The sequence below is a fragment of the Aromatoleum toluvorans genome (assembly GCF_012910905.1).
Lineage (GTDB): Bacteria > Pseudomonadota > Gammaproteobacteria > Burkholderiales > Rhodocyclaceae > Aromatoleum > Aromatoleum toluvorans.
The window spans coordinates 56479-169392 of the sequence record NZ_WTVN01000003.1 but is presented as its reverse complement, the minus strand read 5'-3'; the positions used below and the strand labels follow the sequence as shown (position 1 = coordinate 169392).

Below are 112914 nucleotides of genomic sequence, written 5' to 3'. Positions count from 1 at the left end.
TGTGCGCGGGCGCCACGCTGCGCGCCTTGCAGGCGGGCCCGCTGGAGCGGGTCGCGCTGATCACTACCGGGGAATGGATCGACCGCGACGGCGACGAGGACATCGCCTGTGCGGATTACCTCGCCGCCGGCCTGCAGGGCGAGCCGATCGACCGCGAAGCGCTGGCCCTGCGCGTGCGCAATTCGGATTTCGGCCGGCGCTTCGTTGCGGGCACGGATCCGGCGCTGCCGCTCGCCGACCTGGAGCTGTGCGCGCAGGTCGACCGCTTCGATTTCGCGATGCCGGTGACCCGCGGGCGCTACGGCCTGGTGATGCGTCCGCTGTTGCCGCCGACTTGAGTGCCGGGGTCGCGGGTCATTGCCCGCGCTTGCGCCGGACGGTCACGCTTTCGCCGCCGATTCCCCAGTTGTCGGTGTCGACCTCGTCGATGACGACGACGGTGGTCTGCGGATTCTTGCCGAGAACGTCCTGCAGCAGCCGCGTGACGCCGCGGATCAGTTCGGCCTTCTGGTCCGGGGTGGCGCCTTCGCGCGTAATCTTGATGTTCACGTAGGGCATGTTCGTCTTCCGCTGTCGGTGGATCGGTGGGGAAGCGCAGGCTACCGGCGGCAACGGATCACGTAAAGTGAATTATTCTGATGCAATGCATCTTGAATTGGAATGACTGGATGGATGCGGCATGTCTTCTGCGGCGATACGGGCGAACGGCGCGAGATCGCTGCGCGGACTACCGCTTCGTGGCCCGGACGTGAGACCCTCCACCCTTTGATGCACGGAACACCTTAATTGGAAGACGATTTCTTCATCGACCCCGAAGCCGCCGTACCGGCCGGGGAGGACCCGGAGGGCGACGATGCGCTGCTCGACGTGGCGCGCGAGTTGCATCTGTGGCTGCAAAGCTTCAACGCACGCCTCGTGCACAACGAGGGGGCGGTGGCGATCGAGGTCGCCGGCGAAGTGGAGGCCGGCGGGCGGCGTTTCCCCTATCGTCTGGTGCCCGAGCGCTGCGTGCTGGCGCGCGTGCAGAAGTGGCGCAAGCTGCCCGAGGAGAAGCACCTCGCGCTGGTGCGCGAGCGGCTTCACATGTCGTCGGTCGCCGAGTTCGAGGCCGACGTGCGCGCCTTCGTCACCGGGGTGCTGCAGCGGGCGCAGGCCGAAGGGCTGGACGGTGCGCGCTTCCTGCGTGCGCTGGAGACCGGCAAGGAACTGGCGAGCCGGCGCTTCCGCATCGTCGAGGACCGGCTTGCGGAAGCGGCGGTGCGCCGCCGCGCGGAGACGCTGGCGGAGGCCGCGCGCGACACGGTCAAGCTGACGCGCTATCCGGAGTCCTTCGAGACGGCGTACATGATGCGGCGCCGTTTCATCGCGATCCTGGGGCCGACCAATTCGGGCAAGACGCACCAGGCGATGGAGGCGCTGGCGCAGGCGGCGAGCGGCGTGTATCTGGCGCCGCTGCGCCTGCTGGCACTGGAAAACTACGAGCGCCTCGCGGACCGCGGCGTCGCGGTGAGCCTCGTCACCGGCGAGGAGCGGCGCATCACCCCCGGCGCGACCCACGTCGCGAGCACCATCGAGATGCTCGACACGTCGCGGCCGGTCGAGGTCGCGGTGATCGACGAGATCCAGATGCTGGAGGACCTCGAACGCGGTTCGGCGTGGACGGCGGCGGTGTGCGGGGCCGCCGCGAAGACGGTGTTCCTGCTCGGCGCGCTGTCCGCGCGTCCGGCAGTGGAAGCCCTCGCCGAGCGTCTCGGCTGCGAGCTGGAGGTGCGCACGCTCGAACGCAAGTCGCCGCTGGAGATGGCGCAACGCGCGGTCGGCAGCATCGGCCAGTTGCGGCGCGGCGACGCGGTGATCGCGTTCTCGCGCCGCGACGTGCTGAACTGGGCGACCAACATCGCCGAGGCGGGTTTTCGCGTCGCGACGATCTACGGCAACCTGTCGCCGGAGGTGCGACGCGCGCAGGCGCAGCGCTTTCGCGACGGCGAGGCCGACATCGTCGTCGCGACCGACGCGATCGGCATGGGGCTGAACCTGCCGGTCGCGCGGGTGGTGTTCTCGACCGCGAAGAAGTTCGACGGCATCTCGGAGGACATCCTGCCGCCCTGGCTCACGCACCAGATCGCCGGGCGGGCAGGGCGCTTCGGCCTGCACGAGGCCGGCCTCGTCGCGGGCTTCGACGATCACACGCACCGCATCGTCGGCCGGCTGATGCGCACGTCCGCCGATCCGCTGTCGAGCCGCGGCTTCTACGTGACGCCTTCACTGCACCACCTGAAAAGCATCTCGGCCGCGACCGGTGAGCGCGCGCTCGCGCGGCTGCTCGAACTCTTCTCGCGCAACATCGACCTCACCGACGACTTCTTCCTGCCCGGCGACCTCACCGAGCAGATCGAGCGCGCGCGCTGGCTCGACACGCTGCCGCTGTCGCTCGAGCACCGCTTCACGCTGTCGCTCGTGCCGGTGTCGACGCGCGTCGAATCGCTCAACCAGGCGTGGCAGGAATGGGCGCGTTCGTTGTCGAAGGAGCGCACCTCGCATCTCGCGATCGAGCCGATGGGCAGCGGACGTTACGCGCTGCAGGCGGCCGAGGATGCGTGCAAGAAGTACTCGGCCTATGCGTGGCTGGGCTACCGCCTGCCGAAGCATTATCCCGACGCCGAAGTCGCCGTGGCGCTCGCGCGCAGCACCTCCGAAACGATCGACGAAATGCTTGCGCGCCAGCACGGGCGGCGGCGCGATTCGAAGGGCCGGGTAGGCGGGCGCGGCAAGCCGCGGCGGGGTGATGCGCCCCGGCGCCAGCCGACCGGGCAGCGCAAGCCGCGGTGATCCGGCGCCGGGGTAGGTCGGTCAGGCAGCAGGGGATGCGGTCTGGCCGGCGTCGCCGGCAGCGCGTTCTTCCAGCAGCTTCACCACGGCGTACAGCGCGCGGTTGACCGGCGTCGCGACGCCCAGCGCCTTGCCCCGGCGCAGCACGAAACCGTTCAGGTGATCGATTTCGCTGCGCTTGCCGCGCGCGAGATCCTGCGCGGTCGACGAGAACTGCGCCGGCATCGTCTGTGCGATCCGCTGCACCGATTCCCAGCTGTCGCCCGGCACCGTGATGCCTTCGGCCCACGCCAGGTCGAGGCACTCCTGCACCACATCGCGCATCACGTCCTCGACACTGTCGCCCACGATGAGCCGGCCATAGGGCTGTTGCGTGATCGCCGACAGCGCGTTGTAGGCGCAGTTGAGGATCAGCTTCGCCCACAAGGCGCCGACGACGTTGTCCGACACCTCGACGGGCACGCCGGCGGCGGCGAAGAGTTCGACGAGCCGCGCGGACGCGTCGGACGGGCCGATCACCAGTTCGCCGCGGCCATGGTGCTTCACATGACCGGGTCCCGCCATCTCGGTCGCGACATAGACCACGGCGGCGCCGACCTCGCGGCCCAATAGCGCCTGCAGCCGCTCCGCGTTGTCGACGCCGTTCTGCAGGCTGAGCACGATCGCCTCCGTCGCGAGGTGCGGCGCCAGCTCCACGGCGGCGCTGGCGGTGTCGGTCGATTTCACGCAGCACAGCACGAGCTGCGCGCCGCGTACGGCCTCGGCGCTGGTACTCGCCCGCACCGGCACGCGCTCCTGGAAATCGCGCGTGTCAAGCAGCAGGCCATCGCGCCTCACGGCGTCCACGTGCACGGGACGTCCGATCAGCGTCACCTCATGACCGGCGCGCGCGAGCATGCCGCCGTAGTAGCAGCCGACTGCGCCGGCTCCCATCACTGCAATCCTCATGAACTCTCTCCGTTGTCGTCGTATCGTTGGTGGTCGCGGCACGTGCCCTCCGCGAGCCCGCATCGACATGGTAGACCCATGCGACGGTATGTGCGGCACGGATAGTGCAAGCGCATCGTATGGCCGCGCGGGGCGGGAAAAAGGGCGAAATCGCGCCGCACAATCTGGTACTGTTGCGCTCCTGTCTGGTGGCCCGGCCAAGGTCGTGGCTGCCCGCGCGCCGCGGCATCGGGAATCCCTCCGGAGACGCGGCCTGATTTCCTTGTGCCTCGCCCGATGACTCCGCAGCGCATCTTCCGACCTGTCCCCATTCTTCTCGGCCTTGCCGCCGCAATGCTTGGCGGCTGTGCCGCCGTTCCGCCGCCCCCCGCCGTGCAGGCGCCCGCACCGGTCGAGATGCGGACGCCCGACACGCTTTCGTCCGCATCGGCCCTGCCGGTGCCGGGCGGTTCAGCCCTGCCGGGCGCCGTGCCGCTGCCGGGTGTCGTGCCATCGCCTGGCGTTGTTCCGCCTCCCGGTGTCGTGCCGCCCGCCCCGGCAGACGGCCGCTTCGTCCCGGGCTTCCCGCCGCGCGTGCAGGAGCAGGACGCGCGCAGGTTCGTCTATGCGTTGCTGCCACCCGGCGTCACCCGCGAGCGCGACGAATGGGCGGCCGACATCGTCGCAGCCTTCATGGGGCTGCGCCTCGCGCCGAGCGCGGAAAACTTCTGCGCATCCATCGCCGTCATCGAGCAGGAATCGGGTTTCCAGGCGGATCCCGTGGTGCCCGGCCTGTCGCGCATCGTGTGGCGCGAGATCGAAACGCGCCGCAAGCGCTACCTGATTCCGAAAATGGCGCTGGATGCCGCGCTGGCGAAGCCTTCGCGCGACGGGCGGACCTACCGCCAGCGCATCGACAGTCTGAAGACCGAGCGCCAGATGAGCATCCTCTACGGCGACATCATCGACGAGGTGCCGGGCGGAAAGCTGTTGCTCAGCGGATACAACCCGGTGCACACGGGCGGCCCGATGCAGGTGAGCGTCGCGTTCGCGGAAGAGCATGCGCGCGAGAAACCTTATGCCGGCGCAACCAACGGCCGGGTGCGGGAAGCCGTGTTCTCGCGTCGCGGGGGTGTGTACTTCGGCATTGCGCACCTGCTGGACTATCCCGCGCCCTACCGCAGCGCGGTCTACCGCTTCGCAGACTTCAACGCCGGCCATTACGCGAGCCGCAATGCGGCATTCCAGCTGGCCCTGGCCAAGGTGACGGGGCAGAAGCTGGTGCCGGACGGAGACCTGCTGCGCTACGACGACGGGCGCGCGAGCGCGGTCGCGAGCGATACGCAGCGGGCGGCGGCGAGGATTTCGCGGCGCTTGCGGCTCAACGCGGTCGAGATCGAATCCGCCCTGCGACAGGAGAAATCCGACGCCTTCGGCCAGACGAAGCTCTACCAGCGGGTGTTCGCGCTCGCCGACGAAGCGGCGGGGCGCCCGGTGCCCCGCGAGGCGGTTCCGCAGATCCGGCTGAAGAGCCCCAAGATCACGAGCAAGATTACGACGGCGTGGTTCGCCGACAGGGTGAACATGCGCTATCGCACGTGCATGGGCCGCGCAGCCGCAGTGCCCGACCTGCAGCCCGTGTGGACGAACGGCACCAGACTTTGAGCGGTCGGCCCCGCGACGGATGCGCGGGGCCGTATGCAGACGCTTATCGGTGGGTGAAGCGCGGCGGACGCTTCTCGACGAAGGCGGCCATGCCTTCCTTCTGGTCCGCCAGTCCGAAGGTCGCGTGCAGCGTGCGCCGTTCGAACAGCAGGCCTTCGTTGAGCGGGCCTTCGAAGGCGCGGTTGACCGTTTCCTTCATCATCATGAGCACCGGCAGCGAGAACTCGGCGATCTTCGCGGCGGCCGCGAGCGCCTCGTCGAGCACGCTCTCCGCCGGATAGATGCGCGCGACGAGCCCGCTGCGCTCCGCTTCCTGTGCATCCATCATGCGCCCGGTGAGGCACAGGTCCATCGCCTTGGTCTTGCCCACCGCGCGCGGCAGACGCTGCGTGCCGCCGGCGCCGGGGATCGTGCCGATCCTGATCTCCGGCTGGCCGAAGCGGGCGTTTTCGGCGGCGAAGACGATGTCGCACATCATCGCCAGTTCGCACCCGCCGCCCAGCGCGACGCCCGACACGGCGGCGATCGTGGGCTTGCGGAAGGTCTTGAGGCGTTCCCAGTTGCGCGTGATGAAGTCGCCCTTGTACGCGTCCATGTAGTCCATCGAGCGCATCGCGGCGATGTCCGCGCCGGCGGCGAAGGCCTTTTCGGAGCCGGTGACCACGACGCAGGCGATGCCCGGGTCCGCTTCGAAGCCGTCGAGCGCCTGGCCGATCGCGCTCATCACGTCGTCGTTGAGCGCGTTGAAGACTTCCGGGCGGTTGATGCGGATGAGGCCGACCTTGCCGCGCGTCTCGGTGAGGATTACCGAAGTCATCTCGTCGTTTCCCGTCGTCATCACTGACCGTTGCCGAAAGACTTGGCGGTCTCGCGCAGCTTGAACTTCTGCAGCTTGCCGGCCGGCGTGCGGGGCAGGTCTTCGACGATCTCGAGGCGCTCGGGGTAGTACTGTTTCGCGACCTGCTGCTTGTCGAGATAGGCGGTCATTTCTTCGAAAGTCAGCCTGCAGCCGGGTTTGAGCGACACGAAGGCGCACACGCGTTCGCCGAGGCGGCGGTCCGGGTAGCCCACGACCGCGACCGTGGTGATCGACGGATGACGGTAGAGCAGGTTCTCGATCTCGACGACCGGGATGTTCTCCCCGCCACGGATCACGATGTCCTTGCTGCGGCCGTTGATGCGGATGTAGCCCTCGCTGTCCAGGAACGCCATGTCGCCGGTGTCGAACCAGCCGTCCGCGGTGACGCCGTTGAGTTGGGGGCGCTTGAGATAACCGGCAAAAAGCGACGAGCCGCGGATCAGCAGCTCACCAGTTTCGCCACTGGGCAATTCGGCACCGTCCGGGCCGACGATGCGGAGCTCGATGCCGGGCAAAGGGCGGCCGTCGGAGACGCCGGATTTCTTCAGCGCGCGGGCAGGCTCGGTCACGGTGATCGCGCCGGTTTCGGTCATGCCCCACGCGGAGCAGATGGTCAGGCTCATCAGCTCCCACGCGCGCTGGATCACGACTGGGGGAATCGGCGCGCCGGCGCAGTTGAACCGCGTGAATTGCGGCGAAACAGGGGAACCAGCTTCGACCGCCGCGCACATGTCGGCAACGAAGGCCGCCGATGCCATGCTGAAGGTCACGCCTTCGTCGCGGACGATTTCCAGCGCGCGCGGGGCATCCCAGATTTCCTGCAGCACGGTGGTCGCATTCAGCACCACCGGCAGCATCGCGAGATAGCCGTAGCCGGTGAGGTGCGCCATCGGCGAGGCGCCGAGGATGATGTCGGACGGACTCAACTCCATCGTCGCGCTGTAGGCGTGGAGGTTCGAGAAGAGCGTGTTCGACGTGTGCATCACGCCCTTGGGCTCGCCGGTGGTGCCGGAGGTGTACATGAGCAGCGACACGTCGTCGGGTCCGATGCCCGGGCCGGAGAGGGGCGGCGCGTCCTCGCGCATCAGCACGCGGTCGAAGCTGTCGTCGCCGTCGCCATCCACCACCACCACTTGTTTCAGGTGCGGCAGTTTCGGCTGCAGTTCGCGTGCCATCGCGGCGTGGTCGAACTTGCGGAACACGGTCGGCACGACGAAGATTTTCGATTCGGCGAAGTTCAGCATGTAGCTCAGCTCATGCTGACGGAAGATCGGCATCACCGGGTTCGCGGCGGCACCGATGCGCGCGCAGGCGAGCGAAAGGGCGACGAATTCCCAGCGATTGGGTAGCTGGAAGCTCACGACGTCGCTGCGGCCCACGCCGAGCGCGACAAGATTGCGCGCGATCAGGTCGACGCGCCGGTCCAGCTCGCGATAGCTGAGGCGCACCGGCTCCGCCTGGCCGTCGCGGTACCCCACCACGGCGGGTTTGTCGGGGCAGTTCGCCAGCGCGCGCTGGAAATGCACGTCGATCGTTTCGTCGCGCCACAGGCCAGCGGCCTTCATCGGAGCCATGCGGTCGGCGATCAGCACCGGTTCGAAGTTCATCTTTTTCTCTCCTCGTCCGCGGACGCGTGGCCCGCGCAACCCTCGATTGTCGTCTAGCGAGACCGCCTCATGGGAAGGGGCGACCTGGTCCGCGCGACGGCGGGAAGAGCGTCGCCCGAAACCTGTCGCGCCCGTCCTTGCCGGAGCACGTCCCGCTCGTTGATCTCGCCCGTCGACCTTCGCCGACGGCGTCGCAAAGCTATTCCCTTTGCAAACCTAAGTCAATATCTTTGCACATCAGACGGCGGTAACGGATCTCCATGAAATAGCTGTGGTGACCTAAGTGTCTGACACGGATGGCTTCGTACAAGCATTGTTACTGATTCTGGCGTGTTCGCATCTTCGTCCGTCGAAAAGTTAAATAGCAATGTATTGACAGAAAAGTTCGGCACTCCCTAGAATGCGCAAAACCTACACAGGAGGAGCAGCGATGGATTTCAGTCTCAGCCCCGAGCAGCAGGCGCTCGTCGATACCGCCAGCCGTTATGCCCGCGAGCGTCTCGCTCCCGGCTACAAGGCACGTGAAAAAGCCGAGCGCATCGAGCGCGAAGTGATCCGCGAGATGGGCGAGCTCGGCTTCCTCGGGCCGGAACTGTCGGAAGCGCACGGAGGCCTGGGCGTGGACTGCGTGACCAGCGGCCTGCTGCTGGAGCAGATCTCCTACGGCGACTTCAACGTCTCGTACGTGAACCTCCTCACCTCGCTGTGCGGCCAGATCGTCGCGAACTACGCGCAGCCGGAGATCGCGAAGGAGTGGCTGGGCCAGGTCATCGCCGGCAAGAAGTCGATCGCGATCGCGCTGACCGAGCCGAGCGCCGGTTCGGACGCGGCGCGCCTCAAGCTGAAGGCGACGCGCGACGGCGATTTCTGGGTGCTCAACGGCGAGAAGACCTCGATCTCGATGGCCACCCAGTCGGACGTGGCGGTGGTGTTCGCCCGCACCGGCAGCGAAGCCGACCGCGCCCGCGGCATCAGCGCCTTCCTCGTGCCGATGGATCTGCCGGGCATCACCCGCACGGCCTTCGACGACATCGGTACTCGCCCGGTGGGCCGCGGCTCGATCTTCTTCGACGACGTGCGCGTGCCGGCCGGGATGATGCTCGGCGACGAGGGCAAGGGCTTCGTGCAGGTGATGCAGGGCTTCGACTACAGCCGCGCGCTGATCGGCATCCAGTGCATGGGCGTCGTGCGCGCCTCGCTCGACGAGACCTGGCGCTACGTGCAGGAGCGCGAGGCCTTCGGCAAGAAGATCGGCGACTTCCAGGGCGTGACTTTCCCGCTCGCCGAAGCCGAGACGATGTACGAGGCCTGCCGCGCGCTATGCCTGAAGACGCTGTGGCTGAAGGACCAGGGACTGGAACACACGGCCGAGGCGGCGATGTGCAAGTGGTGGGCGCCCAAGCTCGCCTGCGAAATCATCCACCAGTGCCTGCTTACGCACGGCCACGGCGGCTACGCGAGCGACTACGACTTCGGTCAGCGCTATCGCGACGTCATGGGCCTGCAGATCGGCGACGGCACCGCGAACATCATGAAGATGATCATCGGCCGCCAGAAACTGGCGGCGCACGAGATCTAAAGCCTGGCCATGTTGCGCTGCAAGAGGCTCACGTAATGGATGAACTGCAAGCGGTCATCGAACGAGAAGCCTTTCAGCGCCTGGTCGTAGAAGTCGTGGATGGGATCGGCGAGTTTGACCCACAGCTCCTCGCCCTTCGGGCTGAGCCTGACTTTCACGGAGCGGCGGTCTTCGGCGCTGGTTGCGCGTTCGATCAGGCCGTCGCGTTCGAGGCGGGTGAGGATGCCCGACAGGTTCTGGCGGCTGACGAGCAGGAAGCGCGACAGCTCACCGATACCCATGCCTTCCTTGACCTTCGGGCGGGACAGGGCGCCGAGCACGGACCACTGCTGCGTCGTCACGCCGAACTCGTCGAGGGCCTGCGTGCCCTTGGTGTGCAGCGTGTTCGCGGCCTGGAAGAAACGGAAGAACAGCCGGTTGCTGATCTCCATCGTGGCGAGGTCCTTGGCAGCGGAAAGGTCTTTCATCGGGGCGTCATGTCGTTTGCGAACGGCGCCCATTGAATCGCAAAGCATGGCCCGGACGCAACGGGCCGAATTGATGGTTACCCAACAGGAGGAAGCAAAATGAGAGGTCTTGAAGGCAAGGTCGTGATCGTGACGGGTGGTGCCGGTGGCATCGGTTCCGCAATCTGCCGCCGCTTTGGCGAAGAGCGCGCGAGCGTCGCCGTGTTCGACATCAACCGCGAAGCGGCCGAAGCCGTCGCCGCGGAAATCCAGTCTGCCGGCGGCAAGGCGCGCGCCTATGCGGTCGACCTGACCAGCCAGGATTCCGTGATCACCGCCGTGACCGCCGCGGAAGGCGAACTCGGCCCGATCGACGTGCTGGTGAACAACGCCGGCTGGGACAAGGTCGGCAACTTCCTCGACACCGAAAAGCCGCTGTGGGACAAGATCGTCGCGATCAACCTGTACGGCGCGCTGTACATGCACCACGCGGTCGTCAAGGGCATGCGCGAGCGCGGCCGCGGCCGGGTGATCAACGTCGCGTCCGACGCCGGCCGCGTCGGGTCGTCGGGCGAGGCGGTGTACTCCTTCTGCAAGGGCGGGCTGATCTCGTTCTCGAAGACGATGGCGCGCGAACTCGCCCGCCAGCAGATCAACATCAACGTCGTGTGCCCCGGCCCGACCGACACCCCGCTGCTCGACGACATCTGCGGCGAAGGCGAACGCGGCGAGAAGCTGCGCACAGCCTTCACCCGCGCCGTCCCCTTCGGCCGCCTCGGCCAGCCGGGCGACCTGCCGGGCGCAGTGGCCTTCCTCGCCAGCGACGACGCCGCGTTCATCACCGGTCAGGTGATGAGCGTGTCGGGCGGCCTGACGATGGCCGGTTAACGAACGTCAGCACGAATTCAAGCAATCGAACCAGGAGCAGATGATGGAATACCAGGACATTCTCTACACCAAGCAGGACGGCATCGCGACGATCACGATCAACCGCCCCGCGCAGTACAACGCCTTCCGCGCCCAGACCTGCGAGGAAATGATCCACGCGCTGAAGGATGCGGACTTCGACCGCAGCGTCGGCGTGGTCGTGCTGACCGGCGCCGGCGACAAGGCGTTCTGCACCGGCGGTGACCAGGGCACGCAGGACGGCGGCTACGGCGGCCGCGGCACGATCGGCCTGCCGATCGAGGAAGTGCAGAGCGCGATCCGCGACATCGCCAAGCCCGTGATCGCCCGCGTGAACGGCTATGCGATCGGCGGCGGCAACGTGCTCGTGACGATCTGCGACCTCGCCATCGCGTCCGACAAGGCGCAGCTCGGCCAGGCCGGCCCGCGCGTCGGCTCGGTCGACCCCGGCTTCGGCACCGCGCTGCTGGCGCGCGTCGTCGGCGAGAAGAAGGCGCGCGAGATCTGGTACCTGTGCCGCCGCTACACCGCGCAGGAAGCGCTGGCGATGGGCCTCGTCAATGCCGTCGTGCCGCACGACCAGCTCGACGCCGAAGTGAAGAAGTGGTGCGACGAGATCGTCGAGAAGAGCCCGACCGCGATCGCGCTGGCGAAGAAGTCGTTCAACGTCGATACCGAAATGATCCGCGGCATGGGCGGACTGGCGATGCACGCGCTCAAGCTCTATTACGAGACGGCAGAATCGGCCGAGGGCGGCAACGCCTTCCGCGAGAAGCGCAAGCCCGAGTTCCGCAAGTACCAGAAGTAAGCAGCGTCCCGTCACGCATTCCGGCCGGGAGTTCCCGGCCGGGACGCGGACCATTGCATCACCCGACAAACACAACACAGCATCGGAGAGGGAACACGACATGATCCGCGACCAGGAGACACTCAACATTCTGCTCGACACGATCTCGCGCTTCGTGCGCGAGCGCCTCGTGCCGCAGGAGGCGCACGTCGCCGAGACCGACCAGATCCCGGCGGAACTCGTCGCCGAGATGAAGGAGCTGGGGCTCTTCGGCCTGTCGATTCCCGAGGAATACGGCGGCATGGGGCTGACGATGGAAGAGGAGGTCCTTGCGACCTTCGAGATCGGCCAGACCTCGCCGTGCTTCCGTTCGCTGTTCGCGACCAACAACGGCATCGGCGCGCAAGGGATCGTCATCGACGGCACCGACCAGCAGAAGCGCGACTACCTGCCGCGCCTCGCCTCCGGCGAGATCATCGGCTCCTTCGCGCTCACCGAACCGGACGCCGGCTCCGACGCCGGCAGCCTGCGCACGACGGCGCGCCGCGATGGTGACCACTACGTGATCAACGGCACCAAGCGCTATATCACCAACGCGCCCGAAGCGGGCATCTTCACGGTGATGGCGCGCACCAATCCCGACGCGAAGGGCGCGCACGGGATCTCCGCCTTCATCGTCGAGAAGGGCACGCCGGGCCTGTCGCTCGGCCACATCGACAAGAAGATGGGCCAGAAGGGCGCCCATACCTGCGACGTGATCTTCGAGGACTGCCGCATCCCGGCCGCGAACCTGATCGGCGGCAAGGAAGAGGTCGGTTTCAAGACCGCGATGAAGGTGCTCGACAAGGGCCGCATCAACATCGCCGCGATCTGCGTCGGCGAGGCCGAGCGCATGCTCGCGGACGCGCTGCGCTACGCGCTGGAGCGCAAGCAGTTCGGCAAGCCGATCGCCGAATTCCAGCTCATCCAGGCGATGCTCGCCGACAGCAAGGCCGAGATCTATGCCGCACGCAGCATGGTTGTGGACGCCGCGCGCAAGCGCGACGAGGGCCGTGACGTCGGCACCGAAGCCGCGTGCGCCAAGCTCTTCGCGTCCGAGATGTGCTGCCGCGTGGCCGATCGTGCCGTGCAGATCTTCGGCGGCGCCGGCTACCTGTCGGAATACGGCATCGAGCGTTTCTACCGCGACGTGCGCCTGTTCCGCATCTTCGAGGGCACGAGCCAGATCCAGCAGCTCGTGATCGCGCGCAACATGATCCGGGCCGCCGGCGAATGAACGCGCGCGTGCGGGACGATCCCGTCGTCTCGTTCGGCGGCGACGAGGCGGTGCTCGACTGGCTGATCTCGCGCCGCCGCTCGATACGGGCATTCCTCTCGGTCCCCGTCGATACGGGCACGATCGAAGGCATGCTGCGGATCGCCGCGCGCGCCCCGTCCGGCAACAACATCCAGCCGTGGCGCGTGCACGTCGTCGCCGGCGCGCAGCGCGATGCGCTGGTGGATGCCGTGTGTGCGGCCTTCGACCAGGGCGACGACCGCCATGTGCCGGAATACGCGTATTACCCCGCCGAGTTCGTCGAGCCCTATCTCGGCCGGCGCCGCCGCAGCGGCTGGGGCCTGTACGCCCGGCTCGGCATCGAGAAGGGTGATCGCGAAGGGGTGCGGCTCCAGATGCGGCGCAACTTCCGCTTCTTCGACGCCCCGGTCGGACTCTTCTTCACGATCGACCGGCGCCTGGAGAAGGGCAGTTGGCTCGATTACGGCATGTTCCTGCAGAACGTGATGCTCGCCGCCGAGGCGCGCGGGCTATCCACCTGTGCGCAGGGGGCCTGGAATCCGTACCACCGGATCATCTCGGACATGCTTGGCTTCGGCAAGCACGAGCAGCTCGTGTGCGGCATGGCGCTCGGCTACGCCGACCCCGACGCGCCCGAGAACGCGCTCGTGACCGAGCGTGCGCCCCTGTCGGAATTCGTTGTCATGCACGGCGAGGCTGCCGTTGCCGAACACTGAGGTTTATTCGTGGGACGGTCTCATTGAGCGTCCCGCCTCCGGCGCAGTTCTTCCTGCTCCCTTCTCCCGGACTCGCCGGAGTTGTGGCCGGCTCGACGCCTTCGCGTCGAGCCGGGTTTTTTCATCAGCTACGCTTTTTCTGCTCGCTCAGCGGCACGATCTCGGGCATCACGATGCGCTTGCGCCCAGGCTCCACCGCCGTCAGCGCGTCGGTCTCTTCCATCGTCGCGAGGCAGCGCACCGTCAGGTTCTGGTAGATCCCGGTGCCGCGCACCTTCCACGCCATTTCCTGCTCGCTGAGCTCGCGCACGACTTTCGCCGGCACGCCGGCAACCAGCGAATTCGCCGGCACTTCCATGCCCGCCTTCACGAAGCTGCACGCGGCGACGAAGCTGTTCTCGCCGATCACGGCGTTGTCCATCACGACCGCGTTCATGCCGACCAGCGCGTTGCGCTTGATCGTGCAGCAATGCAGCACCGAGCCGTGGCCGATATGGCCGTTCTCCTCGACCACGGTGTCGTGCTCGGGGAAGCTGTGGATCACGCAGGTGTCCTGCACGTTGACGCCCGCCTGCAGGATCAGGCGGCCGAAGTCGCCGCGCAGGCTCGCACAGGGGCCGACGTAGCAGCCGGGGCCGACGATGACGTCGCCGATCAGCACGGCGCTCGGATGCACGTAGGCGGTCGGGTCGACGACCGGCACGACGCCGTCGATGGCGAATACGCGGGGTGTGTTCATCGGGACTCCTTGTTCGCCCGCGGCGCGGGCAGGTGGGGTTGGATCAGCGGAACGGGGCTTTAAAGGCATTATATTGCCCGGTCAATCGATTCTAGGGGTTTATCCTTGCACGGAAAAGCAGTATCGTGCATTTCCCAAAATAGTCAGAACAACGGTTCGCGGTGCGGACCCAAGGAGAGAGCGAGATGGATGCAGTAGTCGTCGAACGGCCGAACCCGCAGGTTGCGGTGGTCCGGATCAACCGGCCCGAAGCCCGCAATGCGCTGAACCAGCAGGTCCGCACCCTGCTGGCCGAGCACTTCACCGCGCTCGGGCGCGAGGCGGAGGTGCGCGCGATCGTGCTGACGGGCGGTGACAAGTATTTCGCCGCGGGCGCCGACTTGCGCGAGTTCGCCGAAGCGGGCGCGATCGAGATGATGCTGCGCAACACGCAGCGCCTGTGGGCCGCGATCGCGAGCTGCCCGAAGCCGGTCATCGCGGCGATCAATGGCTTCGCGTGGGGCGGCGGCTGCGAGCTCGCGATGCACGCCGACATCATCGTTGCGGGCGAGGGCGCGTCCTTCTGCCAGCCCGAGGTCAAGGTCGGGATCATGCCGGGCGCCGGCGGCACGCAGCGCCTCGCGCGCGCGGTGGGCAAGTTCAAGGCGATGAAGATGGTGCTGACCGGCCAGCCGGTCTCCGGGCGCGAGGCGGGCGAGATGGGCCTCGCCAGCGAGGTCGTGCCGGACGCCGAGGTGCAGGCGCGCGCGATGGAGCTCGCGACGCAGATCGCCGCGCTGCCGCCGCTCGCGATCATGCAGATCAAGGAAGTGCTGCTCGCCGGTCAGGACGCCTCGCTCGACGCGGCGCTGATGCTCGAGCGCAAGGCCTTCCAGCTGCTGTTCGCGAGCCGCGACCAGAAGGAAGGCATGCAGGCCTTCTTCGACAAGCGTCCGGCCGGTTTCGAGGGGGTGTGAGCGATGTTCGATGCGATGCGTAATGATTTGACGCTGGGCGTCGTCGGTACCGGCCTGATGGGCCGCGGGATCGCGCAGATCGCCGTGCAGGCGGGCGTCGCGGTGCGGCTCTTCGACACGCGCGCGGGCGCGGCAGCGGAAGCCTGCGATGCGGTCGGCGGCATGCTCGCGAAGCTCGCCGAGAAGGGCAAGATCGACGCGGCGGACGCGCGTGCGGCGACCGGGCGGATGACGGTCGCGTCTAGCGTCGCCGAGCTCGCCGGCTGCGACGTCGTCGTCGAGGCGATCGTCGAGAACCTCGATGCGAAGCGCGGCCTGTTCCGTGAGCTCGAAGAGGTGGTGTCGGACGACTGCGTGCTGGCGACCAACACCTCCTCGCTGTCGGTGACCTCGATCGCGGCCGCCTGCCGCCGTCCCGAGCGGGTCGCGGGCCTGCACTTCTTCAGCCCGGTGCCGCTGATGAAGGTCGTCGAGATCATCGACGGCGTACGCGGTGACCGGGCCGTGGGCGATGCGCTGATCGCGCTTGCGCGCCGCATGGGCCACACGCCGGTGCGCGCCTCCGACACGCCGGGCTTCATCGTGAACCACGCCGGCCGCGGCTACCTCACCGAGTCGCTGCGCGTGCTCGGCGAAAGCATCACCGACTTCGCGACGCTCGACCGCATCCTCAAGGAATCGGTCGGCTTCCGCATGGGGCCGTGCGAGCTGCTCGACCTCACCGGGCTGGACGTGTCGCATCCGGTCATGGAGTCGATCTACGACCAGTACTACCAGGAGCCGCGCTTCCGCCCGTCGCCGATCACCCGCCAGCGTCTCGCCGGCGGCCTGCTCGGGCGCAAGAGCGGGCAGGGGTTCTATCTATACAAGGACGGCAGCGCCGAGCCTGTCGCCATGCCCTCCGTGCCGGACGTCGCGCCGCAACCGCTGTGGCTGAGTCGGCGTGACCCGGCCCTGCATGCGCGCGTCGTCGCGGTGCTGGAGGCGCAGGGCGTCGCGCTGGACCGCGGCGATCGTCCCGCCGAGGGCTCGGTGTGCATCGTGCTGCCACTCGGCACCGACGCGACGAGTTGCGCGCTCGCCGAAGGGCTGGACCCGAAGCGCACGCTGGCGCTCGATCCGCTCTTTGTCGACAAGCACCTGACACTGATGACGACGCCCGTGACCGCGCCCGAAGCACGCGACGCGGCGTGGGCGGCGCTCGCCGCCGGCGGCAAGGCGGTGTCGGTCGTGCGCGACAGCGCCGGCCTCGTCGCGCAGCGCGTCGTCGCGACCATCGTCAACATCGGCTGCGACATCGCGCAGCAGCGCGTCGCGACGCCCGGGGACATCGACTCGGCCGTGCGCCTGGGACTCGGTTATCCGAAGGGGCCGCTCGCGCTGGGCGACTCTCTCGGCGCCGCGACCATCCTCGCGATCCTCGACGGCATGCACGAGTTCTACCGCGATCCGCGCTATCGCCCCAGTCCGTGGCTCACCCGTCGCGCGCGCCTGGGCGTGTCGCTGACGACGCCGGAAAACTGACAACCACACACCACACCAAAGGAGATTCCATGCTCGACGCCTACATCTACGCCGGTCTGCGTTCCCCCATCGGCCGCCACGCCGGCGCGCTCGCACCGGTCCGTCCCGACGACCTCGTTGCCACCGTGATCCGCGAGGTCGTCGAGCGTTCGCCGTTCGCGGCGGCGGACATCGAGGACGTGGTGCTGGGTTGTGCCGCGCAGGCGGGCGAGGATTCGCGCAACGTCGCGCGCCACGCGGCACTGCTCGCGGGCCTGCCGACGCAGGTCGCCGGCCAGACCATCAACCGCCTGTGCGGCAGCGGCCTCGCCGCGGTGCTGGACACGGCGCGCGCGGTCACGGTGGGCGAGGGCGAGCTGTACGTCGCCGGCGGCGTCGAGAGCATGAGCCGCGCGCCCTTCGTCGTCGCGAAGGCGGAATCCCCCTTTAGCCGCGATTTCAAGGTGTTCGACACGACCATCGGCGCGCGCTTCCCCAACCCGAAGATCGTCGAGCAGTACGGCAACGACAGCATGCCCGAGACGGGCGACAACGTCGCTGCGGACTTCGGCATCTCGCGCGAGGACTCCGACCGCTTCGCCGCCGCGTCGCAGGCGAAGTACGCGGCCGCCAAGGAAGCGGGCTTCTACGCCGGCGAGATCCTGCCGATCTCGGTGCCGACCGGCCGCAAGACGCCGCCGCTGGTCGTTAGCGAAGACGAGCACCCGCGGCCGGAGTCGACCTACGAGTCGCTCGCGAAGCTGAAATCCCTGTTCCCGAATGGCGTCGTCACCGCCGGCAATGCGTCCGGCATCAACGACGGCGCGGCGGCGCTGCTCATCGGCAGCAAGGCGGCGGGCGACAAGGTCGGCGCGAAGCCGATGGCGCGCATCCTCGCGGGCGCGGTCGCGGGCGTCGAGCCGCGCATCATGGGCGTCGGCCCCGCGTATGCGATCCCGAAGGCGATCGCACGCGCCGGGCTCACGTTGAAGGACATGGACGTCATCGAGATCAACGAGGCCTTTGCACCGCAGGTGCTGAGCTGCCTGAAGCTGATGGGCGTCGCGTTCGACGATCCGCGCGTGAACCCGAATGGCGGCGCGATCGCGATCGGCCACCCGCTGGGTGCATCCGGCGCCCGCATCGCTCTTTCGGCGGCGCGCGAGCTGGAGCGGCGCAACGGGCGCTATGCGGTGGTCAGCCTGTGCATCGGCGTCGGCCACGGCATCGCGCTGGTGATCGAGCGCGTGCCGGGCTGAACGCTCGGCTCCGTCCCCGCAGTTCGCGGGGCGGAGCGCCCACCGGCGGCAATGAGCCGCACGCCACCCCATCCGACGCAATAACGGGAGCGCATTTCGCCGGATGGGTTGAGCAGTCCCGGCTACGCCCCTTTGCAAGGCGCTCCGGTCGGGTAAGCTGCCGCGCTGTAGCGGCATTCACGCGGAGGTGAAGAAGTGGAGAACCGATCGACCTCGCCCCGCGGCATCATGGGCATCCTGCTCGCGGCGGGGCAGGGATCGCGCTTCGGCAGCAACAAGCTGTGCCATGCGCTCGCGGACGGCACGCCGGTGGCCGTGCGCAGCGCGGAAAACCTGCGCGACGCGCTGGGGGAGATGATCGCGGTCGTGCGCCCCGAGGATTCGATCCTGCGCGGGCACTTCGACGCCGCGGGAATCGCTTACGTCCTGTGTCCCGACGCCGGGCAGGGCATGGCAGCGACCCTCGTGTGCGGCATCCGTGCAACCCCCGGTGCCGCCGGCTGGGTCATCGCGCTCGGCGACATGCCTTACATCCGCCCCGATACGATCGCTGCAGTCGCAGCGGCAATCCGCGACGGAGCTTTGCTCGCCGCGCCGTTCACCGACGGGCAGCGCGGCCACCCGGTCGGGTTCGCAACCTCGCTGAAGGACGAACTGCTGGCGCTGCAAGGCGACGAAGGCGCCCGGCGCGTGATCGTCGGCCACAAGGAGCAGCTGCGCCGGATCGACTGCGACGATCCGGGTATCCTCGCCGATATCGACGTCCCGGCCGATCTGCGCCCGTGACGGACGCAGCAGGGTTTCAGTCTTCCAGCAGCGCCGCCGTCAGCGCCGCGGGCGTCGCGAACGCGCGCCAGTGCGCGGCCATCTCCGCAGGGACCAGGCTGCCGTAACCCCAGGTCGCGGCGAAGAAGGGCAGCCTGTTCGCATCGGCCGATTCGCCGTCTTCGCTGCGGTCGCCGACGTACACCGATACGTGCTCGGGGATGTCGTGATCGTCCATCAACCGCGCGATCATCGCCGCCTTGGTCGGCAGGCGCGGCTCGAAGAGATCCAGCGCATACACCGTCTTGAAGTAGCCGCTCCAGCCAAGGTGATCGAGGATCAGGCGGGTCGGGTGCAGCCGTTTGTTGGTCGCGATCGCCAGCGTGCGCCCGCCCGCTGCGAGCCGCTCCAGCATGTCGCCGACCCCGGCGTAGGCGGCAGTCTCCCGGTAACCCGTCGTGTCATAGCTCGCCTTGAAGTGGGCGGCAAGCTCGTCGATAAGCCGCGCATCCTTCGTCCCAGTCAGGATCTGCAGCGTTTCCACCAGCGGCGGCCCGACGATGGACTCGTCGATCGCCACCACCGGTGTGCGTCCTGCAGTCGCGAAGGCCTGGCGGTAGCTCGCGAGGATCGCCGGGGCGGAATCGATCAGCGTGCCGTCGAGATCGAAGAGGACGTACTGGAAGCGGGGCATATGTGAGGAGAGTGTTTGCGGTCAGGCGGCATTTTACGGCGCTCTGCCTCTTGCAGCGCCACAGTTCCGACACGTGGGGCTGGCATCAATGGCGCTTTCGCAGGGCGGAAAAGCGCAGCGCCTTCCGCCGCATGCATCGAGCGACTGGGCGCCCATGCGGCGGATTACGCCTTCGGCTCATCCGCCCTACGATTGTGCGGAATCGGCCGTCGATGGCTGCTCTACCGGCACGCGCTTCGACCGGAACTGACGGGTATCGCGGTAATACGCGACGGACTCGTTCTCCGGCGTGACGCCCGGAATCCCCAGCAGCGGCAGCGGTGCAAGCTCGCGCGGGGCGCGCAGCAGACCGGCATCGAGCAGTTGCGCGGCGAGCCACGCGTCGGTCTCGGCCTGTCGCTCGGCCGCGGGCAAGGCTAGCCAGCCCACATCAACGACGCGGTACAACGCCTTGCCACACAGCCCGAAGAAGGGTTCGCGCAGTTGGTCCCAGGTGCCGTGGCCGAACACGAGGAAGCGGGTGGTCTCGATCAGCCGCGCGCGCCGCGCCCAGAACACCTCCTCCCACTCGTGCGCGGCGAGGAGGGCGGGAATCTCGGGATTGCTGGACACGACTACGATGCCGCACTCGTCGAACTGGGTCAGCGCATCGCGCCGCGGCCCGCGGCCGGGGAGGCCGGCTGCGATGCGTGTGTCGCGCTCGCGCCGATGGAGGATGTTGCACGCCGCCTTCGCACGCGGCCACACGCACCACGCGAGGGCGTTGAAGAAGTCATGCCAGTCGTCGGCGCGGGTGGGCACTTCGCCGGTCGCGAAGATGTGCTCCTCGTAGGCGAAGGGGTGCGCGGGCGGCGGGATGAAGCGGATCAGCCGTTCACCTCCGCTCGCCGCGTCCGGGGCGACTTCGCGCAGCAGCGCGTCGAGCTGCGCAGTGCCAGGAAGCGTAGGTGCCTTGAAGCGCCCGAGCAGCGCCGCGATCGGTTCGAAGAGCGGCCGGGCGGCGAACGCCGCGGGGGTGTCGGGTCCGGCCGTCATCGATCTCCTGTCTTACTTCGTGCTGATGCGTTTCACCCCGGCGACGAAGCGCGACAGCGTCGTCGACAGCACGCCGCGCGGGATCGTCACCTCGATCAGCTGGAAGCGGCCGCGCGTGGCGATCGCCTTGTCGAGCGCAGCTTTCAGCTCCGCGCGTGTCGACACGCGCACGCCATCCCCGCCCAGGGGCGCGGCCATCTCCGCGTAGCCCCACTGGCCGAGGTCGTTGAAGCCCGATTCCGGCTGGAAGGTGCGCAGCATCTCCCAACTCGCGTTGTTGAACAAGAGCACGATCGGGTCGAAGCCGTAGCGCTTGCAGTTGCCGAGCTCCCAGCCGGTCATCTGGAAGGCGCCGTCGCCGACGAGGATCAGCGGGCGCTGGCCGCTCGTGGCCTGCAGGCCGAGGCCGGCGGGCACGCCGAAGCCCATCGTGGCGTAGTAGCCCGGGGCGATCAGGGCCGTCTGCTCGATTTCCATCGCGGTGAACAGGCAGTCGCCGATGTCGGACGCGATCGGCAGCTTGCCGTGCGCGGCGAAGAGGTCGTTCACCGCCTTCGCGATGTCGGTCGGCGCGATCGTCTCGCCATCCGCGACGAGGCCTCTTGGGTATTGATGCGGGGCGACCGGGAAGGTCTTCTCGGCGCCGTTCTTCACCCGGGCGAGCATCTCGTCGACGAGCGCGGCGAGCGGCATGTTCGCATAGCTATGGTAGCCGAGCGTGACCTGGCCGTTGTGCGCCTGGATGGTCTTGCGCAGGTCGATGCGGGTCTCCGACACGGCGAAGTTGGTGTCCGAGATGATTTCGCCGAGCAGGAAGAGGCCGTCCGCCCCTTCGACGAGCTGGGTGACGTCCGGCAGTCCCGCAACGCCCATGTAGGTGCCGACCAGCGGCGCGTCGCAGTCGGTGAGCAGGCCGCGGCCCATGAAGCTGGTGACCACCGGGAGTCCCAGTCGGCGCGAGAGCTCCGCGACCTTTTCCTCCAGCCCGAAGCGGCGCACTTCGACGCCCGCCATCAGCACCGGACTCTTCGCGACGTCGAGCCGGGCGAGAATTTCATCCACGCACGCGCCCAGCGCGTCCCGGTCGAGCGCGCGCGGCGCCTCGCGCGTCACGGGGGCGCACGCCTCGCGCACCATGTCGCGCGGGATCTCGATGTAGACCGGCTCGGAGTTGCGCAGGCAGTTCGCCAGCACGCGCGCGATGTCGGCCGGCGCACGCGCCGCGTCGTCGAGCTTCACCTGGTCGCAGGTGATCTCCTTGAAGATCTGCAGCTGAGAGTCGAGCGTCTTGGCCTGATGGTGCAGCAGCAGGCCCGAACTTGCCTCGCCCTTGCCGGGGCCGCCCGAGAGCACGACCACCGGCGACTTCTCCGCGTACGCGGCCGCGATGGCATTGACCATGTTGAACGCACCCGCGCCGTACGTGACCGCCGCGACACCCAGGCCGCCACGGATGCGCGCCGTCGCGTCGGCGGCGAAGCCCACGCCCGGCTCGTGCGAGAGCGTGTACAGCGGCAGGATTCCCGACTCCTCGATGATGCGGAAGTAAGGCAGGGCGAAATCGCCGGGAATGCCGAAGATCTCGTGGGCGCCGTGATCCTTGAGCGCGTGCAGCAGGGATTCGACCAGGTTCATGCGATGCTCCTCCTATCGTTATGGCGAGCATTATTGCGCACGAGTCGCGCACATTGCGTTCGTTATGTGCGCATAATTGCGCAGTTAAAGCACGAAACGCGCATGGAGATGGAAAACGATGCAACAGATCGTCGTGGACAAGTTCGACCTGCAGATTCTCGATGCCTTGCAGCGCCGCGGCAATGCGACCAACAGCGCACTCGGGGAAGAAATCCACCTCTCGCCGTCGCAGATCAGCCGGCGCATCAGCCGCATGGAGCAGGGCGGCATCATCGCATCCTACGCCGCGCTGCTCGACCCCGCGGCAGTCGGGCTGGACGTCTCCGCCTTCGCCCAGGTCACGCTGGAGCGCCACGGCGAGTTGCGCAGCGACGCGTTCGAACGCGCCGTCGCAGCAGTGCCGGAGGTGATCGCGTGCTTTTCGGTGAGCGGCGACGCGGACTACGTGATGCACATCGTCGCGCCCGACCTCGTGGCGTTCTCCGAAGTCATGATGAAACGCATCATGCGCCTGCCGGGGCTCGCGCACCTGAAGACCAACATCGCGCTGAAGACGGTGAAGCAGACGAGCGTGCTGCCGCTCGACCACATCATGCACGCGCCGCAACCGCGGCGGCGGATGCAGTTCGCGTCGGGTTGATGAGTGCCGCCGTTCGCCTGGGGCGTGTGCGCCCATTTCCGTGTCAGCCCGGTCGGGCGCAGGGGGCGCTCATGGCAACGCCCCCTGACCACGCCCGGACAGTAGGCTAGGTCGCGGCGCTCAGATCTGCAATCACCGCCGCAAGGAAGCGTCCCGCCTCGCCACCGGTGACCACGCGGTGATCGAAAGTGAGGCTCAAGGGCAGGACGCGATGCACGGCCGGCTTGCCGTCGAAGGCGACAACCTGCTCATGCACGCGGCCCGCGCCGAGGATCGCGACCGTTGGCGGCACGACGATGGGGGCCGCGTACTTGCCCGCGATCATCCCGAAGTTGGACAGCGTGATCGTGTTGCCGCGCATCTCCTCGGCGGGAATCTTGCGCGCCGCGACGTCTGCGCGCATGCGGTCGAGCCCCGCGCGCAGGTCGGCCGGATCGCGGTTCGCGGCGTCGCGCAGCACCGGCACGAACAGTCCGTCAACAAGGTCGACGGCGATCCCGACATCGATCTTCTTCAGGATGCGACGCCCCATCGTGTGGCTCTCGTACCACGCGTTGAGGCCCGGCTCGGCCTTGCAGCCCGCGACCAGCGCGCGGATCAGGCGCACGGTGATGTCGGTGCCGGCCGGCCACGCATGGATGTCGGCATCGTCGATCACCGTCGCAGCCGCGACCTCGCTCTGCGCGATCGCCATGTTCTGCGCCATCGCGCGCCGCACGCCGCGCAGGATCTCGGGCGGCCCCACTTCGGCGAGGATCTTCGCCACCCGCTGGACGTCCGCGAGCGTGATGAGCCGGTCCGGCCCCGAGGGCGTGACCATCGCCAGGTCGACGTTGAGCTGCCGCGCCTGCGCGCGCACCGCGGGAGTCGCCTTGATCGCCGCCGCCGGGCGCCCGACCGCGGCCGGTGCCTCCTGCTGCACCTGCGTGCCGACCTTCACTTCCCCGACCACCGTGCCGCTGTCGGCGTCGCCCGCAGCCCCCTCGAAGCCGATCAGCGGCGCGCCGACCAGCACGATCTGGCCCGCCTCGCCGAACAGCTTCTCGATGCGTCCGGCCCACGGCGCCGGGATCTCGACGATCGCCTTGGCGGTCTCGACCGACAGCAGGGGCTGGTCCGCCTGCACCTCGTCGCCCGGCTTCACGTGCCACTCGACGATCTCCGCTTCCTGCAGTCCTTCGCCCAGGTCGGGCAGTTTGAAGATCTTCATGCACCCTCCAGCGTTTTCATGACTGCCGCGACGATGCGCTCGACGCTCGGCAGGTACTGGTATTCGAGCCGCGAGAGCGGCACGACGACGTCCCACGCGGTGACCCGCTGCACCGGCGCAAGCAGTGAATACAGCCCGTGCTCGGCGAGGTTCGCCGCAATCTCGGCGCCGAAGCCGCCGGTACGCATCGCCTCATGCACGATCACGCAGCGTCCGGTGCGGGTCACCGATTCGAGGATCGTCGTCATGTCGAGCGGCTTGAGCGTCGCGACGTCGATCACCTCGGCCATGATGCCTTCCTGCGCCAGTGCTTCGGCCGCGGCCTGGGTCTCGTTCAGCATCGCGCCCCAGCTCACCAGCGTCACGTCGCTGCCCGCGCGCAGCGTGAAGCACACGTCGAGCGGCAACGCCTCGCCGTCGTCGGCCACTTCCTGCTTGAACAGGCGGTAGAGCCGCGTCGGCTCGAGGAAGATCACCGGGTCGGGGTTGCGGATCGCCGCGAGCAGCAGGCCGTAGGCGCGCGACGGCGAGGAGGGGATCACGACGCGCACGCCCGGCAGGTGGGCGAACAGCGCCTCGGGGCTTTCCGAATGGTGCTCGGGTGCATGGATGCCGGCGCCGCAGGGCGAGCGCACGACCAGCGGACACGACAGCCGCCCGCGCGTGCGGTTGCGCAACCGCCCCGCGTGGTTCCAGATGTGATCCATCGCCGGATAGATGAAGCCGGAGAACTGGATCTCCGCAACGGGCTTCAATCCCATCGCCGCCATGCCGATCGCCGTGCCGATGATGGCCGTCTCGGCAAGCGGCGTGTCGATCACGCGCTCGGGGCCGAAGCGCTCCTGCAACCCGACCGTTGCGCGGAACACCCCGCCGTTGACGCCCACATCCTCGCCGAGCACGACCACCGACGGGTCGTGATCCATCTCCCATGCCTGCGCACGATTGATCGCTTCCACCAGATTCAGCTCAGCCATGGCTGCTTCCTCCGTCGTGGGACGCGAACCACTGCGCCGCGTCGAACTGCTCCTTCATCGCCGTCGGCAATTCGGCGTACAGGTGATCGAACATCGCCGCCGCCGTGGGTGGCGGAATCGCGAGATAGGCGTCGACCGCGGCGGCGACCTGGTCCGCACATTCCTTCTGCAGCCGCTCCTCCTTTTCCTGGTCCCATGCGCCGATGCGCGCGAGATGGTTGCGCAGGCGGCGGATCGGCTCGTTCGCCCACTGCTGCTGCACGACGTCCGGATCGCGGTAGCGCGTCGCGTCGTCGGCAGTCGTGTGATCCCCCAGGCGATAACTGATCGCCTCGATCAGCGTCGGCCCGCCGCCCGCACGCGCCTTGTCGATCGCCCGGCGCGCCGCGTCATGCACGGCGATCACGTCGTTGCCGTCGACCTGCACGCCCTCGACGCCCGCGGCGATCGCCTTCTGCGCCAGCGTCGGGGTGATCGTCTGGTGCTCGCGCGGCACCGAGATCGCCCACTGGTTGTTGTTGATGACGACCAGCAGCGGCGCGCGCCACACCGCGGCGAAATTCAGCGCTTCGTAGAAGTCGCCCTTCGAGGTCGCGCCGTCACCCAGGAAACAGGCCGCGACGCGCGCTTCCTTTCGCAGCTTGAACGCGTAGGCCACGCCCGCGGCATGGCACACCTGGTTGCCGATCGGCACGCAACTCGGAAAGTCCTCGCGCGGCACGGCGAAATTGCTGCCGCGCTCATCGCCGCCCCAATACAGCAGGCTTTCGGTCATCGTCACGCCGCGCACGAACTGCGCCGCGTGGTCGCGGTAGGAGGGCACCAGCACGTCCTCCTTGCGCATTGCGCTGGCGACGCCGATCCCGATCGCCTCCTGCCCGAGTGCGGACGCGAAGGTCCCGATCTTGCCCGTGCGCTGCAGGGCGATCGCCTTCGTATCGAAAGCGCGCGTGAGCTGCATCGCCCGGTAAAGGGGAATCAGGTTGGCGGGATCGAGGGCAAAAGGAGGCAGCTCCTGCGTCGCCTCGCCCTCCGCATTGAGAAACCGGGTGAACTCGACCTCGAACCGCGCTACGGTGGTCATGGCTTGCTCCTCGCCTCTCGAATTTTTTGGTCAGTCTAGCGCATACCATCGGCAAGCCGGACGTGCGCCGGTACGACGAAGGAAGGACGTCACGGCGGACCGCAAATTCCCGACTCTGCTCCGCATTGCCACAGGCATGCATCATGGCGAGCGCTTGAAAGCGCCGTCACTGCCATGTCGACCACTCGCGTGCGGATCAGTTTCAGGACATTGTCGGTCACCCGGCACGCCATACGCATGACTATGACGGAAGGCAGAGACCGCGGGCGGGCAGGCTGCGAGCGCTCCAAAACGACGAAATGGACGGGGAATATGCGGCTCTTCCGCATGAGGACCGCTTGCCGCATGATTAGAATGTTCGCGTGACCCAAAGTGGGTTTCACGTTGAGGGGATGGGCGGATTCGGCCGAAAGTGGGAGGCGCCGTTCCGCAGCGCGAAGAGTTTTCACACTCTCGGCGAGAGTGAAAGGTAAAAGAAGATGCTCCGATTCTCGGATATCAAGATTTGGGTTCGCCTGACGGCGTCGATCTGGACGCTGCTGATCGTCGTATGGGCGGGAACGATATTCTGGGAAAGCCAGAATAACCGGAAGGTGGCCATCGAACAGGCTGTCGATTTCTCGCTCAGCATGTACGACTCCGCACTGGCGGGCCTGACGGCGATGATGATCACCGAGACCATGCACAAGAAGCATGTGCTGCTCGACCAGATCAGCCATCTCGCGGTGATCCGCGAGTTGCGCGTGGTGCCGAGCGAGGTCGCGCGCGAGGGTGTCGAAAGCTCCAAGGACGAGGGCAAGCCGCGCAACGACCTGAAACCGAACGAGATCGAAGCGCAGGTCATCAGCACCGGCAAGGAGTTCGTCGACGTTCGCGAGGACGACAAGGGGCCTTATCTGCTCGCCGTCCGCCCGGCCAAGAACGTCAGCAAGTATCTCGGCAAGAATTGCCTCGAATGTCATGACGCGCCGGAGAATGCGACCCTGGGCGTGATCAGCATCAAGATCTCGCTCGACAAGATGGACAAGGCCATCTCGACGCAGCGCATGCAGTCGCTGGGTATCGCACTGCTCGCCAGCCTCGTGCTGCTGGTCTTCATCTGGTGGTTCATCCGCGGCGCCGTGACCGGGCCGCTCGAACGCATGGTGGCCGGCCTGCGCGCGATCGTGTCCGGAGAAGGCGATCTGACGCGGCGTCTCGAGGTGCGGGGCAAGGACGAGATCGGTGTCGCATCCACCGTGTTCAACGAGATGATGGCGAAGATCGGTGCGCTGGTGCGCCACGTCGGCGAGTCGGCGTCGCAGGTGTCGAGCGCCGCGTCGGAGCTCGTGGTGCGCGCCGACCAGGTCGTCGGTTCCTCGCAGAGCCAGAACGCCACGTCGGCCACCACGGCGCAGGCGGTCGGGCAGATGGTGGCAAGCATCGCCACTGTCGCGCGCAGTTCCGAAGAGGTGCGCCAGCTGTCGCGCGAGAGCCTGCGGCGCTCCGGCGAGGGGAACTCCAGCCTGACGACGCTGGGCGACCGTGTCGGCATGGTCGAAACGACGGTGCGCGGGATCGCCGATTCGGTCGGCGAGTTCGTGTCGAGCACCACCGCGATCACGCACATCACCAGCGAGGTCAAGGAACTCGCCGAGCAGACCAACCTGCTCGCGCTCAACGCCGCCATCGAGGCGGCCCGGGCCGGCGAACAGGGCCGCGGCTTCGCGGTGGTCGCCGACGAGGTGCGCAAGCTCGCCGAGAAGTCGGCGGCGTCGGCCAACGAGATCGACGCCATCACGCACACCCTCGGCAAGCAGTCCGAACAGGTCACGCGCTCCATCGCCGATGCGATGGATCACATCGCGACGAGCCGCGAGTCCATGGTTACGGTGAACGGCGTGCTTGCCGCGGCCAGCGAGTCGGTCGTCGCGGTGGGGCGCGGCCTCGACAGCATCGCTGCCGCGACCCAGGAGCAGGAGCGCGTGAGCGCCGACGTGTTCTCGGGCATCGAGACGATCAAGCAGATGGCGCAGGGCAACAGCGAGGCCGCCGGCAAGACGGCCGCCGCGGCCCGCAACATGGGCGAACTGGCGGAAGAACTGCAGGGGGCGGTGGGGCGCTTCCACACCTGATCGCCCGCGCTTGCCCCGGGCAGGCGGAGGGAAGGCGAGTCGGTCGGCTTCGCGCGTCGCGCATTGCTGACCGACATTCCCTTCACCCGCGCCGGCGCGCAGCCGATAATGTCCCGCAACTCGAAAGGCTAGGGAGCCAGGGCTGGAAATGAACGCCGAGTATGCGACGATCGCCCCCGACCGCAAGGAAATCGATGCGCTGAAGGGACCGACGGTATTGGAGTTCGGCACCGGGTGGTGCGGTTACTGCCGCGGCGCGCAACCGCTGATCGCGGAGGCCTTTGCCACCCATCAGGGAATTCGCCACCTGAAGATCGAGGACGGGCCGGGGAGGGCGCTGGGGCGCTCGTTCCGGGTCAAGCTCTGGCCGACGCTGGTGTTCCTGCGCGACGGGGTGGAAGTCGCGCGGATCGTGCGCCCCGGCAGCGCCGCGGAACTCGCCGAGGCGCTGCGACAGCTGGAGCCTGGTCCGGCCGCCGCGTAGCGCCACGCAACAGCAGTGACGCGGGTGACTCAGCCTTTCGGCACCCGCAGGTCGATGCGGCCATCACTCATGGGCGGACACCAGTAGTAGCCGCCCGATATCGGACGGCTGAAGCGGAACAACGCGTCGACAATGCCGTCATCCAGTCCGGCCATGCGGCGCAGCTGCGCTTCGAACGCGTCAAAGGAGTGCCCGAACGCGAGAAACGCGAGACCGGCCCGGGCACCGTCCGACCAGGGCATGGAGCGCCGCAGCACGAAGGCCTCGGGGTCGAAGCTCTCCTGTGCCGTGCGCTTCACGTGCGCGGATTCGGGCGCATCCTCGAGCTCCTCGTTGTCGCTCTTGCGCCGGCCGATGATGTGATCCTGTTCGTTCGCAGGCAGGCGATCGAAGTGGTCGAGGCCGTGCTGCCAGTGCTGAACGGCGGCGAAACTGCCGCCTTGGCAGCTCTCGGCACCGGTGGACGTGAAAGCCACGGCGACCGCTTCATCCCCCTCCGGATTTTCGGTGCCATCCTCGTAGCCGGTGAGGTCGAGGCCCTTGCCGTAGCGAAAGGACTCGGTCGCCAGCACCAGCCGCAGCGCCGGCGCCACCGCCGCTTCGATGCGCCGGCTGCGCTGCAGCAATTCGCCGCGGTCCTCGCCGCGCAGCCAGCACCACAGCGCGTGCTGCGTCGACGGGATGTCCACGGCGCTGCCCCCCAGGACCGGGAAGGCGCGCAATCCATCGACGCGGCCTCCCGCCGCGCGAACGAGCGACTCGCCAAGCCCGACGACGGTCGCGTCGCCGTCCGCGAGCCCTGCCAGCCGATCCAGCGCGTCGCGCAGCCCGTCAGCGGCGTCGAGGGTAAAGAACAGGTGGCGTGCCAGCGGTGGCACGGCTTTCATGATGCCTGGTTGGTATGGGGTCATGTCCGCTCCCGATGGAACAAGGAATTGAGGCGCCGGCCCGGCCGCCGAATCAGCCGTGCGCATGCAAACTGCAAGGGTAGCGCATTCCGGTCGAGGCCTGTAAGCGGTGACCGGCAGCCCCCTGCGGGCGCGGCGCGTCGCCCCGATTGCCTATCAATGCAGCAGAAGGCGAATTGCCTGTCCGCAGAAGGGCTTGCGCGCGTCATCCCGCACCCGCTCACAGACTTATCCACATTCGCTGGGGACAACTCGCACTATTTCCACATCGAGCGCATCTTCTCGGCGAGGTCGAATGCGATGCGGCGCGATTCCGCCGTGGGGCGCGGCGCCACGGCCGGCGGTGGCCACGAGGTCTGCTCGAAACGCTCGAGGATGCGGTTGGGGATGAAGCGCGTGCGGCTTGCATAGACGTGGCGGTCGCCATGCCCGGGCTGCTGCGAAACGTGGAAACGCTGCGGCACGATCAGGTCGAGCTGGTCCTTCGCGCGGGTCATCGCGACGTAAAGCAGGCGCCGCTCCTCTTCGATCTCGCTGCTGCTCCCCGTCGCAAGGTCCGAGGGCAGGCAGCCGTCGACGACGTTCAGCAGCGTCACGGCCGACCATTCCTGCCCCTTCGCCGAGTGGATCGTCGACAGGATGAGATAGTCCTCATCGAGAAGGGGAATCCCCGATTCATCGCTCGTGGCGCTGGGCGGATCGAGCGTGAGTTCGGTCAGGAAGCGCTCGAGGCTCGGGTAGGTGGCCGCGATGCGCGCGAGCTGCTCGATATCGCCCGCGCGGATGGCAGCGTCGTCGTACATCCGCGGCATCTCGTCGACGTACCACTGGCACACCGGCTCGAGGTTCGCGGGCCACGTCGCCGACGCAACTGCTTCGAGCAGGCTGGAGAATCGGCTCCACGCGCCCCGCACCGCTTCCGGAACGGGCTGTTCGCCAAGGAGCACGCAGCCAGCCGGCGCCGCGGCAATGTTGTCGAGCACCCGGCCCGCCGTCTTGGGTCCGATGCCGGCGTGAAGCTGCAGGGCACGAAACCCGGAGACGCGGTCGCGCGGATTGATGGCCCAGCGCAACACAGCGAGAACGTCCTTGACATGGGCGGCCTCGAGGAATTTCAGTCCGCCGAACTTGACGAAGGGGATGTTGCGGCGGGTGAGTTCCACTTCAAGGCGTGCGCTGTGATGCGAAGCGCGAAAGAGCACCGCCTGCGACTTGAGGCGGATTCCCTCCTCGCGCCGGGCGAGCACCGACTCGACGATGCAGGCAGACTGATCGGCATCGTCCCTGACCGCGACCAGGCGCGGCTTCTGTGTGCCGTCGCGTGCGCTCCACAAGTCCTTCGTGAAACGTTCGCTGGCGAGGGCGATCACGGCGTTGGCCGCGCCGAGAATCGGCTGGGTGGAGCGGTAGTTGCGATCGAGCGTAACCTGGTGGGCGGGAGGATCGAAATGCCCGGGGAAGTCGAGGATGTTGCGCACCGTCGCGCCGCGGAAGGCGTAGATGGCCTGTGCGTCGTCGCCGACCACCGTGACCCCGCGCCCGTCGGGCTTCATCGCGAGCAGGATGGCGGCCTGCAGGCTGTTGGTGTCCTGGTATTCGTCGACCAGGACGTGGGAGAAGCGCCCGCCGATTTCCGCGGCAAGATCGGGGTCGGTCAGCATCTGCGCCCAGTAGAGCAGGAGATCGTCGTAATCGAGCACCTGCTGGGCCTGCTTCGCCTCGACGTAGCCGAGGAACAGCCGTTTCAGATCCGCTTCCCACTCCGAGCACCAGGGGAAGGATGTTTGCAGCACCTCGCCGAGCGACGCCCGGGTATTCACTGCGGCCGAATAGATGGCGAGGCAGGTCCCCTTCATCGGAAAGCGCTTCGTTTTCGCGGACAGCCCCAGTTCGTGCCGCACGAGGTTCATCAGGTCACCGGAATCCTCGCGGTCGTGGATCGTGAAGCCCGGTTCGAGGCCGATGCGCCCCGAGAACTCGCGCAGCAGGCGCGCGCCGACGCCATGGAAGGTTCCGGACCATTCCAGCGTAGCGCCGGCGAGCCGCGGCTGGTCTTTCGACAGCCGGGATACGATGCGCGTGACGCGGCGGCCCATCTCGTCGGCGGCACGGCGCGAAAAGGTCAGCAGCAGGATGCGCCCGGGGTCCGCGCCGCTGGCGACGAGATGGGCCACGCGATGGGCGAGGGTGGTGGTCTTGCCCGAACCGGCACCTGCGATCACCAGAAGCGGAAGCGCGTGATTCGTTGATCCCGATTCCGTTCCGAACAGGACGGCCGCGCGCTGGGCGTCGTTGAGGTGATCGAGGTAGGCTGCCGGCTCCTCCACCGCCGCTTCGTCGCGCATGTTCACCAGCATCCGCTCCGGACGGCGGCATCGTACCCGGCCCAAGCGGACGCGGCGACGGTTTCCTCCATAGCGGTGTCCGTACCGGATCGCTGCAGCCACGGGGGAATCCGGGGGGCGTCGCGGAGCGCGAAGAACACGGCTTCGTCGCAGGCCGGGCAGATGCGGTATTCGGCCAGGTCGCTGTAGGCGCGCTCCATCGCATGCGGATTCAGCGAGGCGTGGCAGTGCGGGCAGATGAATCGGGCAGTCATGGCTTCGTCCTCCATGACTGTAACTATATACAGCTTTACGGCATTTGGAAATCGCATGCCTGTGCATGGTAATTCCCGCGCCGGTTTCGCGCCTCGCTTCACCAGGGAGCGAGGGAGGTCTCTTCCTGCCAACCTTTATTGTCCCAGCTGCTAACAAAATCGGTGTACGCAAGCGGGCGATACGCAGGTAGAGTTCGCATCGTGTCTCGGCTAGAATCCAACGACGTCAGGGAGATCACATGCTGCAGATCGGTGATATCGCGCCAACGTTTTCGCTGCCGGATGCGGACATGGAGGATTTCGACCTCGCCGCAGAACGCGGCAAGCATCATGTGGTCCTCTACTTTTACCCCCGTGACAACACGCCGGGATGCACCTTGCAGGCGGCCGACTTCACCGACCATGAAGAGGACTTCGCCCGCTACGGTTGCATCATCGTCGGCGTCAGTCCCGACGATTGCCTGACCCATGCCGAATTTCGCGACCAGCACGGCCTGTCGATACGTCTGCTCTCGGACGTCGAGACCGAGGTGTGCAAGCTCTACGAAGTGTGGCGGCCCAAGGAAGTCGATGGTGTGAAGAAGATGGGTGTGGCACGGACGACCTTCGTGATCGACAAGGACGGCGTCGTCCGCCACGCACTCCACGATGTAAACCCCCGCGGCCATGCGGCGGGGGTCTTCGAACTGGTCAGGAAACTGGAAACTGAGAACGCAAATGGAAATTGTCAAGAACACCGTCGTAACGCTTAAGTACACCGTCGTCGACCCGGACGGCAACATGATCGATGACGGTCAGCAGCCGCTGGTCTACCTCCACGGCGGCTATGACGGCATCTTCCCCGCCATCGAGGAAGCGCTGCACGGCAAGAAGGTCGGCGATCAACTGAAGGTCAAGCTGCAGCCCGAAGACGCGTTCGGCGAATACGACGAGGAGCTGGTGCTGGTCGAGGACGTCAGCCAATTTCCCGAGAACATCGAGGTCGGCATGTCCTTCGAGCGCGTCACGGATGATGGCGAAGAGGAAATGATCTACCGCATCACCGACATCGCCGACGGCAAGGTCGTCGTCGACGGCAACCACCCGCTCGCCGGCACGGCGCTGGTATTCGACGTGACGGTCGCCGAAGTGCGCCCCGCGACGGCCGAGGAGCTGTCGCACGGCCACGTGCACGGTGCGGGCGGCCACCACCACTGACAAGTTCGTCGCCCGACGAATCGCCAAGGGGCCGCGCAAGCGGCCCTTTTACCGTCCACCGCACATTCCATCTCTGATTCCCGCGCCCGATGACCGCCTCGACCGGAAACGCCATTCCGCAACCTGAAAGCCCGGATCGATCGCCCGTGGCCCCGCTTCTCGATGTAAGCGGGCTGCGTGTGCATATCGGCGCGCGCGAACGGCCGGTGCGGCCGGTGGACGGTGTGGGTTTTTCGATCGGGGCGGGGGAGACCTTCGCGCTGCTGGGCGAGTCGGGTTGCGGTAAATCCATGACGGCGCTGGCGCTGCTGCGCCTGCTCCCGGACGCCGGGCAGATCGTCGCCGGGGAGGTGCGCTTTGCCGGCGACGATCTGCTTGCGCGCACCGAGGCCGACATGCGCGAAGTGCGTGGCGGAAAGATCGCGATGATCTTTCAGGAGCCGTCGACCAGCCTCAATCCGGTGATGACCGTGATGACGCAGATCGGCGAGGTCCTCGCGCGCCACCGCGGGCTGCGTGGCGCAGCGGCCCGTGACGAGGCGCGGCGGCTGCTCGACGCGGTGGGAATTCCCGACGCCGAACGCCGGCTGGACGACTACCCCTTCCAGTTTTCGGGCGGGATGAAGCAGCGCGTGATGATCGCGATGGCGCTCGCGGGCGAGCCCGAGCTGCTGATCGCCGACGAACCGACGACGGCGCTCGACGTGACGATCCAGGCGCAGGTGCTGGACCTGCTCGCCAGCCTTCAGGCCGAGCGGGGGATGGGCATGTTGCTGATCACCCACGACCTGGGGGTAGTCGCGCGCATGGCGCAGCGCATCGGCGTGATGTACGCCGGCGAGCTCGTCGAGACCGGTGCGCGCGACGACTTCTTCCGCGCTCCGCTGCACCCGTATTCGCGCAAGCTGTTCGCCGCTCTGCCGACCGACGCCCAGCGTGGTCGGCCGCTCGCGGCGCTGGGCGGGCACGTGCCGCGGCTGGATCAGGCCTTCACCGGCTGCCGCTTTGCCGGGCGGTGCCCCGATGTCTTCGGGCGCTGCCACGACGAGGCACCCGCCTGGCACGTCGTCGGCGCCCAGGCCGTACGCTGCCATCTCTATGCCGGCACGCAGCGCGCAGCCGAACCGGTCAAGGCCGCCGAAGGCACAATCCTGCCGCAGCCGCCCTCACAAGCGGTCGCACCGCTGCTGGACGTGCGCGACCTGCAAGTGCATTTCCCGGTGCGCAAGGGGCTGCTGCGCCGCGAGGTCGCGCGCGTACGCGCCGTCGACGGCGTGAGCCTGACGCTTGCGCCCGGGCGCACGCTGGCGCTGGTCGGCGAATCGGGTTGCGGCAAAACCACCGCCGGCAAGGCGATCCTGCAGCTCGTGACGCCGACGGGGGGCGAGGTGTACCTCGACGGCACGCCGCTCGCCGGCCTGTCGCAGGCGGCCTTGCGCGAACTGCGACGCGACTTTCAGATGGTGTTTCAGGATCCCTTCGCGTCGCTCAACCCGCGCATGCGCGTCGGCGAGATCATCGAGGAGGGCCTGCTCGCGCTCGGTGTCGAGCCCGATCCGCTCAAGCGCGCCGGGCGCATCGACACATTGCTCGCGCGCGTGGGACTCACGCCGGACATGAAGCTGCGCTATCCGCACGAATTTTCCGGCGGCCAGCGCCAGCGCATCGCGATCGCCCGCGCGCTCGCGGTGCAGCCGAAGCTGATCGTCTGCGACGAGCCGACGAGCGCCCTGGACGTCTCGGTACAGGCGCAGATCCTGAACCTGATGCGCGAGTTGCAGGCCGAATTCGAGCTGGCCTACCTCTTCATCACGCACAACATCGGGGTGGTGAGCTGGATGGCCGACGACGTCGCGGTGATGTACCTGGGGCGGATCGTCGAGCAGGGGCCGGTCGCGAAAGTGCTGGAGGCGCCGGCGCACCCTTACACCCGCGCGCTGCTCGCCGCCGTACCGGACATCGCGCGCGAAACCGCGGTGAACGTGGGGGACGCAGGCGGGAGGGCGCGGACGACCGCCGCCGGCGATCTGCCATCGCCGCTGGCCCCCCCTTCAGGTTGCCATTTCCACCCGCGCTGCGAGCGCGCGACCGACATCTGCCGCGCCCAGTACCCCGCACAGACGGACCTGCGCGGCGGACGCAGCGTACGCTGCCACTGGCCGCTCTGAAGCCGGCGAAGGCGTCAGCGTTTCCCTGACTTCGGCTGGGGCTTGGTCGCCGGCTTGGCGCCGGTCTTCGGTGCAGCCCGGGTGCCGGATTTCGCGGCCGATCTCGCCGCGGCGGGGGCTTTGGCGGACGATCCCTTGCGCTTGCCGGCCACAGATTTGCCCGCGGGCGTCTTCCCGCCGGCCTGCGCACCCTTCCGGCCGCCCTTGCCATTGGCCTTGGTCGCGGACGGCGCCGGAATCGTGCTGGTGTCGAGTGCCGCGGCGCGGGGAATCATCCGCGCCGCCGCGAGGGCGCCGGCCGTTTCGACGCCCTCGGGCACGAGCAGGGTGTAGCCGGCGCTGACCCGGCTGCGGGCATCGAGTCCGTTGATCTGGTGCAGTTCGCTGAGCGAAAGGCCGAAATCGCGCGCGACGGATGCGAGGGTGTCGCCGCGCTGCATCTCGTAGGTGCGCCACTGCCTGCCGGCGTCTTGCTGCTCGGCGAGGCGCGCGCGGAAGCGTTCGGCACGGTCGACCGGGATCACCAGCGAGTTGGCCTGGGCGATGGCCGGACGGTTGTACGAGGGGTTCAGCGCGAGGAACTCGTCGAGCGGCATTTCGGCAAGGCGGGCCGCCGTGGCGAGGTCGATGCCCGCGGGCGCCATGACGGTGACGAAATGGCGCGTATTGGGGACGTAGGGCAGTTCGAAGTGGAAGAGTTCCGGTTGCGCGACGATGTTCTTCAGCGCCTGCAGCTTCGGGACATAGTTGCGGGTTTCCTCGGGCATCCGCAGCTGGCTGTATTCCGCAGGCAGCCCTGCGGCGAGATTCTTCTGGACGGCCCGTCCGACCGCGCCTTCTCCCCAGTTGTACGACGCGAGGGCGAGATGCCAGTCGCCGTGCATCTCGTAGATCGTCTGCAGGTAGTCCAGCGCGGCGTTGGTCGAGGCGATGACGTCGCGCCGCTCGTCCACCCACTTGTCCTGCGTGAGGTTGTAGTTGCGGCCGGTCGAGGGGATGAACTGCCACAGACCCGACGCACGGGCACGCGAGTAGGCCATCGGGTTGTAGCTGCTCTCGACCATGGGCAGGAGCGCCAACTCGGTCGGCATGCCGCGACGTTCGAGTTCGTCGACGATGTGGTAGAGGTAGCGTCCGCCGCGTTCGAACACCTTTTTCAGGAAGCCGGGCCGATTGAGGTAGAAGAGCTGCTGCTCGGCGACGGCGTCGGTGTCGAGGTCCGGCATGCCGAACCCCCGCCGGATGCGGTCCCAGATGTCGTTGGCTTCGCGCGTCAGGTCGAGCGTGAGCACGCGGGGCGTCGGATCACGCAGTTCGAGCACCTTGCCCGGAGAGGCTATGAGGCCTTCCGCCGATCGTGCGGCGGAAGGCGGCCGCAGGCTTCCGAGTGCCGGCACGTCGGTGGCCTGCGCAGGGGGGGCTTCGGCGGGCGAGGGCGGCGTGAGGGGCGCGGGCGCAGGCTCGTCCTCGGCGGTCGCGGAGGAAACGGTCGCGACCAGCAGGATGGTCAGCAGCAGAATTCGCAGGAGTGGAATCGCCATCAATCCGGCGCCCGTTCGACAGACAAAGAGGGTGGACTCTAGGGCAGTGTCGTATGTGCGTCAAACCCGGTGTGGGATGCGCTGTGCGGCTTCGGACGCGGGTTCGGGCAGGCCGACAGCGCCACGGGCTGCCGCTAGAATACGTCCTTCCAGCGGCGCAGGGCGGCGAAGCATTCCGCCGAATTCGCCGGGCGCTGGCCGTCGCGTGCGGTGACCGCATCGATCAGCGCCGGTGAATCGGCGCGCAGGAAAGGGTTGATCCGGCGTTCGCGCTCGATGCTGCTGGGCAGGGTCGGACGGCCGGCGGCGCGCAGGGCTTCGCATTCCGCGAGCCAGGCGTCGCGCGCGGGGTTGTCGGATTCGGCCGCGCGGGCGAAGGCGAGGTTCGCGAGCGTGTATTCGTGTGCGCAGTAGACGGCGGTGTCGCCGGGAAGCTGCGCGAGGCGCTGCAGGGATTGGTGCAGTTGCCCGGCCGTGCCGCCGAGCAGGCGGCCGCAGCCGGCGCTGAACAGTGTGTCGCCCGGGAACAGGATGCCGGGCGTGTAGTAGGCGATGTGGGTGGCTGTGTGGCCCGGGATGCCGAGCACCGAGAAATGCAGGCCGAGCGCTTCGAGGACGACCTCGTCGCCCTCGCCGACGTGGCGCGTGATCGCGGGGATGTCTTCGCCGGTGGGGCCGAACACTGCCGGCCGATGGCGTGCCACCAGTTCGGCGACGCCGCCGATGTGATCGTTGTGGTGGTGCGTGAGCAGGATCGCCACGAGGCGCAGGTCGTGTTCGCGCAGGGCCGCTTCGACGACCGAGGCGTCGCCGGGGTCGACCACGGCCGCAGCCGAGCCATGTCTGAGCAGCCAGATATAGTTATCGCGGAAAGCCGGAAGAGGGATAATGTCGCTGCTGCGGATTTTTGAGTGCTGATCGTTCATGTCCATCCTCAGTCTGTCGGACTGGCTTGAAACCCCGCAGGGAAACTATCTGCTGCGGTGGGAGCAGGCAAAGTTCGATCTTATGGTAGCCGACATTTTCGGCTACAACGCGGTGCAGATAGGCTTGCCGGAATACGATTTCCTGCACGCCAACCGCATTCCGTACCGCTTTCGTTGCGCGCGCGCGGGTGACATTGCGGTCGCTGCGAGCGGTGAGGCACTGCCGTTCGCGTCGGCGAGCATCGACCTCGTGCTGCTGCCGCACGTGTTGGAGTTTTCGCCCAACCCGCACCGGGTGCTGCGCGAGGTCGAGCGGGTGCTGGTGCCCGAGGGAAGCGTCATCATCGCCGGATTCAATCCCTTCAGCCTGTGGGGATTGCGGCGCCTGGTGGCGCGGCGTTCCGGCAGCTACCCGTGGCGCGGGCAGTACCTGTCGGTGCGGCGCACGAAGGACTGGCTGGCGCTGCTGGGTTTCGAGACCCAGGCGGGGAGCTTCGGCTGCTACGCGCCGGCGTTCACGCGCACCAAATGGCTGGAGCGCTGCGGTTTCATGGACAAGGCGGGCGACCGCTGGTGGCCGATCTGCGGCGGCGCCTACATCATCCAGGGCATCAAGCGGGTGCAGGGGATGCGATTGATAACGCCGAACTGGCGCGATGCGCGCGCCGCGGCAAAGCGTCTTTCGCCGGTGGCCCAGCGTGGGCGGCAGGTGACGGGCGCACAGAAAGTGGAATAAATGGAAGAAGTCGAAATATTCACCGATGGGGCCTGCAGCGGCAACCCGGGCCCCGGCGGCTGGGGCGCGATCCTGCGCAGCGGCCCGCACGAGAAGGAAATCTGGGGCGGCGAGCCGCAGACCACCAACAACCGCATGGAGCTGCTCGCGGTCATCCGCGCGCTGGAGACGCTCAAGCGTCCGGTGGCTGCGCGCGTGCATACCGACAGCCAGTACGTGCAGAAGGGCATCTCGGAATGGATCCACGGCTGGAAGAAGCGCGGCTGGAAGACCGCCTCGCGCGAGCCGGTGAAGAACGAGGATCTGTGGCGCGCACTCGATGAGGCGGCGAGCCGGCACAAGGTCGCGTGGATCTGGGTGCGCGGCCACGCGGGGCATGCCGAGAACGAGCGTGCGGACGAGCTTGCGCGGCGTGGCGTCGCGGCCGTGCGGGCGCAGGGCAAGGCCGTCGCCGAAATCTGATCAACCGGCCCGCGAGGGCGCGAACAACCTACCGGGAATGAACCCTTGAGACAGATTGTCCTGGATACCGAAACGACCGGCCTCGACTGGCGCAACGGCGACCGCGTGATCGAGATCGGCTGCGTCGAACTGCTGAACCGCAACCTGACGGGGCGGCACTTCCACGTCTACATCAATCCCGAACGGGGCATCGACGCCGAGGCGATCGCGGTGCACGGCATCACCGAGGAATTCCTCGCCGACAAGCCGAAATTCCGCGACGTTGCCAACGATTTCATGGACTTCGTGCGCGACGCCGAGCTCGTGATCCACAACGCGAGCTTCGACGTCGGCTTTCTCGACCACGAGCTGTCGCTGCTCGGGCATGCCAAGCTCGATGCGCTGTGTGCAGGCGTGATCGACACGCTGCGGATGGCCAAGGAGCAGAATCCGGGCAAGAAGGCATCGCTCGACGCATTGTGCGACCGCTACGAGATCGACAATGCCGCGCGCACGCTGCACGGCGCGCTGCTCGACGCGGAACTGCTCGCCGAGGTCTACCTGGCGATGACGCGCGGGCAGGAAAGCCTGATGATGCTGCTCGACGACGAACCCGCGGCAGGCAGCGGCGAAGACGGCGGATCGCCAGTCGAGCGGCCGCCGCTGCGGGTGCTGCGCGCGTCCGCCGAGGAACTGGGCGAGCACGACCGGGTGCTGCAGGAGATCGCGAAGGCGAACAAGGGCGCCTGCCTGTGGATTCCGCCGGTGCCGGCCGAGGAAGCGCCCGCGGTCCAGTAACAAATGACCGTTCGGGCTGAGCCCGTCGAAGCCCTGGCAACGCCCTTCGACAGGCTCAGGGCGAACGGATGCATGGACATCCGCCTTACGGCCTAAAGAATCAGCCTGCCCCCGGGGAGGCTCCCGGCTTGCTCAAGCCGCGTGACGGTGGGACCGAGGTCGAGGCCGGTCTTGTCCTTCAACGCCCGTGCGCGCTCGCGCAACTCCGTCACAGGAAGGTCGACCTGTTCGCCTTCGGCCCCGAAGGCGACGACGTTGCCGCTGTCGCAGGACGGGAAGGCGATCGCGCGGTCGTCGAAGGCGGTGACGATGCGCTCGACGCTGGCGCGAAAACCCCGCGAGCGCCCGAAGAGGTTCACCGACAGCAGGCCTTGTGCGGACAGCCGCGCCCGGGCGGCCGCATAGAACGGTGCGGTGTCGAGCGCACCGGCGCGGGCGTTGCGATCGAAGCCATCGACCAGGATGAGGTCGAACTTGCGCTCCGTTTCCATCACGTAGCGCACGCCGTCGCCGACGTGGATCGCGAGCCGTTCGTCTTCGTCAGGCAGCTTGAAGAACTGGCGCGCGGCGGCGACGACACGCGGCTCGATCTCGACGACCTGGATGCGGGTCTGCGGGCAATGGTGGTGCAGAAAACGCGTCAGCGATGCGGCGCCGAGGCCGATCACGAGGGCCGTGCGCGGCCACTCGTCGGCATCGCGCAGCAGCAGGCCGGCCATCATTTCACGCGTGTAGGCGAGCTCCAGTGCGTTGGGACGACGGATGCGCATCGCGCCCTGGACCCACTCCGATCCGAAGTGGAGGTAGCGGACCCCGCCGTCCTCGCTGATGTCGATCGGGGTGCTCATGCCGTCATCCGTTTCAGCGCATAGAGGTGTTCGAGCGCCTCGCGCGGACTGAGGCTGTCGGGGTCGAGTTCGGCAAGTGCGGTCAGGGCCGGATGCGACAGCGGTTCGCTCTCCGGTTCGGGCAACGCGGCGAAAAGGTCGGCCTGCGGGCCGGCGCCGACTTCGCGGTTTTCCAGTGCGCGCAGGCGGCGCTTGGCGTCGCGGACCACCGAGCCGGGAATACCGGCCAGCGCCGCGACCTCGATCCCGTAGCTCTGGCTCGCGGGGCCTTCCTCGACGGCGTGCAGGAAGACGATACGGTGCGCGTGCTCGACGGCGTCGAGATGCACGTTGGCGCATTCGGGGTAGTCGGCGTTGAGGCGCGTGAGCTCGAAGTAATGGGTCGAGAAGAGCGTGAGGCAGCGGTTCTTTTCGAGCAGATGGCGCGCGATTGCGAAGGCCAGCGCGAGGCCGTCGAAGGTCGAGGTGCCGCGGCCGATCTCGTCCATCAGCACCAGGCTCTGGTCGGTGGCGCCGTGCAGGATCGCCGAGGCCTCGGTCATCTCGACCATGAAGGTCGAACGTCCCGACGCGAGGTCGTCGGACGCGCCGATGCGCGTGAAGATCGCGTCGAGCGGACCGATGCGCGCCGCCTGCGCGGGCACGAAGGCGCCGACGTGGGCGAGCAGGGCGATCAGCGCGACCTGGCGCATGAAGGTCGATTTACCGCCCATGTTCGGGCCGGTGATCATCAGCATGCGGCGCGTCGGCGCGAGGCTGCAGTCGTTGGCGATGAAGTTCTCGACCTGGCGCTCGACGACCGGGTGGCGGCCGCCGACGATGTCCATGCCGGGCTGGTCCGAGAACTGCGGGCGGACGTAGCCGTAACGCACGGCCGCCTCGCCGAAGGCGCCGAGGCCGTCGAGGCAGGCGAGCGCGCGGGCGATGTGCTGCAGCGTCGGGATGTGGGCGGCGAGGTTTTCGAGCAGGGCCTCGTAGAGCATCTTCTCGCGGGCGAGGGCGCGCTCCTGGGCGGAGAGCGCCTTGTCCTCGAAAGCTTTCAGCTCCGGAGTGATGTAGCGTTCGGCGTTCTTCAGCGTCTGGCGGCGGCGGTAGTCGTCGGGCACCTTGGCGGCGTTCGCGTGGCTGACTTCGATGTAGAAGCCGTGCACCTTGTTGAACTCGACCTTCAGGTTGGCGATGCCGCTGCGTTCGCGCTCGCGTGCCTCGAGCGCCAGCAGGAATTCACCGCAGTTGGTCTGGATGCCGCGCAGTTCGTCGAGTTCGGCGTCGAAGCCGGCGGCGATCACGCCGCCGTCGCGCACCGCGGCTGCCGGTTCCGGGGCGACCGCGCGCACGAGCAGGTCGAGCGCGGCTTCCGGCACGCCGAGCGCGGCCACGAGTTGGGCGAGCAGGGCGGATTGCGGACTGCGAAGCGCGTCGTGCAGTTCGGGCAGACGCGCGAGGCTGTCGCGCAGCGCGGCGAGGTCGCGCGGGCGGGCGCTGCGCAACGCGATGCGCGCAGTGATGCGGTCGACATCGGCGACGCCGCGCAGGGCCTGGCGGGCGCTGGCGAGCGTGCGCGCATCGCCCGTGTCGTTGCCGATCAGCTCGGCGACCGCCGCGTGGCGCGCGGCCGCATGGTGACGGTCGCGCAGCGGGTGATGCAGCGCGTGGCGCAGCCAGCGCGAGCCCATGCTGGTGACGCAGGTGTCGAGGAGCGAGAGCAGGGTGGGCGCGGGTTCGCTGCGCAGCGTCTCGGTGAGTTCGAGATTGCGGCGCGTCGCCGCGTCGAGCCGGAGGTATTCCGATTCGCGCTCGACCTTGAGACCCGTCACGTGTTCGAGGCTCTGGCGCTGCGTGCTGCGCGCGTAGTCGAAGAGCGCAGCGGCGGCGCCCAGGGCGACCGGCATCCCTTCGATGCCGAAGCCGGTCAGGTCGCGCGTGCCGAAATGACCGGTCAGCAGGCGTTCACCCGTTTCGCCATCGAACTGCCAGTCGGCGAGGCGGCGCAGCACCGGCGAGAGCGTTTCGACGAGCGGCAGCGCGAGACCGTCGGGCACCAGCACCTCGGCCGGGCGCAGGCGCTCGAACTGCGTCTGCAATTGCTCGGCGGGGCATTCCATGACGCGCAGGTCGCCGTTGGCGAGGTTCAGCCACGCGAGCCCGAGCACGCCGCGATGCAGGTTCGCGGCGAGGAGCAGGGAATCGGAGCGGTCGTCGAGCAGCGCGGCGTCGGTCAGGGTGCCGGGGGTGACGATGCGGCTGACGGCGCGCTCCATCGGACCCTTGGTCGCGCCGGGGTCGCCGACCTGTTCCGCGATGACGACCGATTCGCCGAGCTTCACGAGGCGCGCGAGGTATTGCTCGACCGCATGGAAAGGCACGCCGGCCATCTTGATCGGCTGGCCGGCGGATTGCCCGCGCGTCGTCAGCGTGATGTCGAGGAGCCGCGCCGCCTTCTCCGCGTCGTCGAAGAACAGCTCGTAGAAATCGCCCATCCGGTAAAAAAGCAGCGTGTCCGGATGCTGCATCTTGATCCGGAGGTATTGCTGCATCATCGGGGTGTGAGCCGATTCCGCGCCTTTCGCAAGGTCCTGTTTCTGCGTCAAGTTGCTGCCTGCTTCGATCTTCATTTTCAGCTGGTCGCGCGTGCCAGAACGCCGATGGTCGGGGCCCACTCCTCGCCCGGCTTCTTCTTGCGCGTGACCAGGGTCAGCTGGGCTGGCGCGAAGACGTTCGCGTTGTGGGTGACCGGCGTCGTGATCAGGTACTGCGCGCGAGTGGCGCGCAGGAAGGTGCCGACGCGGTCGATGTTGGCCACATCGAGGTGGGCGAAGGGCTCGTCGATGAAGACGAATCCGCCGGGCCGGGCGTCGTCCATCAGCAAGGCGATCAGCAGGATCAGCGACTTCATCACCTGCTGGCCGCCCGAGGCTTCGCCGTCGTTGAGGCCGACTGCGCCCTTGCGGTCGAAGTCGAAACGCACTTCGAGGCCCGCATGGGAGAGCGAGAGGTCATCGTCGCCCAGCGCGGGGGTGGGGCAGTCCACACCCACACCGGCGAGTTCTCCGAGCGCCTTGAGGTTCTTGCCGTACTGGCGCACCGTCGCGCGCAGCTTGGCGACGTAGGCGGCGCGCGCCTCCTCGGTGAGCCGGCGCGCCGTCGCGCAGTAGCCCTGGCGGTCGAGATAGTCGCGCTCGCGCTGCGTGACGTCGGCCTTGAGACGGTCGGAGAGCGTCATGACCGCCGGGTCCTTGACCCAATCGCCTTCGTCGAGTCGCGCACGCAGACGGTCGCGCTCGCGCCGGGCTGCCGCCGCGTTCTCGTAGCGCTCGGCCAGCAGCGCGATTTCCGCCGGGTTGCGCCAATGGGCGGGCATGCCGCGGCGCAGGGATCGCACGCGCTGGATGCGCAGTGCCTGCGCATGGCGGCGCGGGGCCGCGCCGGTGTCGAGTTCGGTAATGCGGGCGTCGATGGCACGCAGTTCGCGATTGCGGCGATCGATCTCGATGTCGATTCCCGAAAGTTTGCCGGCGATCTGATCGAGCGCGCCCTTGGCCTCGGCACGTTCGCCGATTGCGGTGGTTAGCGTGGCACGTGCGGCGGGCAGCGCGGCGTCGGCTTCGGCGTAGGCCTCGGCCTTCGCGGCGAGAAGCTGGGCAGACTGCAGTCCGAGCAGACGCTGACGCAGGACGGTGAGCTGTTCGGTGGCGGCGGCGAGCTTCGGACGCAGTGCCTGAAGCTGTCTGTCGAGATCGAGGATATCGCCCTCGAGCTGTTCCATGCGCGCCTGGCGGGCGAGTTCGCCGAAGTGGAAATCGTTCGGGCGCCCCAGATGGCGCGCGCCCCGGCGTTCGCGGTGATAAGCGTCCCGGGTGATCCATTCGATCTCCCGCGGCAGTTCGCGCGCGGCTTCCACGCTATCGACGCGGCGGATGCGGTTGAGCAGATCGGCAAGCCAGCGCGGCACGGCTGCGGAAAAGCGCACCACCTCGGCAAGACTTCGCGCGGCCGGAGGGGGCGCTTCCTCGCGCTCGGGAACGACAAAATGGCGAAATCGCTCGCGCTCACCCAAGGCCCAGGCCGCGTGACGATCGGATTCGCGTTCGAGCAGGATCACATGCCGATAGGGGCGCAGCACGGCTTCGAGCGCCGCCTGCCACGACACGTCGGTCACTTCGATGATCTCGGCCAGGCCGCGGTGGCGAATGCCCTCGGCGTCGAGCAGGGCGCGGAAGCGCGCGACCTCGGGGTCGGACGGCGGGCCGGATCGGTTTTTTGCGTTGCGCAGCGAAGTGGTCTTGTCCTCGAATTCAGCCACCAACGCACGTTCCCTGACCTTCAGCTCGCGCAGTTCCGCTTCGGCCGTTTCGTGCCGAGCCTCCAGCGCGACGGCATCGGCGCCGTGTTCGGCAGCAAGCTGGGCGCGCAGGGTATCGCGCTCGGCGAGGAGCTTCTCCAGGTCGCGCACCGCGTCATGCGCGGCGAGATGCGAGGTTTCGGCGGCTTCCAGCTGGGTACGCAGCCGGACGCGATCGGTATCGGCGGCCGTCTTCTCCGCCTTCACTTCGTCCAGCCGCAGGCGGGCAGCGCGGCGTTCAGACTGCTTCGCACCGTATTCGAGGCGCTGACGGGCGAGTTCGGCGCGCTCAGACGCGAGCTCGGCGGCAAGCTCGGCTGCCTCGAGGCGCGGCACGATCTCGGCCTCGAGCGCGTGCGTTTCGTCTGCGAGCTGCTTCCACTGGAGGTAGTTGTCCGCCTCCAGGCGCCGGGTCTCGGCCTGGGCGCGCAGGCGGTCGAGATCGAGCCCGAGGTCGCCGAGTTCGCGTTCGGCGCTTTTCTGTTCCTCGCGCGCGGCCTCGTAATTGTCGAGCACCTCCTTGTCGCCGAACACGTCGAACACGAGCTCGAGCAGCGCGCGCGGCGAGTATTCGCACAGCTTGTCAGTGTCGCCCTGCTCCAGCGCGAGAACCTTCGCAATCGCAGGGGTGAGTCCGCCCCAGGCGAGCCGGTTCTGATAGTCGCGCAGGCCGACCCAGTCCTCCGACTGTTCCAGCACCTCAATCGGCTGGTCACCGTCGATGATGATGTAGTCGCGCGTCCATTCGCCGCCGGCACGGCGGATGCGGCAGGCCAGCGTGACTTCGTCATGCAGGCAGGGGAAGAAGGGGCGGCGGCCGGTCGAGCCCGGCTGGTTGGCGACGACGGCACGGATCCACGCGAAACTGCGCTCGGCGCGGCGCACGTAGCGGCGGAAGTCGCGCTTGCCCGAGCAGCGCAGCGCGAAAAGGGTGCGCAACGCGTCGAGCAGCGTGGTCTTGCCCGAGCCGTTGGGGCCCACGATGGTGATGATCTGCGCATCGAGCGGCAATGAAAAACGGCGCCAGTAGTCCCAGTGGACCAGTTCGAGCTGCTTGATGTGAAACATCAGGCGTCTTCCTCCTCGTCGCCTGCGTCGGACAGGACTTCGGCTTCCTCGAAGGCGTTTGTCTCGGGCACCGCATGGCCGGCACGGGTCAGCACATCGGCAAGCGTCCCGTGGATGATGCGGTCGGCGACGACGCGGTAATCGAGCGCGACATCGAGCAGCGGGCCTTCATGGAGCATGCCGTTGCGCCGTTCGATGAAGCCCAGGCGTGCCAGCTTGCCGAGCATGAAGTTCTTCACCTTGGTCCTGCCGCCCAGCAATGGCCCGAAATCGGCAATCAGCGATGCCTCCGCAAGCGCCCCCGAAACGGCTTCGCCATGCGCGACCGGTTTGTCCGCGCCGAACATGTCGCCCTGGCCATCGTCGGCCAGTTCGCGCCGCGTCACCTGGCGTTCGCGCTTGGGCAGGATGATGATGGCCCAGATCACCACCAGGAGCGCGATCTCGTCGCGCGTGAGGCCCGCATTGCTCGCCGCGTATTCGCGTCGCGCGCCGAAAACGGGCTCGAGCATGTCGGGAAGGAGCGCCACCGCGACGTGATCGGCGTAGGGGTTGTCCTGGAATTGCAGGCCGACCGCGGCCAGGCGGTGTTCCAGTTCGACGCGAAAGGTTTCGTCGACCAGCGCGCGGCGCACCAGACGGTCGCTGCGCGGCAGCCAGCGATGGGCCAGCAGGCGCGAGGTGAGGGTCTTGAGTTCGTGTTCCATCAGGCGTCCATGAGGGGGCGCTCGTTCGCCGGTGCGGGCCGGGCGGCTTGCGTACCGCGCGGGACGACGCGGCCGTCCGAGATCGCCGCGATCTCGTCTTCGCCAACCGGTACCAGCGTATCGCCGAACAGCACGTCCACCGGCAGGCGCATGAATTCGCCTACGGGGCCGTCGGCCGGGCCGGCGGATTCACCGTCGGCAAGGAGTGCGAGGAGAGACAAACGGTAGGAGGCGGGCGCGAAGCCGCCGCCGCCGACCACCGACTCCAGCGGTACGGCTTCCGGCAGGACATCGAGCCGCCGGGTGAAATGCTCGAGCAGCGCGAGATCGTCGTGCTCGGGCGCTGCATTGACGGCGGCAGCGTCCGGCGGCGGAAGCACGGTGTCCGATTCGCGCGCACGCACTTCGTCGGAAAGCACGCTCTCCGCCCGGTCGAGAAGCTCGTGGCCACCGGCCAGGAACGGCACCTCCGGTATCACGAACAGCGCGCCTTCCGCCAGGGCGGCGAAGCGCCCGGCATCGAGCCCGCGCAGCCAGGCCGCGACGTCGGAGGACGAGATCCCCGACGCGCCCAGCGTGACGCGCTGGGCCTCGATCTTGTTCAGCGCGCGCTGAAAGCCCGCATCCACGCGCGCAAGTTTCGATTGGGCGAGGCCGATGCGTTGGGCAATGCGGGCGATGTCGAAGTCGACCTCCGGATCGGCCAGCAGGCTCTTCAGGATCTCGGTGCCGCGCGCGAGCCAGCGCTCGTTCGCGGAAAGCCGCCGGCGCGCGCCGAGGATCCGGAACTCGGAGCCGGAGGCGATGGCCTCTTCGAAATGCCAGGTGAGGTCGTTGAGTTTCGACAGCAGGTGTCCGAGCGCTTCCGGCGTAACGCCGCCGACCGCCTGCAGGCCGGCAAGCTGCGCGGTGAGGAACCCCAGTTCGGCGTCCTCCTCGGCCGAGAAGCGCAGCAGCATCGCGATCGCGGCGACGGCGTTGCGGCCGAGGTCCGACAGGTGATACTGGCCGTCGTCCGCATAGGCGAGGAGGGCATTGTCGCGCAGGCGCTTGAGCACCGTTTCCAGCTTCACCGGATCCAGGTACGTGAAACGCGCGCGCAGCGCGTCCGGCGACCAGCGCGGCGCCTCCGATTCCTGGCCGATCTCGCGCAGCACCAGCAGGCGCAGCAGCACTTCGGCCTCGGAGCCGCGGAACAGCGTGATGAAGGCGTCGATCAGCGGACGTGCCGCGGCGAGCGCGCCCAGTTCGGGCACGTCGTCCGCGGCGACACCGGGCGCGAGGAAATCGGCGAGATCGGGCGTCATTCGGGTCGTGCGGGAATGACGCTTACACGCCCTGTTTGAGGCTCGCCGCGATGAAGTCGTCGAGGTCGCCGTCGAGCACGGCCTGCGTGTTGCCGACTTCGTGGTTGGTGCGCAGGTCCTTGATGCGCGACTGATCCAGCACATACGAGCGGATCTGGTGACCCCAGCCGATGTCGCTCTTCGAATCCTCGAGCTTCTGCTGCTCGGCCTGGCGCTTGCGCAGTTCCAGTTCGTACAGGCGGGCCTTCAGCATCGACATGGCCTCGGCCTTGTTCTTGTGCTGCGACCGGTCGTTCTGGCACTGCACGACGACGCCGGTCGGCTCGTGCGTGATGCGCACCGCGGAGTCCGTCTTGTTGATGTGCTGGCCGCCCGCGCCCGACGCACGGTAGGTGTCGATGCGCAGATCGGCGGGGTTGATGTCGATCTCGATCGAATCGTCCACTTCCGGATACACGAACACCGACGAGAAACTGGTGTGGCGCCGCGCGTTGGAGTCGAACGGACTCTTGCGCACGAGGCGGTGGATGCCGGACTCGGTGCGCAGGAAGCCATAGGCGTAGTCGCCGCTGACCTTGATCGTCGCGCCCTTGATGCCGGCCACTTCGCCTTCGGACTCTTCCATCACCTCGACGTTGAAGCCCTTGCGCTCGCAGTAGCGCAGGTACATGCGCTCGAGCATGCCCGCCCAGTCCTGGGCCTCGGTGCCGCCGGCGCCGGCCTGGATTTCGATGAAGCAGGCGTTCGGGTCCATCGGATTGGAGAACATCCGGCGAAATTCGAGCGTGTGGACCTTGGCCTCCAGCGGCGCGAGATCGTCCTCGACCGCAGTGAGGGTGTCTTCGTCATCCTCGGCCTGGGCGAGTTCGAACAGATCCTTCAGGTCGATGGACATCTGCTCGATCTCGCGCAGATTGACAACGATGTCTTCGAGCTGGCGCTTTTCCTTGCCAAGCTCCTGCGCCTTTTCGGCATTGTTCCAGACCGCCGGATCTTCCAGCGCGCGGGTTACTTCTTCGAGCTTCGACGCTTTCTCGTCGTAGTCAAAGATACCTCCGAAGTTCGCGACCGCGGGCCTGCAGGTCGTCGAGTTTCAGGGCGATGGCGTTGAGGCGTTCGGCTTCCATGGCAGGCTCCGGGCAAATCTGGGAAACCGGCAAGTATACCCGGTTCGGGTCCCATCGCGCGCGCGCTGACGAGACCATTCCTTGACGCCGAAAGCAGAACGGCGACCCGCAGGTCGCCGTTCCGTGTGCCGGTTTCGTGTCCTGATCAGAACTTGTAACCGATGCCGATCATGTAGACCCACGGATCGACTTCGACATTGACCTTGACCTTGCCGAGCGCAGCATGGCGCGCAGTCGCCTCGCTGTCGATGTCGATCCGCCAGACGGCCGCATTCAGCACGATCCGGTCCGTCAGCATGTAGTCGACACCGGCCTGCACCGCGAGGCCGAAGGAGTGTTTCCGATTCAGGTCGGAGAAGCCATTCGCCTTGCGTGCGTCGGTCAGGCGCTCATTGAAGAAGGTCGTGTAGTTGATGCCGGCACCGACATACGGCTGCCATTTCGAGCTCGCATCCATCGGGAAGTACTGTAGCGTCACCGTCGGCGGCAGCTGTTCGATCGTGGCGAGTTTGCCGTTGAGGCCGGCCGGCAGCCCGCCGACGCTGACGGTGTGCTTGAACGGGGTGGCAGCGAGAAGTTCCACACCGACGTGATCCGCCAGCATGTAGCCGAACGTCAGGCCGAGTTGCGTATCGTCGCTCACGTCCACCTTGGATCCCGGGATCTTGCCGGTTGCAGTCGACGACACGCGCGATTCGCCGATTTCCGGAGCGACCCTGGCCGCACCCGCGCGGACGATGAAGTCGCCTGCCTTGTAGGCGTGCGCGGCGGGACTGGCGACCCCCAGCGCGAGCATGGAGGCGATGACGAGCGATTTTTTCATAGCATACTCCCTTTGCATGACGCGATTGAATGTGGGTGATATTACCCATTTTTTGTAAGTGGGTATGTGCATCGCACAATTAAATCGCGCATGTTTGACGAGGATCAAAAAAACAGGCCCCGGGCGACATCATGAATGTCGACCGGGGCCCGATTGCGTTGCCGGACGCGGGTTTCAGACTGCTTCGAAGTGCTCCAGCATGAGCTGAAGGCTCGTGACGCCGTTGTATTCGTTTGGCGAAAGGCGGAAAGCTGCCCGGATTTGCGGTGGCGCACCATCCACGCAATTGAAGCGTATGCCGTCGAAGCGGACGTTGTTCTTCGACAGCTGGAGCTTCAGATGCTTGTCCTTGAGGAGGCGCTGATTATCCACCCGGAATACATCGTCGAACAGTGGCGCCGCGAAGCCCTGGCCCCAGATGTCCTGCTCGATCAGGCGTGCCGCCTCCAGACTCATGTATCCGGCTTCGAGCGGGCCGTCGGTTTCGAGGGTGCGGGTCAGGTCTGTCGGATCGACAAGCGACTGCACGACTTCCTCGAAGACGGACTGGAAGCGATCGTAGTCGCCCTCGAGGATCGTCAGCCCCGCCGCCATGGCATGGCCCCCGAAGCGCAGGATCAGGTCGGGATGCTGCTTGCTGACGAGGTCGAGCGCGTCACGAAGATGCAGGTTCGGGATGGAGCGACCCGAACCTTTCAGCTGTCCTTCGTCCCCCCGCGCAAACGCGATCACCGGACGGTGCAGCTTTTCCTTGATCCGCCCGGCCACGATCCCGATCACGCCCTGGTGCCAGTCGGGCTCGAAGAGGCTGACCGTTGCCGTATTGCCCGGCTCGAAACCGGCCAAGCGGGCGAGGGCGCCTTCCTGCATGTCCTGCTCGATGCTGCGCCGTTCGCGATTCAGCCGGTCGAGCTCCTGCGCGATGTTCAGCGCCCGCCCCATGTCGTCGGTGATGAGGCACTCGATACCGAGACTCATGTCCGACAGGCGCCCGGCGGCATTGAGCCGCGGACCGAGTCCGAACCCCATGTCGAAAGTGCTCGCCCGGGCGGCCTCGCGGGCGGCAACCGAAAACAGCGCGCGGACACCCGGTTGCATGCGGTCCGCCCGCATCCGCGCGAGACCCTGCGAAACGAGGATGCGGTTGTTGTGATCGAGCTTCACGACATCGGCCACCGTGCCGAGCGCGACGAGATCGAGCAGTTCACCCAGGTTCGGCTCGTGCCGGCCGGCAAAGGCGCCGCGATCACGCAACTCGGCCCGCAGCGCGAGCATCGTGTAGAACATCACGCCGACGCCGGCCAGGGATTTGCTCGGGAAATCGCAACCGGGCTGATTCGGATTCACGATCACATCGGCCTCCGGCAGCGTATCGCCGGGCAGGTGGTGGTCGGTGATCACGGTTGCCATGCCGTAGCTGCGGGCCGCCGCAACCCCTTCGACGCTCGCGATGCCGTTGTCGACGGTGATCAGGACGTCCGGCTCCATGCGTGCGGCGAGCTCGACGATGGCAGGGGTCAGCCCGTAACCGTATTCGAAACGATTCGGCACCAGGTAGCCTACATCCGCGCCGAACGCCCGCAGGGCGCGCACGCCGACCGCACAGGCGGTTGCACCATCGCAGTCGTAGTCGGCGACGATCACCATGCGCGCGCCGGCGTCGATGGCATCCGCAAGCAGCTCGGCAGCTTCGCGCGCCCCCTTCAGCGCTGCGGGCGGGATGAGGGCCTTGAGCGAATAATCGAGCTCGTCGCGACGGGCAATCCCGCGCGCGGCGTAGATGCGGGCGAGAAGAGGGTGTGTGCCGGCGTCGATCAGGCGCTGCACGGCTCGGGGCGGAACTGCCCGCGGCTGGATTCGGGTCATCGGGGCCTGCTTGGGAGGAGGGCTAGCGTTGGCCGACGCCGTCGGCCGCGGCAGAGGTTGTTGGGGCGAAGGACTTCAACAGAACGTCGAGGGAGAACGGCTTGCGCCAGAATTTCCAGGCGTCGGTAGCGCGCACGGTCAGTTCGAGGGTCCCGCGGTCGCCCGCTGCGGTAATGCGGAGCTCGTTCAATCGCTTGCTTCGCAGCGCCGCCGCAAGCGGGGCGAACCAGGCGCGTTCGAGCTGCTGGAGGCGGTCTCTCCAGCTGTCGATGTCGAGATGCCGCGCGGGCAGAAGCAGATCCTCGAGTACAACGAGGGTGTCCTGCCCCAGTGCCTTGCCGCAATCCGGCGTGTCCGGCGTGCAGCCCGCGGCGATGGCAAAGCCGCGCATCAGCGGATCATCCGTCTGGATCGCGCCGTGCGGGTGGGGAATGCTCGACGGAAGCGTGCCGCCCCCCCAGAACCAGAGGCTGTTAACCGGCCGGTGTCCTGCCGCTTCGCGCGCCTGGTTCGCCGGATGGTTGTGCAGCACGATCTGCAGCTCGTTCAGCGTGCGCTGCCACAGGCGCGCGTCCTCCCCCTCGGGCAGGAAATCGCGCACGGGCCGGCCGACGACGTCGTGCAGCGGAAAGAAGCGCGCGCGGGTTGGGGCGGCCACGCGCAAATACCATCGGTTCGGCGCAGCGGCTTCGAACGTGCCGAGATCGCCGAACGTATCGTTCAGCGCCGAAATCAATGCCGCAACCTCGTCCGGCGCGGGTTCGTTCCCGGGGAATTCGTTCAGCAGCAGGTGCTCGCGCGCGAACGACAGATTGACGGGGTCGGCACAGAGCCACTCGGCGCCCGGCTCCGGGGCGGGCAAACCTGGTTCGCCGAGCCTGCGCAGGGTGGCGAGCGGGAGAGGTCCGGCACACGCGTCGTCCGTGTAGCCCATGAGGCGCGCGAGCTGGGTATCGAGCGGCTCGAAAGGCGCGAGATGGCGCCTTCCCTGGCCGAGCAGCCAGGCGAGCGAGGTCAGTTCGAGTCCGGAAGCGGGGCCGAGAGCCGAGATGCCCGGCCAGATGAGGCCGGGAACGACGAGATGAATCTGCATGGGGGGCCGGGTCAAAATCCGGCAGCGAGTCTAGCACATCGGGACTGCCCGGCCGGGTGGCGCCCCGGGCCGGGGAGGATGCGGCAGCTTCCCGACTTCCGCGGCGGACGGGGCGCCGGGAGGCGGAGGTCACGTGACGGATCAGGCTGTCGCACCCTCGCGCGGCGTGGGCTCAGCCCTTCTTTGCCCAGGCCATGCAATAACCGTTCGGCGAGATCTCGGTGTCGTTCGGGAATACCTTGCAGCCGCCGGGATCGGTCGCCGAAGCGCCCGGAACGAAGAGATTGCAGTTGGCGCACTTCTTGTCGCCTTCGGGCGCGTCCTTGTACTTCATCGAGCTGCGGATACCATCGTTTTTCCCTGCCAACGCGACGATCGGGATCATGGCGAGCGACATACCACCCAGTTTCAGCATGCTGCGGCGAGACGGATTCATCGGACTCTCCTGTGTTTGCGCTCAATATTTGAGCGATCGATATTATTGTATTGTCATGTTTAAATGACAACAGGATTGTATCGAAAGCACCACCCCGCCTTTCATCCGTGATCGTCTCGGGCCAAGAACGACTCGGGCGCCCGGCGGCCATCGACGATGGCCACGGGGCGCCCGAGTGCTCGGAGTCCGGACGCCTGCGCGCGTCCGGAAATACTTGCTACTGCCCGCGGACGAGGATCAGCGAGGTCGTTGCGAGGCGAACGAGATCCTCCGCCACGTTGCCGACGAAGAGGCGCGCGAACCCGCGGCGCCCGTGCGTGCCGGCGACGATGACATCGGCCTGCCACGCGGTCGCGCCCTCGACGATCCACTCGGCGACGCGCTTGTGCGCGAGCTCGATCTTGTCGTCGCCTTCGAGCAGCGCCGTTTCGGCCTGCACGCCGGCATCGGCGGCCTTCTTGGCTGCCGCATCGAGCAGCGCGGTGCCCGCCTTGCGCATCGCCTCTTCGACCTGCGCAACGTCCAGCAATGCCTCGAGCCCGACCGTGCTGCGGATCGGCGCTTCGTCGGCGACGTGTACGATGCGCAGGGCACCGCCCATGGCCTTGGCGAGCGTGATCGCTTCGTCAAGCGCAGCGTTGGAGGTCGCGCTGTCATCGACGGCGACCAGGATTCTCTTGTACATGTGATGCTCCGATTGATACGGGATGTAGGCTTTACGCGCGGAGGCCGGCGCGCCTGCAAAGGCACGCGCCGGCCTGTTCCATCGCGTTACGGCACCAGCAGGGTGAAGGGCGGCACGTATGCCTGCAGCGTCACCAGCAGACCGACGAGAACGGCCAGCGCGATCGAGTGGAAGAACACGTAGCGCAGGATGTCGCCCTCGTGGCCGAACCAGCGCGTAGCGGTACTCGCGACCACGATCGACTGGGCGTCGATCATCTTGCCCATCACGCCACCAGAGCTGTTCGCCGACGCCATTAGAATCGGGTTCAGGCCCAGTTGTTCCGCCGTGACCTTCTGCAGTCCGCCGAACAGCACGTTCGCCGCGGTATCGGAACCGGTGAGCGCCACGCCGAGCCAGCCGAGGAGGGTGCCGAACAGCGGGTAGAGCGCGCCGGTGTTCGCGAAGGCGAGGCCGAGCGTCGCATCGAGGCCGGAGTAGCGGGTGAGGTAGCCGAGGCCGAGCATGATCACGATCGTCAGCAGCGACATCTTGACCAGCTTGATGGTGCGCCAATAGACACCGAACAGCTGCCCCAGGCTGAACTTCATCATCAGGCCCGAAACGATCGCGGCGATGAAGATGCCGCTACCGGTCGCCGACAACCAGTTGAAGGTGTAGACCGCGGCTTCCTTGTGCGGGGCGGCCACGACCGGCGGAACCTTCTCGATCAGGTTGTGCAGGCCCGTGAAGGGGATCTTGAAGACCGAGAGCGTGTCGAGCCACTTCTTGAAGTCCGGGATGCCCCAGATGAACACGAAGACGGTAAGGACGATCCAGGGCACCCAGGCGGCGATCACCGCGCGGCGATCGGGGCGCACGTTCGATGCGGGCGCGGCGGCCTCCTGAGCGACCTGGCTCGCCGAGTCGTCCTTGCGGCCCTGCAGCGCGGTCGAGGTCCAGACTTCCTTCGGTTTCCAGACCTTCAGGAACAGGATCAGCGTGACCATCGAAATGATCGCCGCGACGACGTCCACCAGCCAGGGGCCATGGAAGTTCGACACGAGGTACTGCGGGATCGCGAAGGACACGCCGGTCACGAGGATCGCGGGCCAGATCTGGATCATGCCGCGGAAACCGGCGAAGGCCCAGATCAGCCAGAACGGCACCAGCAACGAGAAGAAAGGCAGCTGGCGGCCGATCATCGCCGACAGTTGGCCGAGGTCGAGGCCGGTCACCGCGGCCAGCGCGATCACCGGCGTACCCAGCGCACCATAGGCGACCGGCGCAGTGTTCGCGATCAGCGCGAGGCCCGAGGCGGCGAGCGGCGAGAAGCCGAGGCCGATCAGGATTGCGCCGGTCACCGCGACCGGGGTACCGAAGCCGGCAGCACCTTCGAAGAACGCGCCGAAGCTGAATGCGATCAGCAGCAACTGCAGGCGGCGGTCATCGGTGATGCCGGTGAGACTTTGCTGGAGCACCTTGAACGAACCGTTCTCGGTGGTGAGCTGGTGCAGGAAGATGATGTTGAGAACGATCCAGCCGATGGGAAGCAGGCCGAACATCGCGCCGTACAAAGTCGCATTTCCGGCCATTGCCGCCGGCATGCCGAACACGAAGATCGCGATGAGGAGCGCGCTGCCGAGCCCGAGCGCCGCAGCGACGTGGGCCTTCATGTGCAGGAACCCGAGTCCGACGAGCATCACGACGACGGGAATCGCCGCGACTGCGCTCGACAGCCAGATGTTGTTGAACGGATCGTAAAGCTGTTGCCAGACCACGGTGGTGTGCCCCCTTAATTGTTTGTCGAACCGTGCACGGAATTTCCGGCGCGCTGCGTACGATACGAAGATGTTGTCAGACAAGCTACGGGGGTATTCCCTGTCCGGGAAAACCCGTACCGAATATGCTCACGCGCATCGGGTGCAAGCGAATGCGGGATGGGTGACGCGCGAACTCCCCAAGCGGCTGCACAAGGGGCACAATGCCGGGTTTTCCGGTTTTGCCGGCAACTTCCGCCCAAGGCAAATGCGATACGAAATACTGGTTGGACTGCGCTATACCCGCTCGCGAAAGCGCGCGCAGGGGCGCAATCGCTTCATCTCCTTCATCTCCCTCGTCTCGATGCTGGGGACCGGCCTGGGCGTCGCGGCCCTGATCGTCGTGCTGTCGGTGATGAACGGGTTTCAGGAGGAACTGCGCACCCGCATCCTCGGCGTCGCGTCGCACATCCAGATTTCCGGCCCCGGCGGCGAGCTCGAGTCGTGGCAACAGGTGGCGGACCAGGCGAGCCAGCATCCGAATGTCCGCGCGGCAGCCCCCTATATTCAGGAGCAGGGCATGCTTTCGTTCGACCAGGCGGTGCGCGGCACGCTCGTGCGCGGCGTGCTCCCGGGCTCGGAAGACAAGGTTGCGGACTTTGCACGCCACATGCGGGCGGGCAGTCTCGACGCGCTGCAGCCGGGGCGGTTCGGCATCGTGCTCGGCCGCGATCTGGCTTTCGCGCTGCGCGCGCAGGTGGGCGACAAGGTGACGCTGATTGCGCCGCAGGGCCTCGTGACGCCCGCTGCGGTGCTGCCGCGGGTCAAGCAGTTCGAGGTGGTCGGCATCTTCGAGGCGGGCATGTATGAATACGACTCGGGCCTGGCGCTCGTGCATATGCAGGACGCGCAGGTGCTCTATCGCATGGACGACCGCGTGAGCGGGGTGCGGCTCAAGCTCGACGACCTCTTCGCGGCGCCCCGTGTGGCACGCGAACTCACCGGGCGCCTCGATGCGGACCTGGTCGTCAGCGACTGGACGCGCAGCCATGCGAACTTCTTCCGCGCCGTCGCGCTGGAGAAGACGATGATGACGATCATCCTCTTCCTCATCGTCGCGGTGGCCGCCTTCAACATCGTCTCGACGCTCGTGATGGCGGTGCAGGAGAAGTACGCCGACATCGCGATCCTGCGCACGCTCGGCGCCAGCCCGCGCTCGATCATGACCATCTTCGTGCTGCAGGGGGCGATCATCGGCCTCGTCGGACTCGCCGGCGGCGTGGTCGGCGGCCTGCTGCTGGCGAACAACCTCGACGTGGTGATCCCCGCGCTCGAGGCCGTGACCGGCGCGACGCTGTGGAACAAGGAAATCTATTACATCAGCGAGTTGCCGTCGAAGGTGCTCGCCGCCGACGTCGTGACCATCGTGTCGGTGTCCTTCGTGCTGACACTGGTCGCGACCCTTTATCCGAGCTGGCGGGCAAGCCGCGTGAACCCCGCCGAGGCGCTGCGTTATGAGTGAGCCGATGAACGAGACGGTACTGGCCTGCCGCGGCCTGTCGAAGACCTTCCGCGAAGGCGCCGACGCGGTGCGCGTGCTGCACGACGTCACGCTGGAGGTGAAGCGCGGAGAGCGGCTGTCCATCGTGGGCGCGTCAGGGTCCGGGAAAAGCACGCTGCTGCATCTTCTCGGCGGTCTCGATATTCCCGGCTCCGGCACGGTCGAGCTCAACGGGCGCGCGTTTTCGGGCATGTCGGATGCCGAGCGGGGGCGGGTGCGCAACGAGACGCTCGGCTTCGTCTACCAGTTCCACCACCTGCTGCCGGAGTTCTCAGCGCTCGAGAACGTTGCCATGCCGCTCTTCATCCGGCGGCTGGATCGCGCCGAGGCCGAGGCGCGCGCGGAGGCGATGCTCAAGGAAGTGGGCCTCGGCCACCGGCTCGATCATGCGCCGGGCGAGTTGTCGGGCGGAGAGCGCCAGCGCGCCGCGATTGCGCGGGCCCTGGTGACCGAGCCCGCCTGCGTGCTGGCGGACGAGCCGACCGGCAATCTCGACCGCAAGACCGCGGAGATCGTGTTCGACCTGATGCTCAGTCTCAATGAACGTCATGCGACGAGTTTCATCATCGTCACGCACGACGAGGGTCTCGCGCGGCGCACGCAACGCACCCTCCGCCTCGAGGACGGCCGGCTGGTCTGAGCCGGCTGGCGCTCAGGAGCCGGCGCTGCGCCGCGCACGGCGGCCGTGCCAGGTTCGGACGAGCCAGACGCGCCAGGCCGCCTTCACCCCGACATAGCCGACCAGCGAGAAGAACGCCGCGAGCAGGACCAGCCCGAGCGCGAGCGGCTTGCCGAGTCCCAGCATCCAGTCGACCATGGAGCCCATCCATTCGGAAAGCCCCAAGTCGCCCAGTTCCGGCGGCTTGATGAACCCGTTGGGCCCCAGGCCCAACGCGCGGCTGCCGACTTCATAGGCGAGGACGTAGAGCGGCACGATGGTGAGCGGGTTCGAGTACAGCGTCGTCACTACCGCCAGCGGCAGATTCACGCGGAACAGCACGCATCCGGCCGCCGCGGCAAGCGCCTGAAAGGGCCCGGGAATCAGCCCGCAGAACAAGCCCACCGCGATCGCACCGGCCACCGAGTGGCGGTTCAGGTGCCACAGGCGCGGATGCAGCAAAGTGTCGGCGAAGGGCCGCAGCCAGCGGTTGTTGTGCACCGATTCGTGATTCGGCAGGAAACGCTTGATCGTCTTGCGCATGCAGTTTGCGGGGCTCGGATTCCGGTCTCATGCGCCTGCCACGGCGGCGCATTCATTATCAGGCAATGCAAGGGCGGGGCGGCGGCACTTGCCCGCACAGCGTGCCATGTGCATGATCCTGTCTATGCAAATGGCAATTATTTCGTTCGCCGCCGGTATCTGGATCGCCCAGTATCAGCCTCGATTACTCTCCGGCACGGCGCTGATCCTGATTACGACCGGTTTGACCATCGGCGGTGCCGCAGCGTTGCAATGGTACAAGTCGGGCGTGCTGCGCGAAAACCTGTTTCGTGCCCTTGTGTTGCTGGTGGCGTTCGGGGTCGGGTTTGCATGGTCGGGATGGCGTGCGGCGTGGCGGATCGCGGACGAGCTTCCGCCGGCGTGGGAGGGGCGTGACGTCGAAGTCACCGGCCTCGTTGCGGAGTTGCCCGAACCCTCCGAGCAGGGCGTCCGATTCGTGTTTCAGGTGGAGAAGGCGGCAGGCCCCGTGCCGCAACGCATCCTGTTGTCGTGGTATGCCAAGGAGCGTGGCGCGGAATCGGCGACGGCGCCCGTCGTACGCCCGGGCGAGCGCTGGCGCTTCACCGTGCGACTCAAGAGACCGCACGGGCTGGTGAATCCGAACGGCTACGATTACGAAGCCGCCTTGCTGGAGCGCGGAGTGCGCGCAACCGGGAACGTCCGCAGCGGGCCGCCGCCCGCGCTGCTGGACCGCTTCGTTTCCCAGCCCATGATTCTCGTCCATCGCCTTCGCGACGCGATCCGTGACCGCTTCTCGGCCGCCCTGCCGGGCAAAGAGTACGCAGGGGTCCTGATCGCACTGGCGGTAGGCGATCAGCGTGCGATTCCCGACGAGCAGTGGACGGTGTTCCGCAACACCGGGATCAGCCATCTCATCAGCATCTCCGGCCTGCATGTCTCGATGGTCGGGATCCTCGTGGCCTGGCTGGTCGGCAAGGCGTGGCGGCGGTCGTCCCGGCGCATGCTGCGTCTTCCCGCGATGAAGGCCGCTGCCGCAGCCGGGCTGGTCGCGGCGGCCGCCTATGCGATCCTGGCGGGCATGGGAATCCCGACGCAGCGCTCGCTGATCATGCTCGCCGTGGTCGCGCTTGCACTGCTCGGCGGGCGTCAGCCGTCGGGGAGCCAGGTCCTTTGCCTTGCGCTGTTGTGCGTGCTGGCGTTCGATCCATGGGCGGTCCTGGCGGCCGGTTTCTGGCTGTCCTTCGGCGCGGTCGCGATCCTGATGTTCCTGCTCGGCGGGCGGGTGGCTGCCGCCAAAGGCTGGCGCGCCGCGGTGGCGAGCCAGCTCGGCATCACGCTCGCGACCATTCCGGCGCTGATCGTGTTGTTCAACGGCTTCTCGCTGGTATCGCCGTTGGCCAATGCGCTGGCGATTCCGCTCGTGAGCTTCGTGATCACGCCGCTGACGCTGCTCGCCATCGTCCTGCCCCTGACCGGACTGCTCGATCTGGCGCACGGGCTTTTCGGCCTCCTCATGGTGTTCCTGGAGTGGCTTGCAGCCTTGCCCTTCGCGATGTGGTCGCAGGCGGCCCCACCGGCGATACTCGCCGGCGCCGCAATCGCGGGCGTCGTGTGGCTGATGTTGCCGCGAGGCACGCCGGCCCGCTCCGCAGGGGTACTGATGGTCCTGCCGATGCTCGCGTGGGTGCCCGAACGTCCGGCTCCGGGGACGTTCCGGATGACGGTGCTCGACGTCGGGCAGGGCACCGCCGTCCACGTGCAGACTGCCCGGCATGAACTGGTCTACGACACCGGCCCGGCCTACCGGCAGGGCGGCGACGCGGGGGCACGGGTCGTCGTCCCCTACCTGCAGGCGGCAGGCATCGGTCACATCGACCGGCTGGTCGTCTCGCACAACGACCTCGACCATTCGGGGGGCATGTCGTCCGTGCTCGGGGGCACCAACGTGGGCGACATCGCCGCCAATTTCGTACCGGAAGGCGAGGCGGACGGGAAGGGCAAGCCGCCCGTGCGACCTTGCACGGCCGGCGAGGCGTGGGTGTGGGACGGCGTCGAGTTCCGTGTCCTGCATCCGCGCGCCGAGGTGCTGGGCAAGATCTCGGACAACGACGCCTCCTGCGTACTGCGCATCGCGGCGCCGGGCGGCTCGGTGCTGCTCGCGGGCGACATCGAGCGCGCCACGGAACAGCAACTGGTCGGCAGCGAAGGCCCAGCGCTCGCCAGCACCGTGGTCGTTGTTCCCCACCACGGCAGCAAATCGTCGTCGAGCGATGCCTTCGTCGCGGCCGTTTCGCCGCGTGCAGCCATTCACTCGGCGGGGTATCTCAACCAGTTCCATCACCCGCATCCGTCCGTCCTGCAGCGCTGGACCGACGGCGGCGCGACGAACTGGCGCACGGACGGGCAGGGTGCGGTCCTGGTGGAAGTTGGCGCGCGCGATGTCGCGATCGCGGGCCAGCGCGAGCTTGCGCCGCGCTACTGGTACGGGCACTAGCCCGTCGTCCTGTTACACTTCGCCAATCCGCTGCCTGCCAGACCTACATGCCATGAGCCTGCTCGACTCCCTGCGTCGTCTGTTGCCACCGGAACCGTATTCTTCCCCGACTGCCGACGTCGCAATCGAGCGCCCGTGGCATGGTGTCCGCGAGAAGTCCGTGCAATGCATCGGCCCGCACGGCTTCCACCGCATGGCCTACACCGAATGGGGCAATCCGGCGAGCCGGAAAGTGCTCGTGTGCGCCCACGGGCTGACGCGCAACGGGCGCGATTTCGACTTTCTCGCGCAGGCGCTCGCCGACGACTACCGGGTCGTTTGCCCGGACGTGGTCGGGCGCGGCCGCAGCGACTGGCTGGGCGTGAAGTCGGATTACGGGTTTCCCGTGTACGTCGCCGACATGGTCACGCTGCTGGCACGCCTCGATGCCGAGACGGTACATTGGGTCGGCACCTCCATGGGCGGGATCATCGGCATGCTGATCGCAAGCAAGCCCCACACGCCCATTTCGCGGCTCGTGCTCAACGACGTCGGCCCGGTGATCACGGCGGTTTCGCTGAAGCGCATCGGGGAGTATGTCGGCAATGCGCCGAAATTTTCCAGCATGGCGGAAGCCGAAGCCTGGATCCGGGTGGTCAGTGCTCCTTTCGGGCCGCTCACCGACGAGCAGTGGCTGCACCTGACCCGCTATTCGGTCCGCCCCGTGGAAGGGGGCTTCGCGATGGTGTATGACCCGGGGCTCGGGGACGTGTTCCGGGAAGCGCCGGTGGCCGTCGATGTCGATCTGTGGGATATCTTCAAGGCGATCCGGTGCCCCACGATGGTCATTCGGGGCGCCGAGTCCGACCTGCTCGCGCCGGAGATCTTCCGCCAGATGGGCGAAACCGGCCCGCGCGCGCGGCTCGAGGAGATTCCGGGCGTCGGTCACGCCCCCGTGCTGATGGACCGTGCGCAGATCGGACTGGTGCGCGACTTCCTGGCCGGACGATGAGTTCGCCGGCACCGGGGAAAGGGATCCGATGAGCGGCATATCGACACTCGACTGGGTGGCGCTGGGCTGGTTTCTCGCCGCATGGGCCGGCTACGGCTGGTTCTCGGAAAACAGCCGATGGTCGCGGCGCGGATTGATGGTCGTGAGCCACCGCTATCGGCTCGACTGGGCGCGCGAGATGCTCGCACGCGAGATCCGCGTCAGCGACGCGGCCCTGGTCGGAAACCTGATGCAGAGCGTGTCGTTCTACGCGAACACGACGATCTACATCATCGCCGGCCTGCTCGCCGTGTTCGGCGCGCTGGACCAGGCGATACGTTTTGCCGCGGACCTGCCCTTTGCGCGCGTGACCTCGCGCGAACTGGCCGAGATGAAGCTGCTCCTGCTGCTCGCGGTCTTCGTGGTCGCGTACTTCAAGTTCACGTGGTCGCTACGCCAGTTCAACATGCTCTCGATCCTGATGGGAGCGAGCCCGACCGGACCATCGAGCGACGTCAGCGAACGCATGGTGCAGCGGGTCGCGCTGGTGAACTCGCTGGCCGGCGACGAGTTCAATCGCGGCATCCGCGCGTACTACTTCGGCCTCGCCGCAGTCACCTGGTTCATCCAGCCATGGCTGTTCCTGGCGTTGACGACGATCGTCGTGGTGGTGCTCTACCGGCGCGACTTCGCCTCGTCGGCGCTCGGCGCGCTCGACGACCACGCGCCCTGAGGCGGTCGCGACCGATCAGGCGGCGTCAGCCGGCCTCGTCGGCCGGGCGCCGCGGGTCGAAGTGGATCGACGCGGAGTTGATGCAGTAGCGCAGCCCCGTTGGCGCGGGACCGTCTTCGAAGACATGCCCCAGATGCGCCCCGCACTGATGGCACAGCACCTCGGTGCGATGCATGTAGTGGCTGTGGTCCGCGGCCTCCTCCACGTTTTCGGGCGTGGCTGCAGTCCAGAAGCTCGGCCAGCCGCAGCCGGCGTCGAACTTGTGTTCCGAGTCGAACAGCGGCGCGCCGCAGCACACGCAGCGGTATTCGCCGTTCTCCCAGAAGTTCCAGTACTCGCCGGTAAAGGCACGCTCGGTGCCTTTCTGGCGGGCGACCTGGTATTGCGTGGGCGTCAGTTGCGCGTGCCACTCGGCTTCGGTCTTTTCGATCTTGCGACTCATGATTTTGCCCTCCGTCCGGGCCGCGCGCGCCACTGTCAGTGGAGATGGCGAGGAGCCTGTTCTCCGTGCTCGTCGGGCATTTCGGCATGCACGATCTCGCCCTCGGGGGACGGGTAGAGCGGGGCGCCGCAGTCGTCGCAGTATTCGAGCGGAAAACGGTGCTCGAGGTTCACGATTTCCGTCACACCGCAGTCGCGCAGCACGGCTTCGATCTCGGCGTTCGCGTCCGTCGTCTCGTCCTCGGCACCCAGCAGCGGCCACACGACGCCGTGCACCACCTCTTCCTTGCCTTTCAGCGTCAGTCCGACGCGGTACTCTTCGAGCTCGCGTTCATAGAACGGCGCGATGACCGCCCGCACGTTCGCGGCCGGCGTATCGAGTTCCGCACCGAGAAAAGCGACCGAGGCACGGATCGCATACGGCCGGCTGTCCTTGTCGGCTTGGCGGCTCGCGGCGAAATAGGCTTCCGGCAGCACCACTTCCATTGCACAACCCGGCAGAAGGGGCGCGAGACACGCGCCGCCCTGCATGCGCCATTGCGCGACGCACTGCTCGCGCGTGCGCTCGGCTTCCTGCCATGCGAACAGCGCCTCGCCCTTCGGAACGGCGACCGCGGCGAGCATGTAACGGGTGTCGGACAGGAACTGGGCGGTTTCCGGCATGCCCTCCGTTTCGATGTGCAGATCCTTCCCTGCAACCGCGGCACGCCCCAGTGCGACGGCGAAGGCGGCGGTCGCGCAGTAGCCCTGCGGCAACTGGTCGGGGCTGAAGAGGAAATCGGAGAGGGCGAGTTTTACCTTGTCCGCGAGCACATGGGCCTGCAGATGCACGCGCAGGTTGGCCAGCACCGCAGACGGAATCGTGTTCGACGGGATGCGGTAACGCGACCAGGCGAGCACCGGGGCCGCAATCAGCAGGACGTCGTGATCGGGCGACACGCCCGGGGCGCTTTCCGCGCGCGATTCGATGTAGTCGGCCAGCTCATCATAGGCACGCGCATCCGCGGCGTAGAGATGGTCGAGCGCGGAATTCAGCGTGTCCTCGCCACCTTCCTCGAGGATGCGATCGAGGTTGTCGCACAGGAGGCGGTCCCAGTAGCGGTCCTCCGCGCGGCTGCCGGATTCGGCCAGGCCCGTTGCGAGCCAGATCAGGTTTTCGGCGTCGCGGCCCAAACCACCACGGCGTTTTTGACGGGGTCTCTTCATGAAATTTCCTGTTTGGGGGAGTTGCTGCGCCTGTGCAGCTCAGTAGGCGGGCCTATTGAGCCTGACGGCCTGCAGGATGGTAGCCGAAATCTCCTCGATCGATTTCGTCGTCGAGTCGAGCCACTGGATGTTCTCGCGGCGCATCAGCTTCTGCGCGGCCTCGATCTCGAAGCGGCAGTTGTCGATCGCTGCGTAGCGGCTGTTGGGACGACGCTCCTGACGGATCTGCGCAAGGCGCTCGGGCGAGATGGTCAGCCCGAACAGCTTGCCGCGGTGGCGATGCAGCTCGCCCGGCAGCTTGTTGCGCTCGAAATCCTCGGGAATCAAGGGGTAATTGGCCGCCTTCACGCCGAACTGCATCGCGAGGTAAAGGCTCGTGGGGGTCTTGCCCGAGCGCGACACACCGATGAGGATCACGTCGGCGTCGGCGAGCTCGCCGTCCGACGAGACGCCGTCGTCGTGCGACATCGCGAAGTTGATCGCCTCGATGCGCGCCTTGTAATCCTGGCTCTCGGCGATGCCGTGGAAGCGTCCGACCGTGTGCGTGGAGCGCTGGCCGAGTTCGGCCTCGAGCGGCACGATGAACTGCTCGAAGAGGTCGACGAACAGGGCGTCGGCATCGCGCAATCCGCTTTCCGGGTGCGGATTCACGAGGGTGCTGAAGACGATCGGACGAACGCCGTCGATCGCACGCGCCTCACGGATCAGGCGCGCCGCATCGAGTGCCTTGTCGAGATCATCGACGAAGGGGATGCGGACCTGACGCAGCCCCGACTTCGGGAACTGTGCGAGCAGGCTGTGGCCCAGTGTTTCGGCCGTGATGCCGGTGCCGTCGGAGATGAAAAATACGGTCCGGGAGGGATTCTCGCTCATGATTGGTGGCCGAAGATCGTTACATACGGGAAAACCTGCCGTGCGGCAGAGCAGCAAATTTCGTTAAAATTACATTTTGCTTTCTCCCCAACAAAACCGGAAGGCCATTCATGTCCCGTTATGTCATCCCCTTCACTGAACTGCGCATGTCGGACGTAGAGCAGGTCGGTGGCAAGAACGCCTCGCTTGGCGAAATGATCAGCCAGCTGCCCTCGAGTGTGCGGGTTCCTGGCGGTTTCGCGACCACTGCGCACGCGTTCCGCGAGTTCCTCGCCCACCAGGGGCTCGCTGAGAAGATCCGCGCGGCACTGGATGCGCTGGATGTGGATGACGTCGAAAAGCTGGCGAAGACCGGCGCACAGATCCGCCAGTGGGTCGTCGAAACCCCGTTCCCGGCCAAGCTGGAAGACGAGATTCGCGCAGCGTACAACGCACTGACCGCGGAAGGCGAGGGCAGTTTCGCGGTGCGCTCGTCGGCGACCGCGGAAGACCTCCCGGATGCCTCGTTCGCCGGCCAGCAGGAAACCTTCCTGAACATCCACGGCTACGAGAACATCCTGCATGCGATGAAGGAAGTGTTCGCGTCGCTGTACAACGACCGCGCCATCGCCTACCGCGTGCACAAGGGCTTCGCCCACGCCGACGTCGCGCTGTCGGCCGGCGTCCAGCGCATGGTGCGCTCGGATACCGGCGCCTCGGGCGTGATGTTCACGATCGACACCGAATCGGGCTTCGACCAGGTTGTCTTCATCACCGCTTCGTACGGCCTGGGCGAGACGGTCGTGCAGGGTGCGGTGAACCCGGACGAGTTCTACGTGCACAAGCCCACGCTCGAACTGGGCAAGCCGGCGGTGATCCGCCGCAACCTCGGCTCCAAGCTGATCAAGATGATCTTCGCCGACAAGAAGGAAGCCGGCAAGTCGGTGCGCACGGTCGACGTGCCCGAAGCCGATCGCGTGAAGTTCTCGCTGACGAACGAGGACGTGCTGGAACTCGCGCGCTACGCGGTGGTGATCGAGAAGCACTACGGCCGCCCGATGGACATCGAGTGGGGCAAAGACGGCCAGGACGGCAAGCTCTACATCCTGCAGGCGCGCCCCGAGACGGTGAAGAGCCAGACGGACGGTCTGGTGATGGAGAAGTATCGCCTCAAGCAGTACGGCAAGGCGCTGACGCACGGTCGCGCGATCGGCCAGAAGATCGGTGCGGGCACCGTGCGCATCGTCGCCGACGCGTCCGAGATGAGCCGCGTGCAGGCGGGCGACATCCTCGTCACTGACATGACCGACCCGAACTGGGAGCCGGTGATGAAGCGCGCCAGCGCGATCGTGACGAACCGCGGCGGCCGTACCTGCCACGCGGCGATCATCGCGCGCGAGCTGGGCATCCCGGCGATCGTGGGCTGCGGCAACGCGACCGACGTGCTCAACGAAGGCGACTCGGTGACCGTGTCCTGCGCCGAAGGCGACACCGGCTACGTCTATCGCGGCCGGCTCGACTTCGAAGTGACGACCACGGACATGGGCAACCTGCCCGAGATTCCGGTGAAGATCATGATGAACGTCGGCAACCCCGAGCTCGCCTTCGAGTTCGCGCAGATCCCGAACGGCGGCGTCGGCCTCGCACGTCTCGAGTTCGTCATCAACAACATGATCGGCATCCATCCGAAGGCGATCCTCGAACTCAACCAGGTGCCCGCCAGCCTGCGCGACGAGATCCTGCGCCGTTCGCGCGGCTACGCGACGCCGAAGCAGTTCTTCATCGAGAAGCTGGTCGAAGGCGTCGCCACGATCGCCGCGGCCTTCTATCCGAAGCCCGTCATCGTGCGCATGTCCGACTTCAAGTCGAACGAATATCGCAAGCTGCTCGGCGGCGAGATCTACGAGCCGGAAGAAGAGAACCCGATGCTGGGCTTCCGCGGCGCCTCGCGCTACATCGCCCACAGCTTCCGTGACTGCTTCGAGCTCGAATGCATCGCGATGAAGAAGGTGCGCAACGAACTGGGGCTCACCAACGTCCAGATCATGGTGCCCTTCGTGCGTAACGTCGAAGAGGCCGCAGGGGTCGTCGACCTTCTCGCTGCACACGGCCTCAAGCGTGGCACGAACGACCTCAAGCTCATCATGATGTGCGAGATCCCGTCGAATGCACTGCTCGCCGACCAGTTCCTCGAGCACTTCGACGGCTTCTCGATCGGTTCGAACGACCTCACGCAGCTCACGCTGGGCCTCGACCGCGATTCGGGCCTCGTCGCGCATGCGTTTGACGAGCGCGACCCGGCCGTCAAGCAGCTGCTGTCGTTGGCGATCAACTCGGCGAATCGCCTCGGAAAATATGTCGGGATCTGCGGCCAGGGGCCGTCGGATCACGCCGATTTCGCCGAGTGGCTGATGGACGAGGGCATCCAGACGATCTCGCTCAACCCCGACACGGTCGTCGACACCTGGCTCAAGCTCTCGGTGCACGCGGGCAACAAGTAATCGCACTCGCGACGGCTTGAGGAACGGCGGCTTCGGCCGCCGTTTTTTTTGCCTGTTCGCAACGAAGCCGGTTGACGCTCTTGAGTCGCATCAATTGCGACATGCTAATCACGGTCTATTATTTTTGAGCAAACAAAATTCGGGAAACGGTGGCCGAATCCAAAGGCCGTCTCGAGTGCGCAGTGAAGCGCATGGCAACGACAGACAGGAGATGCGAACAATGGGTGTGATCGAAGGCGCGGTGCGGGATCTTCTCGAGAAGACGGAGTTCGTGACGATCGTTACCGAAGGCCCTGACGGGGCACATGTGGTTGGAAACTGGGGCGAATACCTGCGGCGTCTCGGGATCGAGGGGGACAAGCTGGTCTTGCCGGCCGGGTACTATCGCAAGACGGAGGAAAACCTGAGAAGCAACCCGCGTATCCAGATCCTGGCCGCGTCGCGTTCGGTGGAGGGCAGTCACGGCCCGGGCCAGGGCTGCCTGCTGCATGGAACCGGATCGATCGTGACGGACAATGCATCGCTGGAGCGCGTCAAGGCATCGTTTCCGTGGGCGCGTGCAGTCCTGGTGATCAAGGTCGAGCGGGCCGAACTGCAGCTCTGAACGGCTGGCGCCGCGCGCGGCGCCAGCCTTCCTGAATTTGCGGTTCGGCGGCCGTTCGCGAACTCAGAGCGCCGCCGCGACTCGCGTTCCCTGATCGATGGCGCGCTTCGCGTCGAGTTCCGCCGCGACGTCCGCTCCGCCCACCAGCCGCACATCCATGCCGGCCGCCTGCAGCGGGGCGTGCAGATCGCGCAGCGGATCCTGGCCGGCACACACGACGATCGTATCGACCGGCAGAAGCTTCTGCTCGTCGCCGAGCCGCAGATGCAGGCCGGTGTCGTCGATCTTCTCGTAGCTGACGCCGGCCAGCATCTTCACGCCGCGGCGCCCGAGCAGCGTGCGCCGGATCCAGCCGGTGGTCTTCGCCAACCCCTCGCCGACCTTCGTCGGCTTGCGCTGCAGCAGCCACAGCTGGCGCTCGCGCACTTCCTCCATCGGCGGGCAGAGGCCGCCACGCGCGGCGTAGGTGGCATCGATTCCCCATTCGCGGCGGTAGTGTTCGACCGGATCCTCGGCGAGGTTGGCATGCGTGAGCAGTTCGCTGACGTCGAAGCCGATGCCGCCGGCGCCGATCACCGCGACCTTCTTGCCGACCGGCCTGCGCCCGGTGATCACGTCGATGTAGCTCGCGACCTTGGGGTGGTCGATGCCGGGAATATCCGGCGTGCGCGGCGTGATCCCCGTCGCGAGAAGTACGGTATCGAAACGGCCGACCAGTTCGTCGCTGCCGACGCGGTGGTTCAACTTCACCTCGACGCCGGCCTTTTCGAGGCGCCGGTCGAAGTAACGCAATGTTTCGGCAAATTCTTCCTTGCCAGGGATCCGTTTCGCGAGATTGAACTGGCCGCCGATCTGCGCGGCCGCATCGAACAGCGTCACCGCATGGCCGCGCTCCGCCGCCGTCGCGGCCGCCGCCATCCCCGCCGGACCGGCCCCGATCACTGCGACACGCTTCTTCGCAGTCGCGGGCGAGATCAGCAGCTCGGTCTCGCGGCAGGCGACCGGATTCACGAGACAGGAGCAGGGCTTCGCCTCGAAGATATGGTCGAGACAGGCTTGGTTGCACGCGATGCAGGTATTGATTTCGTCGCCGCGGCTCGTTGCGGCCTTGACGACGAAATCCGGATCCGCAAGGAAGGGCCGCGCCATCGAAACCATGTCGGCATCGCCTCGAGCGAGTACCTGCTCGGCGACCTCCGGGGTGTTGATCCGGTTCGAGGTGATCAGCGGAATGCTCACTTGGCCCTTCATCCGCCGCGTGACCCAGCTGAACGCCGCGCGCGGCACCATCGTGGCGATCGTCGGGATGCGCGCCTCGTGCCAGCCCACGCCGGTATTGATGAGCGTCGCACCAGCGGCTTCGATGGCCTTCGCCAGCGCGACGATTTCCTGCCACGGGGCGCCGCCATCGACGAGATCCAGCATCGAGATGCGGTAGATGATGATGAAGTCGGTGCCGACCCGTTCGCGCACGCGCCGGACGATCTCGACCGGGAAGCGATGGCGGTTCTCCATGCTGCCGCCCCAGCGGTCGGTACGCTGGTTGGTCTGCAGCACCGTGAATTCGTTGATCAGGTAGCCCTCGGAACCCATCACCTCGACACCGTCGTATCCCGCACGCCGGGCGAGGGCCGCGCAGCGGGCGTAATCCTCGATCGTGCGCTCGATGTCCTCCTCGGTCATTTCCCGCGGCGTCACCGGCGAGATGGGCGCCTTGAGCGCAGAGGGCGCGACCGAGCCGCGGTGATAGGCGTAGCGGCCCGTGTGCAGGATCTGCATGCAGATCCGTCCGCCTTCTGCATGCACCGCGTCGGCGATCAGGCGGTGCTGCGCGACTTCCTCGTCATTGGTCAGGGCGCTGGCACCGGGAAAGATCAGGCCTTCCGAGTTTGGCGAAATTCCGCCGGTCACGATCAACCCGACGCCGCCTTTGGCCCGTGCCGCATAGAACGCCGCAAGTTTCTGGAAGCCGTTGCCGGACTCTTCGAGTCCCGTATGCATCGAGCCCATCAGCACGCGATTCTTCAAGGTGCAAAAGCCGAGCTCGAGAGGCTGGAGCAGATTCGGATAAGGGTGTGCGGCGGTCATTCAGGTCTCCTCGGGTGTCCGTCTCATCGGCCCGGAACGTACGGTTCCGTATTGTGCCTTCCGGGCGATGATAGTGCCTTGCGTGGCTGCGGAACAGAGGGGGCCGACGCCGGTTCCGGTGTGATCCGGCTACCGGTCATGCGCGCTCCGGCAGCGATCCGGGCGGCCCCGCGGAGCGCCAACCTTGACGCATCGTCTTGATTTGGTGATAGAATTCGCCGCCCTTGATCCGGCCTTCGGAACTTGTACAAATGGACCCGACCCGGATCCATTTTCGCCCACCGTGCAGAGCTTCACGCGCGGTGTCTGGACAATGTCTCAGCTTGGAGGAGGCGGATGGCTTTTGTCATTCTTTCCGCCGGAACGCTCACCCAGTCGAAAGTGCGTACGATCAGTGCACGCGCGTTTCTGGCTGGCGCGGGCCTTGCCGTTCTGACTGCGCTCGGCGGCGGATTCGCCCTGGGCTACCTTCTCAAGACGCCCGAGAGAGCAGCCTCGATCTCTTCGAACGGCGTTTCGGATTCTGCACAAACTCCCGAAGCACGCCTCCTGATCGATCGTTTCGGCGAACTGACCGGTCGCATGGTGCAACTCGAAGCCGAAGCGAAGGGCCTTGCCACGCGCATCGGCGTTCTCCGGGACTTCGGAGCCCGTCTCAACGAGAGCGCGGACGCCGAGAGCAAGTCCGGGCGCGTTCCGAAGACCCCGCCGGCGTCGTCGGGCGGTCCGCTCCTCAGCCCGACGACGGCGTTCTCGCCGCGGATCGCCGACCCGGTGGCGATGCTGGCGCACTCGCCGCTGGACGCCGGCGGTGATGACAGCGCTTCGCTTTCGGATGAACTCGCCCGCATGGAGCGCGATATCGAGCGGGTGAGCGAAACCTTCGCCCATCTCGACAACCTCGCAACCTCGTTCAGCCTTGCGCAGATGGCCTTCCCCGGCCGCGCGCCTGTTGCCGAGGTGGAGGTGAACTCGAATTTCGGAAACCGGGTGGACCCGTTCGGCAGCCGCCTCGCGTTTCACAGCGGCGTGGATTATCCCGCCCCGCGCGGCACCACGATCGTTGCGAGCGGCGGCGGGCGCGTGACCTACGCCGGCCATCGCGTCGAATACGGCAAGACCGTGGAAATCGATCATGGCGGCGGTCTCGTGACGCGCTACGCCCATGCCTCCAGGTTGGTCGTGGTGCCCGGCCAGATCGTCATCCCGGGTCAGAAGATTGCCGAGGTCGGCTCGACCGGGCGCTCGACCGGTTCCCATCTGCACTTCGAGGTCATCAAGGACGGTCTGGTCGTCGACCCCGCGTATTACCTGGCGCGCTTCTGAGTGCCGCCGATGAAGCAGTCGCCGCATTCGCCGAATCACGACCTGACCCGGAAGGAATACGTACTGAGCCCGAGCACGCGAGGTTTCGGGCGGGTGGCATTCTTCCTGGGAATGCTCGTTGCGGTCCTGCTGCTGGCCGTGGTCGGATTCCGCTTTTTCGAGAACCATCTCGCGCCTGCATCGTTCCTGTCGGACGTGCGCGCCGAGAATGTCGAACTCAAGAAGGAAGTAACCAGGCTTCGCTTCGAACTCGAAGTCGAACTGGCCACGCGGAACGAACTGGAGCGCCAGGTCGCCACGCTCAACGAGCAGCTGAAGCAGGTAGGCGACGAGCTCGCATTCCTGAAAGCGGCGGGTGCGCGCGGCCCGACGAAGTGATTCGGCGCGTCGGGGCCGTAAAAACAAGAACTGCAATCAGGGAGCAACACCAATGCTGGGACGCAAGCGCAAGCGCAAGCGCACGATAGAGATGACCAAGCTTTCCAGCCTGGTTGCCGACAACCTCGAGATTGTCGGCGATGTGCTGTTCTCTGCCGGACTCAGGGTCGATGGCCGCATCCAGGGGAACGTCATCAACCAGGACGGCGAACGCAGCCTGCTCGTGCTGAGCGAGAAGGGGTCGATCAACGGGCGCGTGCGCGCCTACGATGCCGTGATCAATGGCGTCATCACCGGCGACCTCGAAGTCGAACATTTCCTCGAACTGCAGTCGAACGCGCGGATATCCGGCAACATCGTGTATCGGCAGCTGCAGATGGAATGCGGTGCGGTCGTCGATGGCAAGCTTGAAAAGCTCGGCGACGAGGTACCGGCCGCCAACGTCATCGAACTGGCGAGTCCGGCTGCGGCAGCCGGGGGGCGCTAGGCGCCGGCCTCCGTCTCGCCCTGCAGCCAGCGCAGGCGCCGGAAGAGCGCCCACGCTGCCCATGCGGCGAACCACGTCACGTAGAAGCTGAAGACGACGTCGCTCAGGAAATGTCCTCCCTGCGCGATTCGTCCCATACCGAAGATCGCCCCGACCGCCAGACCGATGAGCGTCCAGCGCCGCCGCGCTGCCGCCCCACCAAGGAAGCCGAGGCTCACGAGGTAGAAACCGGCCGAGGCGTGTCCGCTGACGAACGAGCAGTTGCTGTCGCATTGGTCCGATGGCCGCATCGCGGGCGTGAAGGTCTTGGTGCCGCCGAATTCGGCAACCTTGACGGGGCGCGCGCGGCCCCAGTAGTCCTTGAGCGCGACGTCGACCAGCAGCCCCGGCCCCAGGAGCAGCGCGGCAATCAGATAGGCAACCTGGATGCGCCGCTTGCGGCCGGTCGCGCCACGCTGGAACGAGTACGCAAACAGGGCGATGAAGAGGCCGATGACCGTCGCCCTCGACATGAGCGGAATGCCGCGATACAGCGACTGGACAAAGGGATTGTGATCGCCGGAAAAACCGTGCAAGGGGTCGTAGAACGCCCCCGACACGGCGAGATCGATCTGCGGGAAGACCGTGAATAGCGCCGCACACGCCAGCACTGTCACGACCATCCAGAGCGTCAGCCTGCTCGAACGCTTCCCGCCCTCGGGCTGCCCGGCAGCCGAACGGTCAAGGGGAGGGCGGGTTTCATGCATGCGATATTTCCATCAGCGATGCCGTGGGCCGCGGTTGGCCTCAGTTGGCCTCGCTCTCGGCCGATTTGCGGACCAGCGCGACTCCGCCTTTCCGGTAGAGGACGTCCACGCCGCTGGCCGGAAGGCGATCGGCGCGGGTGATCGCCAGCTCTCCCGCCTCGGGCGCACGACCGGGCGTCACGGCTTGCCGATAGACACTGAAGCTCGGCGCGTAGTAGCGCCAGGCGACGACCGGCTCGCCCATCTTGCGGGCCAGCAGTCCGGCCTCCTTGACGGGCCCCTGCAGCACTGCCCCGGCCCAGGGAACGACGACTCCGGCCAGAACAACGACCTGGATGGCCGCGGCGGCACCGACTTTCATCCACGCCGCGGCATTCCAGCGCGCGGCGAGCCACAGCCACACGAACAGGCCGCCGATCGTGATCAGGTAATACTCGGGCGTGGCCGCCGCGAGTCCGAGCTGGAGGAGGGCACGGTAGTACGCACTGCCGGCGTCGCTCGCGGAGAGGGCGTTGAAGATCAGCGGCAGCAACGGGAATACGGCCAGGAACAGGGTCGGCGCGGCCAGGTGCAGCGCGGTGCGCCGCAATTCGTTGCGGTGGACGGCAATCAGGAGGAACAGCGGCGTCGATCCGTACAGCACGTAGTGCGGGAGCTTGGTGCCGGAGACCGAGAAGAACGCGACGACGAAGATCGCCCAGATCCAGAGGAAACGACGCACGCCGGTCGCCACATCGCCCCGCACCTGACGGACGGATGCGAGCAGGGGGCCCGTCCACGGCAGGAGCAGCAGCGGCACCGCGATCACGTAATAGAAGAGGCTGCCGGCATGCCCTTCGAGCGTGCCCGTGAAGCGCTCCACGTTGTGCTTGAGGATGAAGCCGTCGATGAAAAGCTGGCCATGAATCGCCAGCGCAGCCGCGTACCACGGAACGACGATCAGGGCGAGGATCACCAGCCCCGCCGGGTCGAACACGGCGCGCGCCCAGCGTTTCCATTCCCCCCGGCTCGCGCAGTAGAGCAGGCTGACGGTTCCCGGCACGATCAGCGCGATCGGCCCCTTGGTAAGCGCGCCGAGGCCGATCCAGACGAAGCTGCGCAGGAGCGGCGCACGGCGGCCTGATTCGAGATGGCGCCACGCGTCGAAGAGCGCCAGCGCCAGAAGCAGGTTCAGCAGGGCGTCAGCGGTTGCGGCACGGCCGATCGCGAACGGCCCCAGCGCGGTCGATGCCACGGCGAGCGCGGCAAGCGCGGTGCTGGAGCCAAAGCGCTCGCGCGCGAAATGCCAGGTCGCGTAGCTCCAGAGCACCCCGGCGACGGCCGAGGGCAGGCGGAACCCCCACTCCGTCGCGCCGAACAGGAGATAGCCCAGCGCCTGCAGCCAGTAGACCAGGATCGGCTTGTCGAACCGGTGTTCGCCGTTCAGGTAGGTCGACAGGAAATCGCCGCGTTCGAACATCTCCCGCGTCGCCTCGGAGAACGCGCCTTCGTCCACGTCGAAAAGGGGCGCGCCGCCGAGCCGCAGGAAGAACGCCACCAGCGGGAGCAGGAAGATTGCGATGACCTGCCACGAACGCGGCTGCGGCAGGGGCGCTACGGAATCGCTCATCGGGCCTCGTTCCGGTGCCACCCGTCGGAGTCGTCGAGCGCCCCCGCCGGACGCGCCAGATAGGCACGCGAGGATCCCGATTCGTAATACACACGCGCCAGCAGTTCGGCGAGCACGCCGGAGGTGACCATCTGGACGCCTGCAATGACGAGGAAGAATCCGCCGAAGAGCAACGGGCGTGTGCCGATGTCGTCGCCGTGGAACACCTTCAGCGCGAGCAGGTAGGCGAGGATCACGCTGCCGAGCGCGCCCAGCCCGATACCGATGCCGCCGAAGAAGTGCCCGGGGCGGGTGCGGTAGCGCATGAAGAAGTAAACGAAGACGAGATCGAGGACCACGCGGAAAGTGCGCGAGATTCCATATTTCGACTGCCCGAAGACGCGCGCGTGGTGCGTGACCACTTCCTGGGCGATGCGGCGCGGCGTCGTCACCGTCGCCAGCCAGGCCGGGATGAAGCGGTGCATCTCGCCGTAAAGGCGGACGCTCTTGATCGCGCTCGCGCGGAAAACCTTGAGGCTGCAGCCGTAGTCCTTGAGGTGCACACCGGTCATGCGCGCGATCAGGCGGTTCGCGATACGCGACGGTACCTTGCGCAGCAGCAGGCCGTCCTGCCGGTCCTTGCGCCATCCCGCGACGAGGTCCAGGTCTTCGGTCAGCAGACGGTTGACCATGCGCGGGATGTCGATCGGATCGTTCTGCAGGTCGCCGTCCATCGTGACGATGACGCTGCCGCGCGCCGCATCCAGGCCCGCCTGCATCGCGGCGGTCTGCTTGAAGTTGCGCATCAATTCCACGATGCGCACGTGCGGACCGTACTTTCCGGCGCAGCGGGCCAGTTCGGCAGGCGTCGAGTCGGAGCTGCCGTCGTCGACGAGCACGACCTCCCACGGCCACGGGTAGGGGCCGAGCGCAAGATGCACGCGCTCCAGAAGCGGCTCGACGTTTTCCGCTTCGTTGTACATCGGCACGACGACGGAAAGGGTATGTTCGGGCATGTCCGCAGGAATCTGCGGTTCGGCCGGCGGCAAGGGCGATTTGTTCATTCGAATCAGTTTCTTCCGGAAAGAGGCGAGCGATCTGCGGGTGTGGCAGCCGGCGGGGCCGGCATGAGCCAGCCCAGGGCGCCGGACACCACAGCGCACGCGATAACGAAAAGGTGAAGGGCGAGGGCGGCCTGGAGGGCGCTCGCAAAGACGACGCCGTGAGGCAGCATGGCCGCTGCAGCGCCCGCTTCATAGGTGCCAAAGCCGGCGACCCCCTGGACCGGAAGGATCGCGGCGAGTTCCGCGCCGAGCGCGCCGGCGGCTCCGACGGCAGCGGCGCTCGGGAGAAGGGCGGCGAGGAGCCAGGCTTGGGTCGCGAGCTTCACGGACCAGTTTGCGAGCGTCCACAGCCAGCCGAAGCGGGCATGTCGCGTCGACTCGGCGAAGGCGTCGCGCAGCTTGGCGAGTTTCGCGGCGGTGCCGCCACGCTCGGCCCACGCATGCGGCGCTCGTGCCCAGCGCGGCAGGTACCACGCGAACGCAAGCAACGCGAGAACGCCCGCGACCCGCAACGCCAGCGGAAGGCCCGGCCAGACGGCCGCGGCAAGCACGGCGACCACCAGCGCATCCTGCAGGCGAAACCAGAACAGCGACGCCACGGCCCGGCCCAGCGGCGTGCCGAAATTACGTCCAAGCAGGATCGGGAACGCCGCCTCACCGCCCCTGAAGGGCACGACGTTCACCATTGCATTGTGAATCAGGACGATGCGCAGACAGGCGCCAAACCGTCCCTGGGCGTCGCGACGGAACTCGTCGTAGACGCGGCCCGCACGAAGGAGGTAGCTCACGCCGAAACCGATGACACCGGCAGCCAGCGCGGGAGCGCTCAAGCGCCCGAACGCGTCGACCAGGCCGACCCATCGCGCATCGCTCACGAACCACGCGAGCAGTGCCAGGCTTGCGGCGATCGCCAGCAACCGCTTCACGCGCGCACCTCGGGGTTGCTCCCGCCCGACGCCGGGGCGAGGCCGATCCGGCAGAGGCTTTCGCGCGAGCAAGGGGACGAAGACGCGGGGATCATCAGGCGGCGTTGGACAAAAACGTGCAATTCTACCTGATCTCGGCACACGCTCCCTGAACTGAACGACGCGCGAGGCTTTTGCCGGCGCACGCCGTCGCCCCGTGCCGCACACGGAAACTACCAGCGGGAGCGGGCGCGGCCCTCGGGTATAATTCCCGTTTTTCCGTACGCCGGACTTCGTTCGCGTCCTTCCTTACCCTTCGTACCGACTCAAATGGCCGAAATCATCAAGCTGCGCGGCGCTGCGGCGCTCTCTTCATCCCGTCTGGAGCGGCTCTCGCGTACCGTTGCCGACGCGCTGCCCAAACTGAAGGGGCTCGCAGCCGAGCACTGGTATTTCATCGAGATCAAGGCGCCACTGACCGGGATGGAACTGGAGCGCCTGGTCGATCTGCTCGGTGCCGTGCCGACCACCCCGCAAGCCCCGGCGGGCACATTGCTTGTCGTGGTGCCGCGGCTGGGGACGATCTCTCCGTGGTCCTCGAAGGCCACGGACATCGCGCACCAGTGCGGTTTCGACAAGGTCGTGCGCATCGAGCGCGGCGTTGCCTATTCCCTCGAGGTCCGCGGCGGTCTGGACGATCGCCAGTTTGCCGCCGTCCTGCCGGCGTTGCACGACCGCATGACGGAATCGGTGCTGCAGAGCGTCGATGCCGCCGAAGCGCTCTTCCATCACTACGAGCCGAAACCGCTGACGAGCGTCGATATCCTCAGCGGCGGGCGTGAGGCGCTCATTGCCGCAAACGGCGAACTGGGCCTCGCACTGTCGGACGACGAGATCGACTACCTCGTCGACAACTTCACGCGCATGCGGCGCAATCCGACCGACGTCGAACTGATGATGTTCGCGCAGGCCAACTCGGAGCATTGCCGCCACAAGATCTTCAACGCGGACTGGGTCATCGATGCGCGCACGATGGACAAGACCCTGTTCGGCATGATCCGCGAGACCCACAAGGCCCATCCCGAAGGCACGGTCGTCGCCTACTCGGACAACGCCTCGGTCATCGAGGGCACCGTCGTCGACCGCTTTTACGCCGACCCGGACGGGCAGTGGCGCTTCCGCGAGGAGGAAACCCACATCCTCGCGAAGGTCGAGACGCACAACCACCCGACGGCGATTTCCCCGTTCCCCGGCGCAGCGACCGGCGCGGGTGGCGAGATCCGAGACGAAGGGGCAACCGGCCGCGGCTCGAAGCCGAAGGCCGGCCTCGCCGGTTTTTCGGTGTCGAACCTCAACATTCCCGAATTCACGCAGCCGTGGGAAAAACCCTACGGCAAGCCGGAACGCATCGCATCCGCACTCGACATCATGATCGAGGGCCCGATCGGCGGCGCGGCGTTCAACAACGAGTTCGGCCGGCCGAACCTCGCCGGCTATTTCCGCGCCTTCGAGCAGGAAGTGCAGAACGAGGTGCGCGGCTATCACAAGCCGATCATGATCGCCGGCGGCGTCGGCAGCATCCAGGCGCAACAGTCGCTCAAGATCCAGTTCGCCCCCGGCACGCTGCTGATCCAGCTGGGCGGCCCGGGCATGCTGATCGGCCTCGGCGGCGGCGCCGCGTCGAGCATGACGACCGGCACGAACACCGCGGACCTCGACTTCGCGTCGGTGCAGCGCGGCAACCCGGAGATCCAGCGCCGTTGCCAGGAAGTGATCGACGCGTGCTGGCAGCGCGGCGCGGCCAACCCGATCCTGTCGATCCACGACGTCGGCGCGGGCGGCCTGTCGAACGCGATGCCGGAACTCGCCGATTCGGCCAGCCTCGGCGCACATTTCGAGCTCCGCGAGGTGCACATCGAGGAGCCGGGCATGAGCCCGCGCGAGATCTGGAGCAACGAATCGCAGGAACGTTACGTCCTCGCGATCGCGCCGGAAAGCCTCGCCGAATTCCGTGCCATCTGCGAGCGCGAGCGCTGCCCGTTTGCCGTGCTCGGCACCGCCACGGCCGACGGCCACCTCACCGTGAGCGACCGCCACTTCGACAACAAACCGGTCGACATGGAGATGCAGGTCCTGCTCGGCAAGCCGCCGAAGATGACGCGCAACGTGTCGCGCCGCACCGTGCATGTGCCGCCCTTCGACGTCACCGACGTGGACCTCAAGGAAGCGTGCCTGCGCGTGCTGCGCCTGCCGACGGTGGCCTCCAAGAACTTCCTCATCACGATCGGCGACCGCTCGGTCGGCGGCATGACCGCGCGCGACCAGATGATCGGCCCCTGGCAGGTGCCGGTGGCCGACGTCGCGGTCACCGCGATGAGCTTCCACGGCTACAAGGGCGAGGCCTTCGCGATGGGCGAGCGCACGCCGGTCGCCTGCCTCGACGCCGTGGCGTCCGGCCGCATGGCGGTGGGCGAGGCGATCACCAACATCGCTGCGGCAGACATCGCCAATCTCGGCAAGGTGAAGCTGTCCGCCAACTGGATGGCTGCCGCGGGCCATCGCGGCGAGGATGCGAAGCTCTACGACACCGTGAGCGCCGTGTCGCAGTTCTGCCAGGCGGCGGGGCTGTCGATCCCGGTCGGCAAGGACTCGCTGTCGATGAAGACCGCGTGGCAGGATGAAGGCGAGGACCGCCAGGTCGTGGCGCCGCTGTCGCTCATCGTCACGTCCTTTGCGCCGGTCGAGGACATCCGCCGCACGCTCACGCCGCAGCTGCAGTTCCCCGAGGGCGTAGACACCGAACTGATGCTGGTCGACCTCGGCAACGACCGCAATCGCCTCGGCGGGTCGGCGCTGGCGCAGGTGTTCGGCTCGGTCGGCGAGCACGCGCCGGACGTCGATGCGGCGCAGTTGGCCGCCTTCTTCAAACTGATCCAGCAATTCCGCCAGGACGGCCTGCTGCTGGCCTACCATGACCGCAGCGACGGCGGCCTGTTCGCGACGCTGTGCGAGATGGCCTTCGCGTCGAAGTGCGGCCTGTCGGTCGTGCTCGACACCGTCTGCTACGACCAGTACATGAACGACGTCGATGGCCTCGACAAGAAGCCCGACACGATCAAGGGCCGACTCAACGACCGCCTGTTCGGCGGCCTGTTCGCCGAGGAGCTGGGCGCGGTGATCCAGATCCGCCGCGACGACCGCGCCCGCATTACGGCGCCGCTGCGCGAGGCCGGGCTGACCTATCACTTCCTCGGCGAGCCGAACGAGCGCGACGAGATCCGCCTGTGGCGCAATGCCAAGCTGGTGTTCAACGCCCGGCGCGCCGAGCTGCTGCAGACCTGGTCGGAGACCAGCTATCGCATCGCCCGCCTGCGCGACGATGCCGACTGCGCGCGCGAGGAATTCGAAGCGCTGGCCGACGATTCGAACCCCGGCCTGAGCGTCGTCACGACCTTCAATCCGGCCGAGGACATCGTCGCCCCGATGATCGCGGCCGGTGCGCGGCCGAAGATCGCGATCCTGCGCGAGCAGGGCGTGAACTCGCAGGCCGAGATGGCGGCCGCGTTCGAACGTGCGGGCTTTGCGCCGTTCGACGTGCATATGTCCGACCTGCAGGCCGGCCGTCATCAGCTGTCCGACTTCCACGGCCTCGCAGCCTGCGGCGGTTTCTCGTACGGCGACGTCCTCGGCGCAGGGCAGGGCTGGGCCAAGTCGATCCTGTTCAACCCGGCGCTGCGCGAGCAGTTCGAAGCCTTCTTCGGCCGCAGCGAGACCTTCGCGCTGGGCGTGTGCAACGGCTGCCAGATGATGGCGAACCTCGCCGCGATCATTCCCGGTGCCGACCACTGGCCGACTTTCCATCGCAACCGCAGCGAGCAGTTCGAGGCGCGCTTCGTGATGGCGGAGATCCCCGAGAGCCCGTCGATCCTCTTCGCGGGCATGACGGGCAGCCGCATGCCCATCGTCGTCAGCCACGGCGAGGGCAGGGCGGTGTTCGCGAAGGACACGGATCATGGCAAGGTGCTCACCGCCGTGCGCTACGTCGACAACCACGGCAAACCGGCCGCGAGCTACCCGTTCAACCCGAACGGCTCGCCCGACGGCCTCGCCGGCGTGACCACGGCGGACGGTCGCTTCACGATCATGATGCCACACCCGGAGCGCACCGCCCGCACGGTCCAGATGAGCTGGCATCCTGCGACGCTCGGCGAGGATTCGCCGTGGATGCGGATGTTCCGCAACGCACGTCGCTGGCTCGGCTGACCGCCGTCATGCAGGGGCTGCCGGCACGCGGAACGGATGGCGGCCGGCTTTCCGTTCTGCTTGACTGCAGTCAAGGGAATCCGGAGCCTCGTGGCTAGAATGCTCGTGTCACGAGGCCTCCATCCGCCCATGCACTTCAAGCGCTCGACTCGCACCCTGACGGCATGGATCGCGCTGTTTGCGATCCTGCTCGGCGCCGTCATGCCCGCGATGAGCCACGCGCTGTCACGGCTCTCGGGCGCCGAAACGCGCTGGATCGAAGTGTGTACCGTCGCCGGCACCAAGCTGGTAGCGGTCGACGGCTCGGCCGCTGACAACAAGGGCGGCAACCCCGACCTGCATCCCGTCGAGCGCTGCGCCTTCTGTGCAACCCATGGCGGGACGCCTGCGCTGCCAGCGCCGCAGGTGATGCCCTTCGCGCTGCAGGCCAGCGCCGACGAATTTCCGCAGCTTTACTTCCACGCGCCGCGCCCGCTGTTCGCGTGGCTCAAGTCGCCTCCCCGCGCACCGCCACTCCTCGCCTGAGCACCTTCGCCCCGACCCGCCCGCCCCGTACAGGAACGGCGCGGTTCCTCGCGGGGCGGAATCCCGATCGTTCATCAGCTACGTTTACGGCGCATCGATCCCGGTAGCGGATCGTCGCTGTATTGCCATTCGTCCCGCGCCGGCGCCGACCTGTCACGCGCCTGCCCGGCGAATTGCCAGATATGCAGGAGTGGAAACATGAAATCATCTATTGCAGCAGCCCTGTCCCTGTTGGCCCTCACGCTGCCCGCGCACGCGGACGTCAAGGTCGAGGCCCCGTGGGTGCGGGCGACCGTACCGAACCAGAAAGTGACCGGTGCCTTCATGCGGCTCACGTCGTCGCGGGACGCAAAACTCGTCGCCGCCGGTTCGCCGGTCGCCGGAACCGTCCAGATCCACGAGATGGCGATGGACAAGGACGTCATGAAGATGCGTCCGACCGCAGGGATCGCGCTGCCCGCCGGCCAGACCGTGGAACTCAAGCCGGGGGCGCACCACATGATGCTGCTGGATCTGCGCAAGCCGCTGCAGCCGGGCGATGGCGTGCCGCTGGTGTTGACCGTGGAAGGGCGCGACGGCAAGCGCGAGACCCTCGAGGTCACGGCCGCGGTTCGGCCACTGGGCACGATCGGAGACGCCGTCCATGCACGCTGAACGCATCCGCAGCCTCGTGGCCGTGACCTGCGCCTGCGCAGTCGGCGGCGCTTGGGCCGCCGAAGCCGAATCCATCCTCGAACAGGTGACCGTCACGGGCACCCGGGAACAGGAGCGCCTCGTCGAAACGCCCGCTTCGGTCGGAGCGGTGAAGGCGGCGGAGATTGCGGCCGACAAGCCAGCACATCCGGCCCAGGTCATGAGCCAGATTCCGGGCGCGGCGGTCGCGGTGACCAACGGCGAAGGGCACACCACCGCGATCCGCCAACCCTTCACGACGAGCCCGGTGTACCTCTTCCTCGAGGACGGCATTCCTTCCCGTTCGCCGGGTTTCTTCAATCACAATGCGCTGTACGAGATCAACATTCCGCAGTCCGGCGGCATCGAGGTGAACCGCGGCCCGTCGTCGGCGCTGTATGGTTCCGAGGCGATCGGCGGCGTCGTGAACGTGCTGACACGGGTTCCACCGCGGAAAACGGAACTCGGCGGTTCCGTCGAGACGGGCGAACACGGCTGGCGCCGCACGCTCCTGAGTGGCGGCTCCGGCTACGAAAACGGCGGCTTCCGCGCCGACCTGAACCTCACCCGGACGGACGGCTGGCGCGACGACACCGCCTACGACCGCAAGAGCGGCACGCTGCGCTGGGATCATTTCATCGGCGACAGCACTTCGGTGAAAACCGTCCTCGGGTTCTCCGAGATCGACCAGGACACGGGCGCCAACTCGCCCCTCATCCGCGAGGACTACCGCCACGACCCCACGCGCAACTACCTGCCGATCGCTTTCCGCAAGGTCAGCGCGCTGCGGCTGTCGAGCAGCTTCGAGCACGAGACGGCCGACGCGCTGTTGTCGATCACGCCGTATGTGCGCGACAACAGCATGGACCTGCTGGCGAGTTTTGCGCTGCGTTTCGACCCGAGCCTGGCCGAGACGCAGAACCAGTCCTACGGCCTGATGGCGAAGTGGCGCCGGGATTTCGCGCCCATGCGTGCCCGCCTGATCGCGGGCATCGACCTGGACGTGAGCCCCGGATCGCGGCGCGAGAACCGGGTCGATGCGACGACGCGCGGAAGCGGTGCGCGCCAGGAATTCATCGCCTACACGCTGGGGCCGCGCATCTACGACTATGACGTCGAATATCGCGGCATCTCGCCCTATCTGCACGGGGAAATCTCCCCCACCGACAGGCTGCGCCTGACCGCAGGCCTGCGCTACGACGACATGCGCTACACCTTCCGCAACGACTTCGCCGCGGGCGTCGTCCGGGTGGGAAACAGCTTCTACGGGCAGGTCGGGGACACCACGGTGAGCTTTCAGCGCGCGACGCCCAAGGTCGGCGCAACGTACGCGCTGACGCCGGACACCCACCTGTTCGCATCGTACAACCAGGGCTTCCGCGCACCGTCCGAGTCCCAGCTGTTCCGCCCGTCGCGCGCGACGAGTCGCACATCTGCGCTGGCGCTTGCGCAGTCGGCGGTCGAACTGGAGGCTATTCGGGCCGAGCAGTTCGAGTTGGGCGTGCGCGGGGTGGTCGCGGGTGTGTCCTACGATCTGGTTGCGTATGACCTGACGAAGCGCGACGACATCGTGAGCCAGCGCGATCCCGAGACGACCCGGACGATCACGACCAATGCCGGCAGGACGCGGCACCGCGGGGTCGAACTGGGGCTCGGCGCGCCGCTGCATCGCACCGTCAGGTTCGACGTGTCGATGTCGTACGCCTGGCACGACTTCGAGGAGTGGAAAACCTCGCAGGGCGATTTCAGCGGGAGGGAGCAGGCGAGCGCGCCGCGCTTCGTGTCGAATACCCGCCTGACCTGGACGCCGGCGGGCACGGTTCGGGCGCAGCTCGAATGGCTGCGCATCGGCTCGTACTGGCTCGACGATGCGAACACCGTGAAGTACGGTGGCCACAACCTCTTCAACCTGCGGGGGAATTACGCCCTCAACCCGACCTGGTCGCTGTTCGGCAGCATCCATAACCTGACCGACAAGCGCTATGCCGAAAGCGCGCAGCTGTCGACGGGGAGCACGCCGGTCTATTCCCCGGGCCTGCCGCGTACGGTGATCGCCGGAGTGGAGGCGAAATGGTGAGTTCGACGCTATCAAACGCAACCCGGCGCGCGATGCTGGCCGTACTCGGGATCTTGCTCGTCGCCAGCGCAGGCGCGGCCGAAGCCCAACAGGCTCAGCACCAGCATGGCGGGGCAGCCGCCAAGGCTGCGCGCCCCGAGCTGGGGACGAGCGCGGCCTTCGCCCCCGATGGCACCCTGTACGCGGTGACGAAGGACGGCCAGCACGTTCTCCTTCATCGCAGCCCGGACGAGGGCCGCAGCTGGGAGGCGCCCGTCACCGTCAATGCGGATCCCGAACAGATCGCGGCCGAAGGCGAGAATCGCCCCAAGCTCGCCTTCGATGCGGACGGCGCGGCCTTGGTGTCGTGGACCAGGCCGCTGGCGAAGCGCTTCACCGGCGAGATCCGCTTCGCCCGCGCGGCCGATCGGCGCCACTTCACGGCGCCCCTTACCGCGCATCGCGACCGCCAGGAGATCACGCACCGCTTCGAGTCGCTCGCCGTGACCGGCGCCGGCAAGGTCGTGCTGGCGTGGATCGACAAGCGCGATCTCGAGCTCGCGCAGACGGCCAATCGCGAATACCGCGGCGCGGCGATCTACGCGGCCATCTCCGACGATGGCGGGCGCAGCTTCCGGCCGGAACAGAAGCTTGCCGATCACTCATGCGAATGCTGCCGCATCGCGATCACGGGCGACACCGACGGCCTCCCGCTGCTGATGTGGCGGCATGTCTTCGAACCCAACGAGCGCGACCATGCGCTGGTCAAGCTCGGTGCAGATGGCCGGCCCGGGGCGGTCACACGCGCGACATTCGACCGCTGGCGCATCGACGCCTGTCCTCACCATGGTCCATCGCTGGCCGTCGCTCCCGACGGCACTCGGCATGCGGTGTGGTTCAACGAAAAGGACGGGGAAGGGCGCGTCTTCTACGGCCGCCTGAAGGACGGTCGGGTGGAAGGGCAGCGCGCCCTCGGCGGCGAGCAGGCAGCCCATGCCGACATCGCGAGCGCGGGTCCGCGCGTGGGGATCGTCTGGAAGGAATTCGACGGCGAACGTACGCGGCTCCAGGCGGAGCTATCCGGAGACGGCGGCGCAAGCTTCAGCGCGCATACCCTCGCGGCGACCGGCGGCGCGTCGGATCAGCCGCGCGTGATTCGTCGTGGCGAGCGCTTGTTCGCCTTCTGGCGGACGGAGAACGAAGGCATGCAGGGGTACTGGCTCGAATGAAACCACTCAAAGTCATCGTCGCGACCCTGGCCTGTTGTGTCGCTGCCACGGTCGGCGCGACGGAATTCCAGGCGCTGGACCGGACAGCTGCCGCGCAGGTCGTCAATCCTTCGACTCACACCGTGCCGACCATCGTCGCGCTGTGGTCCTCGGAATGCGTTCACTGCAAGAAGAACCTGAAGCTGTTTGCCGAGATGGCCAAGGCCGACCGGAGGTTCAAGCTGGTCACGGTGGCCGTGGAGCCGCAGTTCGCCGGATTGGCCGAACCACTAGATCGTCTTGCCGTGCCGGGGCAGCGATTCGCATACGGGCCGGAATCGCCCGAAGCGCTCGGGTATGCGCTTGACCCGAAGTGGCGGGGCGAGCTGCCGCGAACCTACTTCTTCGATGGAAAGGGCGGCAAGACTGCCCTGTCGGGAGTGGTCGCCGAGGCGACCGCGCGCAGCTCGCTCGGCCTGCAGTCGCCCCCCTGAGGCATCGGCAGCCGCGCAGCAAAAAGGGCGGCCGAAGCCGCCCTTTCCTGACCCCAGGCTGCCGCACTCGCCGCAGCCGGCCCGGGCTTACATCCCCTGGTAGATCGGCCCTTCGCCGCCCTGCGGCACGACCCAGTTGATGTTCTGCGTCGGATCCTTGATGTCGCAGGTCTTGCAGTGCACGCAGTTCTGCGCGTTGATCTGCAGGCGCGGGCCCGCTTCCTCGCGCACGATCTCGTACACGCCGGCCGGGCAGTAGCGCTGCTCGGGGGCGTCGTACTTCGCGAGGTTCACCGCGATCGGCACCGACGCATCCTTCAACTGCAGGTGGCAGGGCTGGTCTTCCTCGTGGTTGGTGTTCGACAGGAACACCGACGAGAGCCGGTCGAAGGTCAGCACGCCGTCGGGCTTCGGGTAGTCGATCTTCGGACACTCGGAGGCGAGTTTGAGCTTGTCGTGGTCCGAGCTGTTGTGCAGCGTCCACGGCGCCTTGCCGCCGAACACCTTCTGGTCGATGCCGAACAGCAGCGAGCCCATCCACAGGCCCTTCTTCATGTAGGGCTTGAAGTTGCGCGTCTTGTGCAGCTCTTCGTACAGCCAGCTTGAGCGGAAGGCTTCGGGGAAGGCGGCGAGTTCGTCGCGCTGACGTTCCGCCGTGACCGCGTCGAAGGCGGCTTCCGCGGCAAGCGCACCGCTCTTGATCGCGGCATGGCTGCCCTTGATGCGCGCGGCGTTGAGGAAGCCCGCGTCGTCGCCGATCAGCGCGCCGCCGGGGAACACCAGCTTCGGCTGGCTCTGCAGGCCGCCCGCGGCGATCGCCCGCGCGCCGTAGGCGAGACGCTTGCCGCCCTCGAGGTACTTGCGGATCTCGGGGTGCGTCTTGTAGCGCTGGAATTCCTCGAACGGCGACAGGTGCGGATTGGTGTAGTTGAGGCCGACCACATAGCCGATCGAGACGAGGTTGTCCTCGAGGTGATAGACGAAACCGCCGCCGTAGGTGTCCGACGGCAGCGGCCAGCCGGTCGTATGCACGACGACGCCTTTCTCGTGGCGCTCGGCGGGCACTTCCCACAGCTCCTTCAGGCCGATGCCGTAGGTCTGCGGATCGACGCCGTTCCGGAGGTTGAACTTCGCTTCGAGCTGTTTGCCCAGGTGGCCGCGGCAGCCTTCGGCAAACAGCGTGTATTTCGCGTGCAGCTCCATGCCCGGCTGGAAGGCTGGGCCCTGTTCGCCTTCGCGCGTCACGCCCATGTCGCCGGTCGCCACGCCCTTCACGGCGCCCGCGTCGTCATACAGGATCTCGGCACCCGCAAAACCCGGATAGACCTCGACCCCCAGCGCTTCGGCCTGTTCGCCGAGCCACTTGGCGACGTTGCCGAGGCGCACGATGTAATTGCCGTGGTTCAGGAAACAGTCCGGCAGCAGTCCGTTGGGCACCTTGCGGCCGCCGGTTTCGTTGAGGAAGATCACGCGGTCTTCGGTGACTTCAGTATTGAGCGGCGCGCCCTGTTCCTTCCAGTCGGGGATCAGTTCGTTGAGCGCGCGCGGGTCCATGACCGCACCGGAGAGGATGTGCGCGCCGATCTCGGCGGCCTTTTCGATCAGGCAGACCGAGATGTCGCTGCCTTTTTCCGCCGCCAGTTGCTTCAGCCTGATCGCCGCAGCCAGGCCCGCAGGGCCGCCGCCGACGATCAGGACGTCGAATTCCATCGATTCGCGTTCCATTCAGTTCTCCATTTGAATACGCGCATTTGGTTTTGTTTGGGCGGGCTGCAGTTTAATACATGCACGCCTCGGCATGCCCATACCAATAGATTGCCCCGGCCATGTCAAACATACGGTACCGTATGTTACAGTGCCTTGTCGAGCCAAACCAATAGGAAGCGATCGAATGGAGCAGGAGCGCAAGCTGGTTCATACCACCCGTATCCCGGTGCGCTGGGGCGACATGGACTACTACGGCCACGTCAACAACACGGTGTACTTCCGCTTTTGCGAACAGGCTCGCGTCGAGTGGATCGAGGCGCTCGGCTTCGCGGTGGATCCCAACCGGGGCGAGGGTCCGGTCGTGATCAACGCCAGTTGCACCTTCCTGCTCCCGGTCAATTACCCGGCGACGGTCATCGTCAAGGTCTATGCCGGCATGCCGGGCCGCAGCAGTGTCATGACCTGGTACGAGATCTTCGTCGAGGGCGACGAGCGCCTGTATGCCGAAGGCGCCTCGAAAGTCGTATGGACGGACGTCGCAACCAACAAGTCCGTCCCCATCCCGGATGGACTTCGCGGCATGCTCTGATCGATCATTGCTGCGTCATTGCCGCCGGATCGTGCCCTGCACGCCGGAACATCCCAACGGAGCCCGAATATGCTGATGAACCGCGAAAAGTCCGTCCTCCTGATCGTCGACGTCCAGGAGCGCCTAGCCCCGGCGATCGACGACGGCGACGCGGTCGTGCGCAACTGTGCCTGGCTGGCCGGCGTGGCCGGGCGGATGGGGGTGCCCGTTGTGGTAAGCGAGCACTTTCCGGAGAAGATCGGCAGCACGGTAGCGGAAGTGAAGGCCGCTGCGGTCGCTGCGGGCGCGCAGTTCGTCACGAAGGAATTCTTCTCCGCCGAAACGGACGGCTGCCTGAAGGGCACCGCCATCGACGACCGCCGTCAGGTCGTCGTCTGCGGCACCGAGGCCCATGTCTGCGTCCAGCAGACCGCGCTGGGCCTGCGCTGGGCCGGACACGATGTGTTCGTCGTCGCCGACGCTGCCGGCTCGCGTCGGGCCAGCGACCGCGAGCTCGCGCTCGCGCGCATGCGTGGCCACGGGATCGAGATCGTGGCGCGCGAAATGGTCGCGTTCGAATGGCTGAAGCGCGGCGGTACGGATCTTTTCCGCGAAGTGAATCGCGACTTCATCCGCTGACCGTGCGCGGAAAAAGCGGCGCGGACTCACCCGTCGTGCGCCATTGGCGCGGCACGCTGCACCACGTATCCAGATAGCACGCGGCCTTGTCGGCGGGGCCGCGGACGAGACAGCGCGCCGGGACGCCGAAGGCGTGTGCGACGATCCAGCCGTGCAGGCTCGTCCCGGCGTAGGCGCGCGCTCCGGCGAGCAGGGCGCAGATGTCGAGCACGTGGGCAGACTCGAAGAGCTCGACGGACACCCTGGTTTCCAGGCGATCGGCCAGTCGCCTGAGCGTTTCGAGGTCGTCGTGCCACGGCGCAAGCCCGGCCCGGAACAGCACGATGCCGGTTCCCCGTGCCACGGCTTCGGCAAGCAGCAACTGCGCAACACCGTCGAGCGTCGCGTCGTCTCCCCATTCCGCGGCAAGCTGGACGGCCATCCAGGATTGCATGCTTCCTTGCAGCGACGCGACTTCGCCCTGTCGTGCGCGTTGCCGGATCAGGTCGCCGAGCAGCTGCCGCGTCTCGGCGGCCGGGTCGGGCGCGAGGTCGGCATCGAACCCGGCGCGGCGCAGGGCCTCGAATGTGGCGCGGTCGCGAACGCCGAGCGTCGTCGCGCCCTTGAGAGCCCGCAGCACTGAATGCCTGTCCGCCGCCCGGAGCGCTTCGAACGCCACGCCGCCGATGCCGCGAAAGTGCGTGCGCCAGGTGCGGGGAAGATCGTCCTGCGCGACGACATAGGGGATGCGGCGGGCCGTACCGAGGCATGCGGCGGCCCAGTCGTCGCGTGCCGTGCCGGACCGGTCATGCGCAGCCAGCAGGCGCCGGACGTCCTCGGGGCGCTGCAGCATGACCGCTGCTTCCCACGCGGTGGTGGTCAGCACTTCGCCCCCCACATGCACGAAGTCCACCTCGTCGGCGCCATACGCCTCGATGACGGTGGCGAGCGGCACGGTGCGAAATCCGCCGGAATCGCGCAGGTCGCGCGCAACAAGCCCCGCGAACACGCACTCGCCGGACCTGCCCGCCGCGGCACACCGGGCAAGAAGGAGATCGCCGAAGTTATGGCGATCGAAAGCCCCGAAAAGGATCACGCGACGCCCATCGGCGGGCGCTTCGCGACGGATCGCGTCAGTCATGCGACAAGCTTGGCACCGTTCCCCGACCGGGGAAAGGGCAGGTCCCGCACATCGCTTCCGGCCTGCGGGGCACTTCGGTTATCATCGCGCTTTCCCGCAGCAACGTTCCCATGACCAAATACGTCTTCGTTACCGGCGGTGTCGTGTCCTCACTGGGCAAAGGCATCGCAGCGGCCTCGCTGGGGGCCATTCTCGAATCCCGCGGCATCAAGGTTACCCACCTCAAGCTGGATCCGTACATCAACGTCGATCCGGGCACGATGAGCCCGTTCCAGCACGGTGAAGTCTTCGTCACCGAAGACGGTGCGGAAACCGACCTCGACCTCGGCCACTACGAGCGCTTCACCAGCGCGCGCATGAGCAAGCGCAACAACTTCACCACCGGCCAGATCTACGAGTCGGTGATCAAGAAGGAGCGCCGCGGCGAATACCTCGGCAAGACGGTGCAGGTCATCCCGCACATCACCGACGAGATCAAGCAATACATCAAGCGCGGCGCCGAAGGCGCGGATGTCGCGATCGTCGAGGTCGGCGGCACGGTCGGCGACATCGAGTCGCTGCCCTTCCTGGAAGCCATCCGCCAGATGGGGATCGAAGAGGGCCGCAACGGCACCTGCTTCATCCACCTGACGCTGGTTCCGTACATCCCCACCGCAGGCGAGCTGAAGACCAAGCCGACGCAGCATTCGGTGAAGGAACTGCGCGAAATCGGCATCCAGCCCGACATCCTGCTGTGCCGTGCCGACCGTTCGATCCCGGCCGACGAGCGGCGCAAGATCGCGCTGTTCTGCAACGTGATGCCCGAAGCGGTCATCGAGTGCCTCGACGCGAACTCGATCTACAAGATCCCCGGGCAGCTGCACGACCAGATGCTCGACGAGATCGTCTGCCACAAGCTCAACATCCTCGCGCGGGCGGCCGACCTGAGCGTCTGGGACAAGCTCGTCCATGCGCTAGAGAACCCGAAGCAGGCGATCGACGTCGCCTTCGTCGGCAAGTACGTCGACCTCACCGAGTCCTACAAGTCGCTCATCGAGGCGCTCAACCACGCGGGGATGCACACCGAAAGCAAGGTGAACATCCATTATTTCGACTCGGAGGAAATCGAGCGCGAAGGCTGCAAGCCCCTCGAGAAGATGGATGCCATCCTTGTGCCCGGCGGTTTCGGCAAGCGCGGCACTGAAGGCAAGATCGCCGCAATCCGCTACGCGCGCGAGAACAAGGTTCCGTATCTCGGCATCTGCCTCGGCATGCAGCTCGCGGTGGTCGAATTCGCCCGTGACGTCGCCGGCATGGCCAGCGCCCATTCGACCGAGTTCGAGCGCGACACGGCACATCCGGTGATCGGCCTGATCACCGAATGGCAGGACCGCAGCGGCAAGGTCGAGAAGCGCACCGAATCGTCCGACCTCGGCGGCACGATGCGCCTCGGCGCCCAGTTGTGCCACCTCACCGACGGCTCGCTCGCGCGCGAGGTCTACGGTTCGGCCGACGTCGTCGAGCGCCACCGCCACCGCTACGAAGTGAACAACAAGCTGCTCTCGCAGCTCGAAGAGAAGGGGCTGGTCGTCTCGGGCCGTGCGCCGGGCACCGACCTGTGCGAGATGATCGAGCTGCCGGCGGACGTGCACCCGTGGTTCGTCGGTTGCCAGTTCCATCCGGAATTCACCTCCAACCCGCGCAAGGGCCACCCGCTGTTCACCGCCTACGTAAAGGCAGCGCTGGCGCGCAAGGCCGCCGCCGCCGCGGCCTGAGGGAGTTGCGATGAAACTCTGCGGATTCGAAGCCGGGCTCGACAAGCCTTTCTTCCTGATCGCCGGGCCTTGCGTGATCGAGTCGCGTGAAATGGCCTTCGAAACGGCCGGCGCACTGAAGGAAATCTGCGCCGAGCTGGCGATCCCCTTCATCTATAAGTCCTCCTACGACAAGGCCAACCGCAGCTCGGGCAAGTCCTACCGCGGCATGGGCATGGAGAAGGGGCTCGAGATCCTCGCCGACGTGCGCAAGCAGCTCGGCGTGCCGGTGCTTACCGATGTGCATGCGATCGAGGAAATCCCGGCCGTGGCCGCCGTCGTCGATGTCCTGCAGACGCCGGCCTTCCTGTGCCGCCAGACCGACTTCATCCATGCGGTCGCCGCCAGCGGCAAGCCGGTGAACATCAAGAAGGGCCAGTTCCTCGCGCCGGGCGACATGAAGAACGTCGTGGACAAGGCGCGCGAGGCCAATGGCGGCGCCGACACCATCATGGTGTGCGAGCGCGGCGCATCGTTCGGTTACAACAATCTCGTGTCGGACATGCGCAGCCTTGCGATCATGCGCGAAACCGGCTGCCCGGTCGTGTTCGATGCGACGCATTCGGTGCAGCTTCCGGGCGGGCAGGGCACGGCCTCGGGCGGTCAGCGCGAATTCGTTCCGGTGCTGGCGCGGGCGGCCGTGGCCGTCGGCGTCGCGGGACTGTTCATGGAGACGCATCCCGATCCGGCAAAGGCCCTGTCCGACGGGCCGAACGCCTGGCCGCTGCCGAAGATGAAGGCGCTGCTGGCGACGCTGAAGGATATCGACAAGCTCGTGAAGAGCCACGGTTTCATGGAATCGGCGGGCTGACGCGGCCCGCGTTTCGATCTACCCATTTTTGACCCCTGGAAGGACAGGAAAACCCATGAGTGCAATCGTTGATGTCATTGCGCGCGAAATTCTGGACTCGCGTGGCAATCCGACCGTCGAAGCGGACGTTCTGCTCGAATCCGGCGTGATGGGCCGTGCCGCGGTGCCGTCCGGCGCCTCGACCGGCTCGCGCGAAGCGATCGAACTGCGTGACGGCGATGCCGCGCGCTACCTGGGCAAGGGCGTGCTGCGCGCGGTCGAGAACGTCAACACCGAGATCTCGGAATCGATCATCGGCCTCGACGCCGAGGAGCAGGCCTTCATCGATCGCACCCTGATCGAACTCGACGGCACCGAGAACAAGTCGCGCCTGGGCGCCAACGCGATGCTGGCCGTGTCGATGGCCGTCGCGAAAGCCGCGGCCGAAGAGGCCGGCCTGCCCCTGTACCGCTACTTCGGCGGATCGGGCCCGATGGCGATGCCGGTGCCGATGATGAACGTCATCAACGGCGGCGCACACGCCAACAACAGCCTGGACATCCAGGAATGCATGATCATGCCCGTCGGCGTGACCAGCTTCCGCGAAGCGCTGCGTTGCGGCGCCGAGATCTTCCATCACCTGAAGAAGCTCACCGACAAGAAGGGCTACCCGACGACCGTCGGCGACGAGGGCGGTTTCGCGCCGAACGTCAGCGGCACCGAGGAAGCGCTGAACATGATCCAGGACGCGATCTCCGCCGCCGGCTACGAGCCGGGCCGCGACGTGGTGCTGGCGCTCGACTGCGCCGCGTCCGAGTTCTTCAAGGACGGCAAGTACGTGCTGGCCGGCGAAGGCCTGACGCTGACCTCCGAAGGCTTCGCCGATTATCTCGCCACGCTCGCCGACCGTTTCCCGATCGTGTCGATCGAGGACGGCATGGCCGAGAACGACTGGGCCGGCTGGAAGACGCTGACCGACAAGCTCGGCCGCAAGATCCAGCTCGTCGGCGACGACCTCTTCGTCACCAACACGAAGATCCTGGAGCAGGGCATCGACCAGGGCGTCGCCAACTCGATCCTCATCAAGATCAACCAGATCGGCACGCTGTCGGAAACCTTCGCCGCCGTCGAAATGGCCAAGCGCGCGGGCTACACCGCCGTGATCTCGCACCGTTCGGGCGAAACCGAGGACTCGACGATCGCCGACATCGCCGTGGGCCTCAACGCGATGCAGATCAAGACCGGCTCGCTGTCGCGTTCGGATCGCATCTCGAAGTACAACCAACTGCTGCGCATCGAGGAAGACCTGGGCGACACCGTCAGCTATCCGGGCCGTCGCGCCTTCTACAACCTGCGCGTGCGCTAAGCTCTACGCACCACGGAACGGCCTGCGCGGGCCGTCCGCACAAGTACGACATGAAAGGCCGGCGAACCAATCGCCGGCCTTCTTTTGGTTAAGGCAAGGTTGGTTGCGTATGCGTTGGCCCCTGGTCATCCTCGTCCTGCTGGTGGCAGTCCTGCAGTACCCGCTCTGGCTGGGCAAGGGCGGCTGGCTGCGCGTATGGGACGTCGACCGCCAGTTGCAGGAACAGCGCGAAAAGAACCGCACGCTGGAACAGCGCAACGCCGGCCTCGAGGCCGAAGTGCGTGATCTCAAGTCCGGCAACGAGGCGATCGAAGAGCGCGCACGCTTCGAACTCGGGCTGACCAAGCCCGGCGAAATCTTCGTCCACACCCCGCAGAACTCCCCGCAGCAGAAGCACTGAGAGTCGTCGGCTGCCCCTCGCGGTTTGCGAGCGCTGCCCGCCTCAACTTTCGGCGATCAGGGTCCGGGCGCCGTCGAATCTCGATCTGAAGTAGGGGCTGTCGAGCCGTTCGACGCGGACGCGCCCGCGGCTCGAAGGCGCATGCACGAACTTGCCGTCGCCCATGTAGATGCCCATGTGCGAGTACGGCCGGTTCATCGTATTGAAGAACACCAGGTCGCCGGGCTGGAGCGCGGCGACGCTGACCGGCCGGGTCTGGCCCGCGATCTGCGCGGCATTGTGGGGCAGCCTGCGTCCCGATACCTGCTCGACGATGAAGGAAACCATGCCGCTGCAATCGAGACCGGCTTCGGGGTTCCGCCCCCCGAAACGATAGCCGGTGTCGATCAGGCCAAGCGCGTAGATCACCAGTTCGCGCGAATGCTCGGGATCGTCGAGGAAGAAATAGTCGGCGGTGGCGCGCCCTGTCGACGAAGACGGTATCGACGGAATGTCCGGCCGCTGGGGAGGAACGCTGCCGCATGCAGCGACGAGCGCCGCGACTGCGAACCCCGTCAGACCCTGAGGCAGCTTGCGGACAATCATCGGACTCCCTCGCTCGTTATCGCACAACGATAGGAAAATCGCCGCGGCATGTCCAGTAATGCCGGCCCGCGAGCCGGCGCCATGTGAGCCGGAGGGTCAGAGGGACGGCCCGCGCGCGGGGCTGCAGGTGCTCTCTGGCAGCCCCGGTCGTTCGAGCATCGCCCGGTTGCCGCTGACGGTGAACACCGTGTAGCCGTCCGAGTATTTCTCGCCGCTGCTCACCTGTTGCCCGGAGAGGGCGAAGACGCCAGCGCCGTTTCGCAGGCGGACGTGCGCGTCGAAGTACTCGACGGTGAATTGTTCTCCGCCGGGACAGGCATAGCTGACGACACGCGAGCCATCGCGGGTCCAGGCCGTGCCGGCGAGCGCGACGGCACCGATGAGCAGGGCGGAGAGAGCTGCGAGTTGGCGATTCAGGTGCATGGTTTTTTTTCAGTATCGAGCGACGTGCCCGTTGGCGCGCCGCGTTAATCCGTCAGTTCGATCGTTCCGCTGACCGTGACGACGATTTCCGTTTCGCCGGCCTCGACGGGTATCGGTGACGCCTCGGCGGTGAACGTCGCCGCACGTGCCGCCGGGAAGACCGGGCGCGGGCCGCCGCCATAGGCGACGGCGAGGTGACGGAGGCGCCAGGACTTGTTGAGCGTGGCGGCAATGTTGCGGGCGCGCTCCTGAAAAGCGCGGATCGCATCGGCGGCGGCCAGGTCGGCGGTGCTCTTGCGCGTCTCGGGCGAGGGCTGCATCGTCAGACTGGACAGCGCGAGCGTCGCCTGAAGCTTGCCGACCAGTTCGGTCATGGCCGGAAGGTCACGGCCTTCGAGCTGAATCTCCGAGCGCATGCGCCAGCCCTCGATCCGTCGTCCTTCCTTGCCGTAGATGGGGAAGGTGCTGGTGCCCGCGGATTTCGTCTTCACGTTCGCATACCCCTTTGCCTGCTCGACGGCCGCGGCAATCACCGAGTTCACCTGCCGTGCAAGGGATGCGGGATTTCGGTCATCCGCCTGGAAATACAATGTCGCGATGGCCAGGTCGTTCGGGGCCGGCCGGTTGGCGTCGGCGGAAAGCTCGACCGTCGTCGCGCCGCTGCCCGCCTTTTCCTCGGCGGCATGACTCCAGCTGGGGGCAAGCAGCGGCAGGAGGAGGACCAGGAGGCAGCGTCGGATCGCCGGATGGGTATGCATATTCCGTGTGGAAGGCGTCGAGGCGCGCAGTGTAACGCTCCGGCGCACGACGGCAAGCGTCCGATGCCGTTGTGTTGTAAATGTGTGTAAGCACATCGCCGGGGCACGCAGGCGCGGCCAGCAAGTCCGCATCATTGACCGTCCCGCCTGACTTCGGCAAGCTTTGCGGTTTTTGCGGAGTGGGTAGATGCATAACGAGCGCATCGTCGGCGCGGCGTACGTGGCGGTATCGGCTTCGGCCTTCGGGGCGATGGCGATCTTTGCCCGCTTTGCGCGCGACAGTGGTGCCGACGTCGTGACCGTCCTGTTCCTGCGCTTCGTGATTTCCGCGCTACTCATGTCCGCCGTGATGCTCGCGACCGGGCGTCGCTGGCCTTCCACGCGCAATGCGGCAATCCTCGCCGCCATGGGCGGCATCGGCTACGTCGCCCAGTCGTATGCGTTCTTCGAGGCGCTGAACTTTGCCTCGGCAGGCCTGGTGGCCCTGCTGCTGTACCTCTATCCGATCCTCGTCACGGTCCTCGGCGCGGTGTTTCTGCGCCAGCGGCTCACGGCCGGGCGGGTGTCGGCCGTGTTGACCGCGTTGGCGGGAACGGCGCTGACGATCGGCGGGGAGCTCAGCGGGCATCCGCTGGGGGTCGTCCTCGGCGTGAGCGCGGCCCTGATCTATTCCGTCTACATCCTCGTGGGCAACCGCGTGATGAGCCAGGAAGCCCCGCTGGCGAGTGCGACCGTGGTGATGGCAGCCTCGGCCGTGGTGTTCGGCGGGCTGGTCGGCGTTTCCGGCCCTGCCTGGCCGCAGGGGGTGACCGGCTGGGTGGCCGTGCTGCTGATCGCCATCGTGTCTACCGTCATTGCGATGGTCAGCTTCTTCGTCGGCCTGCAGAAGCTGGGCGCGGCCGATGCCGCATGCCTGTCGACGCTCGAACCGGTCGTCACCTTCGTGCTCGCGGCGATCTTCCTCGGCGAGGATATCGACCCCAACCAGGTGCTGGGCGGGGCCGTGATCCTTGCTGCAGTGATCTGGCTTGCGCGGCACCCGCCAGCCGTGGCCGGCACGCAGCGCGGGTAAGCTGCCGGGCGCGTTGAGCCGGATGCGACTGCCGGTCAGTCGCGGCGCTTGGGCAGGTCGGGCGTGATGTGGCGCAGCTCGGCGGCGTACATGCGCGAGTTGCGCACGTAATTCGCGGCATTCGTGTGCAGGCCGGCGATGTCCTCGTCGGTCAGCTCGCGGATGATGCGGCCTGGCGAGCCGACGACCAGCGAGCGGTCCGGGATGACCTTGCCTTCGGGGATCAGCGCATTGGCCCCGATGATGCAGTTCTTGCCGATCACGGCATGGTTGAGAACGACTGCGTTGATGCCGATCAGCGTGTCGTCGCCGATCGTGCAGCCGTGCAGCATCACCATGTGTCCGACGGTGACGCCGGAGCCGATCTTCAGCGGCACGCCGTCGTCGTTGTGCAGGACGGAGCCGTCCTGGATATTGGTGTTGTCGCCGATCGTGATCGGGTCGTTGTCGCCGCGGATCACGACGTTGTACCAGACGCTCACGTTCGACCCGGCTTCCACGCGCCCGATCACCGTGGCGTTGTCCGCTACCCAGCACCCTTCGCCGAAGCTCGGGCTGTGTTCGCCCAGAGCGTAAATCGCCATCTTTCCTTTCTCCTTTGGGCCGGCGATGCGCGCCGGCAGCCCGCAATCATAGCAGGCGGTGTTAACATTCGGCGCCTGACCCCGACCCGCACCGTTCATGCTCAGCTACCGTCACGCCTTTCATGCCGGCAACCACGCCGACGTCCTCAAGCACTTCGTCCTGATCGAACTGCTGCGTTATTTCAACCGCAAGGACAAGCCGTGGTGGTACATCGACACGCATGCCGGTGCGGGCTGTTATGCGCTCGACAGCGAACAGGCGGGCAAGAATGCCGAATTCGCCGGCGGGATCGGACGCCTCTGGGGCCGCGATGACCTGCCGGAAGCCTTGGGCGCCTACATCGACGCGGTCGCCCAGTTCAATCCGCACGGGCGACTGACCTTCTATCCGGGCTCGCCCGCGCTGGCGATGACGCAGTTGCGCGAGCAGGACCGGATGCGGCTGTTCGAACTGCATCCGGCTGATGTCGCGCTGCTCGGCCAGACCTTCGCGCGTGACGCGGAGCGTGTGCTGATCCGCAAGGCCGACGGCTTCAGCGGGCTGCGCGGCTTGCTGCCGCCGGCTACGCGGCGTGCGGTCGTGCTGATCGACCCGCCCTACGAGGTGAAGGAGGATTACCGGCGCGTCGTCGATACCGTTGCCGACGCCATCCGGCGCTTCCCCGGCGGGACTTACGCCGTCTGGTATCCGATGCTCGCGCGGCCCGAGGCACGCCAGCTTCCGGAACGCCTGGCCGACCTCGGTGCGGAAAGCTGGCTCGATGTGCGCCTCGCGGTGCGCAAACCCGCGCGCGACGGTTTCGGCATGTTCGGCAGCGGGCTCTATATCATCAATCCGCCGTGGGTGTTGCCGCAGGTGCTGGAGTCGGTGATGCCGTGGCTGGTGCGCGCGCTCGGCGAGGGCGACGACGCGGGCTTCGACCTGGAGCATCACATCGAATGAGCAGGCAGGACAGCCTTGAAGCACTGCGCGACGCGCTGCGCGCGTTTGCCCGCGAGCGCGACTGGGAGCGCTTCCATACACCCAAGAATCTCGCAATGGCATTGGCCGGCGAGGCGGGGGAGGTAATCGAGCACTTCCAGTGGCTGAGCGGCGAGGAGTCGGCGGCACTGCCGGAGGCGACGCGCGCCGAGGTTTCGCTGGAACTGGCCGACGTGCTGCTGTACCTCGTGCGCCTGGCCGACGTCCTCGACATCGACCTCGCGGACGCGGCCCGACGCAAGATGCAGATCAACGCGCAGCGTTATCCGGTCGAGAAGGCGCGCGGCAAGTCCGACAAGTACAACCGCCTCTGAAATGCCATCGTCATTTACAATGAACAGTTCCGCCAGCGCATAACGGGCCTGCAGTTGGAAATCAAGCACATCGACGAAATCGACAAGGCGACGCGCCAGGGGCACGGGGAGTTGCTGCGCCTGGGCACGACCATGCTGTTCGTCGTCGGTGTGATGCTGTACGCGGCGGTGAAAGGCGGCCCCGATGGCGGCGTCCTGCTGGTGATCGCCGCGGTTCTCGGAAGCTACATGGCCATGAACATCGGCGCCAACGACGTCGCGAACAACGTCGGACCCGCGGTGGGTGCGCATGCCCTGACGCTGGTCGGGGCGCTGGGCCTCGCCGTGGTGTTCGAGGCGGCCGGCGCGCTGATCGCCGGAGGCGACGTGATCGTGACGATTCGCAGCGGCATCATCAGTCCGGCGCACATCGGCGACAGCGACACCATGGTCTGGGTGATGATGGCGGCGCTGCTGGCCGGCGGCCTGTGGATCAACGTCGCGACGGCTTTCGGCATGCCGGTGTCGACCACGCATTCGATCGTCGGCGCCGTGCTCGGTTCGGGCGTCGCGGCGGTCGGAACGGATATCGTGAACTGGCCGGTCGTCGGCACGATCGTCGCAAGTTGGGTGGTGTCGCCGGTCCTCGCCGGAGCGTTCGCCGCGCTGTTCCTGTACCTGATCAAGCGCCGCATCACCTATCAGGCCGACATGGTTGCCGCGGCGCGGCGGACCTTGCCGGGGCTCGTGGCATTCATGGCGTGGTCCTTCTGGACCTTCCTGCTGATGAAGGGCTTCGGAAGCGTTTGGGCCGCGGGCTTCCCCGTCGCCGCAGGCAGCGGCATCCTGGTCGCCGGACCGGTATTCTTCCTCGTGCAACGCGGCCTGTCGCGTCCGGCTTACATCATCGCGAATACCAAGTCCGGCGTGAATCGACTGTTCAACCTCCCGCTGAGCTTTGCCGCGGCCTTGCTGTGCTTTGCGCACGGCTCGAACGACGTGGCCAACGCGGTGGGGCCGCTCGCGTCGATCATCGATTCGCTGGCTCGTGGGGGGGCACCGGTGTCGCCGATGACGCCGATTCCGTTCTGGGCGCTCACGATCGGCGCGCTGGGCCTGTGTGTCGGGCTCGCGCTGTTCGGTCCGCGCGTGATCCGCACGCTCGGGGAGGAGATCACCGAACTCGACCAGATGCGCGCGTTCAGCGTTGCGCTGTCTGCGGCCGTGACGGTGATCACCGCCAGCGTGCTCGGCCTGCCGGTGAGCTCGACGCATATTGCGGTCGGGGCCGTCATCGGCGTCGGTTTACTGCGCGAATACCTGAAGGGGCAGCACGAGCGGATGATCGTGTATATGAAGGCACAGCATCCGGAAGCGGACCAGGCGGCAATCGAGGATTTCCTGCGTCGATTCGAGCCCGCCAGCGTTGCAGAAAAGAAGGCCTTGCTGGCAGACCTGAAGGCACGTTCGAAGCAGAACATGGATCCGGCGAATTTTTCCAAGCGGGAGCGCAAGGAACTGCGCGAGGTCTATCGCAAGGAACTCGTCACGCGCAAGCAGCTGATGCGCATCGCGGTCGCCTGGCTGCTCACGGTGCCGCTGTCGGCGCTTTTCAGTGCCGCGTTCTTCTTCGTGATGCGCCGCGTGGCGCTCTGATCACGACGCGGCTCGAATTCAATCCAACGGAATCCCCTGCGATGAGCTTCGCCGAACTGTTAGCCCTGATGCTGCTGTGCCTGTGCGGCTGGTTCTGGCTGGACGGCGTGCGAACCCGGGAAATCGGCGTCCAGGCGGCGCGGGCAGCGTGCCGCCGCGAAGGCGTGCAGTTCCTCGACGAGACCGTTTCGAGCCGTTCCTTCAGGCTCGTTCGCGATGAAGACGGCCGCCTGTGCCCGCAGCGCGTCTATGAATTCGAGTATTCGGTTTCGGGCAACGACCGCGTGCGCGGCTCGGTGATGCTGCGCGGCAAGGAGGTCGTGATGATCGAAGTCGGCCAACCGCCGGCGCCGGTTTTCACCCTGCACTGAGCACCCTGCACGGAGCAGTGCTGGTCAGCGTGGATTGCGGCCGGCAACGGCGTGGAGGAACTCCGCACGCAGGTGTTCGCGCGTCTCGAATTCACCGGCAAAGGCCTGCGTGACGACGCGCTCGTCGCCGCGCCGATCCTCGCCCAGCAGCAGGCACAGCTGCTCGGCCTCGATGATGCAGGCGGCGCCGCGCGCATGGCCGTGCTGCAACAGCGCGTCGGCGATGTCGCGGGTCATCCACTCCTGGTAGGTGAAGCGGTGCCCGATCGCGTCGACGAGGCGCGCAATACGGCCGAATCCGTGCAGGCGCCCGCCGGGCAGATAGGCGACATGGGCGACGCCGCGGAAAGGCACGAGGTGGTGGGGGCAGACGCCATGCACGGCGATGCCGCGGATCACGACCATGTCGGAGCGCTCGTCCGGAAAGCCTTCGCCGAGCGCTTCGGCCGGATCGAGCTCGTACCCGCCGAGCAACCTGCGCTGCCACAGTTCGCGCACGCGTGTCGCGGTGCGGCCCATGTGGGTGGTGTCGGGCGCGATGCCGCAGGCGGCCAGGAGGTCGCCGACCGCACGTTCGAAAGCCGCCGCGTCGAAACGCCCGCTGCGCGGGATGCCGACGCCGGTGCAGCGCGGATAGGGCGGGTGGTGTTCGTCGAAGTCGTTCATCGGGACACTTCCTGCCTCGAGGGGTTGAAAGGCCGGTTTCAGGTGAAGCGGCGCGAAGTTTACATGGTATAGCGCGATCCTGTCCCTGTCCCCACCGCGTTGTGTTCGCGCCCGACCGGCCGTCCTCGGGCGCTCACACGGACCAGAGCGGGGGTTCGTCCATTGCGGCGATCTGCTCGCGCAACTCCAGCACGCGGTCCTGCCAGTAGCGTTGGGTGTTGAACCAGGGGAAGGCACGCGGGAAGGCCGGGTCGGTCCAGCGGCGCGCGATCCACCCCGAATAGTGGATCAGGCGCAACGTGCGCAGCGCTTCCACGAGGTGCAATTCCCGCGGCGAAAATTCGTGGAAATCCTCGTACCCGGCCAGCACGTCGCCGAGCTGCCGGCTCATGTCTTCGCGCGATCCCGAAAGCAGCATCCACAGGTCCTGCACGGCGGGGCCCATGCGGCTGTCGTCGAAGTCGACGAACTGCGGCCCCGGAGCGTCCGCGGATTCGCTCCACAGCACGTTGCCGGCATGGCAGTCGCCATGCAGCCGGATGTGTGCGACGGAGCCGGCGCGGTCGAAACAGCGCCGCACACCGTCGAGTGCCTGGTCGACGGTGCTGGTCCATGCGGCGAGCAGGTCGGCGGGGATGAAACCGTTGTCGAGCAGGTATCGCCGCGGCTCGACGCCGAACGTGGCGATATCGAGCGTCGGGCGCGCGAGGTAGGGCTGCAGCGCGCCGACGGCGTGGATGCGCCCGAGGAAACGCCCCATCCATTCGAGCGTGGCCGGATCGGATAGCTCGGGCGCGCGGCCGCCGACGCGCGGGAACACGGCAAAACGCTGGTCCGCGAATTGGTGCAGGGTGGCGCCGGCGAGCACCAGCGGCGCGACCACCGGAATCTCGCGCGAGGCGAGCTCGCTGACGAAGGCATGCTCCTCGGCGATCGCTTCGTCGCTCCAGCGTGCGGCGCGGTAGAACTTGACGACCACCGGCCGGGCGTCCTCGATCCCGATCTGGTAGACGCGGTTCTCGTAGCTGTTCAGCGCCAGCATGCGGCCGTCCGGCCCGAGTCCGACACTCTCCATGGCATCGAGGATGAGGTCGGGGGTCAGCGATTCAAAGGGGAGGTCGGACATGGTCGTCGGCGTCGCGAGGGCAGGATGGGCGCATTCTGTCAGGAATGGCGCATTGCACAAGTGCGGCGGTCACGTCCGCCGTGAATCGATGGGGCCGGATTTGCCGTCCGGGCGCGGGCGGCTCAGAATACGGCCCCTTCGCACCCTTTTGCGACCCTTTTTGCGGCCCTCTCGCCCGGACACCAGACATGACGCAAGACGCCCCCGCCGAATCGATCCCGACCGACTCGCTCGCCACCCTGGCCGCCGTCGACGTCCAGAAGCTCGCCGCGCGCATGGCGCAGGACGGCTTCGCCCAGGTGTTTCGCCTGACGCTCGACGAAGACGATGCCGGCCGCGCCCGCGGCGTGGAGGCCCTGGCGACGGCGCTCGGCAACTGGAGCCGGGCGGCGGACGGAGATGACGCCCGCGCGTTGCGCCTCGCGATGCTCGTCTCCGGGCTCGACCAGTGGGGCCTCGCGTACAGCCAGGCCTTCGGCCTGGTGGCGATCCCGGGGCTGTCGGAACTGCTGGGGGAGTTGCGCACCGCGCTCGGGCCGGAACAGGATGCGCGCTTCCAGCGCCAGTTCGCCGCCCTCGACGCCTCGGAGGGCAATGCGATCGATTTCAAGATCGACTTGCGACGCGGCATCCACCTCGCCCTGTGGCACGCGATGATCGCGAGCGACGAGCGCGAACAGGCGACGGCGATCCTCACGCGGCTCGGCGGGATGATGTTCGCGCTGACCGAAATGATGCCGGTCCTCGGTTGGCGTCTCGTGGCGGATGCGCTCGCGCACATCCAGATCCAGTGTCTGGCCGAGGGGTTGGCCGCCGACGGGCTGGCGCGCGAAATGAACGAGGCACTGTTCGGGGCCCTGGCGAAGGAGCTCCCCGCGCAATTCCGCGACCGCGTGATGGCCCATGCGACGCAGGCCGTGCTCGGATGGCAGCAGGCCCGCCGTGCGGGCGGCAGTTCGACGCACTGATTCGCCCGAGACCACCCACCGCAGCAACGAGACAAACAACGACATGGCCCTCAAGGCAACCATCTACAAGGCGGAAATTGCGGTCGCGGACATGGACCGCAATTATTACGGCGACCACAATCTGACGCTCGCGCGCCATCCTTCCGAAACCGACGAGCGGATGATGGTGCGGATCCTCGCGTTCGCGCTGTATGCCGATCCGGCGCTGGCGTTCGGCAAGGGCCTGTGCGTGGAAGACGAACCGGATCTGTGGCAGAAGGACCTGACCGGCCTCGTCGAGCGCTGGATCGACGTCGGCCAGCCGGACGAGAAATGGATCCGCAAGGCCTGCGGGCGCGCGCGCGAGGTGGTCGTGCTCAGTTATGGGCGAGCCGCCGACGTCTGGTGGAACGGCATCCGCGACAAGCTCACGCGGCTGACGAACCTGACCGTGCTGAACGTGCCCAGCGACATTCCGCCGGCGCTCGCCGCGTTGACGGCGCGCAGCATGCGGCTGCAATGCACGCTGCAGGACGGGCAGGTGTGGATCACGGACGGCTCCGCAACGGTGGCCGTCGAGCCGGAGCGCCTGATGTCGGCGCGCAGCTAGCGCTCCCGGCCGGATTTCGCCACGTATGAGACCGAAGCGCTTGGCATTAGCAAGGAGTGTGGGTATCGTCGGATAACGAAGGCCGGCGCGACGGGGCGCCGAGCGCATCGCCGCGCGCGACCTGCTGCGGGTGAATCCGGAGTTTCATCGTGAGCTTGTCGAATCAGTTGTTGATCATTGCCGTGCTCATCGCGCTGAGTGCGTTCTTTTCGATCTCCGAGATATCGCTTGCGGCGGCACGCAAGATCAAGCTGCGCCTGATGGCGGACAGCGGTGACGCCGAGGCCGCCCGCGTGCTGGCCTTGCAGGCGAACCCGGGGCACTTCTTCACCGTCGTGCAGGTCGGCCTGAATGCGATCGCGATCCTCGGCGGCATCGTCGGCGAGTCGGCGCTGTCGCCCGCGCTCTCAGAGCTGATTGCCCTGGTGTATGACGGGCCGCTGCTCGACTCGCTCAGCTTCGTGCTGTCCTTCGCGGTCGTCACCTCGCTCTTCATCCTGTTTGCCGACCTCATTCCCCGGCGCCTGGCGATGGTCGCGCCCGAACGCGTCGCCGTCGCGGTGGTCAAGCCGATCCGGCTGTTCCTCATCATCTTCGCCCCGGCGGTGTGGTTCTTCGACGGACTGGCGAACCGCCTGTTCGCGCTCTTCAAGCTGCCCAACGTGCGTGCGGAGGACATCACGTCGGACGACATCGTCGCGATGGCCGAGGCCGGCGCCGCGACCGGCACCCTGCTGAACCAGGAGCGCGAACTGATCGCCAACGTGTTCGAGCTCGATACGCGGACGGTGGGGTCGGCGATGACGAACCGCGAGAACATCATCTTCTTCACGCTCAGCGAATCGGACGAGAGCATCCGCAAGAAACTCACGGAACAGCCGCACGGCAAGTTCCCCGTGTGCGAGAGCACGATCGACACGGTGGTCGGCTACGTGGACCTGAAGGACATCTTCGGGCGCATCCTGTCGGGGCAGAAACTCTCGCTGCGCGCGGACCCGATGGTACGCAGCGTACTCGTCATTCCCGACACGCTCACGCTGTTCGAGGCGCTCGACCGCTTCCGCGCCGCACGCGAGGACTTCGCGCTGATCGTCAATGAATACGCGCTGATCGTCGGCCTGCTGAGCCTGCAGGACGTCATGAACACCGTGATGGGCGAGCTGGGCAGCACGCTGCAGGAGGAGCTCATCGTCGAGCGCGACGGCGATTCCTGGCTGATCGACGGCATCGCGCCGATCGAGGACGTCATGCATGCGCTGGAGATCGACGAGTTCGAAGGCAGCGAGAACTACGAGACGCTCGCCGGATTCATGATGTATGCGCTGCGCAAGGTGCCCAAGCGCACCGATTCCGTGATCTACGGCGGCTACAAGTTCGAGGTGGTCGACATCGACAACTACCGGATCGACCAGCTGCTCGTAACACGCGAGGCGGCTCCGGGCCCGCACGCGCAGTAGGACGTCACGGCCACCTCAGGACTCGTCGAGCCCGAAACGTATGCCTTGCGCGAGGGGCAGGGCGCCCGAATAGTTGATCGTGCAGGTCGCGCGCCGCATGTAGCCCTTCCACGCGTCCGAACCGGATTCCCGGCCGCCGCCGGTATCCTTCTCGCCGCCGAACGCGCCGCCGATCTCGGCGCCGGACGGGCCGATATTCACGTTGGCGATGCCGCAGTCGCTGCCCGCAGCGGAGAGGAAGCGCTCGGCCTCGCCGAGATCCTGCGTGAAGACCGACGACGCCAGGCCTTGCGGCACGTCGTTGTGAAGCGCGATCGCCTCGTCGAAGCTCGAGTAGCGCAGCACGTACAGGATGGGGGCGAAAGTCTCGCGTCGGACGAGGTCGGTCTGCGCCGGCATCTCCACTAGCGCGGGACGGCGGTAGCAGCCGCCTTCACAGCCGTGCACCGTCACCGGATCGCCACCGAACAGCGTTGCGCCGGCGGCGGCCGCCTCGGACAGTGCCGCGGCCATCGCTTCACCCGCGGCCGGCGCGATCAGCGGGCCGACAAGCGAGGTCGCATCGAGCGGATTGCCGACCGGGATGCGCCGCCATGCGGCGCGCAGGCGCTCGATCAGCGCATCGGCGATCGATTCGTGCACGATCAGCCGCCGCAGCGTCGTGCAGCGCTGGCCCGCGGTGCCGGCAGCCGCGAAGAGGATCGCGCGCTCGGCGAGGGCGAGGTCCGCGCTGGGGCAGACGATCGCCGCATTGTTGCCGCCGAGTTCGAGGATCGAGCGACCGAGACGTGCCGCAACGCGCGGCGCCAGCGCACGCCCCATCGCACACGAACCCGTCGCGGAAAACACCGCGACGCGCCGGTCGTCGGCGAGCAGCTCGGCGTGCGCGCGACCGCCCGTCAGGAGGCCGAGCAGCCCGTTCGGCGCCTCGCCGAGCCCCCGGCAGGCGCGCTCGAAGAGTGCCGCACAGGCGATGGCGCTGAGCGGGGTGCGTTCCGACGGCTTCCACACCACGCTGTCGCCGCACACCCAGGCGAGCGTGGCATTCCACGCCCACACCGCGACCGGGAAGTTGAAGGCCGACACCACGCCGACGACGCCCGCCGGATGCCACTGCTCCATCATGCGATGACCGGGCCGCTCGCTGGCGATCGTCAGGCCGTGGAGCTGGCGCGACAGGCCGCAGGCATAGTCGCAGATGTCGATCATCTCCTGCACCTCGCCGAGGCCTTCCTGGCGGATCTTGCCGGTCTCGATCGTGACCAGCGTGCCGAGATCGGTCTTGTATTCGCGCAGGAGGTTGCCGAAGCGGCGGACGAGTTCTCCGCGCCGCGGGGCAGGGACAATGCGCCAGGCTTCGAAGGCCTCGTGCGCGGTGGCGAGTGCCGCTTCCGCGGCGGGTCGGGAGGTCGAGGCGACGTGACCGATGAGGCTGCCGTCGATCGGACTATGGACGGCGATGTCGCCGTGGTCGAAGCGGTCCGTGGCAACACCGAACCGGGTGAGCAGGGACGAGGTCAGCGATGCGAGTTCCATGACGGACTCCGGGGCGACGATGCCCCGTTGACCCTGCAGAAACCCGATTGTTCTATTCGCGTAGCGAGACGCCTCGTGTGTAGCGGAAAAGCAGCTTGTTGCAGCGGGCGCAGGCCACGATGCGCCTATCGTCCTCGGCATCGTCGAGACCGAGTTCGCGCGTCTCGGTGGACTGACAATGCGCGCAGCTCACCGACTGCAGACCGTGGGTAGCGAGGTATTGATCGCGTTCGGGCAGCGCGCGCTGCGCATCCTGATGCCGCATGGCCAGGTGGACGATGGCGAGCGAACCGAACAGGAAGACGGCGGCGACCAGGACGGGGAAGGGGACATCGGACATGGTTGTGCGCCGCAGTCAGTTTATGAACCCTGAGCTTACCAGCGCGCCACCACTCCGTACTTCACCGCGATCAAGTTTGACCGCCCGAATCCGGATCAATAGACGAAGCGCTCGCGCAAGTCTTCCAGGTTCAGTTCGGCGAGGATCTGCTCCAGCCGCTCGCGCGCGTTGCCGCGGCGCTGGCCGGTGGCGCGGGCGATGATCAGCTCGTTCTTCATCGAATGCTCCCAGCCCACGAGCTCCGTGACGGTGAGCTGGTAGCCGTGCGACTCGAGCAGCAGGCAGCGCAGCACGTTGGTGATCTGGCTGCCGAACTCGCGCGTGTGGATGGGATGGCGCCACAGCTCGGACAGCGGCGTGCGGCCGAAGGATTCGTTCTTGTGCTTGCGCAACGTGGCGGCGACCTCGGCCTGGCAGCAGGGCACGAGCACGATGAAGCGCGCGTGCTTCTCCAGCGCGAAGCGGATCGCGTCGTCGGTCGCGGTGTTGCAGGCATGCAGCGCGGTGACGATGTCGATGCGCTCGGGCAGTTCGCTCGAGTGGATGGATTCCTCGACCGACAGGTTCAGGAAGCTCATGCGCTCGAAGCCGAGCCTCGCCGCGAGCTCGCGCGAACTGGCGACGAGCGCTTCGCGCGTTTCGATGCCGTAGATGTGGCCGCGATCCTGCGCACCTTCGCGCGCCTTGAGGAAGAGATCGTAAAGGATGAAGCCGAGGTAGGACTTGCCCGCGCCGTGGTCGGCCAGCGTGAGATCGCCGCGGGCCGACATGACTTCATCGAGCAGCGGTTCGATGAAGTTGTAGAGGTGGTACACCTGCTTCAGCTTGCGCCGGCTGTCCTGGTTGAGCTTGCCGTCGCGCGTGAGGATGTGGAGTTCCTTGAGGAGCTCGATCGACTGCCCCGGCCGGACGTCCGGGATCGCCGTCGCAGGCGCGACAGGCGTCGTCGACGCCGGTTTGTGGCGTGCGCGGCTCACTTCTTCTCGTCCCCCACCTGGTCCCACTGGCCGGGAATGCCCAGCGCCTTCCAGCCTTCCAGCCCGAGCTTCTGCATCGTCTCGATGTTGCGCTCGTAGATCGCCTCGGCTTCCGGGTAAGCCGCGACCGCACGCTCGATGCTTTCCTCGCGCAACAGGTGCAGCGTGGGGAAGGGCGAACGGTTGGTGAAGTTCTCGATGTCGTCTTCGGCCGTGTCCTCGAACTGGAAGCGCGGATGGAAACTCGCGACCTGCAGGATGCCCTCGAGCTCGTGCTCCTCGACCGCTTCCTCGGCGATGCCGGCGATCTCGTTGAAGTCGAGGAAGTCCGGGAACAGGGTCGGATGCACGAGGAGCGTCGTGTCGACCTCGGCCGGGTCGGCGGCGGCGAGGAATTCGAGTTCGCGGTCGAGGTCCTCGAGGAAGGCGTCGACATGCTTCGCCTCGCTGACGACGATGCGCACCTGGTTCTTCACGTACACCGATTTCGCGAACGGGCACAGGTTGAGCCCGATCACCGCCTTCTCGATCCACTGCCGCGTCGCCGCGATCACTTCGTCACGATTCATTCACTGCCCCTCGAAAGGCCGCCATTTTGCCCCAATCGCGGACCGAACGAGGCGATAATGCGCGCCTTGTCCACCGCCAACGTTCCAGATGTCCATCCAGTGGTTTCCCGGTCACATGACCTCGGCGCGCAAGAAGGCGGCCGAGACCATGGCGATGACCGATGTCGTCATCGAGGTGCTCGACGCCCGCGTTCCCGAGGCGAGCAGCAACCCGATGATCCGCGAGTTGCGCCTGTTCCGGCAGCGTCCGTGCCTCAAGCTGCTCAACAAGGTCGACCTCGCCGACCCCGTGGCGACGCGCGCCTGGCTGGATTTTTTCAACGCCCAGCCGGGCGTGAAGGCGGTGGCGCTGTCGTGCAAGAAGCCGGGTGACGTCGCGCGCGTGCCGGGCCTGTGCCAGGCGCTCGCGCCGCACCGCAACGACGGCACGAAGCTGCTGCGCCTGATGATCATGGGCATCCCCAACGTCGGCAAATCGACGCTCATGAATGCGCTGCTGAAGCGGCGCGTCGCGGCGGTCGGCGACGAACCGGCGGTGACCAAGCAGCAGCAGACCTTCGACCTCGGTTCGCACATGACGATCACCGACACGCCGGGCCTGATGTGGCCCAAGATCGAGCACGACTCGGACGGCTTCATGCTCGCGGCGAGCCATGCGATCGGTCGCAACGCGGTGATCGACGAGGAGGTCGCCGCCTTCCTCGGCAACTTGCTGCTGGAGCGTTATCCCGATCTCGTCGCCAGGCGCTACGGCATCGCGCCCGAGCGCATGGAGGCGCTCGACGGCGTCGGCGTCGTCGAGACCGTTGCGGCGCGCCGCGGCTGCCGCCTCAAGGGCGGGGCACCCGACCTCGAGAAGGCCGCGCAGATCCTGCTCACGGACTACCGCAGCGGCGCGCTCGGCCGCATCAGCCTCGAGACGCCCGAGACGCGCCGCGCGATGCTCGAAGGCGACCGCGGGATCAGTCCTCCAGCCGGAACCCCACCTTCAGCTTGACCTGGTAGTGCGCGACCTTGCCGTCGGCAATGTGGCCGCGGATCTCGGTCGCCTCGAACCAGTCCAGGTGACGAACCGTCTTGCCGGCAGTCTCGATGGCGTTGCGGATCGCGGCATCGACGCTGTCCGGGGACGAGCCGACGATTTCGACGAGTTTGTAGGTGTGGGCGGACATCGCGCTCTCCTCGAGGATTGAACGGGCAGCGCTCCCAGTATAGAGAAGCACTCCGGTCTTGCCCGGACCCCGATGCGTAACGATCCGTGCATGGCGTGGCGTGCGTCACGCGGCGGATGTCGTATTCCGTCCGGCACGTGCTCGGGCGTATCAAGGGGGTTCGTGTCGGAATCAGGATAGCTTGCGCCGCCGCTTTCCATACCATACCGTATCGAGACCAACGATAAGGACAACCCTCGATGAGAGAGCAGATGCAGCGGATGAAGGTCCTCGGGGCGGGCGTCCTGAGCCTGATCCTGGTGATGGGCGTCGCGCGCTTCGCCTACACGCCGCTGCTTCCGCTGATGCAGCAGCAGGCGGGCCTCGGCGTGGCGGACGCCGGTTGGCTGGCGGCATGGAACTACGCGGGCTACCTCAGCGGCGCGCTGGTCGCCTCGATGATCAGCGACCTCGTGCTCAAGGACCGCCTCTACCGCATCGGGTTGGTCGTCGCCGTGCTTACGACGATCATGATGGGCCTCACGACCAGCGTCTTCTGGTGGTCGGTGTCGCGCTTCCTTGCCGGACTGAGCACCGCCGGGGGCATGCTGCTGGGCACGGGGCTGATCCTCAACTGGCTCATCCGCCACCAGCACCGTTCCGAGCTGGGAATCCACTTCACCGGCATCGGTCTCGGCATTGCCGGCTGCGCCGCCGCGGTGGCGCTGATGACGCAGTGGCTGGACTGGCGCACGCAGTGGTTCGTGTTCAGCGTGCTGGGCGTGCTGTTGCTGATCCCGGCGTGGCGCTGGCTGCCCCCGCCCGACGCCACGGCCGTCACGGTCGGCGGGCAGAAGATGGAGGACAACCCGCCCGGTGCGGGCTTCCTGCGCGTGTTCATGGCCGCCTACTTCTGCGCCGGTATCGGCTACGTCGTGAGCGCGACCTTCATCGTCGCGATCATCGACAAACTGCCCGGCCTGGGCGGGCAAGGGGCGCTCGTGTTCCTCGTGCTCGGCCTCTCGGCGGCACCGGCGTGCATCGTGTGGGACTTCATCGCGCGCCGCGTCGGCTACCTGAACTCGCTGCTGCTGTCCTTCGTGCTGCAGATCGTCGGCATGCTGCTGCCGCTTGCGGGCGGGCTGATCCCGGCGTTCACCGGCGCGATCCTCTTCGGCGGCAACTTCATCGGTGCGGTGAGCCTCGTCCTGACGATGGCCGGCCGCTACTATCCGACCCGCCCGGCGAAGATGATGGGCAAGATGACCATCGCCTACGGCGTCGCGCAGATCGCCGGCCCGGCCGTGACCGGCACGCTCGCGGCACACGGCGGCAGCTACGCCGACGGCCTCTACATGGCGGCGGCGGTGATGGCGGTCGGGACAATTCTGGTCGCAGTGCTCCGGGGCATGGCCGCGCGGACGCGCGAAAACGCGGTGACGGCAGGCAATCCCGTTTAAAATCGCGGGCTTCGACGTGCCCGGCACGTCCCAGAGAACCTGCAACCGGAATCACCAATGCTGCGAATCAACGAACTCAGGCTGCCGCTCGACCACCCCGAGGGCGCCCTGAGGGACGCCATCGTCGCCCGCCTGGGCATCAAGCCAGCCGAACTCGGCGAGTTCACCGTGTTCAAGCGCAGCTACGATGCGCGCAAGGCCACGGCGATCACGCTGATCTACACCATCGACATGACCGTCGCGAACGAGGCGGCGCTGCTCGCACAGTTCGCCGGCGACCGCAACGTGACGAAGACGCCGGACACGAATTACCGCTTCGTCGGCAAGGCGCAGGAAGGGCTTGCGCATCGCCCGGTGGTCGTCGGCTTCGGCCCCTGCGGCATCTTTGCGGCGCTGATCCTCGCGCAGATGGGTTTCCGCCCGATCGTGCTGGAGCGCGGCAAGGCCGTGCGCGAACGTACCAAGGACACCTGGGGCCTGTGGCGCAAGAGCGTGCTCAACCCCGAGTCCAACGTGCAGTTCGGCGAGGGCGGGGCGGGCACCTTCTCGGACGGC

At 66.9% G+C, this 112914-nt stretch carries 105 protein-coding genes (2 of these 105 cut by a window edge); 54 read left to right on the top strand and 51 right to left on the bottom strand.

Features of this window, described 5'->3' with window-relative positions; translation table 11 throughout:
* Positions 1-338, top strand: the 3' portion of a protein-coding gene (locus GPA22_RS03770) for a 2-phosphosulfolactate phosphatase (protein WP_169254762.1). The gene continues 367 nt to the left of window position 1, outside the view; only the last 338 of its 705 coding nucleotides appear in the window; its start codon lies off the left edge, out of view; it ends in the stop codon at positions 336-338.
* Positions 339-354: 16 nt separating this feature from the next.
* Here the strand turns inward: GPA22_RS03770 and GPA22_RS03765 are convergent, their stop codons facing one another.
* Positions 355-612, bottom strand: a complete 258-nt coding sequence (locus GPA22_RS03765) for a tautomerase family protein (RefSeq protein WP_281374092.1) — start codon at positions 610-612, stop codon at positions 355-357.
* A 174-nt stretch (positions 613-786) separates the two neighbouring features.
* Here GPA22_RS03765 and GPA22_RS03760 point away from each other — a divergent pair, with 174 nt between their 5' ends.
* A complete protein-coding gene (locus GPA22_RS03760) occupies positions 787-2829 on the top strand; it encodes a helicase-related protein (RefSeq protein ID WP_211168908.1) in 2043 nt (680 codons plus the stop codon).
* A 21-nt stretch (positions 2830-2850) separates the two neighbouring features.
* Here the strand turns inward: GPA22_RS03760 and GPA22_RS03755 are convergent, their stop codons facing one another.
* Complete coding sequence (locus tag GPA22_RS03755) at positions 2851-3777, bottom strand: ketopantoate reductase family protein (protein ID WP_169254760.1); 927 nt, start codon at positions 3775-3777, stop codon at positions 2851-2853.
* Between the two features lie 276 nt (positions 3778-4053).
* On the opposite strand from GPA22_RS03755, the gene GPA22_RS03750 reads away from it, so the two are divergent.
* A complete protein-coding gene (locus GPA22_RS03750; RefSeq protein WP_169254759.1) occupies positions 4054-5421 on the top strand; it encodes a DUF1615 domain-containing protein in 1368 nt (455 codons plus the stop codon).
* A 43-nt stretch (positions 5422-5464) separates the two neighbouring features.
* Here the strand turns inward: GPA22_RS03750 and GPA22_RS03745 are convergent, their stop codons facing one another.
* Positions 5465-6238 carry an enoyl-CoA hydratase gene (locus GPA22_RS03745; RefSeq protein ID WP_169254758.1) on the bottom strand — a complete coding sequence of 258 codons (774 nt, stop codon included), beginning with the start codon at positions 6236-6238 and terminating at the stop codon, positions 5465-5467.
* 20 nt (positions 6239-6258) lie between these two features.
* Entirely contained in the window at positions 6259-7887 is a 1629-nt protein-coding gene (gene aliA / locus GPA22_RS03740; protein WP_169254757.1) for a cyclohexanecarboxylate-CoA ligase, read from the bottom strand.
* A 430-nt stretch (positions 7888-8317) separates the two neighbouring features.
* On the opposite strand from aliA, the gene aliB reads away from it, so the two are divergent.
* Positions 8318-9466 carry a cyclohexanecarboxyl-CoA dehydrogenase gene (gene aliB / locus GPA22_RS03735; RefSeq protein ID WP_169254756.1) on the top strand — a complete coding sequence of 383 codons (1149 nt, stop codon included), beginning with the start codon at positions 8318-8320 and terminating at the stop codon, positions 9464-9466.
* Here the strand turns inward: aliB and GPA22_RS03730 are convergent.
* The gene (locus GPA22_RS03730) at positions 9463-9933 is read right to left on the bottom strand and encodes a MarR family winged helix-turn-helix transcriptional regulator (protein WP_169254755.1); all 471 of its coding nucleotides are present in this window, start codon (positions 9931-9933) and stop codon (positions 9463-9465) included. The genes aliB and GPA22_RS03730 overlap by 4 nt on opposite strands.
* A gap of 99 nt (positions 9934-10032) precedes the next feature.
* Between GPA22_RS03730 and badH the strand changes: the two genes are divergently transcribed.
* The 4 genes from badH to GPA22_RS03710 all read left to right on the top strand — a co-directional run bounded on the left by badH (position 10033) and on the right by GPA22_RS03710 (position 13618).
* Positions 10033-10800, top strand: coding sequence for a 2-hydroxycyclohexanecarboxyl-CoA dehydrogenase (gene badH, locus GPA22_RS03725; protein WP_169254754.1), 768 nt, complete (start codon positions 10033-10035; stop codon positions 10798-10800).
* A 43-nt stretch (positions 10801-10843) separates the two neighbouring features.
* A complete protein-coding gene (gene badI, locus GPA22_RS03720) occupies positions 10844-11626 on the top strand; it encodes a 2-ketocyclohexanecarboxyl-CoA hydrolase (protein WP_169254753.1) in 783 nt (260 codons plus the stop codon).
* A 100-nt stretch (positions 11627-11726) separates the two neighbouring features.
* Positions 11727-12881, top strand: a complete 1155-nt coding sequence (locus tag GPA22_RS03715) for an acyl-CoA dehydrogenase family protein (RefSeq protein WP_169254752.1) — start codon at positions 11727-11729, stop codon at positions 12879-12881.
* An 8-nt stretch (positions 12882-12889) separates the two neighbouring features.
* Positions 12890-13618: a nitroreductase gene (locus tag GPA22_RS03710; protein WP_343035940.1), complete on the top strand. Its 729-nt coding sequence runs from the start codon at positions 12890-12892 to the stop codon at positions 13616-13618.
* Positions 13619-13742: 124 nt separating this feature from the next.
* Here GPA22_RS03710 and paaY read toward each other — a convergent pair whose 3' ends face one another.
* Entirely contained in the window at positions 13743-14357 is a 615-nt protein-coding gene (gene paaY, locus GPA22_RS03705; protein WP_121428831.1) for a phenylacetic acid degradation protein PaaY, read from the bottom strand.
* Between the two features lie 185 nt (positions 14358-14542).
* Between paaY and GPA22_RS03700 the strand changes: the two genes are divergently transcribed.
* From GPA22_RS03700 to GPA22_RS03685, 4 genes are all read left to right on the top strand, one after another.
* The gene (locus GPA22_RS03700) at positions 14543-15313 is read left to right on the top strand and encodes an enoyl-CoA hydratase (protein ID WP_169254750.1); all 771 of its coding nucleotides are present in this window, start codon (positions 14543-14545) and stop codon (positions 15311-15313) included.
* Between the two features lie 15 nt (positions 15314-15328).
* Complete coding sequence (locus tag GPA22_RS03695; protein ID WP_246264039.1) at positions 15329-16837, top strand: 3-hydroxyacyl-CoA dehydrogenase; 1509 nt, start codon at positions 15329-15331, stop codon at positions 16835-16837.
* A 29-nt stretch (positions 16838-16866) separates the two neighbouring features.
* Positions 16867-18075, top strand: a complete 1209-nt coding sequence (locus GPA22_RS03690) for a 3-oxoadipyl-CoA thiolase (protein ID WP_169254748.1) — start codon at positions 16867-16869, stop codon at positions 18073-18075.
* A gap of 195 nt (positions 18076-18270) precedes the next feature.
* A complete protein-coding gene (locus GPA22_RS03685) occupies positions 18271-18861 on the top strand; it encodes a nucleotidyltransferase family protein (RefSeq protein WP_343035939.1) in 591 nt (196 codons plus the stop codon).
* A 16-nt stretch (positions 18862-18877) separates the two neighbouring features.
* On the opposite strand, the gene GPA22_RS03680 is transcribed toward GPA22_RS03685, so the two are convergent.
* The 3 genes from GPA22_RS03680 to ipdC form a co-directional block, all read right to left on the bottom strand.
* Entirely contained in the window at positions 18878-19534 is a 657-nt protein-coding gene (locus GPA22_RS03680; protein ID WP_169254747.1) for an HAD family hydrolase, read from the bottom strand.
* 186 nt (positions 19535-19720) lie between these two features.
* Positions 19721-20569, bottom strand: a complete 849-nt coding sequence (locus GPA22_RS03675) for a DUF3025 domain-containing protein (RefSeq protein WP_169254746.1) — start codon at positions 20567-20569, stop codon at positions 19721-19723.
* Between the two features lie 12 nt (positions 20570-20581).
* A complete protein-coding gene (ipdC, locus tag GPA22_RS03670; protein WP_169254745.1) occupies positions 20582-22204 on the bottom strand; it encodes an indolepyruvate/phenylpyruvate decarboxylase in 1623 nt (540 codons plus the stop codon).
* A 118-nt stretch (positions 22205-22322) separates the two neighbouring features.
* Here ipdC and GPA22_RS03665 point away from each other — a divergent pair, with 118 nt between their 5' ends.
* Positions 22323-22844: an Lrp/AsnC family transcriptional regulator gene (locus GPA22_RS03665; RefSeq protein WP_169254744.1), complete on the top strand. Its 522-nt coding sequence runs from the start codon at positions 22323-22325 to the stop codon at positions 22842-22844.
* Between the two features lie 106 nt (positions 22845-22950).
* Here GPA22_RS03665 and GPA22_RS03660 read toward each other — a convergent pair whose 3' ends face one another.
* From GPA22_RS03660 to pdhA, 3 genes are read right to left on the bottom strand one after another with little or no spacing between them, the layout of a single operon-like run.
* Positions 22951-24054 (bottom strand): dihydrolipoamide acetyltransferase family protein, encoded by a 1104-nt coding sequence (locus GPA22_RS03660; RefSeq protein WP_169254743.1) that lies wholly within the window; start codon positions 24052-24054, stop codon positions 22951-22953.
* A complete protein-coding gene (locus GPA22_RS03655) occupies positions 24051-25031 on the bottom strand; it encodes an alpha-ketoacid dehydrogenase subunit beta (protein WP_169254742.1) in 981 nt (326 codons plus the stop codon). Before GPA22_RS03655 ends, GPA22_RS03660 begins: the two co-directional genes overlap by 4 nt.
* On the bottom strand, positions 25024-26115 hold the full coding sequence (gene pdhA, locus GPA22_RS03650; protein WP_169254741.1) for a pyruvate dehydrogenase (acetyl-transferring) E1 component subunit alpha: 1092 nt from the start codon (positions 26113-26115) through the stop codon (positions 25024-25026). Before pdhA ends, GPA22_RS03655 begins: the two co-directional genes overlap by 8 nt.
* 479 nt (positions 26116-26594) lie before the next feature.
* Here pdhA and GPA22_RS03645 point away from each other — a divergent pair, with 479 nt between their 5' ends.
* Together GPA22_RS03645 and GPA22_RS03640 are read left to right on the top strand one after the other, a co-directional pair.
* The gene (locus GPA22_RS03645; protein WP_169254740.1) at positions 26595-28229 is read left to right on the top strand and encodes a methyl-accepting chemotaxis protein; all 1635 of its coding nucleotides are present in this window, start codon (positions 26595-26597) and stop codon (positions 28227-28229) included.
* Positions 28230-28377: 148 nt separating this feature from the next.
* Complete coding sequence (locus GPA22_RS03640; protein ID WP_211168907.1) at positions 28378-28713, top strand: thioredoxin family protein; 336 nt, start codon at positions 28378-28380, stop codon at positions 28711-28713.
* A gap of 29 nt (positions 28714-28742) precedes the next feature.
* Here the strand turns inward: GPA22_RS03640 and GPA22_RS03635 are convergent, their stop codons facing one another.
* The 3 genes from GPA22_RS03635 to GPA22_RS03625 all read right to left on the bottom strand — a co-directional run bounded on the left by GPA22_RS03635 (position 28743) and on the right by GPA22_RS03625 (position 32220).
* The gene (locus tag GPA22_RS03635) at positions 28743-29624 is read right to left on the bottom strand and encodes a Dyp-type peroxidase (protein ID WP_169254739.1); all 882 of its coding nucleotides are present in this window, start codon (positions 29622-29624) and stop codon (positions 28743-28745) included.
* 254 nt (positions 29625-29878) lie between these two features.
* Entirely contained in the window at positions 29879-31966 is a 2088-nt protein-coding gene (locus GPA22_RS03630) for an ATP-dependent helicase (RefSeq protein ID WP_211168922.1), read from the bottom strand.
* Between the two features lie 2 nt (positions 31967-31968).
* Complete coding sequence (locus GPA22_RS03625) at positions 31969-32220, bottom strand: hypothetical protein (protein WP_169254737.1); 252 nt, start codon at positions 32218-32220, stop codon at positions 31969-31971.
* A 239-nt stretch (positions 32221-32459) separates the two neighbouring features.
* On the opposite strand from GPA22_RS03625, the gene GPA22_RS03620 reads away from it, so the two are divergent.
* From GPA22_RS03620 to GPA22_RS03610, 3 genes are all read left to right on the top strand, one after another.
* Positions 32460-32972, top strand: a complete 513-nt coding sequence (locus tag GPA22_RS03620; RefSeq protein ID WP_169254736.1) for a peroxiredoxin — start codon at positions 32460-32462, stop codon at positions 32970-32972.
* Positions 32938-33417 (top strand): FKBP-type peptidyl-prolyl cis-trans isomerase, encoded by a 480-nt coding sequence (locus tag GPA22_RS03615; RefSeq protein WP_169254735.1) that lies wholly within the window; start codon positions 32938-32940, stop codon positions 33415-33417. Before GPA22_RS03620 ends, GPA22_RS03615 begins: the two co-directional genes overlap by 35 nt.
* An 89-nt stretch (positions 33418-33506) precedes the next feature.
* On the top strand, positions 33507-35585 hold the full coding sequence (locus GPA22_RS03610; protein ID WP_169254734.1) for an ABC transporter ATP-binding protein: 2079 nt from the start codon (positions 33507-33509) through the stop codon (positions 35583-35585).
* A gap of 14 nt (positions 35586-35599) precedes the next feature.
* Here the strand turns inward: GPA22_RS03610 and GPA22_RS03605 are convergent, their stop codons facing one another.
* Both GPA22_RS03605 and gloB read right to left on the bottom strand, forming a co-directional pair.
* Complete coding sequence (locus tag GPA22_RS03605; RefSeq protein ID WP_246264037.1) at positions 35600-37126, bottom strand: transglycosylase SLT domain-containing protein; 1527 nt, start codon at positions 37124-37126, stop codon at positions 35600-35602.
* Between the two features lie 134 nt (positions 37127-37260).
* Positions 37261-38052 carry a hydroxyacylglutathione hydrolase gene (gene gloB / locus GPA22_RS03600; RefSeq protein WP_169254733.1) on the bottom strand — a complete coding sequence of 264 codons (792 nt, stop codon included), beginning with the start codon at positions 38050-38052 and terminating at the stop codon, positions 37261-37263.
* Between gloB and GPA22_RS03595 the strand changes: the two genes are divergently transcribed.
* The 3 genes from GPA22_RS03595 to dnaQ are packed head-to-tail and all read left to right on the top strand — an operon-like array spanning position 38051 to position 40027.
* Complete coding sequence (locus GPA22_RS03595) at positions 38051-38788, top strand: class I SAM-dependent methyltransferase (RefSeq protein ID WP_169254732.1); 738 nt, start codon at positions 38051-38053, stop codon at positions 38786-38788. The genes gloB and GPA22_RS03595 overlap by 2 nt on opposite strands.
* Positions 38789-39250: a ribonuclease HI gene (gene rnhA / locus GPA22_RS03590; RefSeq protein WP_169254731.1), complete on the top strand. Its 462-nt coding sequence runs from the start codon at positions 38789-38791 to the stop codon at positions 39248-39250.
* Positions 39251-39295: 45 nt separating this feature from the next.
* On the top strand, positions 39296-40027 hold the full coding sequence (dnaQ, locus tag GPA22_RS03585; RefSeq protein WP_169254730.1) for a DNA polymerase III subunit epsilon: 732 nt from the start codon (positions 39296-39298) through the stop codon (positions 40025-40027).
* Positions 40028-40119: 92 nt separating this feature from the next.
* Here the strand turns inward: dnaQ and GPA22_RS03580 are convergent, their stop codons facing one another.
* The 12 genes from GPA22_RS03580 to GPA22_RS03525 form a co-directional block, all read right to left on the bottom strand.
* On the bottom strand, positions 40120-40875 hold the full coding sequence (locus GPA22_RS03580; protein WP_169254729.1) for a fused MFS/spermidine synthase: 756 nt from the start codon (positions 40873-40875) through the stop codon (positions 40120-40122).
* Positions 40872-43412, bottom strand: a complete 2541-nt coding sequence (mutS, locus tag GPA22_RS03575) for a DNA mismatch repair protein MutS (RefSeq protein WP_425483942.1) — start codon at positions 43410-43412, stop codon at positions 40872-40874. Before mutS ends, GPA22_RS03580 begins: the two co-directional genes overlap by 4 nt.
* Positions 43413-43492: 80 nt before the next feature.
* Entirely contained in the window at positions 43493-46285 is a 2793-nt protein-coding gene (locus GPA22_RS03570; protein ID WP_169254728.1) for an AAA family ATPase, read from the bottom strand.
* A complete protein-coding gene (locus tag GPA22_RS03565) occupies positions 46285-46992 on the bottom strand; it encodes a hypothetical protein (RefSeq protein ID WP_169254727.1) in 708 nt (235 codons plus the stop codon). The genes GPA22_RS03570 and GPA22_RS03565 overlap by 1 nt, the downstream gene beginning before the upstream one ends.
* Positions 46992-48299: a hypothetical protein gene (locus GPA22_RS03560; protein ID WP_169254726.1), complete on the bottom strand. Its 1308-nt coding sequence runs from the start codon at positions 48297-48299 to the stop codon at positions 46992-46994. The genes GPA22_RS03565 and GPA22_RS03560 overlap by 1 nt, the downstream gene beginning before the upstream one ends.
* A gap of 22 nt (positions 48300-48321) precedes the next feature.
* Positions 48322-49426 (bottom strand): peptide chain release factor 2 gene (prfB, locus tag GPA22_RS03555; RefSeq protein WP_169254725.1). Its coding sequence is split into 2 segments (ribosomal slippage): positions 48322-49344 and positions 49346-49426, totalling 1104 coding nucleotides; the frame shifts between segments, so codons are not numbered across the junction.
* Between the two features lie 145 nt (positions 49427-49571).
* Positions 49572-50249 carry an OmpW/AlkL family protein gene (locus GPA22_RS03550; protein ID WP_169254724.1) on the bottom strand — a complete coding sequence of 226 codons (678 nt, stop codon included), beginning with the start codon at positions 50247-50249 and terminating at the stop codon, positions 49572-49574.
* A 174-nt stretch (positions 50250-50423) separates the two neighbouring features.
* Entirely contained in the window at positions 50424-52115 is a 1692-nt protein-coding gene (gene recJ, locus GPA22_RS03545; RefSeq protein ID WP_169254723.1) for a single-stranded-DNA-specific exonuclease RecJ, read from the bottom strand.
* A gap of 22 nt (positions 52116-52137) precedes the next feature.
* Positions 52138-53208 (bottom strand): hypothetical protein, encoded by a 1071-nt coding sequence (locus GPA22_RS03540; RefSeq protein WP_169254722.1) that lies wholly within the window; start codon positions 53206-53208, stop codon positions 52138-52140.
* Positions 53209-53380: 172 nt separating this feature from the next.
* Positions 53381-53644 carry a high-potential iron-sulfur protein gene (locus GPA22_RS03535; protein ID WP_169254721.1) on the bottom strand — a complete coding sequence of 88 codons (264 nt, stop codon included), beginning with the start codon at positions 53642-53644 and terminating at the stop codon, positions 53381-53383.
* A gap of 217 nt (positions 53645-53861) precedes the next feature.
* A complete protein-coding gene (locus GPA22_RS03530; RefSeq protein ID WP_169254720.1) occupies positions 53862-54329 on the bottom strand; it encodes a universal stress protein in 468 nt (155 codons plus the stop codon).
* A gap of 86 nt (positions 54330-54415) precedes the next feature.
* Positions 54416-56089, bottom strand: a complete 1674-nt coding sequence (locus GPA22_RS03525) for a lactate permease LctP family transporter (protein ID WP_169254719.1) — start codon at positions 56087-56089, stop codon at positions 54416-54418.
* 247 nt (positions 56090-56336) lie between these two features.
* Between GPA22_RS03525 and GPA22_RS03520 the strand changes: the two genes are divergently transcribed.
* On the top strand, positions 56337-57590 hold the full coding sequence (locus GPA22_RS03520; RefSeq protein ID WP_169254718.1) for a lipoprotein-releasing ABC transporter permease subunit: 1254 nt from the start codon (positions 56337-56339) through the stop codon (positions 57588-57590).
* Complete coding sequence (gene lolD, locus GPA22_RS03515) at positions 57583-58269, top strand: lipoprotein-releasing ABC transporter ATP-binding protein LolD (RefSeq protein WP_169254717.1); 687 nt, start codon at positions 57583-57585, stop codon at positions 58267-58269. The genes GPA22_RS03520 and lolD overlap by 8 nt, the downstream gene beginning before the upstream one ends.
* A gap of 12 nt (positions 58270-58281) precedes the next feature.
* Here the strand turns inward: lolD and GPA22_RS03510 are convergent, their stop codons facing one another.
* Positions 58282-58830 carry a DUF2062 domain-containing protein gene (locus GPA22_RS03510; RefSeq protein ID WP_169254716.1) on the bottom strand — a complete coding sequence of 183 codons (549 nt, stop codon included), beginning with the start codon at positions 58828-58830 and terminating at the stop codon, positions 58282-58284.
* Between the two features lie 106 nt (positions 58831-58936).
* Here GPA22_RS03510 and GPA22_RS03505 point away from each other — a divergent pair, with 106 nt between their 5' ends.
* Genes GPA22_RS03505 through GPA22_RS03495 form a run of 3 tightly spaced genes read left to right on the top strand, consistent with a single transcriptional unit; the run spans position 58937 to position 63009 of the window.
* The gene (locus GPA22_RS03505; RefSeq protein ID WP_246264035.1) at positions 58937-61306 is read left to right on the top strand and encodes a DNA internalization-related competence protein ComEC/Rec2; all 2370 of its coding nucleotides are present in this window, start codon (positions 58937-58939) and stop codon (positions 61304-61306) included.
* Positions 61307-61358: 52 nt separating this feature from the next.
* On the top strand, positions 61359-62297 hold the full coding sequence (locus GPA22_RS03500) for an alpha/beta fold hydrolase (RefSeq protein WP_169254715.1): 939 nt from the start codon (positions 61359-61361) through the stop codon (positions 62295-62297).
* 28 nt (positions 62298-62325) lie between these two features.
* Complete coding sequence (locus GPA22_RS03495; protein ID WP_169254714.1) at positions 62326-63009, top strand: DUF599 domain-containing protein; 684 nt, start codon at positions 62326-62328, stop codon at positions 63007-63009.
* Positions 63010-63034: 25 nt separating this feature from the next.
* Here GPA22_RS03495 and msrB read toward each other — a convergent pair whose 3' ends face one another.
* Genes msrB through ppsR form a run of 3 tightly spaced genes read right to left on the bottom strand, consistent with a single transcriptional unit; the run spans position 63035 to position 65529 of the window.
* Positions 63035-63451 (bottom strand): peptide-methionine (R)-S-oxide reductase MsrB, encoded by a 417-nt coding sequence (gene msrB, locus GPA22_RS03490; RefSeq protein ID WP_169254713.1) that lies wholly within the window; start codon positions 63449-63451, stop codon positions 63035-63037.
* Between the two features lie 35 nt (positions 63452-63486).
* Positions 63487-64656 carry a DUF2863 family protein gene (locus GPA22_RS03485; protein ID WP_169254712.1) on the bottom strand — a complete coding sequence of 390 codons (1170 nt, stop codon included), beginning with the start codon at positions 64654-64656 and terminating at the stop codon, positions 63487-63489.
* Between the two features lie 39 nt (positions 64657-64695).
* Positions 64696-65529, bottom strand: a complete 834-nt coding sequence (gene ppsR, locus GPA22_RS03480) for a posphoenolpyruvate synthetase regulatory kinase/phosphorylase PpsR (RefSeq protein WP_169254711.1) — start codon at positions 65527-65529, stop codon at positions 64696-64698.
* Positions 65530-65639: 110 nt separating this feature from the next.
* On the opposite strand from ppsR, the gene ppsA reads away from it, so the two are divergent.
* Together ppsA and GPA22_RS03470 are read left to right on the top strand one after the other, a co-directional pair.
* Positions 65640-68009: a phosphoenolpyruvate synthase gene (gene ppsA / locus GPA22_RS03475; protein ID WP_169254710.1), complete on the top strand. Its 2370-nt coding sequence runs from the start codon at positions 65640-65642 to the stop codon at positions 68007-68009.
* Positions 68010-68229: 220 nt separating this feature from the next.
* Complete coding sequence (locus tag GPA22_RS03470; protein ID WP_169254709.1) at positions 68230-68613, top strand: pyridoxamine 5'-phosphate oxidase family protein; 384 nt, start codon at positions 68230-68232, stop codon at positions 68611-68613.
* A gap of 63 nt (positions 68614-68676) precedes the next feature.
* On the opposite strand, the gene GPA22_RS03465 is transcribed toward GPA22_RS03470, so the two are convergent.
* Positions 68677-70701, bottom strand: coding sequence for an NADPH-dependent 2,4-dienoyl-CoA reductase (locus GPA22_RS03465; protein ID WP_169254708.1), 2025 nt, complete (start codon positions 70699-70701; stop codon positions 68677-68679).
* 336 nt (positions 70702-71037) lie between these two features.
* Between GPA22_RS03465 and GPA22_RS03460 the strand changes: the two genes are divergently transcribed.
* Genes GPA22_RS03460 through GPA22_RS03450 form a run of 3 tightly spaced genes read left to right on the top strand, consistent with a single transcriptional unit; the run spans position 71038 to position 72892 of the window.
* Positions 71038-72027, top strand: coding sequence for a M23 family metallopeptidase (locus tag GPA22_RS03460; RefSeq protein ID WP_169254707.1), 990 nt, complete (start codon positions 71038-71040; stop codon positions 72025-72027).
* A 9-nt stretch (positions 72028-72036) separates the two neighbouring features.
* The gene (locus tag GPA22_RS03455) at positions 72037-72405 is read left to right on the top strand and encodes a hypothetical protein (RefSeq protein ID WP_169254706.1); all 369 of its coding nucleotides are present in this window, start codon (positions 72037-72039) and stop codon (positions 72403-72405) included.
* A gap of 52 nt (positions 72406-72457) precedes the next feature.
* Complete coding sequence (locus GPA22_RS03450; protein ID WP_169254705.1) at positions 72458-72892, top strand: bactofilin family protein; 435 nt, start codon at positions 72458-72460, stop codon at positions 72890-72892.
* Here GPA22_RS03450 and GPA22_RS03445 read toward each other — a convergent pair.
* From GPA22_RS03445 to GPA22_RS03430, 4 genes are read right to left on the bottom strand one after another with little or no spacing between them, the layout of a single operon-like run.
* A complete protein-coding gene (locus GPA22_RS03445) occupies positions 72889-73638 on the bottom strand; it encodes a phosphatase PAP2 family protein (RefSeq protein WP_169254704.1) in 750 nt (249 codons plus the stop codon). The genes GPA22_RS03450 and GPA22_RS03445 overlap by 4 nt on opposite strands.
* A 40-nt stretch (positions 73639-73678) precedes the next feature.
* A complete protein-coding gene (locus tag GPA22_RS03440; RefSeq protein ID WP_169254703.1) occupies positions 73679-75247 on the bottom strand; it encodes an ArnT family glycosyltransferase in 1569 nt (522 codons plus the stop codon).
* A complete protein-coding gene (locus GPA22_RS03435) occupies positions 75244-76290 on the bottom strand; it encodes a glycosyltransferase family 2 protein (RefSeq protein WP_169254702.1) in 1047 nt (348 codons plus the stop codon). The genes GPA22_RS03440 and GPA22_RS03435 overlap by 4 nt, the downstream gene beginning before the upstream one ends.
* Before the next feature lie 5 nt (positions 76291-76295).
* Positions 76296-77216, bottom strand: a complete 921-nt coding sequence (locus tag GPA22_RS03430) for a lysylphosphatidylglycerol synthase domain-containing protein (RefSeq protein ID WP_169254701.1) — start codon at positions 77214-77216, stop codon at positions 76296-76298.
* Between the two features lie 309 nt (positions 77217-77525).
* On the opposite strand from GPA22_RS03430, the gene purL reads away from it, so the two are divergent.
* From purL to GPA22_RS03400, 6 genes are all read left to right on the top strand, one after another.
* On the top strand, positions 77526-81458 hold the full coding sequence (gene purL, locus GPA22_RS03425; protein WP_169254700.1) for a phosphoribosylformylglycinamidine synthase: 3933 nt from the start codon (positions 77526-77528) through the stop codon (positions 81456-81458).
* 99 nt (positions 81459-81557) lie between these two features.
* Positions 81558-81983, top strand: a complete 426-nt coding sequence (locus GPA22_RS03420) for a DUF2946 domain-containing protein (RefSeq protein ID WP_246264050.1) — start codon at positions 81558-81560, stop codon at positions 81981-81983.
* Between the two features lie 198 nt (positions 81984-82181).
* Positions 82182-82637 carry a copper chaperone PCu(A)C gene (locus GPA22_RS03415; protein ID WP_169254699.1) on the top strand — a complete coding sequence of 152 codons (456 nt, stop codon included), beginning with the start codon at positions 82182-82184 and terminating at the stop codon, positions 82635-82637.
* Complete coding sequence (locus GPA22_RS03410) at positions 82627-84732, top strand: TonB-dependent receptor (protein WP_169254698.1); 2106 nt, start codon at positions 82627-82629, stop codon at positions 84730-84732. Before GPA22_RS03415 ends, GPA22_RS03410 begins: the two co-directional genes overlap by 11 nt.
* A gap of 32 nt (positions 84733-84764) precedes the next feature.
* A complete protein-coding gene (locus GPA22_RS03405; RefSeq protein WP_169254697.1) occupies positions 84765-85940 on the top strand; it encodes an exo-alpha-sialidase in 1176 nt (391 codons plus the stop codon).
* A complete protein-coding gene (locus GPA22_RS03400; protein ID WP_169254696.1) occupies positions 85937-86413 on the top strand; it encodes a TlpA family protein disulfide reductase in 477 nt (158 codons plus the stop codon). The genes GPA22_RS03405 and GPA22_RS03400 overlap by 4 nt, the downstream gene beginning before the upstream one ends.
* Positions 86414-86500: 87 nt before the next feature.
* Here GPA22_RS03400 and GPA22_RS03395 read toward each other — a convergent pair whose 3' ends face one another.
* Complete coding sequence (locus GPA22_RS03395) at positions 86501-88138, bottom strand: electron transfer flavoprotein-ubiquinone oxidoreductase (protein ID WP_169254695.1); 1638 nt, start codon at positions 88136-88138, stop codon at positions 86501-86503.
* A gap of 166 nt (positions 88139-88304) precedes the next feature.
* Here GPA22_RS03395 and GPA22_RS03390 point away from each other — a divergent pair, with 166 nt between their 5' ends.
* Positions 88305-88709 (top strand): acyl-CoA thioesterase, encoded by a 405-nt coding sequence (locus tag GPA22_RS03390; RefSeq protein ID WP_169254694.1) that lies wholly within the window; start codon positions 88305-88307, stop codon positions 88707-88709.
* A 69-nt stretch (positions 88710-88778) separates the two neighbouring features.
* Positions 88779-89327 (top strand): isochorismatase family protein, encoded by a 549-nt coding sequence (locus GPA22_RS03385; protein WP_169254693.1) that lies wholly within the window; start codon positions 88779-88781, stop codon positions 89325-89327.
* On the opposite strand, the gene GPA22_RS03380 is transcribed toward GPA22_RS03385, so the two are convergent.
* Positions 89317-90447, bottom strand: coding sequence for a polysaccharide pyruvyl transferase family protein (locus tag GPA22_RS03380; RefSeq protein WP_169254692.1), 1131 nt, complete (start codon positions 90445-90447; stop codon positions 89317-89319). The genes GPA22_RS03385 and GPA22_RS03380 overlap by 11 nt on opposite strands.
* A gap of 110 nt (positions 90448-90557) precedes the next feature.
* On the opposite strand from GPA22_RS03380, the gene pyrG reads away from it, so the two are divergent.
* The 4 genes from pyrG to ftsB all read left to right on the top strand — a co-directional run bounded on the left by pyrG (position 90558) and on the right by ftsB (position 94796).
* Positions 90558-92201 (top strand): CTP synthase, encoded by a 1644-nt coding sequence (gene pyrG, locus GPA22_RS03375; protein ID WP_169254691.1) that lies wholly within the window; start codon positions 90558-90560, stop codon positions 92199-92201.
* Positions 92202-92211: 10 nt separating this feature from the next.
* Positions 92212-93051, top strand: coding sequence for a 3-deoxy-8-phosphooctulonate synthase (gene kdsA, locus GPA22_RS03370; protein WP_169254690.1), 840 nt, complete (start codon positions 92212-92214; stop codon positions 93049-93051).
* Between the two features lie 55 nt (positions 93052-93106).
* Positions 93107-94396 carry a phosphopyruvate hydratase gene (gene eno, locus GPA22_RS03365; protein ID WP_169254689.1) on the top strand — a complete coding sequence of 430 codons (1290 nt, stop codon included), beginning with the start codon at positions 93107-93109 and terminating at the stop codon, positions 94394-94396.
* A gap of 109 nt (positions 94397-94505) precedes the next feature.
* The gene (gene ftsB / locus GPA22_RS03360) at positions 94506-94796 is read left to right on the top strand and encodes a cell division protein FtsB (protein WP_169254688.1); all 291 of its coding nucleotides are present in this window, start codon (positions 94506-94508) and stop codon (positions 94794-94796) included.
* A 42-nt stretch (positions 94797-94838) separates the two neighbouring features.
* Here the strand turns inward: ftsB and GPA22_RS03355 are convergent, their stop codons facing one another.
* The 3 genes from GPA22_RS03355 to GPA22_RS03345 form a co-directional block, all read right to left on the bottom strand.
* Positions 94839-95381 (bottom strand): C40 family peptidase, encoded by a 543-nt coding sequence (locus GPA22_RS03355; RefSeq protein WP_169254687.1) that lies wholly within the window; start codon positions 95379-95381, stop codon positions 94839-94841.
* Between the two features lie 96 nt (positions 95382-95477).
* Entirely contained in the window at positions 95478-95804 is a 327-nt protein-coding gene (locus tag GPA22_RS03350) for an MliC family protein (protein ID WP_169254686.1), read from the bottom strand.
* A gap of 44 nt (positions 95805-95848) precedes the next feature.
* Positions 95849-96562: an SIMPL domain-containing protein gene (locus GPA22_RS03345; RefSeq protein ID WP_169254685.1), complete on the bottom strand. Its 714-nt coding sequence runs from the start codon at positions 96560-96562 to the stop codon at positions 95849-95851.
* 187 nt (positions 96563-96749) lie between these two features.
* Here GPA22_RS03345 and GPA22_RS03340 point away from each other — a divergent pair, with 187 nt between their 5' ends.
* Entirely contained in the window at positions 96750-97634 is an 885-nt protein-coding gene (locus GPA22_RS03340) for a DMT family transporter (RefSeq protein ID WP_169254684.1), read from the top strand.
* Positions 97635-97669: 35 nt separating this feature from the next.
* Here GPA22_RS03340 and GPA22_RS03335 read toward each other — a convergent pair whose 3' ends face one another.
* Positions 97670-98218: a gamma carbonic anhydrase family protein gene (locus GPA22_RS03335; RefSeq protein WP_169254683.1), complete on the bottom strand. Its 549-nt coding sequence runs from the start codon at positions 98216-98218 to the stop codon at positions 97670-97672.
* A 97-nt stretch (positions 98219-98315) separates the two neighbouring features.
* Between GPA22_RS03335 and GPA22_RS03330 the strand changes: the two genes are divergently transcribed.
* The 4 genes from GPA22_RS03330 to GPA22_RS03315 are packed head-to-tail and all read left to right on the top strand — an operon-like array spanning position 98316 to position 101520.
* Positions 98316-99161, top strand: a complete 846-nt coding sequence (locus tag GPA22_RS03330; RefSeq protein WP_169254682.1) for a 23S rRNA (adenine(2030)-N(6))-methyltransferase RlmJ — start codon at positions 98316-98318, stop codon at positions 99159-99161.
* Positions 99158-99514, top strand: a complete 357-nt coding sequence (locus tag GPA22_RS03325) for a nucleotide pyrophosphohydrolase (RefSeq protein WP_169254681.1) — start codon at positions 99158-99160, stop codon at positions 99512-99514. Before GPA22_RS03330 ends, GPA22_RS03325 begins: the two co-directional genes overlap by 4 nt.
* A gap of 54 nt (positions 99515-99568) precedes the next feature.
* Positions 99569-101149 (top strand): inorganic phosphate transporter, encoded by a 1581-nt coding sequence (locus tag GPA22_RS03320; RefSeq protein WP_169254680.1) that lies wholly within the window; start codon positions 99569-99571, stop codon positions 101147-101149.
* Positions 101150-101190: 41 nt separating this feature from the next.
* Positions 101191-101520: a DUF3301 domain-containing protein gene (locus GPA22_RS03315; RefSeq protein WP_169254679.1), complete on the top strand. Its 330-nt coding sequence runs from the start codon at positions 101191-101193 to the stop codon at positions 101518-101520.
* Positions 101521-101544: 24 nt separating this feature from the next.
* On the opposite strand, the gene folE is transcribed toward GPA22_RS03315, so the two are convergent.
* The gene (folE, locus tag GPA22_RS03310) at positions 101545-102186 is read right to left on the bottom strand and encodes a GTP cyclohydrolase I FolE (protein WP_169254678.1); all 642 of its coding nucleotides are present in this window, start codon (positions 102184-102186) and stop codon (positions 101545-101547) included.
* A gap of 133 nt (positions 102187-102319) precedes the next feature.
* Positions 102320-103312, bottom strand: a complete 993-nt coding sequence (locus GPA22_RS03305; RefSeq protein WP_169254677.1) for a serine/threonine protein kinase — start codon at positions 103310-103312, stop codon at positions 102320-102322.
* A gap of 188 nt (positions 103313-103500) precedes the next feature.
* Here GPA22_RS03305 and GPA22_RS03300 point away from each other — a divergent pair, with 188 nt between their 5' ends.
* From GPA22_RS03300 to paeA, 3 genes are all read left to right on the top strand, one after another.
* Positions 103501-104280 carry a hypothetical protein gene (locus GPA22_RS03300; RefSeq protein WP_169254676.1) on the top strand — a complete coding sequence of 260 codons (780 nt, stop codon included), beginning with the start codon at positions 103501-103503 and terminating at the stop codon, positions 104278-104280.
* A gap of 43 nt (positions 104281-104323) precedes the next feature.
* Positions 104324-104869, top strand: coding sequence for a YaeQ family protein (locus GPA22_RS03295; protein WP_169254675.1), 546 nt, complete (start codon positions 104324-104326; stop codon positions 104867-104869).
* 149 nt (positions 104870-105018) lie between these two features.
* On the top strand, positions 105019-106326 hold the full coding sequence (gene paeA / locus GPA22_RS03290) for a polyamine export protein PaeA (protein WP_169254674.1): 1308 nt from the start codon (positions 105019-105021) through the stop codon (positions 106324-106326).
* Between the two features lie 15 nt (positions 106327-106341).
* Here paeA and amaB read toward each other — a convergent pair whose 3' ends face one another.
* From amaB to GPA22_RS03270, 4 genes are all read right to left on the bottom strand, one after another.
* Entirely contained in the window at positions 106342-107862 is a 1521-nt protein-coding gene (gene amaB, locus GPA22_RS03285; RefSeq protein ID WP_211168906.1) for an L-piperidine-6-carboxylate dehydrogenase, read from the bottom strand.
* A gap of 52 nt (positions 107863-107914) precedes the next feature.
* A complete protein-coding gene (locus tag GPA22_RS03280) occupies positions 107915-108202 on the bottom strand; it encodes a hypothetical protein (RefSeq protein WP_169254673.1) in 288 nt (95 codons plus the stop codon).
* Between the two features lie 95 nt (positions 108203-108297).
* Complete coding sequence (locus GPA22_RS03275) at positions 108298-109179, bottom strand: class I SAM-dependent methyltransferase (protein WP_343035938.1); 882 nt, start codon at positions 109177-109179, stop codon at positions 108298-108300.
* Positions 109176-109748, bottom strand: a complete 573-nt coding sequence (locus GPA22_RS03270) for a DUF1415 domain-containing protein (RefSeq protein ID WP_169254672.1) — start codon at positions 109746-109748, stop codon at positions 109176-109178. Before GPA22_RS03270 ends, GPA22_RS03275 begins: the two co-directional genes overlap by 4 nt.
* An 88-nt stretch (positions 109749-109836) precedes the next feature.
* Here GPA22_RS03270 and ylqF point away from each other — a divergent pair, with 88 nt between their 5' ends.
* Positions 109837-110745, top strand: a complete 909-nt coding sequence (gene ylqF, locus GPA22_RS03265) for a ribosome biogenesis GTPase YlqF (RefSeq protein ID WP_169254671.1) — start codon at positions 109837-109839, stop codon at positions 110743-110745.
* Here the strand turns inward: ylqF and GPA22_RS03260 are convergent.
* Positions 110711-110920, bottom strand: coding sequence for a dodecin (locus GPA22_RS03260; protein ID WP_169254670.1), 210 nt, complete (start codon positions 110918-110920; stop codon positions 110711-110713). The genes ylqF and GPA22_RS03260 overlap by 35 nt on opposite strands.
* Positions 110921-111159: 239 nt before the next feature.
* Between GPA22_RS03260 and GPA22_RS03255 the strand changes: the two genes are divergently transcribed.
* Both GPA22_RS03255 and GPA22_RS03250 read left to right on the top strand, forming a co-directional pair.
* Positions 111160-112359 carry a YbfB/YjiJ family MFS transporter gene (locus GPA22_RS03255; RefSeq protein WP_169254669.1) on the top strand — a complete coding sequence of 400 codons (1200 nt, stop codon included), beginning with the start codon at positions 111160-111162 and terminating at the stop codon, positions 112357-112359.
* A 57-nt stretch (positions 112360-112416) separates the two neighbouring features.
* Positions 112417-112914, top strand: partial view of an NAD(P)/FAD-dependent oxidoreductase gene (locus tag GPA22_RS03250; RefSeq protein ID WP_169254668.1) — the 5' end (the start) only. The gene runs 1128 nt beyond the window's last position; only the first 498 of its 1626 coding nucleotides appear in the window; its start codon is at positions 112417-112419; the stop codon falls past the right edge of the window.

Excerpts from the sequence above, each read along its gene's own strand:
- GPA22_RS03530 (WP_169254720.1), bottom strand. The coding sequence starts at position 54,329 with ATGTACAAGAGAATCCTGGTCGCCGTCGATGACAGCGCGACCTCCAAC.
- lolD (WP_169254717.1), top strand. The coding sequence starts at position 57,583 with ATGAGTGAGCCGATGAACGAGACGGTACTGGCCTGCCGCGGCCTGTCG.
- GPA22_RS03305 (WP_169254677.1), bottom strand. The coding sequence starts at position 103,312 with ATGTCCGACCTCCCCTTTGAATCGCTGACCCCCGACCTCATCCTCGAT.
- GPA22_RS03640 (WP_211168907.1), top strand. The coding sequence starts at position 28,378 with ATGAACGCCGAGTATGCGACGATCGCCCCCGACCGCAAGGAAATCGAT.
- GPA22_RS03750 (WP_169254759.1), top strand. The coding sequence starts at position 4,054 with ATGACTCCGCAGCGCATCTTCCGACCTGTCCCCATTCTTCTCGGCCTT.
- GPA22_RS03645 (WP_169254740.1), top strand. The coding sequence starts at position 26,595 with ATGCTCCGATTCTCGGATATCAAGATTTGGGTTCGCCTGACGGCGTCG.
- GPA22_RS03435 (WP_169254702.1), bottom strand. The coding sequence starts at position 76,290 with ATGAACAAATCGCCCTTGCCGCCGGCCGAACCGCAGATTCCTGCGGAC.
- pyrG (WP_169254691.1), top strand. The coding sequence starts at position 90,558 with ATGACCAAATACGTCTTCGTTACCGGCGGTGTCGTGTCCTCACTGGGC.
- rnhA (WP_169254731.1), top strand. The coding sequence starts at position 38,789 with ATGGAAGAAGTCGAAATATTCACCGATGGGGCCTGCAGCGGCAACCCG.
- GPA22_RS03630 (WP_211168922.1), bottom strand. The coding sequence starts at position 31,966 with ATGCGCGACGAAGCGGCGGTGGAGGAGCCGGCAGCCTACCTCGATCAC.
- GPA22_RS03560 (WP_169254726.1), bottom strand. The coding sequence starts at position 48,299 with ATGACGCCCGATCTCGCCGATTTCCTCGCGCCCGGTGTCGCCGCGGAC.
- GPA22_RS03440 (WP_169254703.1), bottom strand. The coding sequence starts at position 75,247 with ATGAGCGATTCCGTAGCGCCCCTGCCGCAGCCGCGTTCGTGGCAGGTC.
- GPA22_RS03665 (WP_169254744.1), top strand. The coding sequence starts at position 22,323 with ATGCAACAGATCGTCGTGGACAAGTTCGACCTGCAGATTCTCGATGCC.
- GPA22_RS03550 (WP_169254724.1), bottom strand. The coding sequence starts at position 50,249 with ATGAAAAAATCGCTCGTCATCGCCTCCATGCTCGCGCTGGGGGTCGCC.
- GPA22_RS03465 (WP_169254708.1), bottom strand. The coding sequence starts at position 70,701 with ATGACCGCCGCACACCCTTATCCGAATCTGCTCCAGCCTCTCGAGCTC.
- GPA22_RS03445 (WP_169254704.1), bottom strand. The coding sequence starts at position 73,638 with ATGCATGAAACCCGCCCTCCCCTTGACCGTTCGGCTGCCGGGCAGCCC.
- GPA22_RS03450 (WP_169254705.1), top strand. The coding sequence starts at position 72,458 with ATGCTGGGACGCAAGCGCAAGCGCAAGCGCACGATAGAGATGACCAAG.
- folE (WP_169254678.1), bottom strand. The coding sequence starts at position 102,186 with ATGAACGACTTCGACGAACACCACCCGCCCTATCCGCGCTGCACCGGC.
- GPA22_RS03380 (WP_169254692.1), bottom strand. The coding sequence starts at position 90,447 with ATGACTGACGCGATCCGTCGCGAAGCGCCCGCCGATGGGCGTCGCGTG.
- aliA (WP_169254757.1), bottom strand. The coding sequence starts at position 7,887 with ATGAACTTCGAACCGGTGCTGATCGCCGACCGCATGGCTCCGATGAAG.
- GPA22_RS03335 (WP_169254683.1), bottom strand. The coding sequence starts at position 98,218 with ATGGCGATTTACGCTCTGGGCGAACACAGCCCGAGCTTCGGCGAAGGG.
- GPA22_RS03405 (WP_169254697.1), top strand. The coding sequence starts at position 84,765 with ATGCTGGCCGTACTCGGGATCTTGCTCGTCGCCAGCGCAGGCGCGGCC.
- GPA22_RS03565 (WP_169254727.1), bottom strand. The coding sequence starts at position 46,992 with ATGGAACACGAACTCAAGACCCTCACCTCGCGCCTGCTGGCCCATCGC.
- purL (WP_169254700.1), top strand. The coding sequence starts at position 77,526 with ATGGCCGAAATCATCAAGCTGCGCGGCGCTGCGGCGCTCTCTTCATCC.
- GPA22_RS03300 (WP_169254676.1), top strand. The coding sequence starts at position 103,501 with ATGACGCAAGACGCCCCCGCCGAATCGATCCCGACCGACTCGCTCGCC.
- msrB (WP_169254713.1), bottom strand. The coding sequence starts at position 63,451 with ATGAGTCGCAAGATCGAAAAGACCGAAGCCGAGTGGCACGCGCAACTG.
- GPA22_RS03485 (WP_169254712.1), bottom strand. The coding sequence starts at position 64,656 with ATGAAGAGACCCCGTCAAAAACGCCGTGGTGGTTTGGGCCGCGACGCC.
- GPA22_RS03690 (WP_169254748.1), top strand. The coding sequence starts at position 16,867 with ATGCTCGACGCCTACATCTACGCCGGTCTGCGTTCCCCCATCGGCCGC.
- aliB (WP_169254756.1), top strand. The coding sequence starts at position 8,318 with ATGGATTTCAGTCTCAGCCCCGAGCAGCAGGCGCTCGTCGATACCGCC.
- pdhA (WP_169254741.1), bottom strand. The coding sequence starts at position 26,115 with ATGACCACCGTAGCGCGGTTCGAGGTCGAGTTCACCCGGTTTCTCAAT.
- GPA22_RS03535 (WP_169254721.1), bottom strand. The coding sequence starts at position 53,644 with ATGAATCCGTCTCGCCGCAGCATGCTGAAACTGGGTGGTATGTCGCTC.
- GPA22_RS03730 (WP_169254755.1), bottom strand. The coding sequence starts at position 9,933 with ATGAAAGACCTTTCCGCTGCCAAGGACCTCGCCACGATGGAGATCAGC.
- ftsB (WP_169254688.1), top strand. The coding sequence starts at position 94,506 with ATGCGTTGGCCCCTGGTCATCCTCGTCCTGCTGGTGGCAGTCCTGCAG.
- GPA22_RS03460 (WP_169254707.1), top strand. The coding sequence starts at position 71,038 with ATGGCTTTTGTCATTCTTTCCGCCGGAACGCTCACCCAGTCGAAAGTG.
- GPA22_RS03390 (WP_169254694.1), top strand. The coding sequence starts at position 88,305 with ATGGAGCAGGAGCGCAAGCTGGTTCATACCACCCGTATCCCGGTGCGC.
- GPA22_RS03505 (WP_246264035.1), top strand. The coding sequence starts at position 58,937 with ATGTGCATGATCCTGTCTATGCAAATGGCAATTATTTCGTTCGCCGCC.
- badH (WP_169254754.1), top strand. The coding sequence starts at position 10,033 with ATGAGAGGTCTTGAAGGCAAGGTCGTGATCGTGACGGGTGGTGCCGGT.
- GPA22_RS03455 (WP_169254706.1), top strand. The coding sequence starts at position 72,037 with ATGAAGCAGTCGCCGCATTCGCCGAATCACGACCTGACCCGGAAGGAA.
- GPA22_RS03580 (WP_169254729.1), bottom strand. The coding sequence starts at position 40,875 with ATGAGCACCCCGATCGACATCAGCGAGGACGGCGGGGTCCGCTACCTC.
- gloB (WP_169254733.1), bottom strand. The coding sequence starts at position 38,052 with ATGAACGATCAGCACTCAAAAATCCGCAGCAGCGACATTATCCCTCTT.
- GPA22_RS03255 (WP_169254669.1), top strand. The coding sequence starts at position 111,160 with ATGAGAGAGCAGATGCAGCGGATGAAGGTCCTCGGGGCGGGCGTCCTG.
- GPA22_RS03260 (WP_169254670.1), bottom strand. The coding sequence starts at position 110,920 with ATGTCCGCCCACACCTACAAACTCGTCGAAATCGTCGGCTCGTCCCCG.
- GPA22_RS03295 (WP_169254675.1), top strand. The coding sequence starts at position 104,324 with ATGGCCCTCAAGGCAACCATCTACAAGGCGGAAATTGCGGTCGCGGAC.
- ylqF (WP_169254671.1), top strand. The coding sequence starts at position 109,837 with ATGTCCATCCAGTGGTTTCCCGGTCACATGACCTCGGCGCGCAAGAAG.
- GPA22_RS03570 (WP_169254728.1), bottom strand. The coding sequence starts at position 46,285 with ATGTTTCACATCAAGCAGCTCGAACTGGTCCACTGGGACTACTGGCGC.
- GPA22_RS03355 (WP_169254687.1), bottom strand. The coding sequence starts at position 95,381 with ATGATTGTCCGCAAGCTGCCTCAGGGTCTGACGGGGTTCGCAGTCGCG.
- GPA22_RS03420 (WP_246264050.1), top strand. The coding sequence starts at position 81,558 with ATGCTCGTGTCACGAGGCCTCCATCCGCCCATGCACTTCAAGCGCTCG.
- badI (WP_169254753.1), top strand. The coding sequence starts at position 10,844 with ATGGAATACCAGGACATTCTCTACACCAAGCAGGACGGCATCGCGACG.
- GPA22_RS03680 (WP_169254747.1), bottom strand. The coding sequence starts at position 19,534 with ATGCCCCGCTTCCAGTACGTCCTCTTCGATCTCGACGGCACGCTGATC.
- ppsA (WP_169254710.1), top strand. The coding sequence starts at position 65,640 with ATGTCCCGTTATGTCATCCCCTTCACTGAACTGCGCATGTCGGACGTA.
- GPA22_RS03655 (WP_169254742.1), bottom strand. The coding sequence starts at position 25,031 with ATGGCTGAGCTGAATCTGGTGGAAGCGATCAATCGTGCGCAGGCATGG.
- GPA22_RS03345 (WP_169254685.1), bottom strand. The coding sequence starts at position 96,562 with ATGCATACCCATCCGGCGATCCGACGCTGCCTCCTGGTCCTCCTCCTG.
- GPA22_RS03625 (WP_169254737.1), bottom strand. The coding sequence starts at position 32,220 with ATGACTGCCCGATTCATCTGCCCGCACTGCCACGCCTCGCTGAATCCG.
- GPA22_RS03410 (WP_169254698.1), top strand. The coding sequence starts at position 82,627 with ATGCACGCTGAACGCATCCGCAGCCTCGTGGCCGTGACCTGCGCCTGC.
- GPA22_RS03470 (WP_169254709.1), top strand. The coding sequence starts at position 68,230 with ATGGGTGTGATCGAAGGCGCGGTGCGGGATCTTCTCGAGAAGACGGAG.
- GPA22_RS03325 (WP_169254681.1), top strand. The coding sequence starts at position 99,158 with ATGAGCAGGCAGGACAGCCTTGAAGCACTGCGCGACGCGCTGCGCGCG.
- kdsA (WP_169254690.1), top strand. The coding sequence starts at position 92,212 with ATGAAACTCTGCGGATTCGAAGCCGGGCTCGACAAGCCTTTCTTCCTG.
- GPA22_RS03280 (WP_169254673.1), bottom strand. The coding sequence starts at position 108,202 with ATGTCCGATGTCCCCTTCCCCGTCCTGGTCGCCGCCGTCTTCCTGTTC.
- GPA22_RS03500 (WP_169254715.1), top strand. The coding sequence starts at position 61,359 with ATGAGCCTGCTCGACTCCCTGCGTCGTCTGTTGCCACCGGAACCGTAT.
- paaY (WP_121428831.1), bottom strand. The coding sequence starts at position 14,357 with ATGAACACACCCCGCGTATTCGCCATCGACGGCGTCGTGCCGGTCGTC.
- GPA22_RS03755 (WP_169254760.1), bottom strand. The coding sequence starts at position 3,777 with ATGAGGATTGCAGTGATGGGAGCCGGCGCAGTCGGCTGCTACTACGGC.
- GPA22_RS03695 (WP_246264039.1), top strand. The coding sequence starts at position 15,329 with ATGCGTAATGATTTGACGCTGGGCGTCGTCGGTACCGGCCTGATGGGC.
- eno (WP_169254689.1), top strand. The coding sequence starts at position 93,107 with ATGAGTGCAATCGTTGATGTCATTGCGCGCGAAATTCTGGACTCGCGT.
- GPA22_RS03395 (WP_169254695.1), bottom strand. The coding sequence starts at position 88,138 with ATGGAACGCGAATCGATGGAATTCGACGTCCTGATCGTCGGCGGCGGC.
- GPA22_RS03595 (WP_169254732.1), top strand. The coding sequence starts at position 38,051 with ATGTCCATCCTCAGTCTGTCGGACTGGCTTGAAACCCCGCAGGGAAAC.
- GPA22_RS03340 (WP_169254684.1), top strand. The coding sequence starts at position 96,750 with ATGCATAACGAGCGCATCGTCGGCGCGGCGTACGTGGCGGTATCGGCT.
- amaB (WP_211168906.1), bottom strand. The coding sequence starts at position 107,862 with ATGGAACTCGCATCGCTGACCTCGTCCCTGCTCACCCGGTTCGGTGTT.
- GPA22_RS03700 (WP_169254750.1), top strand. The coding sequence starts at position 14,543 with ATGGATGCAGTAGTCGTCGAACGGCCGAACCCGCAGGTTGCGGTGGTC.
- GPA22_RS03540 (WP_169254722.1), bottom strand. The coding sequence starts at position 53,208 with ATGCAGATTCATCTCGTCGTTCCCGGCCTCATCTGGCCGGGCATCTCG.
- GPA22_RS03715 (WP_169254752.1), top strand. The coding sequence starts at position 11,727 with ATGATCCGCGACCAGGAGACACTCAACATTCTGCTCGACACGATCTCG.
- GPA22_RS03605 (WP_246264037.1), bottom strand. The coding sequence starts at position 37,126 with ATGGCGATTCCACTCCTGCGAATTCTGCTGCTGACCATCCTGCTGGTC.
- GPA22_RS03400 (WP_169254696.1), top strand. The coding sequence starts at position 85,937 with ATGAAACCACTCAAAGTCATCGTCGCGACCCTGGCCTGTTGTGTCGCT.
- ipdC (WP_169254745.1), bottom strand. The coding sequence starts at position 22,204 with ATGAACCTGGTCGAATCCCTGCTGCACGCGCTCAAGGATCACGGCGCC.
- GPA22_RS03660 (WP_169254743.1), bottom strand. The coding sequence starts at position 24,054 with ATGAAGATCTTCAAACTGCCCGACCTGGGCGAAGGACTGCAGGAAGCG.
- GPA22_RS03745 (WP_169254758.1), bottom strand. The coding sequence starts at position 6,238 with ATGACTTCGGTAATCCTCACCGAGACGCGCGGCAAGGTCGGCCTCATC.
- GPA22_RS03315 (WP_169254679.1), top strand. The coding sequence starts at position 101,191 with ATGAGCTTCGCCGAACTGTTAGCCCTGATGCTGCTGTGCCTGTGCGGC.
- GPA22_RS03270 (WP_169254672.1), bottom strand. The coding sequence starts at position 109,748 with ATGAATCGTGACGAAGTGATCGCGGCGACGCGGCAGTGGATCGAGAAG.
- GPA22_RS03620 (WP_169254736.1), top strand. The coding sequence starts at position 32,460 with ATGCTGCAGATCGGTGATATCGCGCCAACGTTTTCGCTGCCGGATGCG.
- GPA22_RS03330 (WP_169254682.1), top strand. The coding sequence starts at position 98,316 with ATGCTCAGCTACCGTCACGCCTTTCATGCCGGCAACCACGCCGACGTC.
- GPA22_RS03495 (WP_169254714.1), top strand. The coding sequence starts at position 62,326 with ATGAGCGGCATATCGACACTCGACTGGGTGGCGCTGGGCTGGTTTCTC.
- mutS (WP_425483942.1), bottom strand. The coding sequence starts at position 43,412 with ATGCAGCAATACCTCCGGATCAAGATGCAGCATCCGGACACGCTGCTT.
- GPA22_RS03415 (WP_169254699.1), top strand. The coding sequence starts at position 82,182 with ATGAAATCATCTATTGCAGCAGCCCTGTCCCTGTTGGCCCTCACGCTG.
- GPA22_RS03350 (WP_169254686.1), bottom strand. The coding sequence starts at position 95,804 with ATGCACCTGAATCGCCAACTCGCAGCTCTCTCCGCCCTGCTCATCGGT.
- recJ (WP_169254723.1), bottom strand. The coding sequence starts at position 52,115 with ATGACCCGAATCCAGCCGCGGGCAGTTCCGCCCCGAGCCGTGCAGCGC.
- GPA22_RS03385 (WP_169254693.1), top strand. The coding sequence starts at position 88,779 with ATGCTGATGAACCGCGAAAAGTCCGTCCTCCTGATCGTCGACGTCCAG.
- GPA22_RS03635 (WP_169254739.1), bottom strand. The coding sequence starts at position 29,624 with ATGACCCCATACCAACCAGGCATCATGAAAGCCGTGCCACCGCTGGCA.
- GPA22_RS03520 (WP_169254718.1), top strand. The coding sequence starts at position 56,337 with ATGCGATACGAAATACTGGTTGGACTGCGCTATACCCGCTCGCGAAAG.
- ppsR (WP_169254711.1), bottom strand. The coding sequence starts at position 65,529 with ATGAGCGAGAATCCCTCCCGGACCGTATTTTTCATCTCCGACGGCACC.
- GPA22_RS03675 (WP_169254746.1), bottom strand. The coding sequence starts at position 20,569 with ATGACGGCCGGACCCGACACCCCCGCGGCGTTCGCCGCCCGGCCGCTC.
- GPA22_RS03510 (WP_169254716.1), bottom strand. The coding sequence starts at position 58,830 with ATGCGCAAGACGATCAAGCGTTTCCTGCCGAATCACGAATCGGTGCAC.
- GPA22_RS03615 (WP_169254735.1), top strand. The coding sequence starts at position 32,938 with ATGGAAATTGTCAAGAACACCGTCGTAACGCTTAAGTACACCGTCGTC.
- GPA22_RS03610 (WP_169254734.1), top strand. The coding sequence starts at position 33,507 with ATGACCGCCTCGACCGGAAACGCCATTCCGCAACCTGAAAGCCCGGAT.